An 84,243-nucleotide genomic window follows, 5' to 3' on the forward strand; every position below is an offset into this window, starting at 1 on the left:
GCATCCAAAATGGCGGTCCATATACTCTCTGCATCCGCCTCATTCTTATCAAAATATAATTCAAATCCTTTTTCCCCGGTATAGCCGGTGGCAGAAAAAATGATATTTTCGAAACCGGCCAGTGCCCCCTTTTCAAAGGTATAAAACTTAATGTTAGAAAGGTTAATACCTGTAAGCTTTTGTAAGACATCTACCGATTTCGGTCCCTGCACCGCAAGCAAACATATCTCATCGGATTTATTTTCTACTCTGGCATCAAATTCATTATTGTCGGTAACCCATGTATAATCCTTCTCAATATTAGAAGCATTAACAACCAACATGTATTTCTTTTCATCCAGCATATATACCAGTAAATCATCAACTATTCCACCATTTTCATAACACATGGCCGTATATTGGGCATTCCCCGGGCTTAACTTAGAGGCATCGTTGATTGTAATATGCTGAATCAAATCCAGTGCATGCGCTCCTTTAATTAAAAATTCTCCCATATGGGAGACATCAAACATTCCCACCGAATTCCTGACCACATTGTGCTCCTTGCGGATACTGTCATACTGGACGGGCATCTCAAATCCACCAAAATCAATTAGTTTTGCCCCAGCTTGTTTATGGTGATTGTAAAAAGGAGTTCGTTTCAACATAATCAGTCCCCTTGCAATTCTTTACTGTTTTATAACTTCATTATCGCTTACTGCTGGATGACAGTAGCTGAATATGATCCTTTAAAAATAAAATTCTAACACATTTAAAGTGCGTCTAATGCTTATCAAACACGGTGGCCTAAAATACATATTTCTCTTTAGAATGAAGAATGATTTCTTTAGCTAATAAGCGTTTAGCATCTGGTATTAAATTCTTATCTTTATAAACTGCAATATTTTGCTTAAACCGAATATTATACAAATAGCATGGCGATCAACAAACAACAAGTACGTACCGCACTTACCCACGTACTGCATCCCGAAATGAACAAAGATCTGGTAACCCTCGATATGGTAGAGGACCTGGTTGTACAGGACTCGTTTATTACCTTTACCATCGATTTACCGGAAAAAAATACGGAACTGGAGCATCGCCTTAAAGAAAAGTGCAAAGAAGCGATTCACAAGTATGTGGATCAAGATGCCGTACTTGATATCAATACGGCTGTTAACATCTCTAAGTTTCGTAATAACGAGGATAAAGGAGAATTCCCAGGTCAGGGTCATCGCCAACAGAAAAACAAACAAGAAGAGGATGAGGAGATCCTTTCCGGAGTAAAAAATATTATCGCGGTAGCTTCCGGCAAGGGCGGCGTGGGAAAATCTACCGTTGCCGTTAATCTGGCTTGCGGACTTGCCCGTACCGGTGCAAAAGTAGGGCTATTGGATACCGATATATACGGCCCTAGCATTCCAACCATGCTGGATACCCATGAACGTCCGAATATTACGACCGATAAAAAATTAATCCCAATGCAAAAGTACGGCATTCGCTTTCTCTCAATGGGACTGTTGGTTGATCCGGACCAGGCGATGATCTGGCGGGGCCCCATGGTTACCAGCGCCGTAAAACAGTTTATGCAGGAAGTTGAATGGGGGGAGCTCGATTACCTGGTACTTGATCTGCCTCCCGGAACGGGTGATATTCAGCTCACGCTGGTTCAAACAGTTCCCCTAACAGGCGCGGTTATTGTATCGACTCCTCAAGATGTAGCCTTGGATGATGCGCGCAAAGGTGTGGCTATGTTCAAGAAGGTTAATGTGCCTGTACTTGGAATGGTTGAAAATATGGCTTATTTCATTCCGGATGATATGCCCGATAAAAAATATTACATATTTGGAAAGCATGGGGCCCGAAACCTTGCAGACAAAATAGGTACAAACTTTCTTGGAGAAATTCCGCTGGAACAAAAAGTGCGTGAAAGCGGTGATGAAGGAAAACCTATCGTCCTGGGCGATATGGATACCAAATCCGCACAGGCATTTGTAGAGCTCTCCAATAATGTCATTCAACAGCTGGCTATTCGCAATCAACAGGAAGCTCCAACAGAAAAAATCGATATAAAAATCAAGCCATAGCCGAACTTATTGATTAATTAGTTAAGCAAATTTTCATCAATGGGAGCATTCAGGGGACAATTATCTTGAATTAGTGCTTCCTAATATGTTATTCTAAGAGCGTTGGCTTAATCCCAATAAAAAATGCCAGATGGTAAGTGCCGCCAATTTGGCCGTTTGGCTATCCCGATCGTATCGGGGATTGAATTCCGACAGATCAAAGGAGGTCACCTGTTCATTTCTCCCCGCAAGATAAGCTGCAGTCAACCACAAGTCGGCAGCTATCCCATTGGCACATGGAGCACTCACTCCCGGGGCTTGTGATTGGTCAACCACATCCATATCAAAAGTAACCATCAGGCGCTCACTTTCATGCCGATGAAAGAAACCCGATATCGATGTTATATTCGTTTCATCCCGAAACAGGTAATCTCCTCCATGCTCATCTATGAACTTGAGGTGGGAGCGAGCCACAGAGTAGGGCTGTAATCCTGCTACCAAATAGGTTTCAACAGATGTTTCATGCTCCAGGGCCTGACGAAAAGGAGAACCTGAATGAGCTTTTCCATTATTCAACGGACGTACATCCGTATGCGCATCCAGATTAAAAATAGAGGTTTTTAAATTAGCCTCTGCATATCCTGAAAAATGACCGTAGGCTGTTTCATGGCCTCCTCCCAGGATAATGGGGATCACACCCTGTTCGAGGTAACCGGCGACTATATTTCCCAATTTCTGCTGATCCTCCTCTAAATTACCAGAAGTTTTCAGATCCCCAACATCAGTTGTATGCTCAATCAAGTCAATAAAAAGGGTTGTTTCTTCGGCATCAGGGGTCATTTTATACAATTCTTGACGTATTTTGTCAGGGGCCTCAGATGCTCCCTCCCGGCCCCCATTCCGTCGGACTCCCTCATCTGAGGGGAAACCTATCAATACAACTTTTGTTTTTTGAGGCTTGTTTTGCAACCAATAACCTACACGGGGATCATCTTTTTCGGTTTTGGGCATTTCTATTGAAGATGGTATTAAATCAGACACTTCTTTAATATTAATATTTGAAAAAAAATAGGTCGTTAAATTACAGCCACTACACCATTATCCCATCTGAATAAACAGATGCTTTTTGTAATCTATTTCTCTCGAACATGATCAAAATATTCTTGTTGTACGACCGGCGTTGTTTTATCATTCTTAACATTTTTCAGAGCCTCTACCAATGAATCTACACGATAGTCAAACATCACTTTACCCAATTCGGCACTTGCGACCTCTGCCTTACCCGCATAATGATTGGGAAAACGGGCGTACCACCAAATACCTGTATATAAGGATTCCATGAGATCCAGCCTTGCCTGATCTTCTCCGGATTCCTTGGGTGCCTCCTCCAGCTTCACCAAATCGGGCCTTAGGTGAAGTAATAGCGAGGTTTCTCCCTCACCGCCATGCATATCCTCGGATGGATCAGATTTCCTCAACTGATTGACCTTTTCCGTATGTTCGGAATCGGGTTCGGTGCTATAAAGATAAGTCACATAATCCTTCTCTTCCTCAAGCTGAGACTGTACAAAATAGGGTAATAGGTAGTTATTTCCTCCATGTCCATTCACCAGTACAATTTTCTTAAATCCATTTCGGGCAATTTCTTCAACCGTTTCTTTAAGAATGTCCCATACCAATTCAGAAGGTAAAGAAAAGGTACCTCCAAGGTGTTTTGCCTCATATATCTGTCCAAAATAGAATTCCGGAAAAACAACAGCGTATTCTTTTTTAGCTGCTTCCAACGCTAAACTACGGGCAACAATCAGATCAGAACCCATTGGAGCCTGAAGTCCGTGTTTTTCCAGTATACCCAAAGGTAGAATACAAGTAGAATCTGATTCAGCTACGGCTTCATCCCAATCAGAGGCCGTTAACTCTTCCCATTTTGGTGTCAATTCCTGGGCAGGCAGTAATGCAGGCAGTGCCACGCACATAATTACTAGTAAAATAACATTTTTCATAATCCCGTCTTTTAATTTTTTGATAACATTATGCAATCCATCCATAGATTTAACCATCAAGTATCATAACACTATTTTAAAACGGTAGCAAACGCTAACACCTTTATTGCGAACGTATTGCAGTAATATATTATAGCTTTGATACCATATGCCCAAAAGTCCCAAGAGTCTTATGCAGCCCATCCTTTTTATTCAGATATAAATCAATTTTACTTTCTTTAAAACTACTTATATGTTAGAAGAGAATTTTCTAAGTGATACTCAAATTGAAGTAACACAAACTTTTCCATGACTTTTTTCTGCTCCATGTACATGTGTTGTTGTATTACGGACCCAATGATGTCCGAACGACATTCATGCACCTGTATGGGAGCGAAGGCCACATGACTTTTTAATCTCTTCAAAGAAAGAAGTTAAAAGCCCACTCACCCGACAGGTGAGTGGGCTTTTTTATTTGCCCTATTCTACATCTTTCTCAAAACCAACTATTTATAATAAAAACATACAACAAATAACAAACTAAGACGATGGATACACAATTTGCATACTGGGTTCCAAATGTAAGCGGTGGACTCGTAATCACCGACTGGCCCATGAACACTGACTGGAGTTACGAATACAATAAAGAATTAGCCCAAACAGCCGAAAAAGTAGGCTTTGACTATGCGCTTGCCCAGGCCCGTTTTTTCGGAAGTTATAATGCTGAGAAACAGCTCGAAGCGCTCAGTATTGCCAATGCCCTGGCCGCTAATACCGAAAAGCTACGCCTCATCGGGGCCGTACATCCCGGGCAGTGGAATCCTGGTCCCATTGCCAACTTTGTAGCTACAGCTGATCGCATCAGCAACGGGCGGTTTCACTTGAATGTGGTAAGTGGCTGGTTTAAGGATGAGTTTACCAGATTCGGCGAACCTTGGCTGGCACATGATGAACGATATGACCGGAGCGAAGAATTTATTCAAGTGTTAAAAGGATTATGGACTGAAGATACGTTTTCATTCGACGGACGTTTTTACCAGATTGATGAAGCACCGCTGCAACCCAAGCCCGTTACTCCTCCTGCGATCTTCCAGGGCGGAAACTCTCCGCGAGCTCTAAAAATGGCGGCAAGGGTTTCTGACTGGCTGTTTTTAAATGGAGGAAGCCTTGAAAAGATCCAAGGCCAAATTGAACAGGTTAATAGATATGCCGAAGAATTTGGTACTGAGCCCCCTAAAATCGGCGTTAATTCCTTTGTTATTGCTCGCGATACGGAAGCCGAAGCCAAGCAAGAACTGGAGAATATTATTGAAAATGCCACTGAGGAAGCCGTTGAAGGCTTCAAAGAACAAGTAAAACAGGCCGGACAATCAGCACCAGAAGGCGAAGGAATGTGGGCCGATTCCGACTTCAATGATCTGGTTCAATATAACGACGGGTTCAAAACCGGTTTAATTGGTACCAAAGAGCAAATTGTCGAACGTATTCGACAGCTCGATGCTATTGGAGTCGACCTTGTACTTACCGGATTTCTCCATTTTACCGATGAGCTGCCTCATTTCGGTAATGAAATCATTCCGGCTGTAAAAAAAGCCAAGCCGCTTGAACAGTCCGAAGTTCTGGTTGCGAAATAGTAATAATCCGTACCGGGGTGCTTAAAACCCCGGTTTTAAATCACAATTCGAAATAACATGTACATGTTATGAGTGATCTTTTAGGCATAGTAGGTAGCGTATCAACTCCCTCAAAGACAAGAGCTGCAATCGAAATATCATTACAGGCAGCCGAGAATGAGTTCGATGTTAATACAGAAATCCTTCATCTGGCCGAATATGATTTGGATATCGCTGACGGACGTAAGCTGGATGAATATACCGGAGATACGGCAGATGCACTTAATCTCATTATTAACAGCAGCGCCTTTCTCATTGGTACACCCGTCTACCGGGGAAGTTACTCAGGCGCACTTAAAAATTTATTTGACCTGATTCCCAGAGGACAATGGCAATCAGATGAAGCCCCTTTGGAAGATCGTCCTATTGGACTGATTGCCACAGGTGCTACCGACCATCACTACTTATCGATTAGTCATGAGCTGGAACCCATTGCCTCATTTTTTGGTTCTCATCAGGTAGGAAGTGGGGTTTATGTCAATAGTTCCCAGTTTGATGATCATCAGGTAACCGATAAAGAGATAATTGCCAGACTCGAAACATTAGGCAAGGCTACTATTGAACTATCCAAGGCTGTAGATAATGCCCAATACTTATCACAGCTCGGTCCTCAATTCTAACTTTTATTTCTAATAAAATCTTCTAACTCTTATGGGAGCTTCAAACCCAAAAAAGGAACAGGCTAGATCTCTTAAAAAGGCAATGCGGCAACTCCCTTTCCCGGTGGCAATTGCTACTGCCGCTGTAGGAAAAGAAAAACGAGGCATCACTATCGGATCTTTTACCAGTCTATCACTTGATCCCCCGCTCATCTCGTTTAACATTGACCGAGAGGCCCAGATATATTCTCTTATCACCCGTGCCACTCACTTTGCCATTCATTTGCCACAGCCAAAGCAAGCGAAGCTGTGCGATCATTTTTCTACTTCGGGGTTAAGTAGTAATGAACAGTTTGAAAATATTAGTTACCAGCGTAATTCTTACGGAACTCCGGTCATAAAAGAGGTTCCAACCGTTATACAATGCCGCGCCTACGATCAAATATCAGCGGGAGACCATATTATTATCATTGGTGAAGTGGCAGAAATCGAACAGAAAAATAACAATCCAAGTATTTTATATTATGATCGTTCTTATCGGGAAATAGGAGCCATTGCACCTAAGGAGGAGCCAAATATTAAACGTGTCGGATAATAATGGAGCTTAATTCATCGCTCCGTCTTGTCACTCCTGCGCTGCATCTCGACTTACAATCTCGTTATTTTCGTTGATAAATCCTTCAAAACGTGACAATTGGATCAATGTTGTTGAAATTAGTTGATCTAAATTCATGGATGAGGACTTTAACCATCTGTGGGTTGCCTCATCCTCCGGATACTTCTCAATACATTGTTCGGTATATTCAGTAAAATTCCTAACGAGTTGCAGAATCTCCATTAACTTGGAAGGACACTCACATTCAATCATATCCGCGTGTTTATTGAGCTCTTCTATTGCTTCCTCGCTTATTTGATTGCCGTCTTGTACCGTTATATTCATTTCTAAACTAAAATTTATTCCTTTTTTAAATTCATAGGAAGCAACCAGTAGGTTACCATTTCCTTCTTTTTACCCCGTAGTTGTTGTGCTGGCATCTTTTGGAAAACAAATTCCTCCTTTAACAGATGATAGCTCTGCTCAGACAACAAAATATCCACCGAAAAATACTTAGTCAATTCCTCTATACGAGAAGTGGTATTGACTACATCCCCCAAGACTGTCTCCTGTTTAATTTGACTTGTTTCAATCTTTCCATATGCAACCGTTCCGGTATGGATGCCAATCCCTGTTGCAACTACACTTTCCACCTCATAATATCGTTTATTATTAATGCTCTGCAATGCGTCACGCATATTTAGAGCAGCACGACAAGCAGATTCTGTATGATTTTCCAAGCTATCCGAAATTCCAAAATGAGCCATAAATCCGTCTCCCGTAAAACGATCAACCCTCCCTCCTACATTCTCCACTTCTTTTCCGAGCTCCGCTAATACCGTATTAGCAAATTTAACAGCTTTAAGGGGATCCTCAGAGTCCAATAAGCTGGTAAAGTTACGAATATCACAAAATAAGATAGTCGCTATCTCCTTTTCTGCCTGATAAGCGTTATCCATGAATCGATGATTATTTTCTATCTTCTGAGTGCGTAACTTCTCCTTTAGAGACTGTCATTATGCAATCATTAGGTTGGAAGTGGTATATCCAAAAATTAGGATTCGGAGCGTTTATAACAGCAAAGTCGGCGGACTTACCTTTTTCGATAGATCCTAACTCATGATCCCGATTAAGTGCTTTGGCAGCATAAATAGTAGCCCCCTTCAACGCTTCTTCAGGTGTCAGCCGCCCCTGATTACAGCTTAGCATCATAGCCAGCGGAAGATTATAACTGGGGGCGGAGCCGGGATTAAAATCTGTAGCCACGGCAACCTTTACTCCTCCCTCTACCAGTTTCCTGCAATTTAATGGTTTTTCCTGAGTATATAGTGAGGCCAGAGGCAACATAACTCCGACCACTCCGGCATCGGCCATTGCTTCAATACCGTTATCCGATATTTTCTCCAGATGGTCCGCACTGGCAGCCTTAAGTTCTGCGGCCAGTTCACCCCCCCCGCACGAGGTCAGCTGGTCTGCATGTATCTTGGGCGTCAGTCCCGCTACCTGGGCCGCAAACAGTATTCGACGCGACTCCCGAACAGAAAAGGCAGATTCTTCGGTGAAAACATCACAAAACTCGGCAAGATCCTCCCCCGATACCGCTGGAATCATTTCCTCAATTACTAAATCAATATATCCTTCGCGATCGCCTTCATATTCTGGGGGAATAGCATGTGCTCCTAGAAAGGTACTCACGATATGCATTGGATGAGTCTCGGATAACCGTCGATAAACACGAAGTATTTTCAATTCTTCTTTTACCGACAGGCCATAACCGCTTTTACATTCAACCGTTGTCACTCCCAGCGCGCTCATTTTTTCTAAAAAAGAGGAAGCTTTCTTATATAATTCCTCCTCCGATGCATTCCGAGTGCCCCGCACCGTAGATAAAATTCCTCCTCCCGTCTTAGCAATATCAAGGTAACTTTTCCCTTTTACCCGCATGGTAAACTCATCAGAACGCCAGCCACCAAAAGCCAGATGCGTATGGCAGTCAATCAAGCCAGGGATCACCATCTTACCGCCAGCATCCACAGGTTCGTATTCCGCATAAGTATCAGGAATATTGGTTTCTTTCCCAGCCCATTGTATCGTTTCTTCTTTCCAGGCTACTGCCGCGTTTCTAATAGGATGTATTGCTCCCTGTCCTCCTTCTTCCTTACAAGTTGCCAGAAATCCTATATTTTTTAGTATGGGCATCAATTCCAGTGTTTATTGTTCTTGCTCCAGGAAATTAAAAGATTATTCTAATGGGCAAAGTTCTTGCTCCACTTCCTTTACCATGTTACGACTTTGCAATAATTCTACCGCCTTGCTGATGTCATCTTTAAAATAGTGATCGGTGGTAGCATGGGGAATAATATCTCGTACATACTCATGAGCAATCTCTACTCCGGTTCCAGGTTTAAGAGGTTTACGGAAATCCAGCGCCTGTGCGGCGGTAAAAAGCTCAATGGCCAATACCTGCTCTACGTTTTGATAGACTTCCAGAAGCTTCAGCGCACTGATGCTCCCCATACTTACATGGTCTTCCTGCCCAAGGCTGGTCGGAATGGAATCAACTGAAGAGGGATGACAAAGCACCTTATTTTCCGAGACCAGCGAAGCCGAAGTATATTGGGGGATCATAAAGCCGGAGTTAATCCCCGTTTCTTCCATTAACAACTTAGGAAGTCCATCATGGCCCTCCAAAAGCAGATATGTACGCCGCTCAGAAATACTCGCAAATTCAGCCAAAGCAATCTTCGCATGGTCTAAAGCCAAGGCCAAAGGCTGACCGTGAAAATTTCCGCCACTAATGATATCGCCGTTTTCAAAAACGAGCGGATTATCCGTTACGGAGTTCAGTTCGGTTTCTATTACTTCCCTGCAGTATCGCAATCCATCTCTGCTTGCCCCATGTACCTGTGGCACACACCGAAGGCAGTACGGATCCTGTACTTTTCCACAATGCCGATGCGACTCCAGGATCTCACTATCAACCAGTAACTCACGCACATTACGGGCCACTTCCTGCTGTCCTTTATGGGGACGAATTTCGTGAATGCGCTCGTCAAACGGCTTGATACTGCCCTGCAATGCCTCCAAACTCATCGCCGCAATCAGATCGGAGGCCTTCATCAGGTTAAGCGATTTTTCCAGTACGTACGCGCCGTATCCGCTCATTAGCTGCGTACCATTAATAAGTGACAGTCCATCTTTGGGTTGCAGATCAATAGGGTTGAGACCGTGCTCATTCAACACTTTTTCAGCCGGGATGGTATCGGTCCCTTCCTTATTCCAGAACAGTCCGTACCCTAACAGCGGAAGCGCCATATGAGCCAGCGGCGCCAAGTCTCCGGAAGCTCCCACGCTTCCCTTCTCTGGCATTGCAGGAATCAAATCGTGCTCAAAAAAATAGATCAGGCGATCGAATGTTTTCTCTGAGATTCCCGAGTTACCTAATCCAAGTGCATGAATCTTAAGCTGAAGCATCAGCTGAGAAATATCTTTGTGAATTAAATCCCCAACACCCACCGAGTGTGACAAAATCAAATTGCGTTGCAATTGCATAAGTTGCTTCCCGCTCACACGTTTGTTCGCCAAGGCACCAAAACCGGTATTGATACCATACATTGGCTCATCGCGATCAAGTGCCTCCTCAACAATATCTCTGGAGGTTCTTATTGATGATTTATCCCTTTTAAGATCAGAAATACTATTCGATAAATCCTCGTACAAACTGGGAATGGTAATCTTCACTGGACTGATTTCTTTATCGATATTTGTTCAAAAATACGAGGATTTAACACCCGATACCAATTTTGATTATTTTCAAAAACAATTAATCTTGATTTCCTATGAGTCAACTACTCTTCATTATAGGCATCTCTTGGCTTGCAGGATTTTCGGCCTTTATCGGCAGTAGCATAGCCCAAATTGAAGATACGCCCAATACCGAGGCAAAACAGGAATTTATTTATGGCATTGTTGCCCTCGGGGGTGGCATTCTACTGGCTGCTGTTGCCTATGCCCTTACTCCCAAGGCTATTGAAGAATTGGGTATAACATCATTGACCATATCCTTTTGCCTGGGCGGTTTAATATTTTGCTTTTTGGATGCAGTAATCACAAAAATAAGTGGTCAAAAAGCCCAGCTAATGGCAATGTTATTAGACTTTATTCCAGAAGCAATCTCGATGGGAGCGGTATTTGGACAAAATCAAAACCTCGGTATTTTGTTAGGCAGCTTTATTGCAGCACAAAACCTTCCCGAAGGATTTAACTCTTACCGAGAAATGAAACACTCCGGCCTTTCATCCCGCAAAATCCAAATTGCTTTATTTGCAATAAGCTTTATTGGTCCTATAGCAGCTTGTTTGGGATATTTTTTCCTGCAAGATAATAACATACTTACAGCCAGTATCATGAGTTTTGCATCCGGAGGCATTTTATACCTAATCTTTCAGGATATTGCTCCACAGGCAAAAATGAAAAATCATTGGAAGCCTCCGCTGGGTGCCATATTAGGTTTTGCTATTGGAATGATAGCCCATAAACTCCTCGGGTTATAAAACTGCTCTAAAAGTTTTGTCGGCCAATAATAAGTTGAACGCCTATCTCTCAGAGCACTTTTATATACAGTTCATGTACTTGATCTGAATTGCCTTTTCGATACCCATAATCAATTTTGAAGTCCCCGGCTTCTATATCATTCTCCTCAGCCCAATCGTACATCCTGCCGAATGTTTCGGCAATCCCTTCCAAAGCACCCTGATGCTGCTCATAAATATATTTTTGAATGGGTATATCAACTTTTTCCATCTTATCAGGGACTTCTGAATCCTTTTCTACCTCCACCCCAATTAACTGGGTATATTGTCCATCTGTAACATCCAGCGAAACATCCATCATCACATCTTCCTTACGGCCCTCGATCTCGTTCAGCCGTCCTTTAGCTTTTTCCCAGGATGGCGGCATGACTTTATGTAAACTCTGCCAATCCGCCTCTACTTTAATCCCAATAACTGTAAACGCTTCTTTTTCTACAATTTTCATTTTGATGATCTTTAAATACTGTAATTAGATGAACTTATAGAGTAATATATGAGAAATAGTACATTTAGCAGATATAATTCCAGAAAAAATAATACACTAAGTGCAAATAATTCTCATTTCATAGGATACTCCTCTTACGGGTATTGCTAATACCTAAAAAAAGCCTTTACTTCTTCTCAAATTAAAATACTGACTCACAGAGCAATATTTATTGAAGCATCATTGCCCTAATATGGAAAGGAAAGTAGATGGACAATCAAACATTTATCATCGATTTTGACAGCACTTTTGTAAGCGTTGAATCATTAGACTTATTAGCCACAATATCGTTAGATGGCAACGCTGATAAAGATCAAAAAGTAAAGCAGATAGCTGATATCACCGATTTAGGCATGAACGGAGAGTTATCATTCACCGATTCCCTTAAAAGGAGGCTAGCGGTATTAGAAGCAAACAAATCACATCTCAAAAAGTTGATCCCTCTCCTAAAGTCAGAAATATCGCCTTCCTTTGAAAAAAATCGAGCCTTTATCCAAGAGCATTCGGATTCGATCTATATTATTTCCAGTGGATTTAAAGAATTTATTGTGCCTGTCGTCGCTGATTTTGGTATTCCCGAAGATCACGTCTTGGCCAATACCTTTGAGTTTGATGAATCAGGAAATATTACGGGCGCTGACCAACAAAATCCACTCGCAGGAGATAGTGGGAAAATTAAAGTCGTTGAACAACTCAATCTCGAAGGAGAAATAATTACAGTTGGAGATGGATATACTGACTACGAGATCAAAAAAGCGGGCCTTGCAACACAATTCTTCGTTTTTACTGAAAATGTAAGCCGCGAAAAGGTTCTGGAAGCAGCAACGTTTGTTGCTTCTTCATTTGATGAAGTTCTTTTTGCCAAGCAGACCTAAGAAATCCCTCTGCGGATAAAACAACTAAACCCCTAAATCATATTTCAAGAGGCTTTAACAAGGAGAAAACGGTCAGTATAACTTGAGGCATAATTTGTATCTTATACATTAAATAATCGGAATATTCGTTTCAGTTAAATATGTCCATCTCATCCTGCATTTTGTGCAGCAGCACTGATATCCAGCATTTCTTTAAAGACACATCCGAACACCACGCTTCGGATTACTACCAGTGCCAAAACTGTCGATTGATCTTTGCTCCTCCGAAAGATCGTCCCTCTAGGAGTGCCGAATTTGACCGTTACGAAACCCATGAAAACGATCCCCAAGACGAAGGCTATCGCAATTTCCTAGGACAGCTATTTCATCCGTTAAACGAACTGCTTGAACCCGAAAGTAAAGGACTGGATTTCGGATCAGGTCCAGGCCCTACCCTTAATCTCATGTTTGAAGAAGAGGGACATACCATGCGGATTTACGATTCTTTTTACGATGATGATCCCTCGGTTTTTGAAGAGACTTACGATTTCATTACAGCTACCGAAGTGGTGGAGCACCTTTTCCATCCCGGCAAAGAATTAGAGCGGCTATGGAGCTGCCTGCGTCCCGGTGGGTATCTCGGCATCATGACTAAAATTGCTAAAGATGATAAGGATTTCTTTGCCGAATGGCATTACCGGCTGGATCTGACCCACGTTACTTTTTATACCAAAAATACGTTTCGCTGGCTTGCCGACCATTGGGATGCTCATATCTCTTTTTCTGCTGACCGGGTAATCATCTTTCAGAAAAAACAATAACCTCTATCATTCTTTCTTTTCAAAAAATACGTTTTTTGTACGTCCATTGGATGCATTAAATCCGGTTATCTCATCCTCTTCATTTCGGATAAATGAAAAGTCTGTGACCGGAAATTCGCCTGAAAAAGAATCCTCATTACCGGGTGATAAGGTAATGTCATCCAAATAATAGTGCCGCAGTACCAGGCTGCTGTCTTCAAGAGCAATTGTATAGCTAGTTTCTATTTCCTCACTAAAATAGCGGCCGGTATATTTTTTCATCTGCTCCATATCCGGATCCCACTCAATGCGTTTTGCAATATGATTTCCATTCTGATGAAGCGTGAGAGAATCGGCCGTCCCGTCTTCATTCAGATGGAATGTAATATCAGCATTCACTCCCACCAAACTAAAGGTAGAGTCGGAGGTAGCCGTTATATCTACTTCAGGCTGACCTGTAGCCTGGGTATAAAGTCTGTCTCCGTCGCGGTAGAATGAAAGAACAAAGCCCGGCTGAATAACCAGTTCGTAACGTCCTGTCAGCGGCTCGAAGTTTTCGGGTTCATAGTTAAAGGATTCCTCCTCACCTGACTCCTCCGTTTCTTTAGGTTCCATATGTTCTCCAAAGTACTCATCCGCAATTTTTTGCGCTATATCACCCTGGAAAGAACTGTTATTACTTTGGGTTACAACTCCGGCCTCGATCTCGGGGAAATACATCAGCATTGACCGGTGTGCCAGATCCGATCCGCCGTGGTGTATATATTCCAGTCCCCTGTACTCCTGTGCAAAAAGCCCCAGCCCATATTCGGTGGACTGGCCGTTATTCAGTTTGTAAGGAGTAGTCATTTGCCGGATGATATTTTCGCTGCCAACTGTTGGTTCCTCCAGGTTTCGAATCCATTTAGCTAGATCCCCAAGGGTTGTATAAATACCGCCAGCACCCATAGCCCCGCCTAAATCTGCCACTTCCCTGTACTCTCCATCTTTGCTCATTGTATAGCCCTGAGAGCTTTCCGGCACCACCTGGTTTTGGGTTTTCCGTACCATCGTATGATTCATTCCAAGAGGCTCAAAAACCTGCTTCTTCATATATTCAGGAAAAGCCATATCAGTAACCCGGTTAATCACTTCAGCAATCAAAGCGTATCCAGTGTTATTGTAATTCCATTGGGCCCCGGGTTTGTTTTGTAGTTCAGGCTGACGTTGAACCACCTTTATAATCATTTCTCGATCCAAATCACTACTCAGGTCCCGCCCCGTCATTGCCAATGTATTTAAAAACTCCCGGTAACCACTGGTGTGCGTTAGTAAATGGCGAAGGGTTACGGTGTGTTCGAACTCCGGCAGTTCAGGAATATAATCACGGACATCATCATCCAGTGAAAGCTTATCCTGCTCGGCCAGTAATAACAATCCAAAAGCCGTAAACTGCTTGGACGTCGACCCGATATTGGTTCGGGTTTCAACATCAAAAGGAATATTGTAGCTAAGATTGGCCATACCATAAGCCTCTGAAAATAGGATTTCACCGTCCCGGATCACCATGGCTTCCGCACCCGGCACATCATTCCCAGAATATGCCATCATCAATTGATCTACACGAGCATCAGGATCAGATGCAATAGGCTCTACCGTCGACACCAAAAAGGAATAGTTCCCCTCTTCTTGCTTATACGGTGCCACCTCAATCCGGTAGTTACCGGACAACTTCGTATCAAATTGAAAGCGCTCGTGTCCTCGCGCCGGGCCATCAAAGGTAGCAACTTCCTCTCCCTTTGGACTATGGACCGTAACCACTACATCTACACTCTGCTGGTTGGCCTTTCCGAACACAAATTGCCCGGAATCTAATTCAGTTGAATAGAAGTGTGAGCCATGTTGCGTTAACGTATTATTCACTTCTTCCCCTATTGCAATAGGAATCTCTTTTTGATCGGGTTCCTGACCAAAAGCATTAACGGTCAAAACCAGCAAACAACAAAATGATGTAATAAAACTTTTCATTGATATAATTCCTGATTGAAGTTTACCTGAAAAGAGTATTCTTTGATTTGTTTCCTTATATATTTTCACGTATTTGACGCTGTTATGTTACAGTATGGCAAGGTGCCAACTCATTAAAACAGTCTCTCTATAAGACTATATATGCATAAAGAAATAATATGCCATCATTCCGGATGCAATCACTTTAAGAAGGATATTAGCTAATAATCCCATAAATGACCCGACTGCTGATCGCAGGGCTTGGTCCGATGATTGTCCTCCAATCAACTCTCCCAGGAAAGCCCCGGCTAATGGACCGACAATAATTCCCACAGGTAAAAACAGAAGTCCGGCTATCATCCCGATTATACTTCCCCAAATGCCGTATGGCGACCCTCCGAACTTTTTTGTGCCGTAGGCGGGTATCACATTATCTAAAATCTGTATAGCCCCTATGATCAATAACCAGATAATCAGGAATTGTACTGTAAATGGCTGCGTGGCGAATTGAAGTAATAACAATCCACAATAAGTGACGGGTATACCGGGCAATACCGGCAAAAAAGATCCGAAAAATCCGGCAATAATACAGATTCCACCAAGAATTACAAGTATTGTTTCCATAAGAAGAATGAAATTATATTAAGATATCTTATCAGACGAGAAACAATAACTTTTGTTTCAGTACTTCTGCTCTAACGGTCCCAGAGGACTCTCTTCACAAGCATTCTGCTTAACATTATAAGTGATATCCGCAATTTTCCAATTTGCTTCGGTTTTAATCAGTGAAATTAGGTTGGTCCCACAGTGAGAGAAGGTGCCATCAACATGCAGATCGTAAGGTGTCCATGCCATCGCGACATTGTCATCAACCAGCACTTTAGTATTCCACATACGCTCAACTATCGTCTGCTCAAAGTTTCCAATACTTTCCACAAATGAACTATTTTCTCCCAAGTTAACAATACCCGCTTCATTGATTCGGAACGTATGTCCACCATCCATAAATACCGATGCAGCTTTTGCAGAATCTGCTTCGGCCATAGCATCAAAAAGCTTCTGTACAGTTTCCAAAACTGCTTTTTCTTCCTCTCTTTCTTGTCCGTAACACATAATTGCCAAACCAGTTAATAGAAAAACCAGTATCACTATTTTGCTTATCATTTTCATAGATTTCCAAAGGTTGGTTATTGCATTTATTTACATGTTTTGTCCTTAAATATAGATATTACTCTATCATCGGCAAATCCATACCCCGCTCTTTGGCTGTTTTGATGGCCTCTTCGTAACCGGCATCTGCATGACGCATAACTCCACTGCCCGGATCGTTGGTAAGTACACGCTGGAGTCGTTCGTCGGCCATATCGGTACCGTCGGCCACACACACCATGCCCGCATGAATGGAATAGCCGATACCCACACCTCCCCCGTGGTGCAGCGATACCCAGCTGGCTCCGCTGGCCGTATTGAGCATGGCATTTAACAGCGGCCAGTCCGCAATAGCATCCGAACCGTCCTTCATTCCTTCCGTTTCGCGATTAGGGGAAGCCACGGAGCCGGTATCCAAATGGTCGCGACCAATAACCAGCGGAGCATCTACCTTTCCTTTTTTGACAAGCCAGTTGAATTTGGCTCCCATTTCTGCCCGTTCCCCGTATTCCAGCCAGCAGATACGCGAAGGAAGGCCCTGAAACTGCACTTGGTCCTGTGCTTTGTGAATCCAGCGATTAAGCGATTCTTTTTCAGGAAAGGTATCCAGTACAGCCCTATCCGTCGTATAGATATCTTCGGGATTTCCGGACAGCGCCGCCCAGCGAAACGGTCCCGAACCTCGGCAAAAAAGCGGACGAATAAAAGCGGGGACAAATCCCGGAAAGTTAAAAGCCTCCTCCATTCCGCGATGATCGGCCACCTGTCCGCGGATATTGTTGCCATAGTCAAAGGTTACGGCGCCTTTTTCCTGCATTTTTAGCATCGTCTCGACATGGGTTTCCATGGAATCGAGCACCGCACCCTGATACATTTGTGGATTAAGCTCCCGCTCTTCAGCCGCCTCGGCCAGCGACATCCCCGCGGGAATATATCCAAGCTGCAGGTCATGTGCTGATGTCTGATCGGTTAATACATCGGGAACCACTCCTTTTTCCAGCATCTCCGGCAATACCTCTGCTGCATTACCCAGCAATCCTATGGAAAGCGCTTCTCCTTTTTCCTTGGCATCCAACGCCTTTTCAAGAGCCTCATCAAGATTAGTGCATTTTTCATCGCAGTAGCCGGTTTCCACCCTACGATCAATGCGTCGCTCATCTACCTCTATGCCAATAAAAGCTGCGCCGTTCATGGTTGCTGCCAGCGGCTGAGCTCCGCCCATCCCGCCAAGCCCGGCGGTAACCAGTAATTGTCCCTGAAGGGTACCGTTAAATTTCTGGCGGGCACACTCCGCGAAAGTTTCGTAGGTCCCCTGCAGGATACCCTGCGTTCCGATATAAATCCAAGAGCCGGCGGTCATTTGGCCGTACATAGTCAGTCCCATTTTGTCAAGCCGCCGAAATTCATCCCAATTCGCCCACTTCGGCACCAAATGTGCATTGGCAATGAGCAAGCGTGGAGCTTCTTCGTGGGTCCGGAATACGCCCACCGGCTTTCCGCTTTGCACGAGCAGGGTCTCATCATTTTCCAGGCGCTTTAGCGTTTCCGTAATCTTGTGATAGCACTCCCAGTTCCGCGCCGCTTTTCCTCCACCACCATAGACGATCAATTCCTCCGGTTTCTCCGCCACTTCCGGATCAAGGTTGTTCATCAACATGCGCAGGGCAGCCTCCTGGTGCCACCCCTTGCATTGCAGATTTGTTCCGGTTGGCGCTTTAATGTCCTTGACTTTGCCTCTTTCAGAACCCATATCCACTCGTGTTTTATTCCTGATTTTAAAGCAATGTAAAAAATTAATTTCGGATTACGTATCTGCCTAATAAAGTTCACTAAAATAGCTTTTCGGTAGCGGAGTGGACTTAAAAGTTGCTTCACTATGTCGGTTTAATTATCATTCACCGCGTGAATACGATGTGATTTTTGGGCTAAACGGCAATTCGAAATAAATCAGCTATAAATGGCAAACGAACAAGCAGGGACGGTTAATTCTGGCCAGGAAAACGATTTTTTTGGTCACCCACGGGGACTATCAACACTATTTTTCACGGAGCTTTGGGAGCGATTCAGTTATTATGGAATGCGTGCCCTGCTGGTTCTTTTTATGACAGCAGAAGCCATTGGCAGCAATCCCGGCCTTGGCTTCAGCGTCGGAAAGGCCACAGCCATTTACGGATTATATACTTTTTTCGTGTATGTACTCTCGCTGCCGGGTGGCTGGGTTGCCGACAAATTATGGGGCCAGCGTAAGGCCGTATTTGTAGGTGGTTGTATTATCGCCGCCGGACACTTTAGCATGGCCATCCCCACCACCATGTTCTTTTATATTGGGCTAGCACTCATCGTTATTGGTACCGGCCTGCTAAAGCCCAACGTCAGTTCAATGGTTGGCGATCTTTATCCCGAAGGCGGGGCCCGCCGCGACGCCGGCTTTTCCATTTTTTATATGGGTATCAACTTCGGAGCTATCTTAGGTCCCCTGCTTTGCGGCCTTCTTGGCGAAGGATACAACTGGCATTACGGGTTTTCGCTGGCCGGATTTGGAATGATACTCGGACTTATTTCCTATAAATACGGGTATAAATTTTTGGGCAATGCCGGTGACCTTAAGACCGGTGAAAGCCAGGAAGTACTCAATGCCCGCAGCCGAAAGTTCTACACCATTCTTTCTGTCACCGCAGGTGCTATTGTTGCATTTACCTTTTTGATGAGCTCGGGCGTCATTGACATTACGCTCCAGACTTTAGCCGAATACCTGGGCGGTGCAGCCGTTACCATTACTATCCTATTTTTTGGATACATCATTTTCTTTGGCGGCCATACCAGAGACGAACAAAAAAAGCTAGGGGTTATCTTCTGGCTCTTTATTTTAGCCGCCCTCTTCTGGAGTGGTTTTGAACAGGCAGGCTCTTCGCTTAATCTCTTTGCCCAGGATCTGACCAACCGCTCGATTGGCGACGTTGCCTGGCTTGATGGAACGACCGCCCTTATCATCACCCTCCTTATTGCCGTTCCGGTACTTTATATGGTCTACCGTGTAATCAATCGTGATAATCTTTGGTCTTTTGCCAAATGGGTGGTAGGCATTTCTTCGGTAGGGATACTCATTTTTACCTGGTGGCTTATCCAGCGCATCGGTATTGGATGGGAAACACCGGCCAGCACACTGCAGCTTATTAACCCCTTTTTCATTGTCGTATTTGCCCCCATCTTTGGATGGCTATGGACCTGGCTGGCATCCAGAAATGCAAACCCCTCTATCCCGGTTAAATTTGGATTGGGGTTATTCGGACTTGCCGCCGGATTTTTCGTGCTGTCTTGGGGCGCAGTCAACGCAACCGAGGCCAACCCTGTAAGTCCATCGTGGCTGATTGTCACCTACTTCCTGCATACCTGTGGCGAGCTCTGCTTGTCACCTGTGGGACTTTCTTCCATGACCAAGCTGGCACCTAAGACGCGCGTAAGCCAGATGATGGGGGTTTGGTTTGTAGCTGCTGCCGTTGGGAATCTCTTTGCCGGACTTATGGCCGGCCAGCTTGAAACTCTGGCGCCCAGCAGTCTCTTCTGGAGCGTAGCTATGATTGTAGGCGGCGGTGGAATAGTTGCCCTGCTTGCCAGCCCCTATGTTAAGCGTCTGATGGGAGATGTGGAGTAAGCGTGATCGAAGACACAGCAAACGAATGGTTTAAAATAAAGGGCGTACTTTAAGGGTACGCCCTCTCTTTTTATTTCGTTTAATAATCGCAGATACAACAGTAAAAGCCACTATACCACTTACATTCCGCTGCCGGAGTGGGGATCTACAACAGCATCAATAATATAGACGACCCCATTCTTCCCCTCGATATCTGCCTGCTGAACTACGGCCCGGTCTCCATTGAGCGTTATAGTGCCATCATTCGACACCGATACCATAAGGTCTTCTCCATTCCGGGTTGTCAGCGTTTGACCGTCACTCAGCTCATCGGATAAGATCTCCTGTTCCACAACATGGTAGTTTAAAATCTCCCTCAGGTCAGAATCAGAAAGATCATCCACATTTTGCTCAAAGTTTTCAAAGGCCTCGTCAGTTGGGACAAACACTGTAAATTCTGCCGTTTCATCTTCCAGAACACCCTCAAGCTCTGTTCGTCCGGACGTACAGTAGCAAGCGAACTTTGACAGGCTGTACCGCTTTTCGATCGCACCAAAAACGGTCAGATACGCATCCGGAAGAAGTACGTTATCAATCTTATGGATTACCCCATTTGCGGTTTCTTTATCCCCTTCGGTAATTATGGCCTTGTGGTTTAGTTCTATATCATTATTGGCCCTCACGAATATAGAACTGCCCGCATTCGTTTCTATCTCCTCGTTCTCCTGGATATCGCCTGTAAACATGGCTCCTGACGCTAGGTGATAATTGAGGATCTCCTTTAGCTCCTCGCCGGTAAGATCATCCAGCAATCCTTCGGGGAGCTTGTGAAAAGCCGAATCGGTCGGTGCAAAAGCAGTAAAAGATCCCTCCGATTCCAATTCGGCATCTAATCCTGTTTGTACCAATATGCCTGAAAAGGTCTTTAAGGTACTGTCCTCGCTTACAACGGTCGAAATACTATCATCATCAGAGCCGGGATCAGGATCGGGGCCTGTACTGTTTTGTTCGTCGCATCCGGCGATTCCAACTATTGTCATTAAAAAAAGAGCAATTATTGTAGTAATACCTGGGAGTCTGTAATTATTTTCTTGTCCTAACATTGTATTCCTCTTACGATTTATTATAGTAGATGAGTCTTTTTTACTTAAACAAGAACCTTAAAAACTTGTTCCCCAACCTGTCGAAACTGCCAGTTATTTATGTTGATGATGTAGCGGCCAATACCTTCACCCAGCCTCCGTTAGTAACTGACTTGCTACACATCTGGAACCTAATACTGCTATACTAACCCTTTCCTACCTTACGACGGGACCCTGTCGTAGTCGTAACATGAGCTATTCCAGCCCTACGACAGGGTGCTGTCGTGGCCCTGACATAGGGTACTTCAGCCGGCTACGCTACCGTTAATTCAGGAGTAAATATGCCCGTCCACAGCCTGTTGCCGTTACGCGGAGTGGTCCTTACTTCCAACCCGTAGGTGCCGGCAGTAAGGGCTTCCGGAATGCGCAGGAGGAGTCTCTTCGGCTCGTTGGTGCGAATGTCCGGGGACTTGACCTCGTAGTCACTGAATTCACTCACAAAGAACACCCTTCGACCTCCAGGTTGTTATATATCTTTAGGTTGTCACCTGTAACTTCCAGTACGCCGTCCGGGGTAAGAATATCGCCATTGGTCCTGCTGCCCCAGTCGTAGATCTTCTCGATGTGAGGGAGGAGATCCTGTCCATCCACCTTTTGAAGCGTAACGTTATCGGCGACCCCGGTAACACTTTTTTTGGCCACCACGCTGACCACCACCCGGTGGCGTTCCGGGTCAAATTGATCCTCATCGCCATTAAAAACTCCGCGGATGCCGTAAAGGGTATAGATATAGTCTCCGTTGTAGCCTTCACCGCGCCGTATATATTCCATGATGGCCGACCAGTAGCTATCGATCACGGCATTAACTTCAGTGGATTTAAGGATAGAGCCAGCACCGGTAATGGACTCAATCAGATCTTCGCGGGTTTTAACGGATACATCCGCTGGGCGGGCCAGGCAGTCGTTACGATTATTTGCTGTAAAATGATTATCGTAAAGTCTGTAGCGCAGCATGTTCTCAGATATGCTTCGTTATGGGTTTATATCCTCTATGATAGTTGCTGAAGCGGTATCCGAGGTTTTCTTACTATATTATTAAACCTGGAAACCATACCGCATCACCATAATAGTAAGAGCGTTTAACAACCCATTCCTTACATTTTTTTTGAGAACTCCCCATCTAATCCCGGTCCATACCCTGAGAAACCTTTAGTCTGTAACTTTTGACAACTCCAACTGCCATTGCGAATGAAATTAAACAATCTCTCGATTAGAGCATTCTAAAGGAGATTGCTTCCCGCCATCCGGCGGATCGCAATGACAGCTTGTAAAAGTGATGGTTTTGCCAAGGCCTCCAAAAAAGAAATGCCCCTCTATACTATTATGTTATTCAAACACTATCGTCCGACCATTGTGGATGAAAATCCGCTCTTCGAGCAGCAGCTTTACCGCTTTGGCCAATACCGTTTTCTCTACATCTCTCCCTGCGCTTGCCATCTCTTCAGCCGTATAGGAATGGTTAACCGGCATCACATCCTGTGCGATAATAGGTCCCTCGTCCAGGTCATCCGTAACAAAATGGGCCGTGGCGCCAATAATTTTCACGCCCCGCTCAAAGGCCTGCTGGTATGGGTTGGCCCCGATAAAAGCCGGAAGAAAGGAATGATGAATATTGATGATTTTGTCCTTGTACCGGTCTACAAAATCCGAAGAGAAAATCCGCATATACTTTGCCAGCACAATATAATCAGGCTGGTACTGCTCCAGCACCTCTTCTACCTTTGCTTCATGCGTTTTCCGGTCTATTTTCTCATGGCTGATAGCGTGAAAAGGAACATCGAAAGCCTCTGACAGTGACCTCAGGTTATCATGGTTACTTATTACAGCCTGTACATCCGCAGGAATCTCGCCATTACTATATCGCAATAACAAATCGCCCAGGCAGTGCGGTTCTTTTGTCGCCATAATAACAATCGACCGGTCACCTATTTCCGCATGACGGATATCTGCCTCATTAGGTAAAGATGTCCGAAGGTCTTCCAGAACACCATTGGGCGTTTCCTCCCCTTCAAAAGCCGTCCGCATCACAAAATGATCGGTGGTGGTATCCACAAATTCCTGGTTACTTACAATATTCAGTCCGTGCCGGTAGAGTACTTCTGTTATTCTATACACCAATCCTTTTTCATCCGGACAATCTATATGCAGTACCTGTTTTTCCATTATATCCCAGTAATTAGATAATTTTTTCTTGTTACCTCGCTATGCAGTGAACATGTAATCGTTGTAGTATTATATCAGTTTTATAGTCCTTTAGGTGACCCTTTTTCCCTACAAGCAGGGAAAAGACGCCTTACCAGGATGCATAGGGCATATAAGCGTGGGGCAACCATTTCGGATATGAGATAATGATAAAATTGACCGTAATCAACTGATATTAAAGATTCCAAATACTTAGGTAGGAGGCCAGCCAATAAGTTGATTTCTTAATAACTGCCCCTAAATAATCAAGAATTATTCAATCTCCCTAAATCCCTCTTCTCCAAGAGGGACTTCTAAAATGCGCTCTATTTGATTAAGAGCTATTTCAAAGCTAAAAGAATTCCTCCTTGGAGAAGGAGGACAGGAGGATTGATAGAAATATAATTTTATCACCTGAATTTTTTAATTAAATGGTAATAAGTATAACCTTTTGGCCAGCCTCTAGACGGGTTACCAACCCGTCCTACATTGAATATTATTCCCCGAGACATTATCCGGAATGAATATCCCTCCAAAAGCCCTTATCTTAGACACTATGAATCAACAAAACGACATCACCCAAAAAGAACCCATTACCGCCATTGCCACACCCGTGGGGGAAGGCGGTATTGCTGTTATCCGTGTTTCAGGCAAAAATGCCATTGCCACGGTTAATGAGGCTTTTAAAGGAAACGACCTCACTGCCCAGGATTCCCATACGGTTCACTTCGGAAAAATCCTGGATGGCGAAGGCGAAGTTGTGGATGAAGTACTGGCGACTCTGTTCCACGCTCCCAAATCATATACCGGCGAAGAAACGGTAGAAATATCGTGCCACGGCGGGGTACTGGTGACGCAAGCGGTACTGGAAGCGATGCTTGACCTGGGTATACGCTCGGCCGAACCGGGGGAATTCACGCAGCGCGCATTCCTGAACGGAAAGATGGAATTGAGCCAGGCCGAGGCAGTAGCCGATCTCATCCACGCCAAAAGTAAAAAAGCCCTTGATTCTGCTCATCAACAGCTGGAAGGGCGCCTCGGGGAACACATCAAGCAGTTTCGGCAGCAAATTATCGATGCCACAGCCATGGTAGAGCTGGAGCTCGATTTCGCGGAGGAAGATGTGGAATTTGCCAATAAAGAAGAGCTCAAAGAGCTGCTCGTTGAGCTGGATGAAGAAATTGACAACTTGTTGGCCACCTACGAAACGGGACGGCTGGTCAAGCACGGCGTAAAAACGGTTTTCATTGGCCTGCCCAATGCCGGCAAATCAACCCTGCTGAACACCCTGGTAGGCAAAGACCGCGCTATAGTTACGGAAATTGCCGGCACCACCCGCGATACGATCGACGTGGACTGGAGCTATGACGGGCTCCGGTTTATTCTTACGGATACGGCCGGACTACGAGAAACCGAAGATATTGTAGAAGCAGAGGGCGTCAAACGATCCCAAAAAGCATTTGATGAAGCCGACCTCGCGGTCTATCTCAAGGATTTGTCTCGTGAACTGACGTCCGAAGAGCGCGAAGATATTGCCCGCTTCCAAAAAGCGGCCGGCGAAACGCCTTTCGTGCTTATCGGTACCAAAAACGATATCGCACTGGAGGTAGAGGACGAGCGCATGGATTACGATCTGAAGATATCGGCTCTGGAAGGCGAAAAGATTGAAGAACTCAAGAAACTGATGAAACAGCGCGCCTTGGAAAACAAGGAATATGACTCTTCGAGCCTGCTGGTTACCTCCAGCCGCCACCGCGATGCCCTGCAAAAAGCCCAGGAAAATGTTCGAAGTGCTATTCAGGCCCTGGAGCAGGGAATGACCGGCGACTTCCTCGCCATTGATTTACGGGCTGCCCTCAAAGACCTGGGAACAATCACCGGAGAAATTACGACCGAAGATATCTTGGATTCCATATTCTCACGGTTTTGTATTGGTAAGTAAAGTATCCGCTTTCTTAATCATGCCATTCCATTCGGTCACGAAGCATCTTATCACAACCTTTGACACTGGATAACAGCTGCAGAAGAATTAACTAATCCTGAATTTTATTGCTGATTAGCAAACTGTATCGGGAAAACTATAGTTATATGAGTAAGAAAAAGAATAGAAATTAAACTCACAGATTCTCTTTCCATGAAAATTATTATTGTAGGAGCTACGGGCACCATCGGACAAAAAGTAACGGCCGACCTTGAAGGTGAACACGACATCATTAAAGTGGGAACCCAAAGCGGTGATATACAGGCTGATATTACAAAGCCGGGTTCGGTCAAAAGCCTATTCAAGAAGGTAGGGTCTTTCGATGCTTTGGTAAGTGCAGCCGGCGGCGGACATTTCGGTCCCCTGAAGGAAATGGACAGCGATGATTTCCAGGTTGGTCTGAACAGCAAGCTCGCAGGACAAGCAAATCTCGTTTTAACCGGACAGCATTACATCAACCCCAAAGGATCGTTTACGCTCATATCTGGCATCCTTTCGGATGATCCGGTCTATGCCTCGGCGAATCTTGCCGCGACCAACGGAGCAATTAATAGCTTTGTGGTTGCTGCGGCCCGGGAGCTGGAAAATGATGTGCGCATTAATGCTGTAAGTCCGGGCGTGGTGGAAGACTCTCCCGAGTTTTTTGATGCCTTCCCGGGGCACCGACCTGTGGAAATGGACCGCGTGGTAAGGGCTTTCCGCAAAAGCGTGCTCGGATCTATCTCCGGCGAAGTGATCGAAGTCTGGTAATAAGCTTTCATTACAGCGCAAATAACCCAAGATAGTATAATCATGAAACATCCAACTCTCGAAAATTTCTTTTTAATGGCTCCCGACTCTAATAAAGGAAGTTCATCGCCAACTACAGAAGATACATCGGAACCCGGTTTTCGCATCAATGATCCTATTAGCCTGGGTGGCGTTGCTGCCGGGAACGGCTTCCACGTGAATAGCGATCAACAAATTAACGATACCCTCGAGGCGGCCTGGGAGGCCGGAGTTCGCTATTTTGATACTGCCCCTTTATACGGATATGGCCTCAGTGAGCGCCGCTTTGGAAGGTTTTTGTTCAACAAAGACCGCGATGATTTTATCCTGTCAACCAAAGTGGGACGTCTGCTCCATCCCGATCCCGACTTCAGCGCTGATCCTGATGACATCTGGAAAGGTCAACTTAACTTCGAGACCGCCTTTGACTATACTGCCGAAGGGGTACGCCGATCCATCGAAGACAGTATGCATCGGATGGGACTTTCCAGTATTGATGTCGTTTATATACACGACCTGTCACCGGATATGATGGGTAAAGAATGGACGGAGTACTTTGAAATAGCCCGAGAAGGAGCCATGCCGGAATTAACGCGCATGCGCGAAGAGGGTATTATTAAAGCATGGGGCATCGGTGTCAATACAATCGAACCGATCTTGAAAACCATTGAAACAGCCGATCCGGATATTGTACTTTCGGCCACCCAGTACTCGCTGATGAACCACCAGGATTCACTGGAACGGCTCTTCCCGGCCTGCGAAAAGAATGATGTCTCGGTCGTAGTGGGTGCTGCGGTCAATGCAGGCTTTCTGGCCGGTAAAGATCGTTTTGATTATGGCGGTTCCATCCCGGAGGGACTCCTTAAACGAAGAGAGCGCATCCATGCTATTGCCGATAAATATGATGTGGATCTCCGTACCGCGGCCCTTCAGTTTTCCTTTGCGCCCAAAGCCGTAACTTCTGTTGTGACAGGCGCAAGCAAGCCATACCAGATTGTGGATAACGTAAGCTCTATGGATACAGATATTCCCTCCGGTTTCTGGAAAGAACTTAAGGAGGAACAGCTCATTTCATCATTGGCTCCCGAACCCGGTAATGAATAATCGTATAGTTTGATAAGTTTATGATTGAGTGGTGAAGATGTGGAAGGATATCTTCTTTTTAAATCCCAGTTGGATGAATGCGGGGAATAATTTCTGAAGCATCAAACCCTATTTCTTCTAAAACTGTTTACATATCATGAATTCAGGTAAAGAAACGCTATCTCTGGAATTGAATATTATTTAGCCAATGAATAGAAAATCATTACAAGATATTTCCTACTCCCTGCTGGATCTGGCCGTTATTACGGAGGGACAGTCACCCGCGGATGCCATCCGTAATAGCCGCGACCTGGCTCAGCATGTTGAAGATTGGGGATACACCCGGTTCTGGATGGCCGAGCACCATAACATGGAAAACATTGCCAGTTCTGCAACCTCGGTTTTACTGGGATTTGTAGCGGAAGCCACTAAATCCATACGAGTCGGCTCGGGTGGTGTCATGTTGCCTAACCACTCGCCGCTGGTTATTGCCGAACAGTTTGGTACCCTGGCCTCCCTTTATCCAGACCGTATTGATCTTGGCTTAGGTCGTGCGCCCGGAACCGATCAAACTACAGCTCAGGCAATCCGTCCAGACCGGATGCAGCAGGTTCGCCAGTTCCCTAATAACGTGAAACAGCTCCAAAAGTATTTCTCTGCGGAGAACCGCAATGCCGACGTCCGTGCCATTCCCGGGGAGGGAACTGACGTTCCCCTGTGGATTCTGGGATCGAGTACGGACAGTGCCCACCTGGCAGCAGCACTGGGACTCCCCTACGTATTTGCAAGCCATTTTTCTCCGCAACAACTCCATGCGGCCTTCAGCGTATACCGGGAAGAGTTTCAACCCTCTGAACAACTAAAAGAACCCTATGTTATGCCCTGCATCAATGTAGTAGCAGCCGATACAGATGAACAAGCTGAATGGCTGTCGACCTCTTTAAAACAGATGTTCATGGGAGTCGTAACCGGAGAACACAAACCCATGCCTCCCCCGGTTGACGACATGAATACAGTTTGGAATCTACGTGAAAAGATGGCCGTGGAGCAAATGCTCAAGTATACCTTCATTGGCAGTAAGGAAACGGTTAAAGACGAAGTGACGGAATTTCTAAAAGAAACCGGTGCCGATGAGGTTATGATTGCTACTTATATATACGACCATACCCAGCGGCTCAAATCTCATCGGATTTTTGCGGAGATTATGCAGGAACAAGAATTAGAAACATCTTAACATTACAAGACATGAATAATTAAATCTCTATTCCAATGAAACGGTTACTAATTCTAACGGCCCTCTTACTTTTGGGCTTTTCTTCACTTTATGCTCAAGACAAACAACCCGAACTGGGTATCAACCTGGAAGGATATGAATATCCCTATCCCGTTGAGTACTTTACCTTTGATTCCCAACAGCAGCCATTGAAGATGGCCTTCATGTATGAAGAGGCTAAAAACTCCAATGCCCGGACGGTCCTGTTGTTTCACGGGAAAAACTTTAACGAGGCTTACTTCGGTCAAACGATAGAGGCTTTGCTGGCGGAGGGCTTTAACGTGCTGGCTCCCGATCAAATTGGCTTTGGTAAATCTACCAAGCCCGACTACTATCACTACACCTTTCAGCAGCTGGCCCAAAATACCAAAGCCTTGGCAGATTCGCTGAACATCAGCCAAACAATCGTTTTAGGACACTCTATGGGTGGTATGTTGGCCACACGTTTTTCGCTGATGTATCCTCAAACGGTAGAAACCCTGGTATTGGAAAACCCTATTGGCCTTGAAGACTGGAAGAAAAAGGTCCCCTATCAGGGCGTTGATCATTGGTACCAGCAGGAGCTGGAGAAAACCTATGAAGGCGTCAAACAGTACATGGCGGAGAGCTACTACGACAACAACTGGAAATCTGAATATGAGGAATGGCTTTATCTCCGAACGGGCTTTATTGGCACCACCGACTATGAACGTTACGCCTGGAACCAGGCCCTGACGACGGATATGGTTTTTACTCAACCCGTCCTATATGAATTTTCTGAACTGGAAGTTCCCACCGTGCTCATTATCGGTCAGCGGGACCGTACGGCTATTGGTACCGGCCTGGTTTCCGATTCGGTGGCCGCAACGATGGGTCAATATCCTGAGCTGGGCAAGCGCACGGCCAAACGAATTCCCAACGCTACGCTCATAGAGCTTGATGACATCGGCCATCTGCCACATATGGAAGACTTTAACCGTTTTATTGAAGCCTTGCTTTCGAATATCCAATAAATAAAATAGGCCCGGTTCCAATGAACCGAGCCTATAATTCCTTTAAAACAAAGGATTCTTAATTATCTCCATCTGAACCTGAGCCACTGCCACCATCATTTCCACCTTGATTTTGTGGCAATTCCGTAGGCACAGCAGGTGTGCTCTGGGATTCATTATTCATATTGTTTGGCTGTACCGGCTGCTCCACTCCACGTTCCTGAACAGCACTTTCTGTTACATCTCCCCGGTCAATTGCAAAGTTGGCAAGAACACTGAGTACAAGCAAAGCGCCTCCTAAAACCGAAGTTGCCTTAGACAAGAGATCAGCTGTACGGCGCGCACCTAAGCCAGCACCGCCCTGCATTCCTCCTGCCAGTCCTCCGGAAAGACCTTGTCCCTGTCCCGGTTGCAGCAGAACAACAATGGTTAAAAGTACACAAACAACAATAATCAGAAATAGAATAATATTATAAAGCATGGTAATTGATATCTCGGTATGAATTTCAGACTCGTTAAGATATCCAAAATTCCTTTTTTTTACAATGTATTAGTTGTAAGTAAACTTACTTTTGTATATTGCCAACTTAATTGACCACCTTTTATTTCATTAATCTGATAGTTTGTGCAAGATTACTCAAATCAAATTCAGGAATTTGTCCAAAATTCTCCTGCCTTAAGCTATAAAATATTTCTTACGGTAGCCGTCATTTTCGTTATTTGGGCGCTTCGCCTGATGGCCATTCGTATCGTTAACAGACAGCTTCCCGAGGCGGAAGATCAGTACAGATGGCGTAAGAACCTAACTTATATCTCTGTTTTCCTGGGTTTTCTTATTGTGGGACGTATATGGTTTGAGGGACTCCAGTCAATAGCTACATTCCTGGGATTGCTCTCGGCCGGACTTGCAATAGCTCTGAGAGATCCGGTATCCGATTTAGCCGGTTGGCTCTTTATATTGTGGCGCAAACCCTTTGAAGTTGGTGATCGTATTCAGCTGGGCGACGTTAAGGGAGATGTTATTGATACCCGTATCTTTAAATTTACGGTTCTTGAGATTGGAAACTGGGTGCGAAGCGATCAAAGTACGGGCCGTGTTGTGCACGTTCCTAATCATGAAGTATTCAATGAGCCACTGGCGAATTATACCAGCGACTTTGAGTTTATATGGAATGAGATGCAAGTGCTTGTCACTTTTGAAAGTGATTGGTCTAAAGCGAAAAAACTACTGCAGGATATTGCCGACAAGCACTTGAATCAGTTTGCGGATGAGGCCCAAAGGCAGGTACAAAGAGCCCAAAAAGCCTATCTTATCCATTATAAACACTTAACCCCCATTGTTTATACGGATGTACAGGACAGCGGTATCTGCCTTACAATACGCCATTTAACCAATCCCAGAAGACGACGTAGTACAAGTGAAGCACTTTGGGAAGATATCCTCAATACATTCGATCAGCATGATGACATTGACTTAGCTTACCCCACTATGCGTATTTATAAAGAACCGAATACCAATAAGAATCAGGAATAATATATCAAATCTATCCCCTTCCTTTTTATTTGGGTATGGGTTGTATGAGTTCAGGGTTATTATTATCCGTATCATTTACCTCTTCAGAAACACGATTGACCGCCATTTTACTCATCGGATAAGGTTTTATCAGGCGATTAAGCTTCTGTTCATCTAATTGATCTTCACCCAGCCATGCCGTGTACTGTTCTGTATCCAATATCACCGGCATTTTATCACCAACCGGCTGTATAAGTGCATTAGCCTCTGTAGTAAGAACAGCACAGGAATACACGTCCCGCCCCGTTGACGACTTCCAAATAGAATAGATGCCAGCCATGGCCATCAATTCATTGGAGAGCAGGCGAATAAAGAAAGGGGTACTCTTCTTTTCTGTCGTTTTCCATTTATAAAATCCGTGCGCAGGTATCAGGCAACGCCGTTTACTAAGGCATTCCGTAAGCCATTCGTTCTCTTCAATAGCATCCAGGGTAGTTTCATAGTTTTCATTTCCCGCCCGTTCTTCCTCCGCATCCGGTGGAATCAGTCCCCATCGGAACTGATAGATCTTACGCTCCTCCTCCTGATACACAACCGTAATACGTGATCCAGGAGTTATATTAAAATGGGATTCAAAAAAGTCGGACCGCTCTGTCCGAACGTTAAACTGTTGTTCTATATCCTCTTGAGTGCCTTTAAATACAAATCGGTCGCTCATAAAAACGTTTATTTAGACTTTTCTCCTTTTAGTGTAACTTTCACTTCTTTTATACTAAGGTAACCGTCATAGAACCACTAATGTTTCTTAATTTATGAACTTTTTTTTTAATGAAAGGGAAAAACGCCTTCGCGCCGGATGGCGACTTATAATCCAGCTTGTCCTTTTATTTTTTATGGCCGGCTTCCTCACTCTGGGTTTCCAGTCCATTTGGCAAAGTTCCCTATCTATTGCTTCAGCCATTCCTCAATCCATAGGATTCATTTGCAGCGTCTGGATTGCCGCCCGATTACTGGATAAACGTCCCCTTAAACATTACGGATTATCATTTAATTCACAATGGATCAAAGACTTTAATGCTGGTATAATCATTGCCGCTACAGCAATAGGGGTAATTTTTTTCGCTGAATGGTTTATGGGATGGCTTTCCATTTCCGGCTACGGCTGGGAAAACAAAACAACGCCCTATTTCATTGCGGCCCTGTTAAGCTCATTGACTGCAATGCTACTGGTTGGTTTTTATGAAGAACTGTTTTCCCGTGGCTATCAACTTTTAAACCTGACTGAAGGTCTTCAATTTCCCAATATTAGTCAGCATATAGCTGTTGCCGGAGCTGTAATCATTACTTCCGTCTTATTTGGACTACTTCATACATACAATCCAAACGCTTCCGCTGTTTCTACCTTTAATATTATACTGGCAGGGGTAGTTCTTGCCGTTCCCTTTGTATTAACGGGAAAGCTGGGTTTATCTGCAGGTCTTCATTTCAGCTGGAACTTTACCCAAGGCTCCGTATTTGGTTTTCCGGTGAGCGGCTCGTACCTAGATACTTCCCTTTTACTGATTGATCAAAAAGGGATGGACATTTGGACCGGTGGAGCTTTTGGTCCGGAAGCAGGATTAATGGGAATCGCCGGAATGGCAATAATGTTAGGGGGTTCATACGTTTATATATTGAAATCGGGATATAAAAATGGTATTTCCAGCCTATTTTTAAAGAAAAATACGCCAACCATAAATTCAGATGAGCAAGCCCGATAAGTTTTGTATATTCCATCAACTGATTGAGTGTTACTTGATTTTGAAGTAATACATTTTGCAAAAGAACACTAATTAAAGGAAAGGTTAGAAAGTTGAAGTTTGAAGATATTAAGTTAAGCCCCAATATCATGAGCGGGCTTCAGGATGTTAACTACACTGAACTTACCGAACTCCAGGAAAAAGCACTTCCCAAGATACTAGAAGGTAGTGATGCACTGATTAAAGCTGCACCCGGGAAAAGCAAAAATGCTACTTTTGTTATCCCAGCCTTAGCTAAAATTGATGGCAAGGAGGAAGTCGAGGGTACAACCACCCTTATCTTAACACCCAATTCTGATGAAGCTCAACAAATCGATGAGCTCGTCTGGGCAGCAGGCTATCATGCACAAGTTGAGTGCGCTTCTATTGATCTTGACGGTAGTGAAGAGGAGCAAAAAGCTTCTTTAAATGACGCTCCCCAAGTTATTGTAGCGAATCCCGGACCTCTGCTCAGCGTAATGCAAGACCTGCGTTTCATTTTTCGACACATAGATTACCTGGTTATTGATGAGTTGGATAAGCTAGCTTCGCTCAATTTAATACCAAAAGTTAAGAATATTTTAAAGAGAGTTTTGTCTGAACATCAAACGCTCATTTTTACCTCTGAACTAACCGATGAGGTGGAAGCATTTGCCAAAGATAACCTGGAGGATGGCATTGCCATAGGTTTTGATGAAAATGGAGTCCCTCCGATGCTTGACAAGCCCCCGACCGTTCCCCAGGATATCTCCCAGGGATATATTTATGTACCCAATCGGATGAAAATAACTACTCTGATGGCTCATATTGAAGAATCTCCCAATGAGCGGGCGATTATATTTACTGCATCGAAACGAGGTACCGACCGACTGTACAAAGTACTTCGCAAAAATAATTTCAAATCTACGAGTTTGCACGATAAGCTTTCTGACGAAAAGCGGGCTCAACGCTTCGCTAACTTTACCAACGGGGATGTTCAGTTTCTTCTGGTCGGTGATTTATCGGCTACAACCATGGATATTGACAATGTAAAACAAGTAATTAATTACGATGTTCCGGAAGACCCTGATGAATATCGATACCGTGCTAACCTAGTCAGCCGTGGCAAAGCTTCACGTATTGTTTCCCTGGTATCAAAGCAAGACAGAAATGATATTAATAAACTCGAAAGCGAGCTTGGCCAGTCTCCCAAAGAATTAGATCTTCCCGAAAAGGTTCAGCAAAAACTCGAAGAACGCCGTAAGAAGAAAAAGGAATCTAATAATCGGCGTAACGGCAATAAACAGAAGAAACAGCAACAGAAAAAGAAGAAAAAAGAGATGGAACTTCCCCGTCCCAGCTATGAAAAATTGAGTGGTGGCAAAACGGGTGGGGACAAGAAAAAGGACAAAAAGTCTGGTGTCATTGATATGCTTAAAAACCTTTTTTCCTGATTAAACTATCTATGTATAGTGCTCCATCTGAGAGCAATTTTATCAAACAAAAAAGCCCCGATTTGGGGCTTTTTTATTTGTATAAGTAAAAGGAATAAGAGGTATTATATTTATGCTGTCATTCTTTTCTTTTCCTCAGCTTTTACCTCTTTCAAAGCCACATCTTTAATAGCTTCAAATCCCTTTAAAGTTTTCTTAATATGTTCTTCTGTATGTGCGGCTGTTGGTATCAAACGTATAAGCACTGTTCCCTTTGGAACAACCGGATACGTTACTCCACTTACAAAGATGCCGTGCTCTTCGCGCAGTTTTCGCATTATAAGCTGACATAAATCTGTACTTCCCTTTGTGAGTACGGGCGTTACCGGGCATTCTGCCGGCAATACATTATAACCGATTTCCCGGAGTCCTTCACGCAGCATATTTGTATTCTCCCACAACTTTTCTCTCCACTGGGGGTTCTTTCTGATCATTTCCAGACGTTTACGCGCCGATTTTACAATTGGCATCGGTACGGACTTGGCAAAAATCTGGCTGCGAACATTCGCTTTCAGAAATTCAACGGCTCGTTTTTCAGTTGCAACAAAAGCTCCAATTAATGCAAAAGCTTTGGCAAAGGTCCCAAAATAAAGGTCAATACCATCATGGCACCCAAGATGGGTGCCCGTTCCGGAACCGTCTTCACCCATGGTTCCTACTCCATGGGCATCATCCACAAGCAGGCGGAAAGGATATTTTTCCTTGAGGGCGATCATCTCTTCCAGAATACCCAGATCGCCCGTCATTCCAAAAGCTCCTTCTGTTACCACTAATACCGAAGAATTCGGCTTCGCATTTCTATGGGCACGCTCGAGCTGCTTTTCAAAGCTTTCTATATCGTTGTGCTTGAATACAAACTTTTCGGCCATCGCCAATTGTTTTCCATCTACAATACATGCATGGCTCAGCTCATCGTAAATCAAAAAATCATTTCTATCGACTAAAGCATGAATAACGCTCATAATGCCCTGATACCCATAGTTCAACAACAAAGAATCAGGCTTATGAACAAAGTCAGCCAGTTCTTCCTCGAGCTTTTCGTGCTCGGTAGAGTTGCCAGTCATTAAACGGGCTCCCATAGGACTACTCAGACTATAGTCCTGTGCAATATTCTTGTCATAGTCCTTTACTTCTTCGTTACTGCCAATTCCTAAATAATCATTAATACTCCAAACGATTACATCATCGCCATTAAACTTCATTGTAGGACCCAAGGGACCTTCTAATTTGGGAAATGTATAATAACCATATCCTTCTGAGGTGAACTCACCCAATGGTCCGGGCCTTCCCTCAAGCTTGTCAAATAAATCCATAAAGAACTAACCTGTTACTTATTTTGTAAAAAATTTATCTAAATATGACAGGTCTTTACCCCCGCCAAAACATCTCAAAAAGGTAACGAAAAATGCCCTATTCTCAAAAATAGGGATATTTAAAGTTTCTTCTTTTAATTAATTGTTTTCTTTCTGCAGCGAATAAAATATTGGTTTTTAAGTGTAAAGAGATCCCATTTTAGCCGACCAGATTTTAACCAAAGAAGTCCATCCTATACTGCTTTCTATGCCCTATTAACAATATTATAATTGTTTTGAAATATCCAATACAGTTTTTTCAAAAAATCGATGTCTTCTTTTTGGGTACGATGATTAATAAAACAAACCCTTAGTGCCGTTTTACCCGTATTTTAGTTCCCGTGAGAAAGATCCGTCCGTCGGTCTCAATTTTATTTATGAGTCGATCATTCAACTTATTCAGCTTTTCATGATCCGCATTATCGGGATTATATCTGAAACAAACAATCGACAGCGGTGCCGACAATTCCAGCTTGCTACTTTTTTGAACCAATTCAACCAAATATTGGGCTTTCCCGATATCTGATTAAATTTCATTCCGAATCTGACGCGCACCTGCTTCCCCAATTGATCAGTATCCATAAGCATCTGGTCATCTAATGGAATTTTACGCAAGCATTTCTTCCCTAAACCCAGCATATCCATAGCTTTATCAAAGCTGGAATGCCCCTCTTGGGGTACATAAACCGTCATAGGATTCAATCCATACAACCCTTCATCTGAGGCATCTGTAGTTGCCATAATATTTCGGGCTACTGCCAAATTCGCAACTGAACTGCCACTTGGTTGCCACCGCCGGTAATGTATCCATAAAAACGGGGACCAATATTGTTGGTTATTGTGCTGAATACTTTCTCTCCCACCTCATTTAAAGGATCTTCTAACAACTTTTGGACCTGGTCTGTGATTTGTCCGCGAAAATCTTCCCATCTCTATGTTCTTTATAAAAATCAGAAACTAACTTACCAGCTTGTTGAATCCACTGCTGAAATTGCTGTGAGGAAACGTCGAGACTCATTGTTTGCTTTTTTACTGCTGTGTTTTATTGAAAAACTTAAATTCGAAATTTCAAATAGCTTCCCAAAAAACTTTGAAAAGCGTATCTCCCTCTCCAATTATAAATACCAATAATCTATTCTAGGAATCGTATTTTCGTATCAATAAAATTCACTTGTCATTTTCTTCCTTATTCATGTTCAATTGTCATAGGGAATATATCTAAGCAGAAAAACTTTTTTTCTAATCATAAATAAACTTTCTGGAATATTTTGTAGATTGAAATATTAAACTGGGAGAAACACTTAATGGAGAGTAACTATGAAATATCTAATTGTACTTTTATGTGGCGTTTTGATGTCTTTAACCTTCAGTATTGATGCTGAAGCCCAACTTTTGAACAGGCTTAAGAAAAAGGCACAACAAGCCGCCGAAGACAAGGCAGAGCAGAAAATTACTGAGAGGGTTGAAAGAGCTTCCGAAGAAATGGTAGAGCGTTCCTGGAATTCCGTCTTTGGGGAAATGTCACAAGACAGCACCTCCGGTCTACGGCTTCCCTTTACAATGAACAGCAACGTAACCACCGAGGATGAGTACCACTTTGATACCATTACGACAATGGAGATCAAAACCACCGGGAAAAACGGCGAGTCCGATCCGTCCGTTATCATGGATATGCATTTTAACGAAAATGAAATGTATACCGGCACCAAATTTAAAAGTGAAGAAATGAGTAAGGAAGATGGGGACCTTTTTATCATTTATGACTTTAAAAACTCTGCCATGCTCATGTTAATGAGCAACAATAAAGACCAATTTTCTTTTGCCTACGACTGGAAAGAAGCTTTGGAGCACACTGAACAAGACATAGATGAGCAAGAGGAGACGGATTGGGATGAAGTTGATGAGTGGCAGGGATACACTAAAATCGGGACTAAAACCATTCTTGGCTACAACTGTGACGGCTATCGCTCTGAGACGGAGAACGAAAATATCGAAGTATGGGTTAGCCGTGATGCAGATTTCGGTATGAACAATCTATTTAGTGCCAATGCCAACGCTAAGCAGCTAAAAGGTAAAATCCCGGAAAATTATCCACATGGGATGCTCATGGAAATGAATACCAAAGACCTCAAAAGTGGTGATATAACTACGATGAAGGTTACGGATATCAAGAAAGATACCCGGGTGAATTATGTAATGTCCGATTACCCAACTATGAGTTTGGGTTCTATGGGCGAACAAAACTAATAAGTTAACCATTCCTCCCCTTATGAAGGAATCGCTGCCGGTAGTATCTCGGAGAGTGATTCCTTCATAATTTCCTGCATTGAACCTGTTATACTGCTTCTATAAGTCTTCCATCTGCAATTTACAAGACCCTGTTGTAGGTAACCTCCCAACTGAACGCACCATTTAAGTAAGCTGTTTTAACACTTCTTCTGTATATATTTAGACCTAATTTTCTTTCATAAAATTCGTACCTTTACCCGTTTATCAAAACGTAAAGCCATATTGAATGTCTCAGACTGAAACAACTTCCAAGAAGCAACAGCAAGATCATTCTAACGAAGACCGCCCCATCATTGTTAAGGGAGCACGCGTACACAACCTGAAGGATATTGACGTTGAGATTCCCCGGAATAAAATGACCGTTATCACCGGTGTTTCCGGATCGGGGAAGTCAAGTTTGGCATTCGATACCATTTATGCCGAGGGACAGCGTCGCTATGTGGAGAGTCTCTCCAGTTATGCCCGCCAGTTTCTGGAACGCATGGATAAACCCGATGTGGATTTTATGCAGGGCATTTCTCCTGCTATGGCGATACAACAGAAAACCACCTCCTCAAATCCCCGTTCAACAGTTGGTACCACTACCGAAATTTACGATTATATGCGCCTGCTGTATGCACGCATTGGTCATACTATTTCTCCCAAGTCCGGGAAGAAAGTCAAAAAAGACAGTACCAAAACCGCTATCCAAGAGCTGCTGGAACAATTTGATGAAGGAACTAAATTCTATGTGTTATTTTCTATTCCCAAACATGAAGAAAAGGGGCTGGAAGATGAACTAACGGTATTAAAGGAAAAAGGATATCCCCGACTACTCCATATCAATAAAGAAAATATTCTCGATCTTACGACGGATGAGATTGATACCGGCGAAATTGAGCCCAAGAACTACCGGGTCTTGGTTGACCGACTGGCCCTGAAAAGTGATGACGATACTCGCAGTCGCATTGCTGGCTCTCTTGAAACGGCTTTTCGTGAAGGAAACGGACGTTGTTCAGTTAAAATACGAGATGGTAAAGAGTTAAAGTATAGCGAGCGATTCGAAATGGACGGGATGGAGTTTCACGAACCGACGCCCCAAATGTTTTCGTTCAATAATCCCTTTGGGGCATGTGACACTTGCGAAGGCTTTGGCAAGGTTTCGGGTATTGATGAGGACCTGGTCATTCCAGAACCCGATAAGACTATTCGTGATGGGGCCATTGCTCCTTTCACAGGAGAAAAATTCAGCCGCCATCTTCGCGATCTTATTAAAGTAGCCGCGCGCCACAGTTTACCTATTGATACTCCCTACCAAGACTTGTCAAAAGAGGTTAAAAATATACTTTGGGAAGGTAAAGATGAATATGTCGGTATCCGTCCATTTTTCGAAGATGTAAAAAGCCAGTCATACAAAGTTCATATGCGGGTATTTTATTCCCGTTACCGGGGATACAGCCGCTGTCCTGATTGTGAGGGCTACCGCGTGCGAAAGGACGCCCTCCATGTAAAAGTCAATGACAAACATATCGGTCAGGTAGCCGAAATGACGATTGGACATGCCCGGGAGTTCTTTGAAAACCTAGAGCTTACCGACTTCGAAAAAGAGGTAGCCGATCAAATTTTATTTGAAATTAGAAAGCGCCTAAAATATTTGGATGAAGTAGGTCTTAGCTATCTAACCCTTAACCGTTTGGCCAAAACTCTGAGCGGAGGCGAATCCCAGCGCATTAGTCTGGCTAATTCACTGGGTAGCTCGCTTATAGGCAGCCTTTATGTACTGGATGAACCAACGATTGGACTTCATCCCCGGGATAACGACCGACTCATTAATATTTTGAAGTCACTTCGTGATATCGGAAATACCGTATTAGTAGTTGAACATGACCCTGAAATGATTAAATCGGCTGATAATATCATCGATATTGGTCCTTTTGCCGGTGTACATGGCGGAGAGGTCGTATTTGAGGGGGATTTTGAGGATTTATTAGATTCCCCTACTCTTACTGGAAAATACTTAAGCGAACGAAAAAAGATACCTGTTCCCGAAAAACGACGTGAAGGAAGCGGCAACTCTATTGTGTTAGAAGGAGCATCTGAAAATAATCTTAAAATGCTGGATGTGGAATTTCCACTTGGAAAATTTATTTGTGTAACCGGTGTCTCTGGGTCAGGCAAATCCACTCTGGTTCACGATACCCTTTACGCTGCAATTCAAAAACAACTGGGAAGCTATAAAGAAAAGATTGGCCGGCATCGAAAAGTAACAGGAGTCAATCATATCGATTCGGTAGAGATGGTAGACCAATCCCCTATCGGCCGATCATCGCGATCCAATCCGGCCACCTATACAAAGGCTTTTGACGGTATCCGCGATTTATTCTCTAACACGCGGCAGTCAAAAATTATGGGCTACGAACCCGGACATTTTTCTTTTAATGTGCCCGGCGGACGCTGTGAAACCTGTCAGGGCGAGGGTATCCAAAAAATAGAAATGCAATTTATGGCCGATATTGAACTGACCTGTGAAGAGTGCGGCGGCAAGCGATACCGAAAAGATGTGCTACAGGTTAAGTACCGGGGAAAAAACATCCACGACGTACTGGAAATGTCTGTTTCAGAAGCTATTGAGTTTTTTGTGGATGAGGAACGTATTACTACAAGGCTACAGCCACTTGAAGATGTCGGACTCGGATATCTTAAATTAGGTCAAAGTGCTCCCACCCTTTCCGGTGGAGAGGCACAACGTGTAAAACTGGCCAAGTTCCTGAGCAAGCCGGCTGGGGATCATACGCTCTATTTTTTCGATGAGCCGACCACAGGTCTTCACTTTGAAGATATTGCAAAGCTGCTTGATTCTTTCAAGGAATTAGTGAATAACGGACATACCGTCATCATCATCGAACACAACCTTGATGTAATCAAGAGTGCCGATTATATCATTGATATTGGTCCAGAGGGAGGATTCGCCGGCGGAAAGATTGTAGGTACGGGCACTCCCGAGGAAATTACGAAATTAGAAGATAGTTATACGGGTCGATATTTGAAGGAGGTATTATAGTTAAAAGACCATCCACCCAAGGAGGGTACCTCTTATTTAGGGATACCTTCGTTAACAGTCAGACCTATCCTGCTATCTCAAATATCAATATTCATCCCGATTAAATGGGAATGACATATTAGGAGGTTTTGTAAAACCTCCTAATATGTCATTCTGAACTTGTTTCAAAGTCTAATTTCCGGGTTTCAGTCATTTAAACAAATGATCCTGAACTAAATTCAGGATGGCACCTTAGTTTTTGCAAAGTCTCCCATTAAATATAAAAAGCCTCACTCCCATTAATTCATGAAGTGAGGCCTTTATGGGTACAAGATTTTATCTCAGACTGAGTGTACCAAATCTTACAGACATAGAAATAACAAGAAAAGAATTATTCTGAAGCTCTTGTTAAGATAAGCTCCTGCGGACCTGAAGGTCCGGGACCGCCCTGTCCTTCGAAGGTAAACTCCATAACAATCTTGTCATCATCTTCAAGTACACATTCATGGGATATTGTGGCACCATTGAACTGAGTATCAAAGGAAAACTCATTACCATCTACCTGCCCATTCAAAATTTCGATCTCTCCCATGCCTCCTTCTACCGTACCGGTTAGCGTATCTTCATCTACATTAAAGTTATATGTAATCTCTACCGGTCCATTCGGACTGTCCATCTTCCCAATCCAGGTCCCGTCAATACCAGAATTAACACTTGTAAAAGCAGCAATAATTAAAAATGCTGCGAACATCCCAACTAACTTTTTCATAGCTATCGTGATTTAATTAATAAGAAAAAACAATGATTATACGGTGAATACTATACATTGTTACAATACGTATAACTTTCTACAAAAAACTATACTAAAAGATTGTATTTGCCCTTATATATTTTTGAAGTTCTTTAATTGAGCATGGAGTTTTCGTTATATTTTAAGCTATATTACTTCTATATATAATATATCCTATGAAACTTCTTTATGGGATAGCAGTATGAATGAGATGATGAATCTTAATTAACCTATTTTGTCATGAAGAAATTATTACTATCTGTTTTTTTATTATCCGGATTGGTTTTAATGACCACTCCAGCAGCTCACGCTCAATTTTCGATCAAGGGTGGAGTTAATTTAGCCAACTTTAATGATACCGACGCCTCGTTTGATTCCCGTACGGGCTTAATGGCAGGCGCAACCTATAGTTTTGGTATCCCGATGAGCCCTATCTCAATAGAACCTGGTGTGTTTTATGCCCAAAAAGGTGCTAAAATATCAGAAGGCTCTGTTGAAACAACTACTAAATTAGATTACATTGAAATTCCTGTCATAGCCAAATTTGACTTTATTCTGGACAACCCTATGTTGACGCCTCACGTCTATTTTGGACCCTATGCCGGTTTTAACATTAATGCCGAACAAGAAATTTCCGGAGGCGATAGTGCTGGCACATTTGATATTGAGGATGAAGTCAAAGGAACTGACTTTGGTGTTGTGGTAGGCGCCGGAGCAGATATTACGAAGTTTAATGTTGGCATCCGATATTCAGCAGGCCTTACCAATACATTTGAAGATGGCGATGGGAAAAATGGGGTCCTCTCCCTTGTGGCTGGTGTTAATTTCTAATATCCCGTTTTCTTCACTTATTTTTATAGCTCCACTTTAATCGGTGGAGCTATTTTTATTCTATATTTTGGGCTCACCATTCATTTTAATAGATTATCTTTCCATGAAAACATTCAAAACCAGACTTATGATGAAAACCCAACTTATGCACCTCGTGCCCCGCTCTCTCTTCTTATTTTTCTTTATTGCCTTCTTCGCTATTGACCTATCTGCACAATCACAATCCGACCAACAGGTACTTATATTTAGCAAGACAGAGGGGTTCCGCCACAGTTCTATAGAAACCGGAACAAAAGCACTCCAACAACTAGCCAGCAACGAAGGTATCAACACCCGCCATACTGAAGATTCCCGGTACTTTCATCCGGATAGTCTCAGTTCTTACAATGCTGTTATCTTCCTAAATACTACCGGAAATGTTCTAAACGATAGCCAGGAAGAAGCTTTTGAACAGTATATCCAGAATGGCGGAGGATTTTTAGGCATCCATTCAGCGGCAGATACCGAATATGAATGGTCGTGGTACGGTGATTTAGTCGGCGCCTATTTTGTTAGTCATCCTCATATACAGAAGGCCACCATCGACGTAGTGGACCAATCGCATCGGGCCACTTCTTTTCTTCCTAAAGAATGGAAAAGAACCGACGAGTGGTACAACTATAAAAGTATCAGCAAAGAAATTAATGTATTAATGGAACTGGATGAGTCCAGTTACGAAGGGGGAGAGAATGGCGACTTTCATCCTATTGCCTGGTATCATGAGTTTGATGGAGGGCGCGCTTTTTATACCGGAGGCGGCCACACCGAAGAAAGTTATTCGGAAGACCTTTTCATGGATCACCTACGGGAAGCGCTATATTATGTGATTGGAGATAAGGAATAAAGGGCAGAAAAATTTTTAATTTGACTGTTCAATGGGTACAATCTGGCCGGTGGGAGTAATCTTCTCACCAGGTCCGGGTTCTTCTTGGGGAAATTTATCGATAGACACATCCGGATCCCGATCATGCGGCACATAATGATCATGAGAACCATGAGATACCGCTGTATAGGGCTTTTCATTAAAATAGCCAAGAGCATCAGCCAACGCAAAACTTGCCAAGACCAATACTACTCCGACAAAAATATACTTAAGTCTATTTTTAGAGCTCATAATTTTTGAATTAGTCTCTCATTGTTTCAACACTTCTTAAAGATACGATTGTTCAGCTGAGAACCGAAATACTTCTATCAAATTTCATTCAAATAAAAAAGTCCGCCGATTCCTTTAAAAACCGACGGACTTTCTACTTAATCAATCACTAAGACCTGTTATAAAGCAGGCCTTAACGCCCAAGTTCAATAAATAACTTGCCTCTCTTAATTCCTCATTTGATTTTATTCAAACACCAGAAATTGTAATACGCGCTCTTGTGGTCTCCAGTTAGGAGTATGCTCCGACTCAACCGTATGGTATGAGCTATAAAACACACTTCCATCTCCCGCCTGGAACGAGACGGTTAACGGACGAACTCCTGAACCTCCGCTCCATGCAACGTCTCCTTCTACCCATTGCGTTACATCCGAAGAAGCTCCACTATGCGCCCCTTCTATAACAGCCCAACCACCTAAGAAGTCAGTAATATGGACCGTATCGTCATCATTAAGGCAGCTTTCTCCGTCAAAGCAAGTAACATTTTCTAACCACGTTTCCATATTGGTTTGCAAAAGAGCGCCATCGGTTTCTATGCCAGAATTGCCAACCTGGGCATTATTCCATTCTTCCGGCTCATTAGCGGACTTGCTATCATCTCCATGGTAATCGACATAAGAAGGGAAAACCTGCTCGATATAATCATACGCCCAATCCGTTGTATATAAAATACCTCCGGATTCCACATAATCTTTTAGAGCAGTCCGGTCTTCTTCACTTAATGTGGTTGCACTTCCCGAAGACTTACCATGAACATGATTGTGGGTATGCGGGGTGGCTTTTTGATTAAGGGGCGATTCGTTTGCCCCGCAATTGATAAAAATAATATCATAATTGAACAGATCTTTTTCTCCATCACCATCTTCATCCGTAAATAAACCGGATGTATTTCCGAAGATATCGAACTGTTCGGTTCCGGGTACGAGCCGGCCAAAGTTATAATCATTTTCATCGGTTCCAACCTCTCCAAAACCAACCTTTGCTAAAATGTCCTGCATTCGATCATACGATCCTTCGACTACAGCTATTTCGCCGTCAAAACTCTCGCTGGCACTAGGCATATTTATTTCACCAAGCTCTCCTCCCTCAGCATTTACATCAACCGTCTGCTCAAAAGAGAAAATTCCTTTAAAAATTTTCAGCAGCACATTGCCACTTGTAACCGGAACGTCAAACGTAAAGGAACCATCGGCTTCCGTACAGGTATAAACCGAATAGCTTTCCGTGGGCTCTTTACAATCCTGTGCATTTGTGGTTGAAGAGGCAATGCCTTTTGCCTTTGCAACAATTTTATTTGCCCCTTCTCCGGGAATAAAAACCGTTGCTCCCGAAAGCGGGGTTTCCCCGTCCGGAGCTGTGATAGTTCCTTTTACTTCCGTTGTTTCCGTCTCTCCTGGTCCTGATGAGTTATCTCCGCACGCCTGAAGAGATAACAACAATGCCGCCATAAGTATAGTTATGTAGATATTAGTTTTCATGATATATTTATATTGTGATTTAATTCTCGATGATAAATTAGGTTTCCTTATTGTATACGAAGTGTGAAATAAAAACAGCTCAAAAAAGTGAATATGAGATTATAAAAATTTCCCTATCACATATATGGGCTTATCATCTGTGGAGCTATGAACAGGGATAACAAGAACTGGATAACAATTAATACGAGAGCTGAAATCAAAACATACGTTAGTCGCTTATCATCCGGTGTTTCCATCATTTCTGAGATCCCAATCCAAAAAAGATAGATACTATAGAGACCAAACAGGCCTACCCAGCTCAACAATAAGGAAAGATTGGCGATAATTGCCGCTAAAAGCGAAGGAGTAGATGCATAAACAACCAGTTTAAAGGCATTATTCAGGTTTTTAGCTGAATTGAACTTTTCAGAGAGCTCATTAACCACATAAGAAGCAATTACAATCGAAACGATAGGCATTATCAACTGATAAATTGCCCACCACACGGACCATGTGCCTATCAATCCTGTGATTACAGATAAGGCTACTAATGGCAGAGCATAAAACAGAATGAGGTCCCACTTAGAACGTTGCTCGTCCTTTATTTGCTTCCACTCCCTTTTAGGCTCTAAAATAATTCCTTTTGCCCGATCAATGATATATTGAAAGTCCATGATCTAACCTTCTTTAGTTACTTGTTGAATTTTCACCTCTTTAAATGCTTACTCTCACTCCAAGACCGAGGATTAATTGAGAAACATCATCCCGACCGATAATATATTTTGCTTCGCCATACGTTCGCCCAAAACCCATATCGAGTTCTGCGCCAGCCCCTGCATTGATACCTAAATTTGTATCGGACTCTGTAAAAGAAGCAGCCCCGTCCGGATCATATTTAAAGCGATGATGCATAATATTTAATCCCGTCAATCCATACAGGCTAAAAATCTCTTCGTCCACCGCCATCAGATGACCATTGATATTTCCTTCAATCTGATCAAACCTGCTTTGGGCATTCTTTTCAGGAACAGAATAGCCTACATCTGCTCCAACTCTAATTGGTAAATCTGGTAAGCTGTAATACAAACTTACATTAAAATTCACATTTTCAGATTTGCTCCCATAACCCACTCCACCGCCGGCTCTTATTTCCTGAGCTTCTACAGTAACAGTCCATATAAATGCACTGCAAAGAAGTACGGTTAATAAACAACTTAGTTTTTTCATAATCCCATCTTTTTTATTGGTATTGTTCTGCGTCTCACTATTTTAATACGAAAGGCAAGACTAATTTGGGTCAAAAATTTTTCCTGTTCAGACTATCTATTTATTATTCTGTGATGATTATTTTATCATAGCTTATATTTCCGTTTTTTATATCATCCAGTAACTATGAGCATAATTTATAATTAACTCTCCATCTTATGACAACCGAAGAGATTAACAAAGGAAGCCGATTAATAGAAAATCTGATGGGTAGCACCATTAAGGTTAACCAGGAAAATGTTAAGGATATCCCCCTAGCCTTTCTGGCTACAGAGGATATGAAGTTTCACCAGTCGTGGAAATGGTTGATGCCTGTTGTTATTAAAGTTGAGGAAGAGCTCGGCTACCCGGTAACTATTGAGAATAAGCGGTGTGAGATACAAGCAGAAGGAGAAAAATTTGAGCATGAAGATGAGACCAAGATTCTCGCTGTCTGGCATGCAATCGTTCAATTTCTCGAATGGCGGGAAGAATAAAAACAGATCATTTACATATAATTTCCGTTATACCAGTCCCAATGCCTCCAGCAGTCACTTATAATTTCTTTCATGAAGTTTTTTACTTCACAACTAAGTTTTTTTCTTTCGAATCGTAGCACTACGGTAAACATAAAAAGACTGTTTCGCTTCTTAACAGGTCTTGCACTCCTCATCCTTGCCTACAGCATTATATTTCACTTTATAATGCTGTATGAGGGACAAGCACACAGTTGGGTAACCGGTTTTTACTGGACCCTGACGGTAATGTCTACTCTTGGCTTCGGAGATATCACCTTTACAAGCGATCTGGGGCGCGTTTTTTCGGTTGTGGTTCTTCTTTCCGGCATGCTTTCTCTACTTATCTTACTCCCATTTACTTTTATTGAGTTCTTTTATGCCCCCTGGCTGGAAGCACAGTCTAAAGCAAGAGCCCCCCGCGAGCTTCCAGAAGACACCAGGGATCACATTATCATAACCCATTTCGATCCTATTTCTCAATCACTTATAGAAAAACTCGACTATTATAATTATCAGTATGTTTTGTTGATTGATGAACTTACAAAAGCGTTGGAATACTATGACCAGGGATATCAGGTTGTTTTTGGAGAACTGGATGATCCCGAGACCTACCGAAAGTTAAGGGTGGAACAGGCTTCTATGGTCGTAACCCTGGGCAACGATATGGCTAACTCCAATATCAGCAATACCGTCCGCGAACTCGATGAGGATGTTATTATCGTAGCTACAGCGAACTCCGCTAATTCTCTGGATCTTCTTAAGCTGGCCGGAGCAAACCACGTTATACAGTTGGGACGCATGCTAGGCCGCTCGCTATCGCGAAGAACGATCGGACAGGATCGTCGGGTACATGTAATTGGCCGTTTTGAGGATTTAATAATTGCTGAGGCCACCGCTTATCAAACACCCATGGTAGGCCAAACCCTTAAAGAAAGTGGAATACGTGAACAATTGGGGATTAACATTGTGGGAATATGGGAGCGGGGTGAGTTCAAACCCGCTCGTACAGATTCAGTTATCAAAAAGGAAAGCGTCTTGGTAATTGCCGGAACGCTAGAACAACTGCGCACCTACGATGAGTATATGGCTATCTACCAGGCATCTGATAAGCCCGTTATCATTGTGGGGGCAGGCCGGGTAGGGCGCGGTACTGCGGAAGCATTTGAAGAGCGGGGAATGGATTATCGAATCATAGAAAAAAATCCTGATCGCATAAAAGATAATGACAAATATATTTTAGGAAGCGCTGAAGATATAGAAACCCTCAAAAAGGCAGGCATTCAAGATGCTCCCTGTATCATTATTACCACGCATGATGACAATGTAAACATTTACCTTACCATCTATGCCCGACAGTTACGTCCTAATATACAGATCATCAGTCGCTCTACCCTACAACGAAATGTATCTACCCTGCATCGTGCTGGTGCTGATTTTGTAATGTCATATGCTACGATGGGTGGCAATGCTATTTTTAATATTTTAGAGCGCAATGATGTGGTTATGATCGCAGAAGGTCTTAACGTCTTTTCCATTGAAACCCCTAATTCCCTTCAAGATAAGACCCTGAACTCCAGTAACATACGTGAAGAAACCGGATGTAATGTATTAGCTATTAAAAAAAATGGAACACAGGTGACGAATCCTTCCCCAGATTCTGTACTTACCGCAGATAGCGAGCTGGTCTTAATTGCCAACAGGGAGGCCGAAGAAGCTTTTATGAATAAGTACATGGATTAACAATTCCCTCTCCCATAATTTGTTTCGACCTATTCTACCTTGACCGGACCAAGCGTTTCTATCTCCCCTCACCCTATCACATTTTAATCCTAATATCCGATATTACCTGACCGGCCATTCAGGCAGCTGTTGCAACTATAAATAGTATATAGTATCTATTACAAAATAGACAATATTATATATTATAATTTTATAACCATTATTACTTAGTTTTATCTATTTGCATACTTTTTAATTAATATCTGGCTGAGTTGTAACCTTCTCTTATAGAATAATAATCAGCACTTGTGGTTAAATTTTCTCCTCTAAAACTCTTATTTTACAAATTCCTCTAATGTACAGCTTGATTAACCATACATTGCTGTATATGCCACCTTATAAATATTTTAGCTTATTAAGTGCAATAAAATCAATCACTTACCCTACTTATGAAGTCTCTTTACCCTACCTATGATGTTATTGTAGTCGGTGCCGGCCATGCTGGCAGTGAAGCTGCTGGTGCGGCAGCTGAGATAGGTGCGAAGACCCTACTCATTACTATGAATCTGGATGCCATCGCGAAGATGTCTTGCAACCCGGCTATTGGAGGTATTGCAAAAGGGCAGTTAGTTCGTGAAATAGATGCCCTTGGAGGGCTTACGGGTATTGTCGCTGATAAGTCGGCTGTTCAGTTTCGGATGCTAAATACCAGCAAGGGACCTGCTATGTGGAGCCCCCGATGCCAAAGTGACCGAGCCCTCTATAGCAAGACTATGCGTGAAGAACTGGAAAAAAAGGATAACCTCTATTTCCGTCAGGATAACGTTGTTGATGTCCTTACTACGAATGACGGCAAACGGGTGACCGGTGTAAAAACCTCAACCGGGCAATCCTTTGAGGCCCAATCAGTTATACTAACAACGGGTACTTTTGGCAATGGCCTTATTCACATTGGGGAAACTAATTTTGGCGGGGGACGATCTGGTGAGCGGGCCTCTGTAGGTATTTCCGGAGCTCTTGAGGATCTCGGTTTTGAAGTGGGAAGGCTCAAGACCGGAACACCGCCCCGCATTGACGGTCGTTCTATTAACCTTGACAAGCTTGAGATACAATATGGTGATGAAGATCCAGCCCCCTTCTCCTTTTTGACGGACTCCCTTCCTTTTCAGGAAGAACAGCTTACCTGCTGGATGGGCGACACTAATGAAGAAGTTCATGATGTATTACGCTCTGGTTTTGACCGAAGCCCTATGTTTAATGGGACCATTGAATCCACAGGTCCACGCTACTGCCCAAGTATTGAAGATAAAATTAATCGTTTCTCCGAAAAAGACGGTCATCAACTTTTCCTGGAACCCGAGGGATGGAATACCTATGAGATGTATTTGAATGGATTTTCCACCTCCTTACCTGAAGATGTACAATACAAGGCACTTCGAACAATACCGGGTTTCGAAGAGGCCGTAATGCTCCGCCCCGGCTATGCTATTGAGTATGATTATTTCCCACCCTACCAGATAAGGCGAAGCATGGAGACCAAAATTACTGAAGGACTCTTCTTTGCGGGACAAATTAACGGAACTACTGGATATGAGGAAGCCGCTTGCCAGGGATTGATGGCTGGTATTAACGCTGCACGAAAAGTTCAGGGAGATGAAGAGTTTATTCTTAAGCGATCCGAAGCATATATAGGCGTTCTTATCGATGACCTTATTACTAAAGGTACCGAAGAGCCATACCGGATGTTTACCTCCCGTGCAGAACACAGAATTCTACTCCGCCAGGATAATGCGGATCTTCGACTTACAGAACTGGGCCATAAAATTGGGCTTGCTTCTGAAGAGCGCTTCGAGCGATACAAAACAAAAAACGAAGCTATTAATAAGGTTCATGACCTCATAGCCGATTACACAGTCTACCCAGAAAAAATGGACCCCATGCTCGAAGAGCAAGGCACCAGCACCTTATCTCAGCCCGTAAAAGCCAAGACACTTATCCCTCGTCCGCAACTCTCCATTTATAATCTTTTGGAAGCAGACGATGAGCTTAATCAAAAGGTTGAGGCTATTACAACCGATGAAGACGTCCTCGACCAGGTAGAAATACAGATCAAATACGCCGGATATATAGAAAAAGAGTTTGAAATGGTGGAAGAAATGCGCAAGCAGGAAGATACGCTTATCCCAGACTCTTTAAACTATAATAAAATAAACAGCCTTTCGGCCGAGGGAAAAGAAAAAATGGAGCGTATCAAGCCCGAAACGCTGGGACAAGCCAGTCGAATAAGCGGCGTTTCACCCAGTGACATTTCCGTATTAATGGTCTACCTGAATAATTAATAACGTTTCACGTGAAACACTCTACAAAAAAACTGAATGTTTCACGTGAAACATTCAGCAATACCGATCAGCTATTAGAAAAGTACAAGCCAAAGATAGAAACCTATATAGATCGTCTTTTTTGGTGGAACAAGCGTATAAACCTTGTAAGTCGCGATGTTTCACGTGAAACAATACTTGAACATATTCGCCATTCCTTACTATTAGCTCAGTTTGAGTCATTTACCGAAAGCCAAATAATTGTCGATGCCGGTACCGGTGGTGGGCTTCCAGGCCTTCCCCTTGCAATCACTCATCCCGAAAAAAGATTTATTCTTAATGATATTGTATCTAAAAAATGCATGGTTCTTAAGCAAATAGCCCGAAAACTAGCAATTAATAACACTGAGACTATTGATGTAACAATAAAAAATGTGCAGGTGCAAGACCCCTTTCTTCTGATATCTAAGCATGCATTTAAAATTAATGACCTATACAAAATGACCGCCCATCTCCCTTGGTCTACTATGATCCTTTATAAAGGAGGAAACTTTAAATCAGAATTAGAGGGTATAGAAGAACCCCTTGACATTCAATCTATTGAGTTATCACCGGGCGGAGATTTCTATAGTGGAAAGGCGCTGATTATAATCAACAGGTAATTAAACTTACCAAGCCCGCCTTCCTGACTGTAACTATTATTTATTTCGTTTATATTGGGCAGTCAATATTACTGCAAATACAAGCCCATTTATGAACAGTACAGAGCGCCGGATGAAGCTCATTCTTATGCTTCAACAATCCAATAAGAGAATTACGGTAAATGATATAGCTGAAAAATTTGACGTAAGTCGCCGGACCGTTTTTCGAGATTTTAACGCTCTTTCAGAAATGAATGTCCCTATAACCTGGGATGAATACAATGGGTATGGCATCATGAGGGGATACAAGATCCCTCCCCTCATGTTCACCTCTAAAGAGCTGGCCACAATAATGGTCGGACTCAATTTTGTCAAATCACAGGTGGATAAAACTTTGATTAAAGATGCAAAAGGAGTAGAGTTAAAAATAAAAGAAGTACTCCCTGAAGAACTACTTACTTTCATGGAGTCGCTGGGTGAACGGACCGTTGTGGACCCCTATTTAAATTTTGGTCCCGAAAAAATGGAAGGGGGCGACTGGTATGTTATAAGTAATGCCATTTCCGAAAACCAATCCATCAAATTTAACTACCGCTCTAAATCTGACGAAAAGACTAGCAGTAGAAAAATTGATCCCTATCTCATCGTTTTTTTCCGCGATCACTGGAATGTGATCGGACACTCTCACAAAAGAGACGCTGTTCGGAACTTTGTACTTGATCGGATGTCAGATATACAAATTTTGGACGAAAACTTCGTTCCTCACGGTAAGATCGACGTAGAAGGTCTTATTTTTCGATCTGAGAGCACTTCCCATCGAATAGAGGTATATGTACACGAAACCGACGAAAAGCGCTTTAAAGCAAATCTACCGGCTAAAATAATTAAGGAAAAGAAAGAAAAACCTAATTTTATTCGGATAGGGTTTTTCTTTGATAATATCAATTTTATAAACAAATGGCTGTTGCAGTTTTCAGAAAATATTAAAATAGTTAAACCAGATATTCTAATAGAAAAAAGGAAAAAACTATTAGAAAAAATGATAGAAAATATAAATTAAATTATTATGATACAGAAAAGATCTGTTGCTATAATAGGAACCGGCAACGTTGGAGTAGCTGCTGCCTATGCCCTCTTCAATCAGCGCATTGCTAGCGAAATCATCTTAGTTGATTTAAATCGAGAGCGAGCTGAAGGAGAAGCTATGGATCTGATGCATGGTCAACTTCTTGTTGGAAACGTTAAGGTTCGTGCAGGAAGCTACGAAGATTTAAAAGATACCCAGGTAGTGGTTGTCACTGCGGGGGTAGGACAAAAATCTCCTGATGAATCACGCCTTGAATTATTGAACAGGAATGCCGCGGTATATAATGATATTATTTCAAAATTGGATGAGTATGCTCCAAATGCTATACTCATTATTGCCACCAACCCGGTAGACATCCTCACCTATGTCTCCCAAAAATTAAGTGCTCGTGAACCACAGCGTATCATCGGAACCGGTACGCTTCTAGATACCGCCCGGTTTCGTGCCTTACTTGGACGTTATTATGATGTAGATCCACGTTCAGTACATGCCTATATATTAGGAGAACATGGTGACTCAGAAGTGCCCATCTGGAGTCAGGCCAATATTGGGGGCCAGCCTATTCAGCATAATACGGTTCTGGGAAAACCCTATAACAAAGAGGCGCTGGATAAGCTTTTTGAGGAATCTAAAAATGCCGCGTATGAAATAATAAAACGTAAAGGTTTTACCAACTCAGCCATTGGCGTAGTTATTGCACGAATTGTAGAAGGAATCCTAGAGGATGAGAAAAGCGTAATCCCCGTAAGTGCCTATTGGGATGGCGCTTACGGAATTAATGATGTCTGCATGAGTCTTCAGAGTGTAGTTGGAATTGAGGGTGTCAAACATCGCGTGCTCCCCGACCTTGACCAGGAAGAAATACAGGGATTGCGCCAATCGGCAGAGATATTGCAAAGCAGTTTGAAGAAAATCGATATTTAAAAAACCAAGATACTACCTGATTAATAGTAATATTATATAATGATACTATGTAAATTTTTTCCCATCATATCAAAATTTTGCTACATAGGTACGTGCATTCTCATTTTATCAGCCTGCACCCCCGCTGACAGCTCATCTCAGAATAACACAGATAATGTACCCCCTTCACCTGATCAAAAGTTTGTTTGGGAATTATCCTGGACAGATGAATTTGAGTATGAGGGCCTTCCGGATTCCACAAAATGGAGTTATGAAAACGGATATATCCGAAACAATGAGTTACAGTATTACACCAAAAGACGAAGCAAAAATGCACGTGTGGAAAAGGGAACCCTAATAATTGAATCCAGGAATGATAATTATAACGGACATTCCTATACCTCTGCCAGCCTGCATACCCGGAATAAAGCTGAGTGGCAATATGCTAAAATAGAGGTCCGGGCAAAATTGCCAAGCGGTCGCGGCATGTGGCCCGCGATATGGATGCTTGGCACAAATATCGAGAATGTGGGATGGCCCGCATGCGGAGAGATCGATATCATGGAAAACGTGGGATTTGATCCCTATATAGTGCATGCCAATATCCATACCGAGGCATACAATCATACGAAAGGGACAAATAAGGGAAACCACATGACTGTAGACGCTCCGTATGAAAAGTTTCATACTTATACTGTGGAATGGCTGCCGCAAAAAATATCATTCTATATTGATGGCAATCAATACTTTACATTCAATAAAGAATCGTCGGATCCCGATGTATGGCCATTCGATCAACCCTTTTATCTTATTATAAATGCTGCAATCGGGGGTGCCTGGGGCGGGACAGAAGGGGTTGCCGACAGTATATTTCCGCAAAAATATTATGTGGATTATGTGCGGGTTTATAAACCGACATGGAAACAAGAAGAATAGCTTTCCGCTTAACCACTACATTTTCAATAAATGAAAAAGGCTCCCTGGATTAGGGAGCCTTTTGTATTCTTTGAAGAATATTACTATTAGATTGTGGTACTTTTATACCGTGGAATCCTCTTCTTCATTCACTACACGAGTAACGGCACCGATTTTTCCTTCAGAACCGAGTCGCATAATTCGAACACCCTGGGTATTTCTTCCCATGGTCCGAATATCACCACAATTCATTCGGATTACTTTACCGCCTTCTGTTATGACCATCAAGTCATCTTTATCAGAAACTTCCTTAAGAGCAATTAGTTCACCGGTTTTCTTAGTGACCTTAAGAGTAATCACTCCTTTTCCGCCCCTGCTTTGCTCGCGATAATCCTCAACAAGTGATCGTTTTCCGTATCCATTTTCTGAAATGGCAAGAACTGTAGCTTCATGGGTGTTTTTAACAACAACCATATCCACAAGTTCATTATTCTTATCCAGATCCATTCCCTTAACACCAGAAGTATTTCGCCCCATATCCCGAACTTCATCCTCATGGAAGCGGATGGCCCGTCCCTTTCTGTTAGCAAGGATAATATTGCTCTCGCCATTGGTAAGAGCGGCTTCAAGAAGCGCATCGCCCTCATTAATATTGATTGCAATAATTCCATCGCGGCGTGGACGACTATATGCTTCAAGGGTGGTTTTCTTAACCTTTCCTTCGCGAGTAGACATCATAATATAATTGTTATTGATGTACTCTTCGTCATCCAGTGTCTTAACAGGAACGAACGTCTTTATCGTATCATCCTTATCAATCTCAATCAGGTTTACAATGGCGCGTCCGCGTGCTGTTCGAGAGGCCTCAGGAATTTCATAAACTTTTAACCAGTAACACTGTCCCTTCTCGGTAAAGAAAAGAATATAATTATGGTTCGTAGCCACAAACAGATGCTCAACGTATTCGTCATCTTTTGTGTTTGTGCCTTTCATTCCCTTACCGCCACGTTTCTGTCGGCGATATCCGCTTACCGGCATTCGCTTGATAAACCCTTTATTGGAAATAGTAATAACCACATCTTCATCAGCGATCATATCTTCCACACTGAAGTCTTCCGCCGAGTGAACGATTTGGGTGCGGCGCTCGTCACCGTACCGGTTTTGAATTTCAAGCAATTCATCCTTAATAATCGATTTCTGACGATCACGATTAGATAGGATATCCCGGTAATCAGCAATTTTTTCAGCTATCTCACCGTACTCAAGCTCTACCTTATCTCTTTCAAGCCCCGTAAGTTTTTGCAAGCGCATATCCAGTATAGCTTTTGCCTGAATATCGGTCAGAGCAAATTTGCGACGGAGTGCCGCATTTGCCTCTTTTGGGCTGTCGGAAGCACGAATTGTTTTAATAACCTCATCCAGATCATCAAGTGCAATCTTAAGTCCTTCGAGGATATGGGCACGCGCTTCTGCCTGATCCAGATCGTATAGCGTGCGGCGAATTACAATTTCAATCCGGTGCTCAACGAAATGATAAATTAGCTCCTTGAGGGGCATTACCTTCGGACGTCCCTTAACCAATGCAAGGCTAATGACACCAAACGTCGTTTGCATCTGTGTATACTTATAAAGCTGGTTAAGGACGATGCCGGCATTGGCATTTCGCTTCAACACCACCACAATACGCATACCATCGCGATCTGATTCATCGCGAATCTCAGAAATTTCGTCAATTTTTTCGTTCTGGGTGAGACGCGCAATCTTCTTAACAAGCGTCGTTTTATTTACCTGGTATGGAATTTCAGTAATAACGATTTGCTCACGTCCGCGCCGTAGTTCCTCAGTTGTACAACGGGCCCGGAGGGTTATCTTACCGCGTCCGGTTTCGTAGGCTTCCTTAACCCCGCCGTAACCATATATGATACCTCCGGTCGGGAAGTCGGGTGCAGAAATATGCTCCATCAGCCCCTTGCAATCGATGTCCGGATTCTCGATATAAGCAGTAATACCGTCAATGGTTTCGGTCAGGTTGTGGGGAGCCATATTGGTAGCCATTCCCACCGCAATACCTGAGGCCCCATTTATAATGAGGTTAGGCAACATACCCGGGAGTACTGTCGGCTCCTGAAGGGTATCGTCAAAGTTCGTCTGGTAATCTACGGTTTCCTTATTTATATCCGTTAGCATTTCTTCGGCAATACGCTCCATACGAACCTCTGTATAACGCATAGCCGCCGCAGAGTCACCATCAATGGAGCCAAAGTTTCCCTGCCCATCGACGAGCGGGTAGCGCAGGGAGAAGTCCTGCACCATCCGCACGATAGAATCATATACCGCAGAGTCACCATGCGGGTGATACTTACCGAGTACCTCACCTACAATACGGGCACTCTTTTTATAATTCCTGTTATGAAGCATGCCCAGTTCACTCATTCCGTATAAAATACGTCGGTGAACTGGTTTTAGACCATCCCGAACATCAGGTAGGGCCCGAGACACAATAACCGACATCGAATAATCGATATAGGCCGACTGCATCTCATCTTCTATTGCAATGGGTACAATTTTATCTCTAGCCATGGATAATGTTTAGTGCGGTGTTAAAAATTTAGCTTCCTAAAATTTATTTCTGTACAAATAGATTATTAAAAGTGTTTAAGCTGAGAGCGGTAAAGTTCATTACTAAGCTCAAACACTTGTCAACCTGAGTATTTTAAATATCAAGTGTTGCGTATTTTGCATTGCGTTCGATGAATTCCCGGCGGGGCTGTACATCTCCTCCCATAAGTGTTGAGAAGAGTTTATCAGCAGCGGCCGCGTTTTCTACCGTTACCTGCTGCAAAGTACGTGTTTCAGGATCCATTGTGGTTTCCCAAAGCTGCTCGGGATTCATTTCACCAAGTCCTTTGTAGCGTGAAACATCAAACTTGGTGCGAGAATTTTTCAACTCTTTAATAATCTCATCACGCTTTTCATCACTCCACGCATATTCAATATTATCGCGGGTATAGGAAATTCTATATAACGGAGGAGTAGCGATATAGACATGTCCTCCTTCTACAAGAGGCTTCATATACCGATAAAAGAACGTAAGCAAGAGAGTTCGGATATGCGAACCATCGACATCGGCATCCGTCATAATGATAATTTTATGGTATCTCAGATTTTCAAGCTCAAAATCCTCTTCTGAGTGTCCGACGCCGGCTCCAAGTGCGGTAATCATCGCCTGGATTTCATTATTCTCCAGAATACGATTGATCTTTGCCTTTTCCGTATTCAGGATCTTACCGCGCAGTGGCAAAATAGCCTGGAAACTTCGGTTACGACCCATCTTTGCAGAACCGCCGGCCGAGTCGCCCTCCACCAGGTAAATCTCACTTTGCTTGGGATCCTTAATCGAGCAATCGGCCAGTTTTCCAGGCAATCCGCCTCCACTCATCGCACTTTTACGCTGGATAAGCTTACGGGCTTTCTTAGCTGCCTCTCGCGCCTCAGCTGCCAGAATAACCTTCTCTAAAATTCTTTTAGCAGTCTTGGGATTTCGCTCCAGGTATTCGTTCATTTGTTCATAAACGATCACCTCAACAGCACTCTGAACTTCTGAGTTACCGAGCTTTGTCTTCGTCTGCCCTTCAAATTGGGGCTCGGGGACTTTCACACTCAGAACAGCGGTCATCCCTTCTCGAAAGTCACTACCCGAAACATCAATATCACTCTTTATCAGATTATTATCCTTTGCATACTTTTTGAGCGACCGCGTTAATGCACGCCGAAAACCAGAAATATGGGTTCCACCCTCACGCGTATTAATATTATTAACGTATGAATGGACGTTTTGTGAGTAGCTTCCATTATATTGAATAGCCAGCTCTACAGGTACCATGTCGACTTCACCCTTGATAAGAATAGGCTCCTTCATCATTGGTTCACGATCTTCATCCAGATACTGAACAAAGTCTTTAACGCCGCCCTCATAATGAAAGGTTTGTTCCAGCTTTTCATCATCGTCCCGCTCATCACGAAGCTCAATCGAAATTTGGGGATTCAAAAAGGCCAGCTCCCGCATCCGATCAGCAATAATATCGTACTTAAACTCGGTGGTTTGCTTAAAAATTTCGGCATCCGGAGTAAATGTTATGATCGTCCCCGTCTTATCGGTTTTGCCCTTGACTTTAAGTGGCTGTACCGTTTTACCGTGTTCAAATTCCATCACATAGATTTCGCCGTCACGGTGAATTTCTGCATAAAAGTGTGAAGATAAGGCATTAACACAACTTACCCCCACCCCGTGAAGACCTCCGGAAACCTTATAGGTATTTTTATCAAACTTACCCCCGGCGTGGAGCTTGGTAAGAACTACCTCAACAGCAGGCAATTTAATTTTAGGATGCTCATCTACCGGGATACCACGGCCGTTATCCGTAATAGTAATGGAGCCGTCCTTATTGATAATGACTTCCAACAAATCGCAGTGGCCTTCCATGGCCTCATCAATGGAGTTATCAACAACCTCGTTGATAAGATGGTGGAGTCCGCGCTGTCCGGTATCCCCAATATACATGGCCGGACGCTTTCGTACTGCTTCAAGACCCTCCAATACCTGAATGTTTTCCGCCTTATAATCTGAACCTTTCTTCTTTGCCATAAAAATAGATATGAATAGGGTTTAAAATAGTGATGAAGACGCCTGAAAATACTGTATATAAAGGCAAAATCAAAGCGAGCGATGGGAGTTATTGGCAAAAGCGCATATCTGTCCGCAGATCAAATTTAAGCTTTTTTAATAGCTTTAGATTTTCGAGCTATTAAGCATCTATACTTTTTTCTCGATAGGAGGTATTTATCATAAAAAGAGAGATTGACCTTTAATAGTATTAAGCTTATTTTCCCTGTCTATCTACGAAATATAACCAATGAGTTTTTCTTATTTACAATCATGGCACGTAAAGATGATATAACCGGCAAGGGAGCGCAGAACGGCTACCGCTCCTCCAAGTCAAATAACAAAACGAAGCACAAATTTCAGCAAAATCTTCAGAAAAAACGTTTTTACGTTCCCGAAGAGGACAAGTGGGTTACGCTGAAAGTTTCTGCTAAAACGCTTCGCACGATCAACAAGAAAGGCATTAGTGCCGTCTTAAAAGAAGCCAGAAAAAAAGGAACTCTTTTAAAAGACGTATAACATTATGGCAAAAGGAAACAGAGTACAAGTAATTTTGGAGTGCACGGAAAAACCGGGTTCTTCGCGGTATGTTACGACCAAGAATCGTCGCAACAATCCCGACCGAATTGAGCTTAAAAAGTACAATCCGGTTCTTCGCAAGCACACCGTTCATAAAGAAATTAAATAGGAACTGATTAGAACTATGGCTAAGAAGAAAACATTTGGTAGCAAAAAGGACGAACAAAAAGGATCGGACCGACAAATGGCAAAGGTGATCGTTGCTAAGAAAACCGCCAATAATAAGTACGGTTATAAAGAGGCAATGGTCGACCGTGATGATGTTCAGGATTTTATCAAGCAAAACAAAGAATAACACTTATTCTCCTTTGCCGGAAAAGGTTGCATTCGTTTTTGCGGGTGGAACCTTTTTTTTTGCCACCTTCGTTTAACCCTCAACTAATATATTAATCTGGATTATGGCACTAAAAGATCAAATAATGGCCGATCTAAAACAGGCCATGAAGGATAAGGATCAAGATAAGCTTAAAGTTCTGCGGTCGCTGAAAGCGAAACTTCTGGAACGGGAAATAAGCGAACGCAAAGAAGGCGAAGCTACTCTTTCCGATGAACAAACTGTCGAAGTGCTGATGAAGGCTGCCAAGCAGCGCAAAGAATCTATCGAGCAATTCGGGGAAGGAGGGCGCGAGGACCTGGTTGCATCAGAGGAAGCCGAACTTGAGATCATTAACTCCTATCTGCCCAAGATGCTCTCTGAAGAGGAGGTGCGCGATGTTGCCCGGGAAAAGATAGAAGCCTTGGGCGCCGAGAATATGGCTGACATGGGCAAGGTAATGGGCGTTATGATGCAGGAATTGAAGGGGAAAGCCGAAGGCTCACTTGTTAGCAAGGTGGTTAAAGAGGAACTATCCTGACCATTAAACACCCATGAATATCCTGGATTTTTTGATATTATTACCTATTGCTTTTTTCGGCTACCGGGGATTCAAAAATGGGTTTGTCCAGGAGGTTTTAGGCATTGTCGGCATTATTTTGGGGGTGTTCCTCACCTTCCAATATATGCATCCGGCAGGCGAATATCTTCGTCCCTATCTTTCAGAGTACGAAACTTATATTCCTTTTATCGCTGCCCTGCTCATTTTTATTACGACGCTGGTCGTAGTTAATATTATTGCCTACGCTGCAAGCAAGCTGCTTGAAGCGATCCAGCTGAATTTTATTAATCGCATCGCCGGACTTTCATTTGGGGCACTTAAAAGCGGTATTGCAATCAGTGCTCTATTGCTTGTCGCCGCGGGCTTTAATATGCCATCACAGGATGTTAGGGAACAATCAGCCTCTTATCCCTACGTCATTTATCTGGCTCCCTGGGCATACGATACCGTTGCTTCGGTTTATCCGGGGGCTAAAGATTTTGTGGAAACAGTGCAAAAAACAATAGACGAACATAATCCCATTCAAAATTTTCCATTTTTAGAACAGTAATTATTTAGATAATCATGGCATTTTTACCTGTTGAAGAACAACTTGATGTTATTAAAAGAGGCACAGTGGAAATTGTGCCGGAAGAAGAGCTGGTGGAAAAGCTCAAAGAATCAAAGAAAGAAGACCGTCCACTTAAAATAAAGCTGGGATGTGATCCAACGCGTCCGGATTTACACCTAGGCCACTCAGTAATCCTCCGCAAGCTGCGCCAGTTCCAGGATCTGGGCCACGAGGCCATTCTTATCATCGGTGATTTCACCGCACTTATTGGCGATCCTACCGGGAGGAATCAAACACGCCCGGCCCTTAGCCGCGAGGAAATCGAAGAAAATGCCTCTACCTATCTCGATCAGGCTACCCAGATTCTAGATGAATCCAAAACTACGATTGTATACAACTCAGAATGGCTTGGAACCATGGGTTTTGAGGATGTGATTAAGCTCTCTTCAAAGCTCACCGTGGCACAAATGATTGAGCGAGATGATTTTTCCAAACGCTACGAGAATAATGAGCCTATTTCGCTTCACGAGTTTCTCTATCCCCTGGCACAGGGACAGGATTCCGTTCATCTTCAATCCGATGTTGAGCTCGGAGGTACCGATCAAAAATTTAACCTCTTGGTGGGACGAGCACTTCAAAAAGATGATGGGCAGGAGCCCCAAGCAGCACTTATGATGCCGCTGCTGGTAGGTACCGATGGCAGTAAAAAAATGTCTAAATCCTACGACAATTATATTGGAATTACCGAAGGTCCCAATGACATGTACGGGAAGGTCCTTTCAATTCCCGATGACCTTATCTATTCATGGTTTGAACTACTCTCCGATGTTTCCGTTGATGAGCTTCCCAAATACAAGAAAAAGGCTAGGGAAGATCCACGGAATACTAAACATGAATTAGCGCTGGTTATTACCCGCATGTATCACGGAGAGGAAAAGGCTACGGAGGCACGTGAACATTTCGAGCAAACCATTATTGGGAATGAAATTCCCGATGATGCTCCTACCCTTACCTATGAAACGGACACCGAAGTGCGCCTTCTGGATATTGTTTCCGATGCCGGATTTACTTCTAGTAACGGGGAAACAAAACGACTCATCCAGCAGGGCGGCATTTCAATTGACGATGAAAAGATTTCGGACAAGGGCTACAGCGTAACTTTCAAAGCTGATACGGAGTTTACGCTGAAAGTTGGTAAACGGAACTACGCGATTGTGAAGAGCAAGTAATCAAGAACTTCGTATTCCGTAATGGGTAAGGAGTAAGAATAATTGATTCTTGTTACTCCTTACTTTTATTACCCTTCTTCTAAGATTAATCTTCTAAAAAGAAATTAACCCATGCTTAAAATATCATCTCTCAATGTAAATGGAATTCGTGCGGCCCATCGTCATGGCTTTACGGACTGGGTAAGTCAAAATAAGCCCGATATTATTTGTCTGCAGGAGCTCCGTGCCCTTGAGCACCAGGTCCCGGATCCTATCCAGAACATGGATTATCACTCGGTGTATCATACGGCTGAGAAGAAGGGATATTCCGGGGTGGGCATCCTCTCCCGGGAAAAACCCATCCAAATACAAAAAGGGATTGGTGTGGACTGGATTGATAATGAAGGACGTATCCTTATGTCCGAATTTGAAGATCTGATTGTATTTTCTGTTTATGCTCCCAGCGGTACCACCGGTGATGAGCGACAGGACTTGAAAATGGAATTTCTGGATCACTTTCTCCCCTTTGCCCAAAAGTATTTATCCGGAAATAAGCCTGTTGTTTTCTGTGGAGATTATAACATCTGTCACAAACCGATCGATATTCATAACCCCAAAAGAAACAAAAACACCTCGGGCTTCCTGCCTGAAGAACGGGAATGGGTGACCCAGCTTTTAGAGACCGGCTTTGAGGATGCATATCGGCGCCTGCATGAAGGAGAGGAAGATTTGTATAGCTGGTGGAGTTACCGCGCCGCATCCAAGGAGCGGAACAAGGGCTGGAGAATTGATTACCACATGACCTGCCCTACCCTGCTTGAGGCCGCAGAAGAGGCCGTTATTGAAAGAGAATGGGATTTATCCGATCATGCCCCTGTAACGATCAGTTACAGTATTTAAAGTACCCTTAAGGCTTTGCCAACAATATTGTATATTCGCTATATTATAAAACATCGTAATCTTTTTACTACCTTATTATCTAACTGATGGGCACGCATTACGAAGGCACGAAAAAGGAAGAACAAACACTGAACGCATTTATCAAGCTGATGCGTGCAACCGAATCAATTAATAATAGACTTAACCGCCAGCTGGCAGAGCAAGATTTAACAGTCAGTCAGTTTGGCGTTTTGGAAGCACTCCTTCACTTGGGGCCCCTCAACCAAAAGGCATTGGGAGAAAAACTTCTAAAAAGCGGCGGAAACATAACCTTAGTCATTGATAACCTTGAAAAAAGCGGCTGGGTAGAACGACAGCGAGATCCCGAAGATCGCCGCTCTATGCTTATTCATCTTACCGAGGCAGGTGAAAAATTAATTCGCTCCTATTTTCCTGAGCACCTTAAGCACATAATGAAGGAATTTGAGCCTCTAACCAGCAAAGAGCTGGAAAAGCTTGCTGAAATGTGCAAAAAAATAGGGAGAAAGGAAGAAGACAATAAGTAATCCCTAATCTGAGTTATAGAGTGTGGGTATTGAGAATAATATCTCAATTACAGAGTAGCTTCATAACCCTCCGGGGATGGGCGTTATCGTCCATCCCCTTTTTGTGGACATCAATCATAGCGGATTGCATCGGCCGGCTCAACGGTTGCTGCTCTGCGGGCAGGATACCAACTGGCTAACAGGCATAAAATAAGGCTGCCAATCAGTACAATACTCACATCTCCCCCCTCTATATTCACTGGGTAGGCATCTATAATAAAAGCCGAGGAAAGCTCCAGTAATCCATATTGCTTCTGCAGCCAGCTCAGGAGTAATCCAAGTCCACCACCAATCACACAGCCGATGATTCCGATATACAGTCCCTGGCGCATAAAAATAGATTTTATATCAGAGGGCGTAAATCCCATTGTCAACAGGACCCCGATATCCCTGTTTTTTTGGATAACGATCATTGTTAACGAACCTATAATATTCAAGACAGCGACCAGTACTATAATCATGAGGATCAGGTAGGAGCTCCATTTTTCAAGATACATAATATCGTATAGCGGCTGCTGGAGATCGTACCACGTAGAAACAGAATATTCATTCCCCAGGCTCGCACTTAGGGTACTTTTCACTTCTTCTGCGTTTTGCGAATCCTCAAGACGAAGGTCAATACCTGAAATTTGATTCCTCACCTCGAAAAGACGCTGTGCCGCCTCCATGTCAATAAACACGGCAGGACCATCCACAATCTGTATTTGGGAGTAGCTACCCCGTATTTCAAACCGAAATTGCCGGGGAAGAGAAAACTGGGTAAGAGATTTTCTCATCCCGTTTGCACTTAAGAGGGCCACTTCGTCTCCTACATTTAGATTCAGTTCACCCATGAGCTGTTCGTTTACTATCAGTCCGGGGTTTTTATTTCGAACCCCCAAATCAATCTCTCCTGATGTCAGATTCTTGCTCAAATTATTAATCTCAGAATACTCCTCTATATTTATTCCCTTTACATCAACCACCTTATCGCTTTTGTTGCTGTGGGCAAGCAAAGCCTTTCCCTCTATATAGGAAGCGGCAGCTGTAATTTCCGGAATCTGTGATAGCTTCTGTTCCATTTCACCCGTATAGAGAAAAGAGTTACGTTCTACAGATTCTATGCGGATATCCGGATCATTTTGCAACAAAATACCCTGAATAACCTCAAAAAAACCGTTAAATACGGATAAAACGACAATTAATAGTGCTGTTCCGACGGTCACTCCCGCAATACTTATTAATGTAAGGGTAGATATGAGTGAAATATGCTTCTTTGAAAAAAGATATCGCCGCGCTATAAATCCAGTTGTTTTCATAAATCCAAGATAACCATAATACAGAAAGATTACAGCTGATGATATATATCCCGATGAGCAAACGACTACCAGTTGTTATATAAACTCCCTTACCAAGTGTTAATCCACGTTTTTGTCAACGGGAAGCTTTACGGAACTTCGCACGTGCAAATCACGCTGCGGAAATGGAATCTCAACGCCATATTTTTGAAAAGTCCGTACGATAGCCTGGTTAAGTTCATTTCTAATTCGCGGATAATGCTTAACATCGGGAATCCATACCCGCAGCTCCATATTCCACGAGGATTCGCCGAATTCAATGAGATGTACCTCCGGATCGGGATTTTTCATTACGCTTTTGTTTTTTTCAGCAACTTCTTCAAGTGCTTCTAAGACCGTATCAAGATCTGACTTGTAGGAAACGCCTACATTGATATCCAGACGGTAACTGGGATCTCCATGTGAATAGTTAATAACATTCTTTGATACGAACTCGGAGTTAGGAACAATAATAAAAATATTATTAACTGTACGCACCATCGTCGCGCGAATATTAATCTCGGTAACGTCTCCTTCAATATCACTAACAACCACCCGGTCTCCTACGCTTATCGGCCGCTCAAATAGAATGATAAGTCCCGATATAAAGTTGGCCGTTATATTTTGCAGTCCAAAGCCAATTCCTACCGAAAGAAGACCAAAAATAACCGTGAGACTACTTAAATTAATCCCTACAAAGTTCAAAGAGACTAAAACTCCGATCGTTATAATAGCATACTGGGTTATTCGAGAAAGGGTATAACTAGTTCCGGGATCAATTTTAATACGCTTGAATACCCGCCTGTTCAGCGCCCGGCGGGCAAAAATTCCCGCCAGTACAAAAAAGGTAAGGAGTAATAAAAAAATAAGAATTGAAGCTACCGTTACCGGAGTCTCGCTTATGGAAAATAGCTGAAAGCTTAGAATCTCACGGGTGTAGTTAATAATTTCTTCCCAGTCCATACATATCTATCTTCATTGATTGATAAAGAGTAGTAGTACTATAATGAAAAATGTTTCTCCTTCCAATATAACTATACGCCCATATTCAAAAAATGCGGGTCTACCACAACACCACCAAATATTGGTCCCAGTGTTTTGCTATTCAGTTCAATTAATCTCCCTTTAAATATTGAATATAGCAGCGGATTACGGTATTTTCAGCGTTTCTTAATTACATAAGATTAATACCTAAACTACCATCATGCGTATCATCATATTTGGACCTCCCGGCGCGGGCAAAGGAACACAAGCGAAATTAATTAGTGACGAGTACAATATTCCTCACCTTTCAACAGGGGAGATCTTTCGTTCCGCCATCAAAAACGAGACTCCTCTTGGAAAAGAAGTTAAATCAATCCTTGATACAGGTGATTTGGTTCCCGATGAAAAGGTGGTGGGACTGGTTGAAGAGGAGCTTAAAAAGGAAAAATATGAGGATGGATACGTTCTGGATGGGTTTCCCCGCACCGTCCCTCAAGCTAAGGCGTTTGATAAGATCTTAAAAGAAAAGAACAAATCTCTGGACGCCTTTCTTCAGCTGCAAGTGCCCGAAGAGGAATTAATTGACCGTATATTAAGCCGCGGTGAAGGACGATCAGATGATACGCCCGAAAAAATAAAAAACCGACTCAATGTCTATTGGGAGGAAACCCAGCCGGTTCTTAACTACTACCAAGAGCAGGATGTGGTTAGAAAAGTGGAAGGAGTTGGCTCAATTGAAGAAATATTTAGGCGAATTAAAAAAGCACTTGAAGACTAATTAACTGATTAGGACTTTAGAACTCTGCTCTATAATACATACAAAACACTTCTTAAAATATTTACTAATTAATTAGTAAACTAACTCTGTTCCTTCAATACTCTTAAAATACCCGGAGTTACATCCATAATGCTTGTTGCATGGGTGAAGTGTCTGGCTCCAGGCCCGTACACAAAAAGGGGAACAGCATTCAACGTGTGTGTTTTTACCGAAAGATCTTCCACGTTTCCGTGATCGCTACAAAGAACGATCGTTGCCTCATCCGGCTTATTCTCAATTAAATGGCATAAAAAGCGATCGTATATTTTCAAATAGTGATTTGCGACCTCCATATCCTTACTATGTCCCGCCTTATCCGTCAGGTAATATTCAAATAAAACCAGATCAAAATTTATTAACTGATTAATCAATCTGTTTGAAGCCATTTCTGCCGTTATTTCAGGGACATCGATACTTAACTTTTCTCTCCAGGCTTTTTGTAGAATACCTGCAGTCAACGCCTTTTCTTTTTTTATCTCAGTAACACTATTTAACGGTAGATCCGCACTTTTTGCCATCAATGTGGTACTGCTCCAACGGTTGCGTTTCCGGGCCCTTTTAAAGAAAATTTCTGGATATGCATTTATGAAATGACAGCTTTTATTCATCCTTTGGGCTTTAATAAACAAGCTATCGTTCCTGAGTATGGGTTTAATTCCTGAATGAGGAAAGGGGCCAAAATGCTTATTTATTTCTTTTGCAGCATTTTCACCACTGAATAGTGCCGTTTGTCCCGTACCGCTTTGAGGCAGTCCTTCTACATCGAGGGTTGCATCAACTGCCTTAAACACATGATCCACCCTATTTACTACTTCTGTACTTTTTAAAAAGTTCTTTCCACCGGTTAGCGCAGAAAATCCTTTATACTCAAATTGATAAAAGGGATTGCTTTCAATTTCTTCTCCCAGCCCTACCCCATCGATAAAAAGAAATATAACTGACATGTTTTTACTCTTACTATCTTTCCAAAACCAGAGTTACGGGACCATCATTATGTAATTGTACATCCATATAGGCCCCAAATTCTCCGGTTTCTATATTCAGATCACAATTATTATTTATATAACGGACCATTTTATCATATAATTTCTTTGCTTTATCCGGTCCCGCCGCCTCAAAATAACTGGGCCGGTTACCCTGCTCATAATCACCATACAGCGTAAATTGAGGTACAATCAATATTTCTCCCTCAATATCCTGTACCGATAAATTCATTTTTCCTTCCGCATCATCAAACACTCTCAGCTTTAAAATTTTATCAGATAACCACTTCATCTGCTGCTCAGTATCTTCTTCGTGTATCCCAACCAATAGCATTAAGCCGTCTTTTATGGATCCAATTTGCTCATTATTTACCCAAACACTCGCTTCCGATACCCGCTGGAGAACAATTTTCATATTCAATCATGTTTATAACTATGTGGAAAAGTATGTGCATAACTTCTTCTCAAAATAAAACAATTAAAACCAATAAAAATTCTCCACATCCATTAACATTCAATATTCATTATCCACAAGTTATACAGTTAAAAAGTACTGTATAAAACATTTTTTTCTTGACATTCAAATCGTTGTGGATTGTGGATAACCAGATTTTAATCCCGCTAAGTCCTTGTTTTTTATGGGCTAATTATCCACAAAATTATCCACAATTGATAATAGCCTCGTAAATTAATGTGTACCAAAAAGTTTTCCACTTTTCCACAGCACCTACTATGTACTACAAATATTTATTATCTAATACTATTAATGTTTTCCGGTGGATAATGTGGAGAAATATTTCTTAAAAAGGAGATCCAAGTTGGCTATATTCATATCAGTTAAATCAAAACCACTTAGTCTTCTCAAGTAAATAAATGGATAAAAGCAGGTATCCTATCGGGTCGTACCAGGCAAAGAAAACCATCAGTACGCGAGATGTCGCAAAGTGGATTGATGATATTCAGGAGCTCCCTGTAAAATTACGATCAGAAGTTTCGTATCTTACCGATGAGCAGCTCGATACGGCCTATCGAGAAGACGGATGGACCGTACGACAGCTGGTACATCACATAGCCGACAGTCATATTAACTCCTATACCCGGTTCAAATTGGCACTGACGGAAGATCGTCCTTCGATTAAACCCTATTTGCAGGATGAATGGGCTAATTTACCGGATACTTCGATGCCGGTAGCTGTTTCCCTTCAGCTGATTGAGTCATTGCATAAACGTTGGGTCGTATTATTAAAATCACTGGATGAAGATCAACTTAACCGTGAACTTATTCACCCGGAGTCGGGGACGTTGGTCTTAAAAAGCATGATTGGTCAATATGCCTGGCACGGCAAACACCATTTGGCTCACATCGTTAATCTCAAAGAGAAAAAAGACTGGAACTGATGTCTAAAAAGAAATTTACCTACAAAGACGCCGGCGTTGATATTGAAGCCGGGGAAGAAATGGTCGAATCAATCAAAGGAATGGTCAAAGAAACCCACAGCAATGCTGTATTGAGCAATATTGGTGGATTTGGTGGATTCTTTCGACCCGACTTGCAAGACTATGAGGATCCTGTTTTTGTAAGCAGTGTAGATGGGGTGGGCACCAAGCTTATTGTCGCTTTTAAAACTGAAAAGTACCATACCGTAGGTCAGGATCTTGTAAATCATTGCATAAATGATATAGCTGTCTGTGGTGCTGATCCCCTATTCTTTCTGGACTATTTTTCGACCGGAAAGCTAAAGCAGGAAGTCGGTTACCAGGTAGTAAAAGGCTTTTCTGTCGCCTGTAAAGAAAATGGAGTGGCCCTTATTGGCGGGGAAACGGCCGAAATGCCCGATATCTACAGCGAAGGAGAATTTGATCTGGCCGGTACCATTGTGGGAATGGTTGATCGGGAGAAAATAATTGACGGAAAGCAGATAGAATCAGGTAATGTACTGTTGGGTTTTCCCAGTACGGGTCTGCATACCAACGGTTACTCCCTGGCTCGAAAGGTACTCTTCTCAGAATATGATGTAAGCAATCACGTAGATGAACTGGGGGCCACAGTCGGGGAGGCAATGCTGGCAGTTCACAAATCCTATCTGCCTGTTATAAGATCACTAAGGAATGAAAATGGAGTAAATGGATTCTCCCATATAACCGGTGGGGGAATTATGGGAAACACAAAACGGATAGTACCGGATAAACTAACTATTCAGTTAGATTGGAAAGGATGGGAACGCCCCCCCATTTTTAAACTTATCAAAGACCTGGGAAATGTACCCGAAGATGATATGCGGGCGACTTTTAACCTGGGGATTGGGCTTATAGCAGTAGTAGATGAAAAATCTGTGGAGAAGGTAAAAGAGATAGCTTCAGAGATGGACGAAGAAGTTATAGAGATCGGAAAAATAGCATAGTTTGAGAGTATGTCTGTCCCAACGAATAAAATACAAAATGCATATGACGAGTGGGCTGAAATTTACGATACCAATGAAAATAAAACGCGTGATCTGAATTACCGCTGTATTCGTCAACAACAGCTGGATTTGGTGAATAAAAAGGTATTGGGATCGATATATCAGAAGAAATGCTTGCCAAAGCTCGGATGCGTTTAGAAGAAAGTAATGTAACATTTATAAACGCAGATATTGCGAAACCCTGGCAACTAGAAGATACAACTCTTGATCTTGTTGTGGGGAACCTTGTGTTGGAACATATAAAGGATTTATCCCATGTTTTTAGGGAGGCTTTTCGAATCCTGCAGCCCGGAGGGAAACTTTATGTAGCTGAATTGCATCCATACAAGCAGTTACAGCAATCGCAGGCTAAGTTTGTGAGCCAGAAAACCGGAGAAGAGATCTTGGTAGATGCATTTATACATCCGGTATCGGAGTATATAAATGAGGCATTAACTGCGGGTTTTATGTTGTGCGAAATAGGAGAAAAACAAAGAAAAGATGAAAAAATACCAAGGCTTCTCACCTTACTTTTTGAGAAGGAAGCTTAATTAACATACAGTCAATTTTTTAAAAAAAGGTTATGAAGAAATTAGCAACGATCGCCCTGTCCGCTTTAATAGTGGTAGCTTTAGGAATAAAACCGGTACAGGGTCAGGAAGGAGATAATAGTAATAGCTTTAAACAACAGTTCAGTCAACATTTTGATTATGCTTCCCGGGTTCTTTCCCTGGCCAAAGCCATGCCGGCCGAAAAATACTCCTGGCGACCCGAGGAGGGAGTAAGTTCTGTGGAGGAAGTTTATACTCATATTGCACGGTATAACTTTTACTATCCGGAGAATTCGCTGGGTATTCCGGCCCCGGAAGATATAGATGTTGAGAATATAGAGTCGATTACTGGTAAAGAGGAGGTGGTAGCTATTTTAGAGCGCTCCATAGAATATGTAAAGGAAATAGTAAGAAAAATGGATGAATCAAAGTTAAAGCAGGAGACTGAATTATACGGAAGAACCGTTAATGGTCAAGCCGTTCTAATGCAGCTCATCACCCATAAGAGTGAGCATGTGGGACAGTCAATCGCTTATGCCCGGATGAATGGTGTAGTACCACCCTGGAGTGAATAGAAAAAGGAAAAATAGAGACTGGGGAAAAAAGGAGTAAAGAAATAGATTGCTTTTAGATATAAGCGCTTCCTATCCCTTTTATCTCAGATTTTTCAAATTGGAGATAAAAAATCGTACCCTTTTCTTTTTCCGGAGATGGGCGGTAGCTAAAGGTAGCGTCTAATTGTTTGGCAAGCGTATTTATGAGACGGTATCCTAATGTATTGGTTTCGGAGATATCAAGGTTTTCCGGAAATCCTACTCCATCATCCTTTATAACCAATTTTAACTGTTCATCAACTTCCGCCAGATCGATCATTATTTTCCCCTTTTTTCTTTCTTTAAAGGCGTGTTTTATGATGTTGGTAACCACTTCATTGACAACGAGAGAACAGGGAATGGCCTGGTTAACATTTAGTTGGATGGAACTCAAATTAAGGTCAAGGGAAATATCTGCCTGTACCGGCATTGTATTTAATATTTTTTCAACCAGCGTCTTTATATTTTGTGAAAATTCCAGCTTTGAGAAACTGTTGGATTGATACAGTTGTTCATGAATAGTTGCCATTGAGCCGATGCGTATGACACTGTCCAGAAGCTTCGCTCTTAACTCCTCATTTTCTTCATCAAAGGCCTGAAGCTGCATCATACCCGATACAACGGCCAGGTTGTTTTTAACCCGATGATGTATTTCCGCTAAAAGGGTTTCTTTCTCTTTTAATGCCTCCTTTATTTTTTCCTCCTGCTTTTTTTGTTGCGTTATATCCTGAGCAATACCTTCCAGCATTTTTGGATTCCCCTCTTCATCCCGGTGTAGTGTTATACGCTCCATTATCCATTTTACTTTGCCATCCGGGGTAATGATGCGGTGTTCAGAATCATAGAAATTTTTATCGGGAAAAGGCTCTGCAGCATCACCCATAAAAATTTCTCTATCTTCTGGATGGATTGTCTTTAATAGATTTTCAAAATTAGGAAAAAAATTATTGGGATCTCGTTCCCAAATATTATAAACGTTTTCGGACCAATCTGATTTATCCTCAATGATATTATGGGTCCAATAACCTAATTTAGCTATCTGTTGGGCTGTTTTTAACTTAGTATATGCTTTTTCCAATTCTTCCTGGGCTTCTTTCTCTTGGGTAATATCTTCCAAAGTGCCATATACTTTGGTAACCTTACCTTCTTTAGCTAGAGGAAAGCCATTGACTTGTATAATTCGCTTTTCTCCCTCTTTTCGAGTTAAGTTAAGTTCAATACTGTAGGATTCTTTGTGTTTTATTGCCCGTTCCAGCGCTTTGTTAATTTTGTCAAGAGATTCTTCATCATAAAGCTTTTGGTTTATATGGGGACTTAAAAATTTTCTTTTTGGCAATTCATAAATTTCAAATGCTTTAGGAGTCATAAATACCTTCTCCGTTGATACATCATACTCCCATCCGGCAACCCCCGAAATTTGTTCCGTTCGCTCATTTATGAGTTGCAGCCTGCGTTGTTCCGTAATGTTTTGAAAATAAACAGTTATGCCTTCTGTTGATGGATGTACATTAACGCTAAACCATTTTCCCAGTGGCTCAAAATATTCCTCAAATGATGAGGGACGTTTTGTTTCTAATGCTTTTTTGTATTCAACATAAGATTTTTGGGCCTTATCAGCCGGAAAGACCTCCCACAGGTTTTTGCCTACAATTTCTTCCCGGGTCATTTTTAACTGTATTTCAGCTTCCCTATTCCATTGTATAACGGTCCAATCTTCCTGGATTTCAAAAAAACCATCAGTGATACTTTCCAAGATGTGATTTTCTTTCTGAAAAGGGTACTCTAATCCCGGTTTTTTAGAAAGAATCTCCATATCTACCTGGCATATAACTAAAACTCCCCCAACACCGCCAACCGGATCTTTTACCGGGCTATATTCATATTTGTTAACAATATTGTTGTTAACCTTTTCACTCCAAACAGTCTTATTGTTATTGAAAACCTGATCTAACTTGTCTTTCATAGCTTCCCAGGATTCGGACCATAGGTGTTCTCCTTTTTTTCCTAAATCATTCAGATAGTTACTACTAGTATTAAGAAAAGGTCTATATGCTTTATTGAAGAAGCAGAAGTGGTTGGATCCCCAAAAAAGCACCATGGGCAATGTCGAATTTGACATGATACTTATGGTTGCCTGTAAATTGTCCGGCCACTTATCAGAGGGGCCTAAAGGATGATCAGTCCAATCAGCAGACTTAATACAATCGGCTATGGAGCTATCAGTATCATCAGAGTTGTTGGTTTCCATATATTGGAAATACTAACAAAAAAAATTAGAGCAGCAGATGACTATCAATAAACATTAATTAATTTTAATATAACTATTAATTTATAAAGAAGGTATGATTTAAAAATGAGCTGCAATGATCGATTATGATCTCTTTTAATTAATCATTAAATATGCACCCATCCGACTCTCTTCATGAAAAAATAGAAATATCCGATTTTCAATAAAGAGCATTAAAATTTAATGATTAGCTTTTAATACCTTTAATAGTTAACAATACATAGGTAGTCAAATATGAAATCGCTTCTATTACTACACGGTGCTCTTGGAAATAAGAATCAATTGGATCCCTTTGCTTACCACTTAGATGACTATTTTGACCTGTATCGGCTGGATTTTGAAGGGCATGGAGAAGCGGGGCCTACGGGTGGTCCTTTCCGCATTGAGTATTTTGTAGAAAATGTACTGGGATATATGGATGAACACGGAATTAAAAAAGCAAATATATTTGGGTACAGCATGGGGGGATATGTCGCCTTGGCATTAGCTAATAAATATCCCGAAAGTATCCACAAAATAGCTACTCTTGGAACTATTCTTCAATGGAATCCGGAAATAGCAGAACAGGAATGTCATTATCTACACCCCGAAAAAATAAAAGAGAAAGTACCTCATTTTGCTGAAAAGTTAAAAGAACGGCATTTGTCTGGCTGGGAGCGCGTAGTAGACAGAACAAGAGATATGCTAGAGTATTTGGGGATGCATCCACAAATTAGAAAAGAAGATTGGAAGAAGATAAAAAGCAGCGTTCGTTTTCATGTAGGCGATCGGGATAATACGGCCCGAATAGAAAATACAGTAGAAGTGTATAAAAAGATGGATTATTCGGAGTTGGCAGTATTACCCAAGACCGGACATCCCGTTTCTGAAGTCAATATAGATGTATTGATTCCTTCTCTGCTGGAATTCTTTGAGGCAGCACGGGATAAGGATACAAATGAGCGGTCACGTAAAATAAAGGGCTATGGAAGTGAGCGGAAAAACTAGGCTAATGTACTTACTTACAAGTGATTAGCATTGAATTTACTTTTAACCGGTAAGGTTAGGAATATTTACCGATCGCTATGTCCCAAATCGCGATTGGGAGCAATTTGGTCGCGGACCAACTGCTTAAGTTCTTTTGATTCGGGAAAGCGCCCCTCTTTTGCCCTGGAAAAAAGGACTTTTCCATTAAGCGTGATATCAAAAGTACCGCCGCTGCCGGGACTTAAAGCCACTTCATCCAGGTCTTCTTCGAAAGTAGTAAGCAACTCTTGCGCCAACCAGCTGGCCCGGAAAAGCCACCGGCATCGCGTGCAGTAAACAATTTTTAGTTTATTTTTATCGCTATCCATCGCTCAGTCAGACTCCCTTAAACACCACAATGCCGTTATGTCCCCCGAAGCCAAAAGTGTTGCTCATGGCTACATCCACTTCCTTTTCCCGGGCATCGCCAAGTACAATATCCAGCGATGATGGTATTTTTTCATCAATGGTTTCCGTATTGATGGTCGGGGGGATAATATTTTCATTAATAGCCTTAATACAGGCAATGGCTTCAATCGCTCCGGCGGCACCCAGCAGGTGACCCATCATAGATTTGGTAGCTCCAATCGTAAGATGATCGGGCTTGTCACCGAAAACATTAACGGTAGCCTTCATTTCACTGATGTCGCCCACTGGTGTAGAAGTGGCGTGGGCATTGAGATAATCCACTTCTTCGGCATTGAGTTCGCTGTCATTAAGTGCCTGGTTCATTGCCTTTGTAGCTCCTTTTCCTTCCGGATGCGTGGCTGTCATGTGATAGGCATCGGCCGTCATGGATGCCCCGGTAACTTCGCCGTAAATATGGGCGCCCCGTTCTTTAGCATGTTCATATTCTTCCAGTACAAGCGTGGCCGCTCCCTCTCCCATCACAAAGCCGTCGCGGTCTTTATCAAAAGGACGTGAAGCAGTCTTGGGATCGTCATTGCGCTGCGATAAGGCCCGCATGGCCGAAAATCCTCCAAAAGAAGCCTCCGTAATACCCGCTTCGGATCCACCGGTAATCATTACTTTGGCCTTGCCCCACCGAATATAGTTGAGCGCATCCATAATGGCCGTGTTAGATGTGGCACAGGCCGAAACTGTGGCATAATTGATTCCCATAAGTCCATATTTCATGGAAATAAGTCCCGGTGCCATATTAATAATCAGCTTGGGGACAAAAAATGGATTGAATCGCGGGGTATAGTCATTATCAGCATAGTTTTTAACTTCCTCCTCAAAGGTATACATACCCCCTTGTCCGCTCCCCCAGATGACGCCGGTATCGAAGGGATCCATCTTGTCGAAATCGAGGCCCGAATCCTGTACCGCCTGCTCGGTGGAAACCAGTGCGTATTGGCTGTAGGGATCGGAGCGGCGGATCATATTGTGCTCCAGGTGTTCGGTAACATCATAGTCTTTGAGCTCGCAGGCAAAGTGTGTTCGAAATTGAGAGGGATCGAAATGTGTAATACGACCGGCCCCGCTTACCCCGTTAATTAGATTATCCCAAAAGTCGTCTACGTTATTTCCTATGGGCGATAAGGCCCCTAATCCTGTGACTACAACTCGCTTCGGCTTATTCATTGGTATGGATAAATATTTATTAAAGTATGTATAGGTTGAGTACCAGGCGCAATTGTGTGATTATTAAAAAATAGCCTGTTAATCAGTGTGTGTGAATATAACTTTCTCAGTTATCAATGGTAAATAATAAACCCAACCGAATTGGAAAAAAGGAATATAAAGGAAAAATATACCCGGGGAGAAAAAAATAGCCCTCCAGTGGAAGGAGGGCTATTCTAACAAAAAGATAAAGTAATTTTAGCTGTTTTGGGTGGCATAGAAACGTTCACGAATGATTTTGTCTCCATCCCATTCCTGAACGGCTACTTGTTCGAGTGTAACGCGATCGCCGCCTTTAAAGGTTACCTCCATTGCGCTTTCAACAGCCGTGGTTCCCTCTTCTTCATTTGAAGTGATAGCGGTAATATCGATGCCGTGGAAGGCTTCAACACTGTCAAAGAATTCATTTTCGCGTTCGCGATTGGTGTCTTTCCCCTCCACTTCGGTACCGTCTTCAAGAATCATCACTACATTTTCCGCATAATATTCTTCGAAGGCATCCAAGGCTGTTCCCTGCGCAATGTGGTCGTAAATGTCGCTAATTTTGTCTAAATAACTCATAAAAATAATATTAGTTTAATATTGAAGTATTTGTGAGATGGTATAACGGAGCTAAAAGTGAAAAAGTTTCCGAGAGCGCCATTTTTTTGTTTGCAGTCATTGCTGCTTCGGTCTATCTTGCATTCAACAGATCAAAAAACGGAGACACCAAAAAGATATGCCAAAAGTTAAGCTCATCGACATAGCGCATGGACGAAGCGGAGACAAAGGGGACGGCAGCAATGTGGGGATTATCGCCCGGCACCCGGATATCTATCCTTTTTTGAAAGAGAAACTTACCGCAGAAGTCGTTAAAGAACAGATGAAGCATATCTGCAAAGGAGAGGTTGAGCGGTATGAGCTGCCCAATATCGGGGCCCTTAACTTTGTGCTCCACGAAAGCCTGGCCGGCGGGGGTACCGTTTCACTGAAGATAGACGCCCAGGGAAAAACCCATGCCTATACCCTGCTCCGCATGGATATTGACGTGCCGGATGAACTGTTGGAAAAGGTTCACTAAGATCACTTTACCCAGTTAGGAGGGAATTTTGTAAAAATTTCTCCTTAACGAGCTGTCAACGCGATCCGCCAGCGGAGAAGCGATCTCCTTTTAGAGGCTCTGATCGGGAGATTGTTTGCCTATCGCGAAGCTTTTTTGTTGACCTCTTGAGTATCGCTTTCCCATTCCTGATTATTCGGACCACTATAACACGAAAGCTTATTTGTGTAAAACATCCGCCGGACTTTTAATAACACTCCCCTTGTTTTTTATAACGTGTGTGTAAATCATTGTTGTTTTAACATTTTTGTGTCCCAGCAGTTCCTGAACGGTTCGGATATCGTATCCAGCTTCCAATAAGTGCGTGGCGAAGCTGTGTCGTAAGGTATGGCATGTTGCATGCTTATTGATATCGCTTTTTTCTACCCCCTTCTTGACCTTTCGTTGTATGGTTGTATCGGAAATATGATGTCGATGTACCAATCCCGAACGTGGGTCTTTTGCTCTCTGAGGTGAAGGGAAAAGATACTGCCATTTAAATTTTTTAGCTGCATTGGGATATTTTTGTGACAAGGCTTTTGGAAGCAACGTTTCGGCATAACCGTCTTGCACATCTTTTTGATGAAGCATTTTTACCTTTTTGACCTGTCCTTTTAGTTTCCTTTTGGTTATCTGGGGCATTATAGTAACCCGGTCTTTATTCCCTTTGCCCGAACGTACCTGAATTTGATTGTACTCAAAATCCAGATCCAATACCCTTAGGCGAAGGCATTCAGATATGCGAAAACCTGCACCGTAAAGCAGCCGGGCAATCAGTTTGGATGTCCCTTTCATTTTCTGTAGTAGAGACCGCACCTCTCCAGGAGTTAACACTACTGGCAGTTTTTTAGGAGTTTTCGCTCGTTGAAAGTCCATCATTTTTTCGAGAGGCTGATCCAGAACGTGTTTATATAAGAACAAAATTGCACAGAGCGCCTGGTTTTGGGTTGAGCCGGCTACCTGTCGCTCTTCTGCCAGGTAATTCAAATACTTGACCAGATCATCTTCATTCATTTTACCGGGGTGTTTCAGATTATGAAATTTGACATAACGAACGACCCAGTTAACATACGCCTGTTCCGTTTTGTAGCTATAATTTCTGCGACGGATTGCTGTTCTTAGCCGGGCAAGTAATGAAAGCTTTGACATAATATTTGATCTCTTATTGAACCTTATGTTATTAGTAAGACCCAAAAAAAGACCAATCCTTACAAAAAAATATTATATCAACCTATTATCGCAATGCTATGTGTGATAATATCACCAGATAATACGTTATTTGGATTTAAATGGGATTTTTCAGAGTATTATCGTATGTAAGATAATATATTATCAAATATGCACCTTGATATAATTATAGGTTATACGTGCATTCATCATTAATACCTATATCAGCCTAACACAAATCGATACTATAATTTTTAAACCCAATTCTTAAATTCTATGCGTTTCGTTTTAATACTATTATCAATTTTTAGTTTAGTATTAACTGATTCCGCTCTTGCCCAATATTCAGGAAAATCATCGACCAAAGAAGACGACTTTAAAAAAACTAAAGTCCTTGTTTTAGCAACGCATCACATTAGCCATTATGAGGATGATTTTTCTCCAACGCTTCTTGACTCATTAATCAATGTTTTAAAAGACTATTCGCCCACTATAATTGGCATGGAAGTACTTTCAGGTGTCCAGATTGCAGAAATGGAACGACGGGGCGGACCTTATGACTCATGGCTTATTAGCTTTGCAGAAGAGCAGCTCAGATATGGATCGCAAGCACAAGAAGCTCTTGATATTTCTTGGCGAAAAGCGAACATGGTAGCCGACTCCCTGTTGGGGAAAGTGCAAAGTGCAAAAGAAATTGCAGACAGTACAAGATTAGAATTGATCAATCATCTGATTGCTTCTTACCGATTGCATACCGCTGCCTTACAATGGTCTTATCTAAGTGAAGAAAATCAATCGAATCAATCAATTATTCCCAAAACTACAGTAAAGGGACTCACTAATATCCTCAACTCCGCAGATGAAACTGTATCGATTTCACTTCGGCTTGCTCATCAATTGAATCTACAGCGATTATATCCAATCGATGATCACTTGGATAAAGATAGCTTTTATTCGGAAAATGACACTCAACTTGACAAAGCATTAGATGATTCTACTGTGCAGGCATTAAAGAATGCTCCATATTTAGTCAAGCAGGGAGATCTTTTGGAGCAAGGAATGGAAGACAGTACCTGGCTTCCTTTATATAAGTATATGAATTCACCTGCTTATTACGACCAAGACAAAGAAAAACAATGGCGAAATATTTTTCTTGAAACTTCTAACGTACCCTTGCGCTCTCGGCTTGCTCTGTGGGAAGAACGTAACCTGAAAATTGCTGCTCATATTCGTTCTGCAATTGCTCGTGACCCAGGCGGACGTGTTTTGATTACCATAGGGGCTTCTCATAAAGCATTTCTTGATTTATATCTCAAAGAAATGATGGGTATAGAAGTAGTACATCTAAGTGATATAATATAAAAACGAAGTATAAATGCCGTATAACCCGCGCATTAAGGGGACGCACCTCGCCAATTCTTTGCCGTTCTTGGTTTTTTAAATTTTCGTTCATTATTTATCAACTCAACATTTGTCCGTGCGCACCTTATGCGCCAGGTCGTTAGGTATTTTTAAATTCTACCAATCAATGAGATGATAAAAGGAAAAACAGAATTAGATGAACAAGTTTCGGATGAAGAGTACCAGTCTAAAAAGATTCACTATTTGAATTCTGAGTTGCAAGTTGACTTAGCATTCAATAAAAGTTTAATGAACCTGTCTGCTGGTGGTTTAGTACTTTCTGTAACTTTTATGCAACTTTTTGTAAAAGATGGAGGACTTGCCCTTAAGGGTCTTCTTTGGACTTCTTGGATTCTACTTCTCGCTGCTACTGTTCTTTGTTTATTCTTTTTCAAGATCGTTCAAAGTTCTCTTAGAAATAAACACCAAAAGTTAGAATATATGTTTAATACTGATCCGCCCGAGCGCTATGATGAGGCGTTTGAAGAAATTAATAGAGAAAGTATTAGAGAGGCTTTAGGTGATATTAGATGGAGTGAAAAAATTAAGAAGAAATTAAATTCCGTATTATCATTTCTTGCAGTTCATTTCCCTCTTATTACATCAGTGCTATTTATTAGCGGAGTAATATTTCTACTATTATTTGTATCCTACAATCTCTAAAAAAATGTCAAGCAGTAAACAATCTTGGGAAAAGTTTCTCAATCCAGAGAGTCTAAAAAGTAACCTTATTTATATTTCTCTTTTTATTACGTCCTTTGAACTATTTAAAGATAGAGTTGAAGAACTACCTTTAAATTTTTTTGCTAACGAATACGATCAAGATGGTCCAAAGGAAAGCGAAAAGTATAAAAGTGAGGTCAAATCGAGATCTAATTATTTAACAGAAGCATCATTACTTTGGTTTGCAGAGCTTGGAGCAATAGAAAAAGGAGATATAGATATTTATCATAAAATTAGAAAGCATAGAAATGAGCTTGTACATGATCTGAATAAATTTCTAGCTGAAATAGACAAAGAATTTGATGCGAACTTATTTACAGAGTTGATTGAGCTTTTTGCAAAAATTGAAAAATGGTGGATCGTCGAAATTGATATTCCAACTAATCCATTCCACTCTGGTCCCAGACCAACCGAAAATGATGATGTAATCCCAGGCTCAGTATTAATGCTTCAATTGATTCATGATATAGCTACAGGAAACGAACCAGAAGAAGGTTACTATTATGAGAAGTTCAAAGAAATGAATAAAAATACCTAACCCGCGCATTAAGCGGACAGGCCTCGCCGATTCTTGCCCGCCTGCTATTTATTATTTAACCTTTCACTTTGCAAACAATTTCAACACGTTGGCGCCTGCAGCTTATGCGCAAGGTCGTTAGGTTGCTTTACTACTAACCAGAAATTACCTTTGGGCCGAGTGTTAATTTGAAGTTTGGTAAATATTTGATGAGACAGTTACTACTTATTTCCATTTGCTTGTTAAGCTTGTCAATTATTACGTGTAGTACGAATAATGATACACAAATATATGATGTTAATATTTCTACTTCTCCCGTAGATGCAGGTAGCACCACTCCCGCTGATACTTCAATTGAAGAAGGCAAACAATTGAGTCTGAGTGCTGATGCAAACGAAAAGTATTTATTCACACACTGGAGCGGAGATGTTGATAGTACATCTACTAATCCTCTCTCAATCACTATAGATCAGAGTTATTCTATTACCGCCAACTTTAAAATCAAAAGTTATGAACTAGCTATAAATACGGATGGACAAGGTGTAGTTCATGAAGAAGTATTAGAAGAAAAATCAAAGGATTATAATCATGGAACTATTGTAAAATTGACTGCTGACCCTTCCAATCATTGGCAATTTCTAGAATGGCAAGGAGCAGAAACAGGTGCCCAAAATCCATTGGAAATAACAATGGATAAGAAAATGGAAATTTCTGCTGTCTTTGAGCGTAAGAGTTATCCTTTAAACATTTCCACTTCTGGTGAAGGAGATGTTTCACTTGATCCTAATCAGGTAGAATATAAATATGAAAAGTCTGTTGAACTTACGGCGAATCCACCAAATGGCTGGAGTTTTAGTAGATGGAAAGGCGATTATTCAGGTCAAGAAAATCCTGTTTCTTTATCAATAGACAGTTCTATGTCAGTAACTGCTATTTTTGAAAACAGTAAATTTGCTGGTGGAAATGGAACCCAAACTTATCCCAATAAAGTTTCTACTCTTAATCAATTGCAAGCTGTTAACCAATATCCTGAGGCGCACTTCAAACTAGTCAATAATATTGATGCAAATGCAACAGAAAGTTGGAATAACGGTAAAGGATTTAATCCAATTGGCAACAGTGATAAGCCATTTACTGGGTCATTCAATGGCCAAAACTTTAAGATTAGTAACTTAACAATAGACCGTATTAATGAAGATGCAGTAGGTTTTATGGGGCAAGTTAAAAATGCTGATATTAAAAATATTATTCTCGAGAATGTAAATATAAATGGAGACAGAGTAGTAGGTGGAATCATCGCTTATATTTTTCAAAGTACATTTAGCAACTCTCATATATCAGGAAATATTTCGGGGGGCACTTATACTGGTGGTCTTGTTGGTCAAAATAGTGGAAGTGAAATTATTCAAACTTCAGCTGATGTCAGAGTATCAAGTGATGGTCACAGTGTAGGTGGGCTGGTCGGACAATCTCAAGGAACTATTTTAAAGTCAAATGCCAAAGGCTCAGTTTCTGGCAATGAAAAAGTAGGTGGCTTGCTTGGATGGCATCGTGACGGTGAAGTTAGAAACTCATATACAACTACAGATGTCTCTGGATCAGAAAATATTGGGGGAATAATTGGAAGAAGTGAAAATGCCACTGAGTTGAGTACTTCATATTCAGTTGGTAGTATTTCTGGCACAACAAATGTTGGTGGTGTAATTGGAATTAATAATGGGAATATATCATCAACGTATTGGAACACAGAAACAACAAACCAAAATAATGGTATTGGTAGCGGTAGTTCTGGTGGGGTAACAGGTTTATCAACTTCAGAAATGTCAGGAAATGAAGCTAAAAACAATATGCCAGAATTTAATTGGAATGAAATATGGGTTACTACCGAAAATTATCCGATTCTATTTTGGGAATAGGCTAAATAAAAGTTGAGGGTAGTGAAAAAATTTCTATTTAATTACTTCGGTTATATTTCAGCAATTTTATTCTCACTTATAATTATATGTGCTTTTGTTTTAGACTTTATTGGTTATCAGTTTAGATGGCAAGTAACTATAACTATCCTAAGCTTAATTGTAACTTCATCTTTTCTTATCCAAAGGCAAAAGCTTCAAGAAACTAAACTATTCAATAAGCTTTTTAAGGATTTTAATAACCGTTACGATGCAATGAACGAATCCTTGGTAAGAATTAAGAATAAAAAAGAACTTTGCTCTGAGGATGAATCATACTTAGTTGATTATTTTAATCTTTGTGCTGAGGAATATTTATTCAAAAAGAAGGGCTACATTCCTGATGATGTTTGGAAATCTTGGGAAAATGGGATGGAATTTTATATGAAAGATGACAAAATTAAGCACCTCTGGATAAAAGAAAAGAAATCAGAGTCATACTATGGTTTAGAGATGCCCAATTGTGAGTAGCAACCTAACCGCGCATTAACTCGTTTATGCATTAGAAAGTCAACTCACTCCATACTTCTCCTTTGATCCTACCTGAGTGGTTGCTAGGACACCTGCCATTGAATAATTCCATACTGCTATTGACTACTATTCCCCTATCCCTGA

The 84,243-nt window shown here is 42.3% G+C and carries 85 protein-coding genes (1 of these 85 running past the window's edge); 48 read left to right on the forward strand and 37 right to left on the reverse strand.

Annotated features, from left to right (window positions below; translation table 11 throughout):
* A protein-coding gene (gcvT, locus tag ABEB05_RS15870) for a glycine cleavage system aminomethyltransferase GcvT (protein WP_265791576.1) crosses the window boundary here: on the reverse strand, positions 1 to 647 show its 5' portion. Its footprint begins 451 nt before the window's first position; the window shows 647 of its 1,098 coding nt (coding positions 1–647); it begins with the start codon at positions 645 to 647; the stop codon falls past the left edge of the window.
* Positions 648 to 914: 267 nt separating this feature from the next.
* Between gcvT and ABEB05_RS15875 the strand changes: the two genes are divergently transcribed.
* Complete coding sequence (locus ABEB05_RS15875) at positions 915 to 2,066, forward strand: Mrp/NBP35 family ATP-binding protein (protein ID WP_265791575.1); 1,152 nt, start codon at positions 915 to 917, stop codon at positions 2,064 to 2,066.
* A gap of 93 nt (positions 2,067 to 2,159) precedes the next feature.
* Here ABEB05_RS15875 and ABEB05_RS15880 read toward each other — a convergent pair whose 3' ends face one another.
* Together ABEB05_RS15880 and ABEB05_RS15885 are read right to left on the reverse strand one after the other, a co-directional pair.
* Entirely contained in the window at positions 2,160 to 3,056 is an 897-nt protein-coding gene (locus ABEB05_RS15880) for a formimidoylglutamase (RefSeq protein WP_286669218.1), read from the reverse strand.
* 122 nt (positions 3,057 to 3,178) lie between these two features.
* A complete protein-coding gene (locus tag ABEB05_RS15885) occupies positions 3,179 to 4,048 on the reverse strand; it encodes a creatininase family protein (RefSeq protein WP_265791573.1) in 870 nt (289 codons plus the stop codon).
* A gap of 527 nt (positions 4,049 to 4,575) precedes the next feature.
* Here ABEB05_RS15885 and sfnG point away from each other — a divergent pair.
* The 3 genes from sfnG to ABEB05_RS15900 all read left to right on the forward strand — a co-directional run bounded on the left by sfnG (position 4,576) and on the right by ABEB05_RS15900 (position 6,894).
* On the forward strand, positions 4,576 to 5,661 hold the full coding sequence (gene sfnG / locus ABEB05_RS15890; protein ID WP_265791572.1) for a dimethylsulfone monooxygenase SfnG: 1,086 nt from the start codon (positions 4,576 to 4,578) through the stop codon (positions 5,659 to 5,661).
* 68 nt (positions 5,662 to 5,729) lie between these two features.
* A complete protein-coding gene (locus tag ABEB05_RS15895) occupies positions 5,730 to 6,320 on the forward strand; it encodes an NADPH-dependent FMN reductase (RefSeq protein WP_265791570.1) in 591 nt (196 codons plus the stop codon).
* 31 nt (positions 6,321 to 6,351) lie between these two features.
* Positions 6,352 to 6,894, forward strand: a complete 543-nt coding sequence (locus tag ABEB05_RS15900; RefSeq protein ID WP_265791568.1) for a flavin reductase family protein — start codon at positions 6,352 to 6,354, stop codon at positions 6,892 to 6,894.
* 30 nt (positions 6,895 to 6,924) lie between these two features.
* Here ABEB05_RS15900 and ABEB05_RS15905 read toward each other — a convergent pair whose 3' ends face one another.
* Genes ABEB05_RS15905 through hutH form a run of 4 tightly spaced genes read right to left on the reverse strand, consistent with a single transcriptional unit; the run spans position 6,925 to position 10,635 of the window.
* Positions 6,925 to 7,239 carry a hypothetical protein gene (locus ABEB05_RS15905; RefSeq protein ID WP_265791566.1) on the reverse strand — a complete coding sequence of 105 codons (315 nt, stop codon included), beginning with the start codon at positions 7,237 to 7,239 and terminating at the stop codon, positions 6,925 to 6,927.
* Between the two features lie 14 nt (positions 7,240 to 7,253).
* On the reverse strand, positions 7,254 to 7,853 hold the full coding sequence (locus ABEB05_RS15910; protein WP_265791564.1) for an adenylate/guanylate cyclase domain-containing protein: 600 nt from the start codon (positions 7,851 to 7,853) through the stop codon (positions 7,254 to 7,256).
* Between the two features lie 10 nt (positions 7,854 to 7,863).
* The gene (hutI, locus tag ABEB05_RS15915; RefSeq protein WP_265791561.1) at positions 7,864 to 9,093 is read right to left on the reverse strand and encodes an imidazolonepropionase; all 1,230 of its coding nucleotides are present in this window, start codon (positions 9,091 to 9,093) and stop codon (positions 7,864 to 7,866) included.
* A gap of 42 nt (positions 9,094 to 9,135) precedes the next feature.
* Positions 9,136 to 10,635: a histidine ammonia-lyase gene (gene hutH, locus ABEB05_RS15920; RefSeq protein WP_265791559.1), complete on the reverse strand. Its 1,500-nt coding sequence runs from the start codon at positions 10,633 to 10,635 to the stop codon at positions 9,136 to 9,138.
* Positions 10,636 to 10,733: 98 nt separating this feature from the next.
* On the opposite strand from hutH, the gene ABEB05_RS15925 reads away from it, so the two are divergent.
* Entirely contained in the window at positions 10,734 to 11,447 is a 714-nt protein-coding gene (locus ABEB05_RS15925; protein WP_265791557.1) for a ZIP family metal transporter, read from the forward strand.
* 49 nt (positions 11,448 to 11,496) lie between these two features.
* On the opposite strand, the gene ABEB05_RS15930 is transcribed toward ABEB05_RS15925, so the two are convergent.
* Positions 11,497 to 11,931, reverse strand: coding sequence for a GyrI-like domain-containing protein (locus ABEB05_RS15930; RefSeq protein WP_265791555.1), 435 nt, complete (start codon positions 11,929 to 11,931; stop codon positions 11,497 to 11,499).
* A gap of 248 nt (positions 11,932 to 12,179) precedes the next feature.
* On the opposite strand from ABEB05_RS15930, the gene ABEB05_RS15935 reads away from it, so the two are divergent.
* Entirely contained in the window at positions 12,180 to 12,845 is a 666-nt protein-coding gene (locus ABEB05_RS15935; protein WP_265791553.1) for an HAD-IB family phosphatase, read from the forward strand.
* 140 nt (positions 12,846 to 12,985) lie between these two features.
* Positions 12,986 to 13,645, forward strand: coding sequence for a class I SAM-dependent methyltransferase (locus ABEB05_RS15940; protein WP_265791552.1), 660 nt, complete (start codon positions 12,986 to 12,988; stop codon positions 13,643 to 13,645).
* A gap of 6 nt (positions 13,646 to 13,651) precedes the next feature.
* Here ABEB05_RS15940 and ABEB05_RS15945 read toward each other — a convergent pair whose 3' ends face one another.
* From ABEB05_RS15945 to hutU, 4 genes are all read right to left on the reverse strand, one after another.
* Entirely contained in the window at positions 13,652 to 15,631 is a 1,980-nt protein-coding gene (locus ABEB05_RS15945; RefSeq protein ID WP_265791550.1) for a serine hydrolase, read from the reverse strand.
* Positions 15,632 to 15,766: 135 nt separating this feature from the next.
* Complete coding sequence (locus ABEB05_RS15950; protein WP_265791548.1) at positions 15,767 to 16,234, reverse strand: DUF456 domain-containing protein; 468 nt, start codon at positions 16,232 to 16,234, stop codon at positions 15,767 to 15,769.
* A gap of 57 nt (positions 16,235 to 16,291) precedes the next feature.
* Positions 16,292 to 16,723, reverse strand: a complete 432-nt coding sequence (locus ABEB05_RS15955) for a nuclear transport factor 2 family protein (RefSeq protein ID WP_265791546.1) — start codon at positions 16,721 to 16,723, stop codon at positions 16,292 to 16,294.
* Between the two features lie 115 nt (positions 16,724 to 16,838).
* A complete protein-coding gene (gene hutU / locus ABEB05_RS15960; RefSeq protein WP_265791545.1) occupies positions 16,839 to 18,509 on the reverse strand; it encodes a urocanate hydratase in 1,671 nt (556 codons plus the stop codon).
* A 207-nt stretch (positions 18,510 to 18,716) separates the two neighbouring features.
* Here hutU and ABEB05_RS15965 point away from each other — a divergent pair, with 207 nt between their 5' ends.
* Positions 18,717 to 20,411, forward strand: coding sequence for a peptide MFS transporter (locus tag ABEB05_RS15965; protein ID WP_265791543.1), 1,695 nt, complete (start codon positions 18,717 to 18,719; stop codon positions 20,409 to 20,411).
* 119 nt (positions 20,412 to 20,530) lie between these two features.
* Here ABEB05_RS15965 and ABEB05_RS15970 read toward each other — a convergent pair whose 3' ends face one another.
* The 4 genes from ABEB05_RS15970 to purU all read right to left on the reverse strand — a co-directional run bounded on the left by ABEB05_RS15970 (position 20,531) and on the right by purU (position 23,695).
* On the reverse strand, positions 20,531 to 21,430 hold the full coding sequence (locus tag ABEB05_RS15970) for a fasciclin domain-containing protein (RefSeq protein ID WP_265791542.1): 900 nt from the start codon (positions 21,428 to 21,430) through the stop codon (positions 20,531 to 20,533).
* Between the two features lie 355 nt (positions 21,431 to 21,785).
* Entirely contained in the window at positions 21,786 to 21,980 is a 195-nt protein-coding gene (locus ABEB05_RS17150) for a DUF4469 domain-containing protein (protein WP_425558421.1), read from the reverse strand.
* Positions 21,968 to 22,486, reverse strand: a complete 519-nt coding sequence (locus tag ABEB05_RS15975; protein WP_265791540.1) for a DNA-binding domain-containing protein — start codon at positions 22,484 to 22,486, stop codon at positions 21,968 to 21,970. The genes ABEB05_RS17150 and ABEB05_RS15975 overlap by 13 nt, the downstream gene beginning before the upstream one ends.
* Positions 22,487 to 22,858: 372 nt before the next feature.
* Positions 22,859 to 23,695, reverse strand: coding sequence for a formyltetrahydrofolate deformylase (gene purU, locus ABEB05_RS15980; protein WP_265791538.1), 837 nt, complete (start codon positions 23,693 to 23,695; stop codon positions 22,859 to 22,861).
* A 574-nt stretch (positions 23,696 to 24,269) separates the two neighbouring features.
* Between purU and mnmE the strand changes: the two genes are divergently transcribed.
* The 5 genes from mnmE (at position 24,270) to ABEB05_RS16005 (ending at position 29,810) form a co-directional block, all read left to right on the forward strand.
* Positions 24,270 to 25,655 (forward strand): tRNA uridine-5-carboxymethylaminomethyl(34) synthesis GTPase MnmE, encoded by a 1,386-nt coding sequence (mnmE, locus tag ABEB05_RS15985; RefSeq protein ID WP_265791536.1) that lies wholly within the window; start codon positions 24,270 to 24,272, stop codon positions 25,653 to 25,655.
* Between the two features lie 192 nt (positions 25,656 to 25,847).
* Complete coding sequence (locus tag ABEB05_RS15990; protein WP_265791534.1) at positions 25,848 to 26,444, forward strand: short chain dehydrogenase; 597 nt, start codon at positions 25,848 to 25,850, stop codon at positions 26,442 to 26,444.
* Between the two features lie 42 nt (positions 26,445 to 26,486).
* Complete coding sequence (locus ABEB05_RS15995) at positions 26,487 to 27,566, forward strand: aldo/keto reductase (RefSeq protein ID WP_265791532.1); 1,080 nt, start codon at positions 26,487 to 26,489, stop codon at positions 27,564 to 27,566.
* A gap of 187 nt (positions 27,567 to 27,753) precedes the next feature.
* Complete coding sequence (locus ABEB05_RS16000) at positions 27,754 to 28,779, forward strand: LLM class flavin-dependent oxidoreductase (RefSeq protein WP_265791530.1); 1,026 nt, start codon at positions 27,754 to 27,756, stop codon at positions 28,777 to 28,779.
* A gap of 35 nt (positions 28,780 to 28,814) precedes the next feature.
* Positions 28,815 to 29,810, forward strand: coding sequence for an alpha/beta fold hydrolase (locus tag ABEB05_RS16005; protein ID WP_265791528.1), 996 nt, complete (start codon positions 28,815 to 28,817; stop codon positions 29,808 to 29,810).
* Positions 29,811 to 29,868: 58 nt separating this feature from the next.
* Here the strand turns inward: ABEB05_RS16005 and secG are convergent, their stop codons facing one another.
* Entirely contained in the window at positions 29,869 to 30,270 is a 402-nt protein-coding gene (gene secG, locus ABEB05_RS16010) for a preprotein translocase subunit SecG (RefSeq protein WP_265791526.1), read from the reverse strand.
* A gap of 144 nt (positions 30,271 to 30,414) precedes the next feature.
* Here secG and ABEB05_RS16015 point away from each other — a divergent pair, with 144 nt between their 5' ends.
* Entirely contained in the window at positions 30,415 to 31,323 is a 909-nt protein-coding gene (locus ABEB05_RS16015) for a mechanosensitive ion channel family protein (protein ID WP_265791525.1), read from the forward strand.
* Positions 31,324 to 31,348: 25 nt separating this feature from the next.
* On the opposite strand, the gene ABEB05_RS16020 is transcribed toward ABEB05_RS16015, so the two are convergent.
* A complete protein-coding gene (locus tag ABEB05_RS16020) occupies positions 31,349 to 32,020 on the reverse strand; it encodes an SOS response-associated peptidase (RefSeq protein WP_265791523.1) in 672 nt (223 codons plus the stop codon).
* Positions 32,021 to 32,114: 94 nt separating this feature from the next.
* Here ABEB05_RS16020 and ABEB05_RS16025 point away from each other — a divergent pair, with 94 nt between their 5' ends.
* Both ABEB05_RS16025 and ABEB05_RS16030 read left to right on the forward strand, forming a co-directional pair.
* Positions 32,115 to 33,062, forward strand: coding sequence for a CPBP family intramembrane glutamic endopeptidase (locus ABEB05_RS16025; protein ID WP_265791521.1), 948 nt, complete (start codon positions 32,115 to 32,117; stop codon positions 33,060 to 33,062).
* Positions 33,063 to 33,154: 92 nt separating this feature from the next.
* Positions 33,155 to 34,513: a DEAD/DEAH box helicase gene (locus tag ABEB05_RS16030; RefSeq protein ID WP_265791519.1), complete on the forward strand. Its 1,359-nt coding sequence runs from the start codon at positions 33,155 to 33,157 to the stop codon at positions 34,511 to 34,513.
* 110 nt (positions 34,514 to 34,623) lie between these two features.
* On the opposite strand, the gene ABEB05_RS16035 is transcribed toward ABEB05_RS16030, so the two are convergent.
* From ABEB05_RS16035 to ABEB05_RS16045, 3 genes are all read right to left on the reverse strand, one after another.
* Positions 34,624 to 35,865, reverse strand: a complete 1,242-nt coding sequence (locus ABEB05_RS16035; protein ID WP_265791517.1) for an aminotransferase class I/II-fold pyridoxal phosphate-dependent enzyme — start codon at positions 35,863 to 35,865, stop codon at positions 34,624 to 34,626.
* A gap of 438 nt (positions 35,866 to 36,303) precedes the next feature.
* Complete coding sequence (locus ABEB05_RS16040) at positions 36,304 to 36,645, reverse strand: hypothetical protein (RefSeq protein WP_265791516.1); 342 nt, start codon at positions 36,643 to 36,645, stop codon at positions 36,304 to 36,306.
* Positions 36,646 to 36,656: 11 nt separating this feature from the next.
* On the reverse strand, positions 36,657 to 36,791 hold the full coding sequence (locus ABEB05_RS16045) for a hypothetical protein (RefSeq protein WP_265791514.1): 135 nt from the start codon (positions 36,789 to 36,791) through the stop codon (positions 36,657 to 36,659).
* Between the two features lie 430 nt (positions 36,792 to 37,221).
* Between ABEB05_RS16045 and ABEB05_RS16050 the strand changes: the two genes are divergently transcribed.
* Together ABEB05_RS16050 and uvrA are read left to right on the forward strand one after the other, a co-directional pair.
* A complete protein-coding gene (locus ABEB05_RS16050; RefSeq protein ID WP_265791512.1) occupies positions 37,222 to 38,151 on the forward strand; it encodes a DUF4412 domain-containing protein in 930 nt (309 codons plus the stop codon).
* 268 nt (positions 38,152 to 38,419) lie between these two features.
* Positions 38,420 to 41,233 (forward strand): excinuclease ABC subunit UvrA, encoded by a 2,814-nt coding sequence (gene uvrA, locus ABEB05_RS16055; RefSeq protein WP_265791510.1) that lies wholly within the window; start codon positions 38,420 to 38,422, stop codon positions 41,231 to 41,233.
* A 370-nt stretch (positions 41,234 to 41,603) separates the two neighbouring features.
* Here uvrA and ABEB05_RS16060 read toward each other — a convergent pair whose 3' ends face one another.
* On the reverse strand, positions 41,604 to 41,981 hold the full coding sequence (locus tag ABEB05_RS16060; protein ID WP_265791508.1) for a hypothetical protein: 378 nt from the start codon (positions 41,979 to 41,981) through the stop codon (positions 41,604 to 41,606).
* Between the two features lie 261 nt (positions 41,982 to 42,242).
* Here ABEB05_RS16060 and ABEB05_RS16065 point away from each other — a divergent pair, with 261 nt between their 5' ends.
* Both ABEB05_RS16065 and ABEB05_RS16070 read left to right on the forward strand, forming a co-directional pair.
* On the forward strand, positions 42,243 to 42,833 hold the full coding sequence (locus ABEB05_RS16065) for a porin family protein (RefSeq protein ID WP_265791507.1): 591 nt from the start codon (positions 42,243 to 42,245) through the stop codon (positions 42,831 to 42,833).
* A gap of 103 nt (positions 42,834 to 42,936) precedes the next feature.
* The gene (locus ABEB05_RS16070; protein WP_345694315.1) at positions 42,937 to 43,716 is read left to right on the forward strand and encodes a ThuA domain-containing protein; all 780 of its coding nucleotides are present in this window, start codon (positions 42,937 to 42,939) and stop codon (positions 43,714 to 43,716) included.
* A 15-nt stretch (positions 43,717 to 43,731) separates the two neighbouring features.
* On the opposite strand, the gene ABEB05_RS16075 is transcribed toward ABEB05_RS16070, so the two are convergent.
* From ABEB05_RS16075 to ABEB05_RS16090, 4 genes are all read right to left on the reverse strand, one after another.
* Positions 43,732 to 43,986 carry a hypothetical protein gene (locus ABEB05_RS16075; protein ID WP_265791505.1) on the reverse strand — a complete coding sequence of 85 codons (255 nt, stop codon included), beginning with the start codon at positions 43,984 to 43,986 and terminating at the stop codon, positions 43,732 to 43,734.
* 224 nt (positions 43,987 to 44,210) lie between these two features.
* The gene (locus ABEB05_RS16080; protein WP_265791504.1) at positions 44,211 to 45,503 is read right to left on the reverse strand and encodes a hypothetical protein; all 1,293 of its coding nucleotides are present in this window, start codon (positions 45,501 to 45,503) and stop codon (positions 44,211 to 44,213) included.
* A 116-nt stretch (positions 45,504 to 45,619) separates the two neighbouring features.
* Positions 45,620 to 46,156 (reverse strand): Yip1 family protein, encoded by a 537-nt coding sequence (locus ABEB05_RS16085; protein ID WP_265791502.1) that lies wholly within the window; start codon positions 46,154 to 46,156, stop codon positions 45,620 to 45,622.
* A 40-nt stretch (positions 46,157 to 46,196) separates the two neighbouring features.
* Positions 46,197 to 46,709, reverse strand: a complete 513-nt coding sequence (locus ABEB05_RS16090) for an outer membrane protein (RefSeq protein ID WP_265791500.1) — start codon at positions 46,707 to 46,709, stop codon at positions 46,197 to 46,199.
* Between the two features lie 197 nt (positions 46,710 to 46,906).
* Between ABEB05_RS16090 and ABEB05_RS16095 the strand changes: the two genes are divergently transcribed.
* The 7 genes from ABEB05_RS16095 (at position 46,907) to ABEB05_RS16125 (ending at position 54,849) form a co-directional block, all read left to right on the forward strand.
* Positions 46,907 to 47,224: a hypothetical protein gene (locus ABEB05_RS16095; protein WP_265791498.1), complete on the forward strand. Its 318-nt coding sequence runs from the start codon at positions 46,907 to 46,909 to the stop codon at positions 47,222 to 47,224.
* 72 nt (positions 47,225 to 47,296) lie between these two features.
* Positions 47,297 to 48,985, forward strand: coding sequence for a potassium channel family protein (locus ABEB05_RS16100; RefSeq protein ID WP_265791497.1), 1,689 nt, complete (start codon positions 47,297 to 47,299; stop codon positions 48,983 to 48,985).
* A 428-nt stretch (positions 48,986 to 49,413) separates the two neighbouring features.
* Positions 49,414 to 51,303, forward strand: a complete 1,890-nt coding sequence (gene mnmG / locus ABEB05_RS16105; protein WP_265791496.1) for a tRNA uridine-5-carboxymethylaminomethyl(34) synthesis enzyme MnmG — start codon at positions 49,414 to 49,416, stop codon at positions 51,301 to 51,303.
* An 11-nt stretch (positions 51,304 to 51,314) separates the two neighbouring features.
* Positions 51,315 to 51,944 carry an RsmG family class I SAM-dependent methyltransferase gene (locus tag ABEB05_RS16110; RefSeq protein ID WP_265791495.1) on the forward strand — a complete coding sequence of 210 codons (630 nt, stop codon included), beginning with the start codon at positions 51,315 to 51,317 and terminating at the stop codon, positions 51,942 to 51,944.
* 91 nt (positions 51,945 to 52,035) lie between these two features.
* Positions 52,036 to 52,983, forward strand: a complete 948-nt coding sequence (locus ABEB05_RS16115) for a helix-turn-helix transcriptional regulator (RefSeq protein ID WP_265791494.1) — start codon at positions 52,036 to 52,038, stop codon at positions 52,981 to 52,983.
* A 6-nt stretch (positions 52,984 to 52,989) separates the two neighbouring features.
* Positions 52,990 to 53,934 (forward strand): L-lactate dehydrogenase, encoded by a 945-nt coding sequence (locus tag ABEB05_RS16120; RefSeq protein ID WP_265791493.1) that lies wholly within the window; start codon positions 52,990 to 52,992, stop codon positions 53,932 to 53,934.
* 39 nt (positions 53,935 to 53,973) lie between these two features.
* Positions 53,974 to 54,849, forward strand: a complete 876-nt coding sequence (locus ABEB05_RS16125; protein ID WP_265791492.1) for a glycoside hydrolase family 16 protein — start codon at positions 53,974 to 53,976, stop codon at positions 54,847 to 54,849.
* A 102-nt stretch (positions 54,850 to 54,951) separates the two neighbouring features.
* Here the strand turns inward: ABEB05_RS16125 and gyrA are convergent, their stop codons facing one another.
* Together gyrA and gyrB are read right to left on the reverse strand one after the other, a co-directional pair.
* On the reverse strand, positions 54,952 to 57,408 hold the full coding sequence (gene gyrA, locus ABEB05_RS16130; RefSeq protein ID WP_265791491.1) for a DNA gyrase subunit A: 2,457 nt from the start codon (positions 57,406 to 57,408) through the stop codon (positions 54,952 to 54,954).
* A gap of 133 nt (positions 57,409 to 57,541) precedes the next feature.
* Positions 57,542 to 59,473 (reverse strand): DNA topoisomerase (ATP-hydrolyzing) subunit B, encoded by a 1,932-nt coding sequence (gene gyrB / locus ABEB05_RS16135; protein ID WP_265791490.1) that lies wholly within the window; start codon positions 59,471 to 59,473, stop codon positions 57,542 to 57,544.
* A 291-nt stretch (positions 59,474 to 59,764) separates the two neighbouring features.
* Between gyrB and rpmB the strand changes: the two genes are divergently transcribed.
* From rpmB to ABEB05_RS16175, 8 genes are all read left to right on the forward strand, one after another.
* The gene (rpmB, locus tag ABEB05_RS16140) at positions 59,765 to 60,010 is read left to right on the forward strand and encodes a 50S ribosomal protein L28 (RefSeq protein ID WP_265764363.1); all 246 of its coding nucleotides are present in this window, start codon (positions 59,765 to 59,767) and stop codon (positions 60,008 to 60,010) included.
* Positions 60,011 to 60,014: 4 nt separating this feature from the next.
* Positions 60,015 to 60,179: a 50S ribosomal protein L33 gene (gene rpmG, locus ABEB05_RS16145; RefSeq protein WP_142713285.1), complete on the forward strand. Its 165-nt coding sequence runs from the start codon at positions 60,015 to 60,017 to the stop codon at positions 60,177 to 60,179.
* Positions 60,180 to 60,194: 15 nt separating this feature from the next.
* The gene (locus tag ABEB05_RS16150) at positions 60,195 to 60,365 is read left to right on the forward strand and encodes a DUF4295 domain-containing protein (RefSeq protein WP_265791489.1); all 171 of its coding nucleotides are present in this window, start codon (positions 60,195 to 60,197) and stop codon (positions 60,363 to 60,365) included.
* 103 nt (positions 60,366 to 60,468) lie between these two features.
* Positions 60,469 to 60,924 (forward strand): GatB/YqeY domain-containing protein, encoded by a 456-nt coding sequence (locus ABEB05_RS16155; protein WP_265791488.1) that lies wholly within the window; start codon positions 60,469 to 60,471, stop codon positions 60,922 to 60,924.
* Positions 60,925 to 60,937: 13 nt separating this feature from the next.
* On the forward strand, positions 60,938 to 61,495 hold the full coding sequence (locus ABEB05_RS16160; protein ID WP_265791487.1) for a CvpA family protein: 558 nt from the start codon (positions 60,938 to 60,940) through the stop codon (positions 61,493 to 61,495).
* A gap of 14 nt (positions 61,496 to 61,509) precedes the next feature.
* Positions 61,510 to 62,724 (forward strand): tyrosine--tRNA ligase, encoded by a 1,215-nt coding sequence (gene tyrS, locus ABEB05_RS16165; RefSeq protein ID WP_265791486.1) that lies wholly within the window; start codon positions 61,510 to 61,512, stop codon positions 62,722 to 62,724.
* Positions 62,725 to 62,835: 111 nt separating this feature from the next.
* Entirely contained in the window at positions 62,836 to 63,603 is a 768-nt protein-coding gene (locus tag ABEB05_RS16170; protein ID WP_265791485.1) for an exodeoxyribonuclease III, read from the forward strand.
* A gap of 86 nt (positions 63,604 to 63,689) precedes the next feature.
* The gene (locus tag ABEB05_RS16175; RefSeq protein ID WP_265791484.1) at positions 63,690 to 64,148 is read left to right on the forward strand and encodes a MarR family winged helix-turn-helix transcriptional regulator; all 459 of its coding nucleotides are present in this window, start codon (positions 63,690 to 63,692) and stop codon (positions 64,146 to 64,148) included.
* A 110-nt stretch (positions 64,149 to 64,258) separates the two neighbouring features.
* On the opposite strand, the gene ABEB05_RS16180 is transcribed toward ABEB05_RS16175, so the two are convergent.
* Complete coding sequence (locus tag ABEB05_RS16180) at positions 64,259 to 65,485, reverse strand: ABC transporter permease (RefSeq protein ID WP_265791482.1); 1,227 nt, start codon at positions 65,483 to 65,485, stop codon at positions 64,259 to 64,261.
* A gap of 99 nt (positions 65,486 to 65,584) precedes the next feature.
* Positions 65,585 to 66,466: a mechanosensitive ion channel family protein gene (locus tag ABEB05_RS16185; protein ID WP_265791480.1), complete on the reverse strand. Its 882-nt coding sequence runs from the start codon at positions 66,464 to 66,466 to the stop codon at positions 65,585 to 65,587.
* Positions 66,467 to 66,704: 238 nt separating this feature from the next.
* Here ABEB05_RS16185 and ABEB05_RS16190 point away from each other — a divergent pair, with 238 nt between their 5' ends.
* On the forward strand, positions 66,705 to 67,265 hold the full coding sequence (locus ABEB05_RS16190) for an adenylate kinase (RefSeq protein WP_345694317.1): 561 nt from the start codon (positions 66,705 to 66,707) through the stop codon (positions 67,263 to 67,265).
* Between the two features lie 80 nt (positions 67,266 to 67,345).
* Here ABEB05_RS16190 and ABEB05_RS16195 read toward each other — a convergent pair whose 3' ends face one another.
* The gene (locus ABEB05_RS16195) at positions 67,346 to 68,248 is read right to left on the reverse strand and encodes an alkaline phosphatase family protein (protein WP_265791476.1); all 903 of its coding nucleotides are present in this window, start codon (positions 68,246 to 68,248) and stop codon (positions 67,346 to 67,348) included.
* Positions 68,249 to 68,261: 13 nt separating this feature from the next.
* A complete protein-coding gene (gene dtd, locus ABEB05_RS16200; protein WP_265791474.1) occupies positions 68,262 to 68,702 on the reverse strand; it encodes a D-aminoacyl-tRNA deacylase in 441 nt (146 codons plus the stop codon).
* 458 nt (positions 68,703 to 69,160) lie between these two features.
* Here dtd and ABEB05_RS16205 point away from each other — a divergent pair, with 458 nt between their 5' ends.
* From ABEB05_RS16205 to ABEB05_RS16225, 5 genes are read left to right on the forward strand one after another with little or no spacing between them, the layout of a single operon-like run.
* Positions 69,161 to 69,685, forward strand: a complete 525-nt coding sequence (locus ABEB05_RS16205) for a YfiT family bacillithiol transferase (RefSeq protein WP_265791472.1) — start codon at positions 69,161 to 69,163, stop codon at positions 69,683 to 69,685.
* The gene (purM, locus tag ABEB05_RS16210) at positions 69,685 to 70,689 is read left to right on the forward strand and encodes a phosphoribosylformylglycinamidine cyclo-ligase (protein WP_265791470.1); all 1,005 of its coding nucleotides are present in this window, start codon (positions 69,685 to 69,687) and stop codon (positions 70,687 to 70,689) included. Before ABEB05_RS16205 ends, purM begins: the two co-directional genes overlap by 1 nt.
* Before the next feature lie 9 nt (positions 70,690 to 70,698).
* Positions 70,699 to 70,887 carry a hypothetical protein gene (locus ABEB05_RS16215; RefSeq protein WP_265791468.1) on the forward strand — a complete coding sequence of 63 codons (189 nt, stop codon included), beginning with the start codon at positions 70,699 to 70,701 and terminating at the stop codon, positions 70,885 to 70,887.
* Entirely contained in the window at positions 70,878 to 71,279 is a 402-nt protein-coding gene (locus ABEB05_RS16220; protein ID WP_265791467.1) for a methyltransferase domain-containing protein, read from the forward strand. The genes ABEB05_RS16215 and ABEB05_RS16220 overlap by 10 nt, the downstream gene beginning before the upstream one ends.
* 32 nt (positions 71,280 to 71,311) lie before the next feature.
* Positions 71,312 to 71,854 (forward strand): DinB family protein, encoded by a 543-nt coding sequence (locus tag ABEB05_RS16225; protein WP_265791465.1) that lies wholly within the window; start codon positions 71,312 to 71,314, stop codon positions 71,852 to 71,854.
* Between the two features lie 52 nt (positions 71,855 to 71,906).
* Here ABEB05_RS16225 and ABEB05_RS16230 read toward each other — a convergent pair whose 3' ends face one another.
* Positions 71,907 to 74,120, reverse strand: a complete 2,214-nt coding sequence (locus ABEB05_RS16230; RefSeq protein WP_265791463.1) for a PAS domain S-box protein — start codon at positions 74,118 to 74,120, stop codon at positions 71,907 to 71,909.
* A 273-nt stretch (positions 74,121 to 74,393) separates the two neighbouring features.
* Between ABEB05_RS16230 and ABEB05_RS16235 the strand changes: the two genes are divergently transcribed.
* Positions 74,394 to 75,146: an alpha/beta fold hydrolase gene (locus ABEB05_RS16235; protein WP_265791462.1), complete on the forward strand. Its 753-nt coding sequence runs from the start codon at positions 74,394 to 74,396 to the stop codon at positions 75,144 to 75,146.
* 65 nt (positions 75,147 to 75,211) lie between these two features.
* Here ABEB05_RS16235 and ABEB05_RS16240 read toward each other — a convergent pair whose 3' ends face one another.
* The 3 genes from ABEB05_RS16240 to ABEB05_RS16250 form a co-directional block, all read right to left on the reverse strand.
* Positions 75,212 to 75,493 (reverse strand): Rdx family protein, encoded by a 282-nt coding sequence (locus tag ABEB05_RS16240; protein WP_265791460.1) that lies wholly within the window; start codon positions 75,491 to 75,493, stop codon positions 75,212 to 75,214.
* Positions 75,494 to 75,500: 7 nt separating this feature from the next.
* Entirely contained in the window at positions 75,501 to 76,751 is a 1,251-nt protein-coding gene (gene fabF, locus ABEB05_RS16245; protein ID WP_265791458.1) for a beta-ketoacyl-ACP synthase II, read from the reverse strand.
* 237 nt (positions 76,752 to 76,988) lie between these two features.
* Positions 76,989 to 77,351 carry a nuclear transport factor 2 family protein gene (locus ABEB05_RS16250; protein ID WP_265791456.1) on the reverse strand — a complete coding sequence of 121 codons (363 nt, stop codon included), beginning with the start codon at positions 77,349 to 77,351 and terminating at the stop codon, positions 76,989 to 76,991.
* 157 nt (positions 77,352 to 77,508) lie between these two features.
* Between ABEB05_RS16250 and ABEB05_RS16255 the strand changes: the two genes are divergently transcribed.
* Entirely contained in the window at positions 77,509 to 77,850 is a 342-nt protein-coding gene (locus tag ABEB05_RS16255) for an AtuA-related protein (protein WP_265791454.1), read from the forward strand.
* Between the two features lie 198 nt (positions 77,851 to 78,048).
* Here ABEB05_RS16255 and ABEB05_RS16260 read toward each other — a convergent pair whose 3' ends face one another.
* A complete protein-coding gene (locus ABEB05_RS16260) occupies positions 78,049 to 79,017 on the reverse strand; it encodes an integron integrase (RefSeq protein WP_265791452.1) in 969 nt (322 codons plus the stop codon).
* A 294-nt stretch (positions 79,018 to 79,311) separates the two neighbouring features.
* On the opposite strand from ABEB05_RS16260, the gene ABEB05_RS16265 reads away from it, so the two are divergent.
* The 5 genes from ABEB05_RS16265 (at position 79,312) to ABEB05_RS16285 (ending at position 84,099) form a co-directional block, all read left to right on the forward strand.
* Positions 79,312 to 80,397, forward strand: coding sequence for a DUF5694 domain-containing protein (locus ABEB05_RS16265; protein ID WP_265791450.1), 1,086 nt, complete (start codon positions 79,312 to 79,314; stop codon positions 80,395 to 80,397).
* Positions 80,398 to 80,568: 171 nt separating this feature from the next.
* Positions 80,569 to 81,099 carry a hypothetical protein gene (locus ABEB05_RS16270; protein ID WP_265791448.1) on the forward strand — a complete coding sequence of 177 codons (531 nt, stop codon included), beginning with the start codon at positions 80,569 to 80,571 and terminating at the stop codon, positions 81,097 to 81,099.
* 4 nt (positions 81,100 to 81,103) lie between these two features.
* Entirely contained in the window at positions 81,104 to 81,697 is a 594-nt protein-coding gene (locus ABEB05_RS16275; RefSeq protein ID WP_265791446.1) for a hypothetical protein, read from the forward strand.
* Between the two features lie 227 nt (positions 81,698 to 81,924).
* Positions 81,925 to 83,592 carry an InlB B-repeat-containing protein gene (locus tag ABEB05_RS16280; protein ID WP_345694316.1) on the forward strand — a complete coding sequence of 556 codons (1,668 nt, stop codon included), beginning with the start codon at positions 81,925 to 81,927 and terminating at the stop codon, positions 83,590 to 83,592.
* Between the two features lie 21 nt (positions 83,593 to 83,613).
* Positions 83,614 to 84,099 carry a hypothetical protein gene (locus ABEB05_RS16285; protein WP_265791442.1) on the forward strand — a complete coding sequence of 162 codons (486 nt, stop codon included), beginning with the start codon at positions 83,614 to 83,616 and terminating at the stop codon, positions 84,097 to 84,099.
* Positions 84,100 to 84,243: the final 144 nt, after the last annotated feature.

The sequence above is a fragment of the Fodinibius salicampi genome (genome assembly GCF_039545095.1).
In the GTDB taxonomy this organism is placed as follows: Bacteria; Bacteroidota; Rhodothermia; order Balneolales; family Balneolaceae; genus Fodinibius; species Fodinibius salicampi.

Coding starts and splice junctions, on each gene's coding strand:
- ABEB05_RS15875 (WP_265791575.1), top strand. CDS start 915: ATGGCGATCAACAAACAACAAGTACGTACCGCACTTACCCACGTACTG.
- ABEB05_RS15880 (WP_286669218.1), bottom strand. CDS start 3,056: ATGCCCAAAACCGAAAAAGATGATCCCCGTGTAGGTTATTGGTTGCAA.
- ABEB05_RS15885 (WP_265791573.1), bottom strand. CDS start 4,048: ATGAAAAATGTTATTTTACTAGTAATTATGTGCGTGGCACTGCCTGCA.
- sfnG (WP_265791572.1), top strand. CDS start 4,576: ATGGATACACAATTTGCATACTGGGTTCCAAATGTAAGCGGTGGACTC.
- ABEB05_RS15895 (WP_265791570.1), top strand. CDS start 5,730: ATGAGTGATCTTTTAGGCATAGTAGGTAGCGTATCAACTCCCTCAAAG.
- ABEB05_RS15900 (WP_265791568.1), top strand. CDS start 6,352: ATGGGAGCTTCAAACCCAAAAAAGGAACAGGCTAGATCTCTTAAAAAG.
- ABEB05_RS15905 (WP_265791566.1), bottom strand. CDS start 7,239: ATGAATATAACGGTACAAGACGGCAATCAAATAAGCGAGGAAGCAATA.
- ABEB05_RS15910 (WP_265791564.1), bottom strand. CDS start 7,853: ATGGATAACGCTTATCAGGCAGAAAAGGAGATAGCGACTATCTTATTT.
- hutI (WP_265791561.1), bottom strand. CDS start 9,093: ATGCCCATACTAAAAAATATAGGATTTCTGGCAACTTGTAAGGAAGAA.
- ABEB05_RS15925 (WP_265791557.1), top strand. CDS start 10,734: ATGAGTCAACTACTCTTCATTATAGGCATCTCTTGGCTTGCAGGATTT.
- ABEB05_RS15930 (WP_265791555.1), bottom strand. CDS start 11,931: ATGAAAATTGTAGAAAAAGAAGCGTTTACAGTTATTGGGATTAAAGTA.
- ABEB05_RS15935 (WP_265791553.1), top strand. CDS start 12,180: ATGGACAATCAAACATTTATCATCGATTTTGACAGCACTTTTGTAAGC.
- ABEB05_RS15940 (WP_265791552.1), top strand. CDS start 12,986: ATGTCCATCTCATCCTGCATTTTGTGCAGCAGCACTGATATCCAGCAT.
- ABEB05_RS15945 (WP_265791550.1), bottom strand. CDS start 15,631: ATGAAAAGTTTTATTACATCATTTTGTTGTTTGCTGGTTTTGACCGTT.
- ABEB05_RS15950 (WP_265791548.1), bottom strand. CDS start 16,234: ATGGAAACAATACTTGTAATTCTTGGTGGAATCTGTATTATTGCCGGA.
- ABEB05_RS15955 (WP_265791546.1), bottom strand. CDS start 16,723: ATGTGTTACGGACAAGAAAGAGAGGAAGAAAAAGCAGTTTTGGAAACT.
- hutU (WP_265791545.1), bottom strand. CDS start 18,509: ATGGGTTCTGAAAGAGGCAAAGTCAAGGACATTAAAGCGCCAACCGGA.
- ABEB05_RS15965 (WP_265791543.1), top strand. CDS start 18,717: ATGGCAAACGAACAAGCAGGGACGGTTAATTCTGGCCAGGAAAACGAT.
- ABEB05_RS15970 (WP_265791542.1), bottom strand. CDS start 21,430: ATGACAATAGTTGGAATCGCCGGATGCGACGAACAAAACAGTACAGGC.
- ABEB05_RS15975 (WP_265791540.1), bottom strand. CDS start 22,486: ATGCTGCGCTACAGACTTTACGATAATCATTTTACAGCAAATAATCGT.
- purU (WP_265791538.1), bottom strand. CDS start 23,695: ATGGAAAAACAGGTACTGCATATAGATTGTCCGGATGAAAAAGGATTG.
- mnmE (WP_265791536.1), top strand. CDS start 24,270: ATGAATCAACAAAACGACATCACCCAAAAAGAACCCATTACCGCCATT.
- ABEB05_RS15990 (WP_265791534.1), top strand. CDS start 25,848: ATGAAAATTATTATTGTAGGAGCTACGGGCACCATCGGACAAAAAGTA.
- ABEB05_RS15995 (WP_265791532.1), top strand. CDS start 26,487: ATGAAACATCCAACTCTCGAAAATTTCTTTTTAATGGCTCCCGACTCT.
- ABEB05_RS16000 (WP_265791530.1), top strand. CDS start 27,754: ATGAATAGAAAATCATTACAAGATATTTCCTACTCCCTGCTGGATCTG.
- ABEB05_RS16005 (WP_265791528.1), top strand. CDS start 28,815: ATGAAACGGTTACTAATTCTAACGGCCCTCTTACTTTTGGGCTTTTCT.
- secG (WP_265791526.1), bottom strand. CDS start 30,270: ATGCTTTATAATATTATTCTATTTCTGATTATTGTTGTTTGTGTACTT.
- ABEB05_RS16020 (WP_265791523.1), bottom strand. CDS start 32,020: ATGAGCGACCGATTTGTATTTAAAGGCACTCAAGAGGATATAGAACAA.
- ABEB05_RS16025 (WP_265791521.1), top strand. CDS start 32,115: ATGAACTTTTTTTTTAATGAAAGGGAAAAACGCCTTCGCGCCGGATGG.
- ABEB05_RS16035 (WP_265791517.1), bottom strand. CDS start 35,865: ATGGATTTATTTGACAAGCTTGAGGGAAGGCCCGGACCATTGGGTGAG.
- ABEB05_RS16040 (WP_265791516.1), bottom strand. CDS start 36,645: ATGGCAACTACAGATGCCTCAGATGAAGGGTTGTATGGATTGAATCCT.
- ABEB05_RS16050 (WP_265791512.1), top strand. CDS start 37,222: ATGAAATATCTAATTGTACTTTTATGTGGCGTTTTGATGTCTTTAACC.
- uvrA (WP_265791510.1), top strand. CDS start 38,420: ATGTCTCAGACTGAAACAACTTCCAAGAAGCAACAGCAAGATCATTCT.
- ABEB05_RS16060 (WP_265791508.1), bottom strand. CDS start 41,981: ATGAAAAAGTTAGTTGGGATGTTCGCAGCATTTTTAATTATTGCTGCT.
- ABEB05_RS16065 (WP_265791507.1), top strand. CDS start 42,243: ATGAAGAAATTATTACTATCTGTTTTTTTATTATCCGGATTGGTTTTA.
- ABEB05_RS16070 (WP_345694315.1), top strand. CDS start 42,937: ATGAAAACATTCAAAACCAGACTTATGATGAAAACCCAACTTATGCAC.
- ABEB05_RS16075 (WP_265791505.1), bottom strand. CDS start 43,986: ATGAGCTCTAAAAATAGACTTAAGTATATTTTTGTCGGAGTAGTATTG.
- ABEB05_RS16080 (WP_265791504.1), bottom strand. CDS start 45,503: ATGAAAACTAATATCTACATAACTATACTTATGGCGGCATTGTTGTTA.
- ABEB05_RS16085 (WP_265791502.1), bottom strand. CDS start 46,156: ATGGACTTTCAATATATCATTGATCGGGCAAAAGGAATTATTTTAGAG.
- ABEB05_RS16090 (WP_265791500.1), bottom strand. CDS start 46,709: ATGAAAAAACTAAGTTGTTTATTAACCGTACTTCTTTGCAGTGCATTT.
- ABEB05_RS16095 (WP_265791498.1), top strand. CDS start 46,907: ATGACAACCGAAGAGATTAACAAAGGAAGCCGATTAATAGAAAATCTG.
- ABEB05_RS16100 (WP_265791497.1), top strand. CDS start 47,297: ATGAAGTTTTTTACTTCACAACTAAGTTTTTTTCTTTCGAATCGTAGC.
- mnmG (WP_265791496.1), top strand. CDS start 49,414: ATGAAGTCTCTTTACCCTACCTATGATGTTATTGTAGTCGGTGCCGGC.
- ABEB05_RS16115 (WP_265791494.1), top strand. CDS start 52,036: ATGAACAGTACAGAGCGCCGGATGAAGCTCATTCTTATGCTTCAACAA.
- ABEB05_RS16120 (WP_265791493.1), top strand. CDS start 52,990: ATGATACAGAAAAGATCTGTTGCTATAATAGGAACCGGCAACGTTGGA.
- ABEB05_RS16125 (WP_265791492.1), top strand. CDS start 53,974: ATGATACTATGTAAATTTTTTCCCATCATATCAAAATTTTGCTACATA.
- gyrA (WP_265791491.1), bottom strand. CDS start 57,408: ATGGCTAGAGATAAAATTGTACCCATTGCAATAGAAGATGAGATGCAG.
- gyrB (WP_265791490.1), bottom strand. CDS start 59,473: ATGGCAAAGAAGAAAGGTTCAGATTATAAGGCGGAAAACATTCAGGTA.
- rpmB (WP_265764363.1), top strand. CDS start 59,765: ATGGCACGTAAAGATGATATAACCGGCAAGGGAGCGCAGAACGGCTAC.
- rpmG (WP_142713285.1), top strand. CDS start 60,015: ATGGCAAAAGGAAACAGAGTACAAGTAATTTTGGAGTGCACGGAAAAA.
- ABEB05_RS16150 (WP_265791489.1), top strand. CDS start 60,195: ATGGCTAAGAAGAAAACATTTGGTAGCAAAAAGGACGAACAAAAAGGA.
- ABEB05_RS16155 (WP_265791488.1), top strand. CDS start 60,469: ATGGCACTAAAAGATCAAATAATGGCCGATCTAAAACAGGCCATGAAG.
- ABEB05_RS16160 (WP_265791487.1), top strand. CDS start 60,938: ATGAATATCCTGGATTTTTTGATATTATTACCTATTGCTTTTTTCGGC.
- tyrS (WP_265791486.1), top strand. CDS start 61,510: ATGGCATTTTTACCTGTTGAAGAACAACTTGATGTTATTAAAAGAGGC.
- ABEB05_RS16170 (WP_265791485.1), top strand. CDS start 62,836: ATGCTTAAAATATCATCTCTCAATGTAAATGGAATTCGTGCGGCCCAT.
- ABEB05_RS16175 (WP_265791484.1), top strand. CDS start 63,690: ATGGGCACGCATTACGAAGGCACGAAAAAGGAAGAACAAACACTGAAC.
- ABEB05_RS16180 (WP_265791482.1), bottom strand. CDS start 65,485: ATGAAAACAACTGGATTTATAGCGCGGCGATATCTTTTTTCAAAGAAG.
- ABEB05_RS16185 (WP_265791480.1), bottom strand. CDS start 66,466: ATGGACTGGGAAGAAATTATTAACTACACCCGTGAGATTCTAAGCTTT.
- ABEB05_RS16195 (WP_265791476.1), bottom strand. CDS start 68,248: ATGTCAGTTATATTTCTTTTTATCGATGGGGTAGGGCTGGGAGAAGAA.
- dtd (WP_265791474.1), bottom strand. CDS start 68,702: ATGAAAATTGTTCTCCAGCGGGTATCGGAAGCGAGTGTTTGGGTAAAT.
- ABEB05_RS16205 (WP_265791472.1), top strand. CDS start 69,161: ATGGATAAAAGCAGGTATCCTATCGGGTCGTACCAGGCAAAGAAAACC.
- purM (WP_265791470.1), top strand. CDS start 69,685: ATGTCTAAAAAGAAATTTACCTACAAAGACGCCGGCGTTGATATTGAA.
- ABEB05_RS16215 (WP_265791468.1), top strand. CDS start 70,699: ATGTCTGTCCCAACGAATAAAATACAAAATGCATATGACGAGTGGGCT.
- ABEB05_RS16220 (WP_265791467.1), top strand. CDS start 70,878: ATGCGTTTAGAAGAAAGTAATGTAACATTTATAAACGCAGATATTGCG.
- ABEB05_RS16225 (WP_265791465.1), top strand. CDS start 71,312: ATGAAGAAATTAGCAACGATCGCCCTGTCCGCTTTAATAGTGGTAGCT.
- ABEB05_RS16230 (WP_265791463.1), bottom strand. CDS start 74,120: ATGGAAACCAACAACTCTGATGATACTGATAGCTCCATAGCCGATTGT.
- ABEB05_RS16235 (WP_265791462.1), top strand. CDS start 74,394: ATGAAATCGCTTCTATTACTACACGGTGCTCTTGGAAATAAGAATCAA.
- ABEB05_RS16240 (WP_265791460.1), bottom strand. CDS start 75,493: ATGGATAGCGATAAAAATAAACTAAAAATTGTTTACTGCACGCGATGC.
- fabF (WP_265791458.1), bottom strand. CDS start 76,751: ATGAATAAGCCGAAGCGAGTTGTAGTCACAGGATTAGGGGCCTTATCG.
- ABEB05_RS16250 (WP_265791456.1), bottom strand. CDS start 77,351: ATGAGTTATTTAGACAAAATTAGCGACATTTACGACCACATTGCGCAG.
- ABEB05_RS16255 (WP_265791454.1), top strand. CDS start 77,509: ATGCCAAAAGTTAAGCTCATCGACATAGCGCATGGACGAAGCGGAGAC.
- ABEB05_RS16260 (WP_265791452.1), bottom strand. CDS start 79,017: ATGTCAAAGCTTTCATTACTTGCCCGGCTAAGAACAGCAATCCGTCGC.
- ABEB05_RS16265 (WP_265791450.1), top strand. CDS start 79,312: ATGCGTTTCGTTTTAATACTATTATCAATTTTTAGTTTAGTATTAACT.
- ABEB05_RS16270 (WP_265791448.1), top strand. CDS start 80,569: ATGATAAAAGGAAAAACAGAATTAGATGAACAAGTTTCGGATGAAGAG.
- ABEB05_RS16275 (WP_265791446.1), top strand. CDS start 81,104: ATGTCAAGCAGTAAACAATCTTGGGAAAAGTTTCTCAATCCAGAGAGT.